Source organism: Nocardia sp. NPDC050435 (genome assembly GCF_040655395.1).
In the GTDB taxonomy this organism is placed as follows: Bacteria; Actinomycetota; Actinomycetes; order Mycobacteriales; family Mycobacteriaceae; genus Nocardia.
The window spans coordinates 398,298-479,856 of sequence record NZ_JBFAJW010000008.1 but is presented as its reverse complement, the minus strand read 5'-3'; the positions used below and the strand labels follow the sequence as shown (position 1 = coordinate 479,856).

Genomic DNA, 81,559 nt, shown 5'->3' with positions numbered 1-81,559 from the left:
CGGGCGGCGGGTTTATGGGTTTCCCTCGCTCCCCACCCCACCCCCACCCGCCGCCCGGGCCGCTGTATCCCCCCGGGGGTTTGTGGCGCCCCCCCCCCCCCCCCCCACAACCACCAGATCGAAACTGGAATCGGGCGCAGCGGATTTCGCCACCGCCTATCGGCACCACGAACCCTCTCCCCCTGCGAAAAACTATCGCTGGCCTGCGATCCGGCATAGGTCCAGGTTCCACGGAGCCCATCGAGTGGAGTTCGCGAATTCGCAACCCGGCTCTCATCTCCGCGTGCCACACATGTGTCATGAAATACGGTGTACCGGCCGGACCGGAAATCAAGGGCGGCACAGTACTGTTCACCGGCTTGCCGAGCGCGGGGAAATCCACTCTCGCGCTGGCCACCCGCGCCCTGCTGACCGAGAACCGCCACGCCGCGGAGGTGCTGGACGGTGATGACGTCCGCAGCCGCTTCTGGCCCGAACTGGGGCTCTCGCGCGCCGACCGGGCGCAGAACCTTGACCGCATCGGCGGGATCGCGACGCTGCTGGCCGGGCACGGGGTGATCGTCTTGGTCGCGGCGATCGCGCCGTTCGCCGACGATCGGGAACGCATGCGCGCACGGCACCTCGGGGTCGGCCTCGAGCTGCTGGAGGTGCATCTGGCGACTCCGCCGGACGTGTGCCGGTTCCGCGATGTCAAAGGGCTGTATGCCCGCCACGATCGCGGCGAATTGACCGGGCTCACCGGCGTCGACGCCGGGTACGAGACGCCGCGGCGGCCGCATCTGCGCCTGGACACCTCCGCGGAGACCGTGGCCGAATCCGCCCGCCGGGTTGTGGCGCTGCTCGCCGCGCACGAACTGGTGGCCGCCCAGCCCGTCCCGGAGCGCTGACCGTGCGCCGCCTGATTCCGGACCCCGTCTTCGTCCTGTCCCCGCCCCGCTCCGGGTCGACGCTGCTGCGCTCCGTCCTCGACAGCCACTCCCGGATACACGCGCCGCACGAGCTGCATCTGACGCTGCTCGCCGTCGAGAAAAGGAGCTGGGCGGCAGGCGAACACAGTGACCGTTACGCGAGCATCGCGCTCGGCGAAATCGGCCTGACCCTCGCCGAGGCCGAACATCTGCTGTGGGATCGCGTTCTGCACCACGAACTGACCCGCAGCGGGAAACAGCTCATCGTGAACAAGACCACCGACAACGTATTGAACTGGCGACGCATCGCGGAGTGCTGGCCGGGCGCCCGCTACCTGTTCCTGTTCCGGAATCCCGCGCACATCGCGGATTCGCTCGCCCGCGCGTGGGCGCACCGGCCCGATATCGATACCGTCGCGCGCACCAAGATGTTCGTCACCGCCATGGACGCGGCGCGCGCCGCCCTGCCCGGCCACGACATCCGATACGAGGACCTGACCGCGCGGCCCGAGACCACGGTGCGGGCGCTGTGCGAATTCCTCGGCGTGCCATGGGAACCGGACATGCTCGAGTACGGTCGCTTCGATCACGGAACCTATGTGCGTGGCATCGGGGACTGGAGTGACACCATTCGCTCGGGCGTGATCCAGCCACCGCGCCCGGCTCCCGTCGCGGTGTCCGAGGAACTGCGCTCCGCGTGCGCCGCATGGGGCTATCTCAAGCAAGCGACGCGGTAACCCGGCCGGAGCCTTTGGGCCGCAACAGAATTCACCGGGCAGGCGTCGGCAGCCGGTGCCCCCGATCGTCGAGCAGGTTCTCGGCCAGCTGCTGTTGGGTCGCCTGGTCGAGGCCGGCCCGGGTCGCCCACACGCCGGGGCCGCCGTACTCGGTGTCGAGGTGGGTCAGGAACTGGCGCATGGTGGTCGCGTCGGCGGCGAAGACCCAGTCGGGGAGCCGGTCGTCGGCGCCCGGTCGAGCGGCGCGGCCCCCACGAGCCCGCAGCGCGGCGATGTTCGGGGTGGTGGCCGCGTAGTCGGCGATGATGTCGTCCGCGCGCACCCCGGCGACCGCGAGCAGCAGGGCGATCACCACTCCGGTGCGGTCCTTGCCGGCCGCGCAGTGGATCAGCGCGGGCATCTGCCCGGGGGCGGCGAGCAGGTGCAGCACGGCCGCGATGTTCTCGCTGCTGTGCGCGAGATATTCGCAGTACCGGTCGAACATGTTCCCGTCGAGCGCGACCTCGGTGAGGTCGAGGCGGACCCGGTCGGCGCCGTAGACGTGCAGGTTGCGATAGTCGGCGACGGCGTCGACCACGGCCCCCGTACCGTCGGTGACGATCTCGCCCGGTGCGCGCAGGTCGACAATCGTGCGAAGTCCGCAGTCGGTCAGCAGGAACGCCACGTCCCCGGCGTCCAGCCCGGTCAGCAGGTCCGACCGCAGCACCCGCAGGCGGCGCACCCGCCGCCCGTCCAGGGTGCGCAACCCGCCCAGATCCCGCGCGTTCACCGCACCGCGCAACGGCAATTCCCGGCCCATCGAAGAACTCACACCGTCGGTCATCACAATCCCCGTTCTCATGTTTGCCACACCTACTCGCACGCTCGTCAACGGTATTCGCTACCGCGCGCTGACAATTCCGAAATCCGCTCTCTCCGAATGCGACTCAGACTGTTTCAGAAGATCAGGGCACTGACAACGCCGGTTCGATCGCGAAATTCGATGGACAGATCGAAAGTTTCGATGCGAGTCGGCGACCGCGGCTCCCCTCGATACCTTCGGCACGGAAACTTCCCGTGTCGAAAGGTATGTCGAATGCACCTCACCATCGTCGGAAATCGAGCCGGGATGCCCGCCGACGGCGCTGCCAGTTCGGGCTATCTGGTCGAAACCGGCCGGTCGAGAATTCTGCTCGACTGTGGTCCCGGAATCGCGGTGCTGCTCGGCAACTACCTGCACGCGAGCCTGCTCGACGCGGTGGTCATCAGCCACCTGCACCTGGATCACTGCTACGACGTCCTGCCCATCGGCAAGCAGGCGATGCGCAGAGCCCCCGACGCCCCGGACCGCCGGATCAAGCTGTTCGTGCCGAAAGGCGCTCGCGCGAAACTGGATCAACTCGCCGCGCTGTTCCCGGTGCGGACCATGCCCGACCTGAACCGGGCGTTCGACCTGGCCTACGAGGTCATCGAGTACGAGCGCGGCGCGACCCACACACTCGGCGACTCCAGCATCGAGCTGGTGCCCATGGTGCACACCGAACCCGCGTGCGGCGTCCGGATCGAAAGCCCCACCGGCAGTATCGCGTTCACCGGCGATACCGGCTGGAACGACAACCTCGTCACGCTCGCCGCCGACGTCGACCTCTTTCTCGCCGAAACCACCCTCGCCGAGCCGGACCAGACCGCGCACGGTCATCTGTGCGCCACCGAGGTCGGGCGGGCGGCGGCCGCCGCGCGGGCTCGCTCGGTGGTGCTGACCCATTTCGGCTCCGCGGAGCAGGAGTGGCAGCAGGCTCGGCGGGCCGAGGTGTCCGCGGAGTTCGGCGGGCCCGTGCACCTCAGCCGGCCCGGCATGCGGTTCTCGGTGCCCGCCGAACAGCCGCGCTGAGCCCTATACGGCGACCGTCAATGTCGCGAGGCCACGCAGGTTGATTCGGCCGTTCCAGGTCTGGTCGACCACCGTGGCCTCGGGAAAGCGGGTCACGAAGCGCGGGAACACGATCCGGGCCTCCATCCGGACCAGGGCGGCGCCGAGGCAGTGGTGGATGCCGGCGCCGAGCGACACGTTCTGGTTCGCGTTCGGCCGGTCCAGGCGCAGTTCGCCGGCGTCGGGGCCCCAGAATTCGGGGTCCCGGTTGGCGGCGGCCAAGGCGCCGATCACCCAGCTGCCCGCCGGGATCTCGTGTTCGCCGACACGCAACGGCGCGAGGGTGATCCGGCGCATCAGGTGCACCGGGGTGTCGAAGCGCATCAGTTCGTCGACGGCGCCCGCCGCCAGGCCGGGCTCGGTCCGCAGCCGCCGCGCCTGGTCCGGATGCCGCAGCAGCGAGCGGATGCCACTGCCGAGGTGGGTCACCGTCGTCTCGTGGCCCGCGATGTAGAGGAACATCACCTGCGAGATCATCTCGTCCTCGCTGAGCATGTCGCCGTTGTCCTCGGCGCTGATCAGCGCGGTGAGCAGATCGTCGCCGGGGTTGGCGCGTTTCCAGCGGACCAGTTCCCGGACCATGCCGAACAGTTCCTGGTTCGCCGCCCGGATCCGCTCCTGGGTCTGCGGGCTCGCGAACGGCTCGAACACCAGCACCACGATCTCGGTCAGCTCGCGCAGCCGGGTGTGCTCGCCCGCCGGGACGCCCAGCATTTCCGAGATGATGGTGAAGGGCAGCGGAAAGGCCAGTTCGGCGATGATATCCGCGGTGCCGGCGGCGGCGATGCGGACCAGCGCCTCCTCGACCAGTTCCTCGACGCGCGGTTGCAGCGCTTCGATGGAGCGGGGTGTGAAGGCCTTCGACACCAGGCGCCGGAGCCGGGTGTGGTCGGGCGGATCCTGGTCCAGCATCGACAGCCCGCCCATCACCCGGCTCTCCTTGCGGACCTCGGCGCTGCCGCTCTTCCACGCGGGCAGATGCCGCAGGTGCTGCTCGTCGACGGAGTGCGGCGAACGCTGCAGGGCGGCGACGTCCGCGTGCCGGGCGATGATCCAGAATCCGAGTGGGTGTTCCTGCGCCCGTCCCGCGGCGCGTAACTGTGCGTAGTGCGGGTAGGGGTCGTCGGCGAATCCCGGTGCGGTGGGATCGAAGACGAAGGTCTCGTTGCTCATTGCAGGTATCGCTTTCTTGCCGCTGCTCGCATGATCTTTCCGCTGCTCGTCTTCTGCACGGTGTCCGGCGCGGCGAGCACCACGTCCGCGACGGCGAGTTCGTGCTCCTGGAGCACCGCCGCCCGGATGGCGCCTTCGATGTCGCCGGTGCCGGCGTCGGCGTCGCGCTTGATCTCCTGGACGACGACCAGCTTGTCGCCGTCGCGCCCGGGCACCGCGAAGGCCGCGCCGCTGCCGGGTCGCAGCGCCGGGTGTGCGCCCGCCACCGTGTGCTCGATGTCGTGCGGGTAGTAGTTGCGACCGCGGATGATGATCATGTCCTTGAGCCGCCCCACCACGTACAGCTCACCGTCGACGACCAGGCCGAGGTCGCCCGTGCGCAGGTAGGTGCGCTCGGGATCGTCGGCGCAGCGGGCCTGGAAGGTCTCGGCGGTCGCCTCGGGCAGGCCCCGGTAGCCATGGGCCACATGGTCGCCCGCCACCCAGATCTCGCCGGCCCGATCCGGCGGGCAACGCTCGCCCGTCTCCGGGTCGACGATGAGCAGTGCCTCACCCGGCAGGACCGCGCCCGAGCCGACGAGCGTGCGGCCCCGATCCACCGGGGCCGCGACGTAGCGTCGATCGGCGAGCGCGTCGATATCGGCGTCCAGCAGGCGCGGACCCCGGCCCTTCCCGCTCGCCGAGACCAGCAGCGTGGCCTCCGCGAGCCCGTAGCACGGGAACACGGACTGGGCGCTGAAGCCTAGTGGGGCAAAGGTTTTGGTGAACCTCTCCAGGGTCTGCGCCCGGATCGGCTCGGCCCCGTTGAACGCGACCTGCCAAGAACTCAGGTCCAGATCGGGTAGTTCGCCCGCCGCCGCGCGTGCGACGCAGGCGTCGAAGGCGAAGTTCGGGCCGCCGCTGGTGTGCGCGCGATAGTTCGAGATGGCCTCGAGCCACCGCAGTGGCCGCCGGATGAAGGCGGCCGGTGACATCTGGATGCAGGTCGCACCGACGTATACCGGTTGCAGCACATTGCCGATCAGGCCCTGATCGTGGAAGAAGGGCGCCCAACCGACCACGGTCGAATGCCGATCGTGGCCGAAACTCCGCCGGATCATCTCCTCGTTGGCCACCAGGTTCCGATGCGTCACCATGACGCCCTTCGGCGTGGAGGTCGACCCGGAGGTGTATTGCAGGAACGCCACCGAGTCGGGATCGGCCGCCGCCGGTGTGAAAGCGGTATCCGCCGTGGACAACTCGTCGACGGCCAACCACTGCCGTGCGGTGCACAGCGGCTCGAGCACCGGTCGCAGCGTCTCCAGCAGCCCGCCCGTCGTCAGCACGGCCGTGGGCGCGCAGTCGGCGACGATGGCGCGGGTCGCGTCCTGGACCCTGCCGCGTCGCGGCGGATTCACCGGTACGGCAACGATATTCGCATAGAGGCAGCCGAAGTAGGCGGCGATGAACTCGACACACTGCGGGAACACCAGCAGGGCGCGGTCTTCCGGTGCGCAGCGCGAGCGCAGCAGCCGCGCCACCGCCATCGCCTGTTCGTGGAGTTCGCGATAGGTCGTGGTGGTGTGCTCGGCGCCGTTGTCGTCGAGGAAGATGTAGGCGATGCGGTCCGGCTCGTCGGCGGCGCGGCGCGCGAGAATATCGGGGAACAGCTGCACGTCGATCCTCAGGTCAGGGCGGCGGTCATGATCGCCGCGATTGCCGCGCGATGCCGATGGTGGAACAGGTGATCACCGGCGAACTCGTGGGTGGCGAACGGCCCGTCGGTCAACGACCCCCACGCCCACACCTCATCCGGATCGGCGATCGGGTCCTCGGTGCCGTAGAAGGTCGTGATCGGGCAGGTGAGCCGGGGCTGCGGCTGGTGGCTGTACTCCTCCGACAACTCCAGATCCGCCTTGGTCAGCGGCAGCGCGTAGCGCAGGAAACTCGCGCTGCGGCCCGCCGCGCCCCAGGCCCCCATCGTGGCCATCGCGGCGGCGAAGTCGTGGTCGGGCAGGCGATGCAGGACCGCGCGACTCGCCGCCAGATGCGGCGACCGGCGACCGGAGGCGAACAGGTGAACCGGTGGCCGGCCCGCGACGGTCAGCGCGCGAGCCAGTTCGTAGGCGATCAGCGCGCCCATGCTGTGGCCGTAGAGCGCGACCGGCTCGTCACCAGATTCCGTTATCTGGCCGGTCAATTCGCGGACTGCCGCACCGACGCGGTGTAGCGGCGGGTGCCGCACGACGTCCTCGCGGCCGGGAAGCTGGACCCGGACCACCCCAATCTCGGGGCCGAACAGCTCCGGCCAGCGGTTGAACGAGGACGCCCCGGCACCCGCGTGCGGGATACACACCAGCCGCACCGCCGCGGGTGCGGCGGCACTGCGCAACCATGATTTGACCAGCCCGGTACCGGTCATCGCGCCCGCCACACATCGACGGGCAGGCTTTTCGGCCCGCGCACGATGAAACTGTGGTCCTGCCACTCGACTTCCCGCGACCGCGCCCGCAGGTCGGCCGAGCGGACGAACAGGTACTCGAAGGCAACCTGTGCCTGGAGCTCGGCCAGCAGTCCGCCGAGGCACCCGTGCATGCCGTGGCCGAATCCGAGATGTCCGCCGGCGGTGCGGGTCAGGTCGAACTCGTCGGGCCCGGCGAAGACGGCGGGGTCGCGGTTGGCCGCGCCGAGACACACCAGAACCTGCTCGCCCGCCGAGATCCTGGCACCGGCGAGCTGGATATCGCGGGTTGCCAGGCGCTTGGTCAATTGCAGTGGCGGGTCGTAGCGCAGCGCCTCGGTGACCGCCGCCTGGACCGATTCCGGTCCCCGGCGCAGCAGCGCGGCCTGCTCCGGATGCCGCAGCAGGGCGAGCGTCCCGTTGCCGATCAACGATTTGGTGGTCTCGTTGCCCGCGACGAAGCACATGATGCAGACGAAGACCACTTCCTCGTCGGTCAGCGCGTCACCGCCCGCGGTCCGGGCGGCGAGCAGCTGGCTGATCAGATCGGGCCCGGGCCGGGCGCGCCGCTCGGGCAGCACGGCATCGATGGCAGCCGCGAATTCCTCGACCACCGCGCAGACCCGCTCGAAGTCCCCGGCCTGCATCATGCCGGGTTCGAGCAGGAAGCGGATGTCGTGGGTCCACGGCCCGACCTGCCCGCGCATATCCTCGGGCAGATTCAGCCATTCGCACAGCACGGCCACCGGCAGCGGCGCGGCCAGGTCGGCGATGACGTCCAGGCCGCCGGCCCGCCAGGCCCGCTCCATCAGGTCGCCGGCGATTCGGGTCACCAGCGGTCGCAGCGAGGCCACCGACCGGGCGGTGAACACCCGGTTCACCAGTCCGCGCAGCCGCGCGTGATCGGGATTGTCGGTGAACACCAACGACTTTCGCCCGAGGCGTTCGATCTGCGCGACGCTGCAGTGCCCGAGCCGCTCGGCCTGTCTGCTCACCAGACTGGGGATCAGACCGGCGCTGAAGGAGCGATCGTGCAGCACCGCACGCACCTCGGCGTGCCGGGTGAGCACCCACATACCGAGCGTCCGGTGCACCGGTTCGGTTGCGCGCAACTGCCGGTAGAGCGGATACGGGTCGTTCCGGAATTCGGCGCTGAACGGGTTGAACCGCACCCTGGTCCGGGGTGCGTCGAGATCGGGCGAGTGGGCGGTCATGTCGGCCGCACGCGATGGTCGGTGAAGAATCCGCTGCGGTAGGGCTGCAGGACGAGTCGCAGCAGGCCGATCTTGCCCATCCGGAATCCGAGCGCCGACAGTTTCAGGTAGCGCTCGTAGCGGGCCACCACCTCGCTGCCCACGAGCTCGGTGGCTTCGGCGCGGTTCGCCCGCAGCCGGCGCGCCCACTGTTCGCACGTCCAGGCGTAGTCGAGGCGCCCGTTGCTGATCGAGCGAACCTCGAACAGCCCCTCGGCCGCGGCGGTGATCTCGGCCAGCGTCGGCAGGTCGGCGTCGGGGAAGATCTCCTGCTGCATGAAGGCGCTGGCCTGCTCGCGGGACATGTTCGCGTAGGCGATGGTCTGTAGCGACAGGGTGCCGTCGGGCTGGAGCCAGTCCCGGCACCGCGTGAAGAAGTCCCGGTACACGCGGATCTTCTGCTCCGGTGCGTCGTCGGGCGTCGCGAAATGTTCGAAGGCGCCGATCGAGATGATGCCGTCGAATCGGATGCCGGGCTCGTAGTGCAGCCAGTTCTCGGTTCGCACCTCGACGCCGGGGTAGGCGCGCGAACGGACGAACTCGGCCTGCTCGGGACTGAGTGTCAGCCCGACGGACCTGGCCACCCCGGCCCGGCTCAGCCGCTCGAGGATCGCGCCCCACCCGCAACCGACGTCGAGGACCGCGGCCGCGCGCTCGGCGCCGATCGCGTCCAGATGGAATCGCAGTTTCCGGTCCTGAGCCGATTCCAGTGTGTCGCCGGGGTTTTCGCGCAGCGCGCAGGAGTAGGTCAGCGACTCGTCGAGCCAGAGCCGATAGAAGTCGTTACCCGCGTCGTAGTGGTGACGGATCGCTGCGGCGGCCGCGACGGACCGCTCGGTATGAACCGACATCGCTACCCCACACTCCGCCGGCTCTGCTCGTGCAGGTGGGCGGCGACGGCGTCGAGGTTCGGGTTGTCGAACAGGTCCTCGGGCGACAGATCGACGCCGTAGCGATCCTCGACCTCGATCAGCAGCGCCACGGCGAGCGCCGAGTCGATGCCGAGACGGTCGAAATCGGTGGCCGGGTCGATGGTGTCGGCCGGTACCTCGAGCAACCGCGCCAGGTATTCCTGGCACCAGGTGACAATGGCTTCTTTGCTGGTATCCACGGTGCTGATTCCTTAGATTCGCTTGGCTGCCATGCGTTCGGCGGACGGCATTTTCAGGTCCCAGGCGAGACCGCAGAATGCCAGTATTCGGATGAGCCAGAAGCCGGGATCGAGGCGATACCAGTCCAACCCGAAGGAGGGCGATTCGGGAAACGCGTGGTGATTGTTGTGCCACGACTCCCCCAGTGTCGCCAGCGCGAACACACCACCGTTGTGACTGTTCTCGCGGGATCGGTACCGGCGGGTGCCGAACATGTGCAGGAACGAATTGATCGCCCAGACGATGTGCTCGAGGACGAAGATGCGCACCAATCCGCCCCAGAGCAGGCCGGAGACCGCGCCGATCCAGCTCATCGAGACCAAGCCGCCGATCACGGTCGGGATCAGCAGCCCGAGCGCCACCCAGTAGTAGTACAGGCGGGCGATGCGGACCAGGCCCCGATCCTTGATCAGGTCGGGCGCGTAGTGCACCACGTTCGGGTATTCATGGCGGCGCATCCACAAGAAATGCGAGTGGGCCAGGCCGCGCAGCGCGCCGCGCAAGCCGTCACCGGCGAGGTTGGGCGAGTGCGGGTCGCCTTCGCGATCGCTGTACTCGTGGTGGCGCCGGTGCAGCGCGACCCAGGAGATGACCGGGCCCTGGCCCGCCATCGAACCGAGGATCGCGAGCACCCACGCCACCCAGGGCGTCGCTTTGAACGTGCGGTGGGTGAACAGCCGGTGATAGCCGACCGTCACGCCGAGCCCGGTGAGCAGCCACATGCTGAACAGCAGGGCGAATTCCAGCACACCGAAGGGGTGGATCAGCAGGAATGCGAACGCCACGACGGTTCCGATGATCGGAAGAATATCGAAAAGCAGAAAGTGCCGTCGTTGCAGTCGATGAATATAGGGACTACTGATCGTTTTCCGGCGCGGTTCGGGATTCATTGTTCAATTCACCTCAGCGATATAGAAACCGAGCGCAACATTATTACCGTAACCATGTGTTCAGCGATCGGCGACGGCGTTCGACAATTGGCGATCGACGGATCGGAATTTCTTATGACGGACCAGCGACAGCGCGACGCTGATCGCGCCGAAGCCGGTGGCGAACATCCAGAGGTGACCGGCGCCGAAGACCGCGATGACGGCGCCGCCGATCGCCGAGCCGAGCGCGGCTCCGAGATACATCGCCGACCCGTTGAGCGACAACAACATCGGCGCCTGCTCGGGGGTCGCGTCGGCGATCATGCTGTGCTGCTGCGCCGGCAGGAAGGCCCAGCCGACCACGCCCCACACCGTGACGAAGGCGACGGTGGTCGCCAAGGTGTGCGCGGCGACCGGCTGCCACGCCAGGTTCACGGTGAAGATCGTCAACGCGCCGAGCAGCACCGGCCGTGCGCCGAATCGGTCGATCAGCGCGCTGCCGCCCCACAGGCCGAGCATCGCCCCGACACCGTGCGCCATGATCAGCACGCCGACATAGGCGACGCCGACGGCCGGGACCTCGGCATAGATCGGGCCCACGTAGGTGAACATCATCAAACCCGCGGTCATGCCCGAGATCGTCACCGCGAGCCCGAGCCAGACCGGTGGATGCCGCAAGGGCGCGAGCCGCTGCCGCAGCGACACCGCGGGCGCGCCCTCCTCGGCCGGAACTGTCCACGCGACACCGACGGCCGTGACCGAGGCCACCACGGCGACCGCGACGAACGCCATCCGCCACGACGACAGCCCGGCCACCCAAATTCCCAGCGGTACACCCGCCACGGTGGCGATCGAGATGCCTCCCAGGATCACCGCCAGCGCCCGTCCTCGACGGTCCGCGGTGGCCATCCCGGCCGCCGCCGCCCCCGCCATCGGTACGTAGATCCCCGCGACGCACCCGGCCGCGATACGCGCCACGGCCATCACCCACGGTGACCAGGCCACCGCGGCAAGCAGATTGACCACGGCGAACATCGCGATCGCGGCGAGCAGCAGGTGCCGTGCCGAGCGCATCCGCAGCACGGTGACCGCTACGGGCGCGGCGAGGGCGTAGGACAGGGAGTAGCCGGTGACGAACAATCCGGCGCCGGCGACGGAGACCCGCAGGTCGGCGGCCATCGGTGCCAGTACTCCGGCGACGAGGTAGTTGTCGGTCCCGGCGCAGAAGGCGCCGAGCGCGAGCACCAGGACCGGCAACCAGCGCGTCGACGCACTCCCGTGCGCCTCACCAGGGTTGGGCGCCGGCATCGCGCAACTCCACGGCGACATCGGTGAGTTCGTAGATCCGCATGCCCGGTTTCCAGACGCTCGCGTCGGCGATCACCCGAATCCGGCCGGGCCGCCGTTCGACGCTCTTGATGTGCGCCTCCAGCGTCATCAGCTCGTCCTCGGCCAGGATCTGACCGCGATAGCGCCACGACAACGCCACCCCGACCGGGAGTACGAATTCCGGAGCGACCAGTTCGGCGGCGAGACCGGTCGCGACCGTCCACTCCTGCATCGCCTGAATCACCGCCTCGACACCGAGGGACCCGGGCATCACCGGATCGAGGTAGAAGTGGTAGCCGAAGAACCAGTCGTCGGCCCGGACCGCCCGGGTGGCGCGCAGGTAGCCCAGCCCGAAAGCTCCGGCACCGTCGACGGTTTCGATGCGATCGAGCATCGCCAGATGGCCGGCCGCGCAGGGCATGCCGGTGCCGGCGGCTCGCCGTGCCGCGACGTCGATGACGCGGACCGCCGGGCGCTGCTCCTGATCGTCGAGCCACGTCGGCACGAATTCGCCGTTGTCGAGCCCGTTCTGGTTCGCCAGCGCCGGGCCGTTGAAGAACCCGAACAGCGACTCTCCCGCGTAGAACGGTTCACCGTCCACCGCGAGTTCGTAGGAGAAGGTCTGGAGCACGGCCCCGGCCAGGACGGTGGTGTCGATCAGCCTGCTGGTCTGCTGAATCGTCTTGTCCCGCAGGTCCACCTCGCGCAGCACGGTCGCGGAGCCGTCGAGGTTGCGCAGGCTGAAATCCTCCCGGGGCGAAGTGAGGGTGGCGCCGAGGAAGTAGCCGAGCAGCAACGCCGACTGCAGGGAGGTCTCCATGTAAACGATGTTGGGCATGGAGGCGTTGGCCGACTCGACGTAGTACCAGGAGTCCGCGGGCGAATCGTATTCGGTGTGCGCGCTGCCCGCCCCGAGCTGCCCGCGGCGGCCGTCGACGGCCATCACCCGGTCGCAGAGTTGCAGGCCGTGGTTGGGCATGCGGGTGGCCCGGCGGCCGGCGTAGGCCGAGAACTCCGGGCCGAGCGCGATGCCGAGATCACCGCGGGCGCTGTGGGTCATGTGGAACTCACCGAGCAGGGCACGCTGTCCGAAGACGTTGCGGCGGCCCAGGAATCGGGGAATCTCGCCGCCGGCGTCGGGTCCGATCGGCAGACCCGGCGCCTCCGCCACCACCAGGGTGAGGCCGTGGACGCGCGCCACCACTTCTCCCGTGCACCGGATTTCGGCGTTGATCCGGAGCCAGGGCCGCGGCAACAGGTCGATCTGGACCACGTCGGCGATCAGTTCTGCGGGTCCGGTCAGCGGGGCGGAGACGATCACCTCGAAGGGCTCGCCCGCCTGGAATCGGGCGCCGGCCAGGCACAGCTGCAGACCCGCGCGCACCGCGAGGACCTGGGCGGCCTGCCAGGTGAGCTCCGTCGCGGCGGTGACCGGATCGGGGCCGTCGATCCGGCAGTTCGCCCGCAATCGCCCCCTGGCCCACGGGCCGCCTCGCCCGGCGATCTCGAGCACCTCGGTGAGGCGGGCGTGGGCGCCGTCGGTCAGCCGGATATCGGGATTGACGCCTTCCTGGTCGTAGGCCGGGCCGAACACGGCCGCCACCTCGCCGCGGCCGAGTGCGGCGAGGGCGGTGCCGTCCAAGGCGGATATCGGTGTGCGGGCGAGGAACTTGAAGGCGTTCATGGTGGTCGCCGGTGGTGGCAGCTCGTCGACCACGGGGTGTCCCGGCGCGGCGGAGACCGTGAGGCCGGCCTCCGTCGTGTAGTCCAGTACGACCTCGAACGACTGCTCCGGCCAGGCGTCCGGTGCGGGCACGGATGCCCGGACGCCCTGCTCGTGGTGACCGAGGGTCTCGAGCGCCCGCCGCTGCAACGCGGTCTGCACGTCCAGGGCCGACAGGTGCGCGGCGACGAGTTCGGACCGCACTTCCCGCAGCAGCGCGGCGACGGGGTCGACGGGCGAGCCGTCCACCGGCGCGGCGGCGGCCCGGCCCACGGGCACCGGCACGGTGGCCGGCCGCGTCGCCGGCACCGAACCGTTGCGTGGTGGGGCCGCCGGCGCGGTCGGCGGTTGCGGGGCGGGGCCGGCGGCCGGCTCCAAGGCCAGCGACCAGGCGAGGACGTCGAAGGGCTCACCGTCGAAGTCGAGGGTGTCCAGTGGTGCGATGGTCATCGAATCTCCGTTTCTGACATCGACGATGCTCACGCGCGCTGCTCACGTAAGCGCACTGCCTCGGCGAACTTCTCGGTCATCTCCGGTGTGGCGATGACCGCGAGATCGGAATAGCGCTGCAGGACGGTGCCGTTCGGATCGCACGCGGTCACCGTCACGGTGACCTCGGTGCGCCCGGTATTGGCGCGCAGGTCGTCGACCACCACCACGAACGGACTGTCGTCGGGCAGCGGGGCGAAGTACTCGATGCGCCCGATCGACAGCGGCAGGCAGGCCGAGTCCATGAACCACACGCCGAGCAGTGCCCCGGCTTGGATCACCACATCGGCCAGCACCGGACTGTGCAGTGCCCCTGCGTAATTGCCTGCGCCGATCCTGGTGTCGGGAAGCCGGCATTCGACGACGAGGCGGCGTTCCGCTCGCTCGAGAATGCGGCGGACACCCTGCAGCAGCGGCCCGTGGAACAGATCCGCGGCACGGTAGACGTCGAGCCCGTTCTCCGGTCCCGCGCCGACCGCGTAGCCCGGCCAGTCGGAAAGCACCGGGGCAGCACCGGTTTCGGCCGCGAGGAGGAACGTTCCGGTGAAATGCGACGGCGCCAGCGGCTTGCCGGGCTCGTCGCCGCGGATCCAGACCGTGACGCCGAGGCGGTTGTCGACGACCGTCCCCGCCTGCACCTCGAGCCGGTAGGCGGACTCGCCCTTGCCGTCGTACACGATTCCGCGCAGCACCTCGAAACCGGTGCATTCGACGACGCGCAGGCCCGGGTTGGCGCGTTCGAGGACGTTGATCGCCCAACCGACCCCGGCGGCGGCCGGGAACACCGGGAACTTGCCGACTCGGTGGTCTCCGATCACCGGGTCCGCGGCCAGTGGCGCGAGATCGCGAGTGGTAGCGAACGGACCCGCCGGGGCGAGGGTGGCGGCCGTGGCCAGCGGGGCGGCGGGCCCGACCAGCACCGAGAGGTCGTCGGCGCGATCGGGACCGAACTGTTCGGCGAACATCCGGGCGCCGGCATCCATCCCGAGCAGGGCGACACCGCGAGCGTGGAAGACTTCGCGCAGTTGCGGAGTCACCATGCCGCCGTCCCAGGCGCCCCAGTTCACGGTGGTGACGTGCCCGGCGAAACCCTGCCGTCGCCAGCTGATCGCCGCCCGGTTCAGGGCTTCGTTGGCGACCGCGTAGTCGGCCTGGCCCGGATTGCCGTAGACCCCGGCCACCGACCCGAACAGGATGAGGTGCCCGAGCGTGGCGTCGCGCAGGGCGGTGACGACGTTGTACAGCCCGTCCAGCTTGGTCGCGAGCACGAGTCGGATGTCGACGGCGGTCTTCGCGGGGAGCAGTGAATCGGCCAGTGCACCCGCACCGTGCACGATGCCGGTGACCCGGCCCGCGTCCTCGGCGAGGGCCCGCTCGGTGGCTTCGGCATCGGTGATGTCGACCGCGAGGTAGCGCACCCGCGCGCCGGTCCCGGACACCGCTTCGACGGTCGCGCGGATCTCACGCTGCGCCAGCAGGTTCCGGGTGATCCGGTCGATCTGCTTCGGTGTCGGCTGTGCGCCCTCGGCGCGCACGGCGGCGATGGCGGCGGCCTTGAGGGCGTCATCGGCGACGCCTTCCGCCCATCCCGGTTCGTCGTCGAGTTCGGTGCGTCCGAGCAGGATGAACTCGCAGGGCCGTCGAGCGGCCAGTTCACGAACACACCGCGCGGTCACTCCCCGCGCACCTCCGGTGACGACGAGGACATCGTCGACGGTGAGCGTGAGTTCGGCTGCGGGACCGGTGATTTCGACCGGTTGCGGGCGCAGCGTCCACCGGGTGCCGTCGGCGTCGACACCGACTTCGCGGGCGTCCAGGGCGGCGTCGTCGAGTTCGGCGAGGACGGATTCGACGAGCGCCGCACCGGTGACCTCCGGCGCGAAATCGAGTGCCCGGCAGAACAGTCCGGGCGCCTCCTGCGCGAGCGTCTTGATCAGACCACTGGCACCGCCGACGACCGCAGCCGCGGCAGCTCGATCACCTCGGTGGCCCAGCCTGCCGTCGATTCGGGTGAACGTGACGAAGGCGGCCCGCGTACCGGATTCGGCGGTCGCCACCAGGCGGTCGTGCACCAGCGTGGCGGAATGGATCGTATCGGCGAGCCGATGACCACCCACCAGCCACTGGCTGTCCGCCGGCAGGACCGTCAGGCACAGGTCCAGCCGCACAACATCTTTCAGTGCCGACTCGATCGCTGCTTGCACGTCGGCGGCGTCCCATGCCGCTACACCCGCGTCGGCGCGGGCCGCGACCGAGGCCGTGTGCACGGTCCAGCCCTGCTGCTCGAGGCCGCCGGCGAGCGTCGCCGCGGTGCTGTCACCGTGATCGATGATCAAGGCCGTGCGCTCCGCCGCATAGGGCTCGGCGAGGCGATCGATAGTGGGCAGTTCGACCGGCACGATTCGCGCCAGCACCGGGTCGTCCTCGAGGGCCGCGATGTCGGCTCCCGGCCGCGGTCCGCGATGGGTGCCCGACTCGACCCCTGAGCCACGACCCTCCGCGGGGGCAGCCGGTGCGTGCCCGGCAGGCGCGGACCCGGCTCCGGATGCCGCGGAGCCCGCGACGAAATCCACGATGTCGCTCAGCGTCCGCAACTCCGCGACCTGCTCCGGCCCCACCACAGGCACACCCTCGACGCGCTCTCCGACCGCGCCCATGATCTGCACACGCTTGATCGAATCCACACCCAGATCCGCCTCCAGATCCAGCGACAACGCCAACATCTCCGGCGGATAACCGGTCTTCTCCGAAACCACCTGCGACAGCACCGACCACACGGTGTCGGCGTCGACCACCGAACCGGAGACAGGCTCTCCGCCCGAGGCGGCAACAAAGTCCACGATGTCGCTCAAGGTCCGCAGTTCTGCGACCTGCTCCGGCCCGACCACAGGCACACCCTCGATACGCTCACCGACCGCCCCCATGATCTGCACACGCTTGATCGAATCCACCCCCAGATCCGCCTCCAGATCCAGCGACAACGCCAACATCTCCGGCGGATAACCCGTCTTCTCCGAAACCACCTGCGACAACACCGACCACACCGCGTCCGCATCGACCACCGAACCCGACGCGGGTTCCGCGCTCGCCACCGGAACCGCCGAGGCGGCAACGAAATCCACGATGTCGCTCAAAGTCCGCAACTCCGCGACCTGCTCCGGCCCTACCGTGGGCACACCCTCGACGCGCTCTCCGACCGCGCCCATGATCTGCACCCGCTTGATCGAATCCACCCCCAGATCCGCCTCCAGATCCAACGACAACGCCAACATCTCCGGCGGATAACCCGTCTTCTCCGAAACCACCTGCGACAGCACCGACCACACGGTGTCGGCGTCGAGCGCCGGTCCCGGCGCAGGCTCTCCGTTCGATACGGGAACGGCCAGGGCATCGGGCGTCCGGTGCGCTGAAACCGTGTCGGTGACCAGCTCAGGAGCTGCCGCCGGGGCCGGATTCGACAGCGAGGAAGCGGTTTGCGGATGGGCGGCCGGAGCTGTGGGGCTCTGCCGGTCGAGCAGCGCCGTCGCGTCGGCGTGGAAGCCGTTTCCGTTGCCGGTGGGGAGTTCGGCGTGGAAGCCGTTCGATCCGTTCGGGCTCGAGGCGTCGCGGGCCGGCGCCGGGGATCCGTATTCGAGGCCGGACAGCGAGGCGAGGATCTCGTTGACCCGGACGTGGGTGCGGCCGATCGCCAGGCTCTGCTCCTTGATCGCGTGCACCGTCGAGTGCAGGCGATCGTCGGCGCACCCGGTCCGCTGCGCGTCGCGCAGTACCGAGACCAGTCCTTCGGCGACCTCCAGTTGCCCCTGCGCGTACCGGCTGTGGATATCGAGGTGCTGCTGGGCGGCCGCGTCGAGCACCGGGGCGGACCGGCCCGCGACCGTCGACGCTGCCCGAACCTGGGCGGGCCGTGGGGCTTCGGCGGCCACCGGCGACCGGTCGGCGGCGTGCGCGATCGCCTGCTCCTGGGCGGCGGCGTAGGCCTCGGCGACCGCTCGCTCCTGCGCCGCGGCGTGCGCCTGCGCGGCCGACTGCGCCTGCGCCGCGGCCTCGGTTTCGGCGGCGACCCGCGCCCGCGTCACAGCTTCCAGCACGGTGTGCTCCTCGATTCCCTTGCGGTAGAGCTCTTTACGGGATTCCGGCACGTAGTCGCGGCCGGTGAGCCGGACCACCATGCCGGGCGCCTCCGGCACCGCGAACGGCGCGGCGTCGTGGCGGTGGATATCGACGATCGGCGCGCCGAGCACCGCCAGTTGCAGCGCGGCCTTCTTCAGCGCCACATCGCTGTCGCCGGTCGGCCCCTGGTCGGTCGACAGCGCGATCACCTCGGCGCCGAGCGTGCGGCGGACGAGCGAGGTGAGCGTGGCCTTCGGCCCGAATTCGACGAACACATTGCAGCCGTCGGCCTGCATCGCCCGCAGGCCGGCCACGAACTCGACGGTTTCGAGCAGCTGGTCGGTGAGGACGCGGCGGTTGGTCGCGACCCGGGAACCGTATTCGGCGTCACGGGAATTCGCGTAGATCTTGGCCTTGGGGGCACGGATCGCGACGCTCTTGACCGCGGCCTTGAACGGCTCGACGGCGTGGGCGACGTAGCGCGTGTGGAACGCTCCGGCCACCGGCAACTCACGCACGGTCAGTCCACGGGCCCGGCCCGCCGCGACGAACTCCGCGACGGCCGCGGTGCCGCCGCCGACCACCACCTGGTCGGGCGCGTTGTGGTTGCACACGCTCACATCGGGATGGTCGGCGAGGAGCGCGTTGACCTGTTCCCGGTCGGCCTGCACCGCCGCCATCGTGCCCGCGTCGGCGTCGGTGTCGATCGCCATCGCCGCACCGCGTGCCCGGGCGAGAGTGAAGTAGTCGGCGTCGTCCAGCGACCCCACAGCCCACAGCGCGGTCAGCTCACCGAAGCTGTGACCCATGAATCCCTGCGGGGTCAGACCGCGCTCGGACAGGAACCGGTACTGGCCCACCGACAGCGCCGCGATCGCGGGCTGCGCGAACTCGGTGCGCCGCAGCGTCGCCTCCTGGGCGTTGCGCGCCTCGGGGTCGAACACCGGCGGCGGGAACACCACCGCGGCCGGCGGCCGGGCCGCGTCGGCGAACACCGCGTTGGCCTCGTCGAAGGCGGTGGCGACGGTGGGGTTGTTCAGCACCGCGGCCAGACCCATCTCCACGTACTGGCTGCCCTGACCGGCGAACAGCGCGCCGATCTTCAGATCCGGCAGGGCCCGCCGGCGGAAGACGATGCCGCGCGGATGGTTCCACTCCTCGGCGGCGCCGGCCAGTTCGGTCACCGCCAGCGCGCGCAGCGCCGACGCTTCCTCGTCGTCGCGCGCCACGAACCCGACGCGGGCGTGCTCGGCCGGAATCCCGCCGTCGCCGTTCGGAGCGGCGCCCGAGCTCAGCAAGCTCGCCAGTTCGGTCGTCGACGGCGCGTGCCACAGCTGGACTCGCGCGGTGCGGTGCATCGTCAGCGCGGGTCCGCGCTCACCGCCCGCCTCCTCGAGGATCGTGTGGAAGTTGGTGCCGCCGAAGCCCATCGCCGACGCGGCGGCCCGGCGCCGCGGCCGGTGCGGATCGCGGATCCAGGGCCGGGTCCGGGTGTTGATGTAGAGCGGGGAGGAATCGTCGAGCGCCTTGTTCGGCGCGGTGACGTTGATCGTCGGCGGCAGCACCTTGTGGTGCAACGCCAGCGCCAGCTTGATCAGGCTGGCCGCGCCGGCGGCGCCCTTGGTGTGCCCGATCTGGGATTTGACGCTGCCGATCGCGGCGTACCCGGTGTCGTCGGTGGCCTCGCGCAGTACCGCGGTCAAGGCGGCGAGTTCGGTCTGATCGCCGACGCGGGTGCCGGTGGCGTGCGCCTCGAACAGTCCGATCGTGGCGGGCGAGCAGTCCGCGTCCGCGTAGGCGCGGCGCAGTGCGGCCTGCTGGCCCTCGGCGCGCGGGGCGTAGATGCTCTTGAAACGCCCGTCGCTCGAGGACCCGATGCCCTTGATCACCGCGTACACCCGGTCGCCGTCGCGCTCGGCGTCGGCGAGGCGCTTGAGCGCGATCATGCCGATGCCCTCGCCGACCAGGGTGCCGTCGGCACTGTCGTCCAGCGGCTTGATGACACCGGACCGCGACAACGCCCCGACCTTGCTGAAGCACAGGTAGCCGAAGATCGAGTTCTCGGTGTCGCAGCCACCGGTGATCATCATGTCGGCGCGCCCGGACACCAGTTCGCTGATCGCGACGTGCACCGCCGACAGCGAACTCGCGCACGCCGCGTCGACGGTGCAGTTCATGCCGCCCAGGTCGAGGCGGTTGGCGACGCGGCCCGCGATCACATTGCCCAGCAGGCCGGGGAACGAGTTCTCCTCCCACGACGGGAACGCGTCGGCGTACTTCTGCGCGATCTGCTCGGCGTCGGCCTGGGTCAGCCCGCAGCTGCGAATGACCTCCTTGAGCACCGGCGTCGACAGGCGGGCGGCCAGCGGATGCGACAACGTCGTCGGTCCGGCGACGCCGAGCACCACACCGGTGCGCTCGGGCCGGTACCAATCCGATCCGGGCGCGCCCGCGTCCGCGAGCACATCCCGGGCGACGAGCAGGCTCAGCAACTGCACGACCGTGGTGACCTCGAGCTGGTTGGGCGGCAGCCCGAACTCGGTGACGCTGAACGGCGACTCGGGCACGAAACCGCCACGGCGGCAGTAGGTCTTGTCCGGCGCCGACGGGTCGGCGTCGTAGTAGTCGTCGAGATTCCAGCGCGTGGCCGGAACGTCGGACATGCAGTCCGCGGCGTCGACGACGTTCTGCCAGAAGTCACGGAAGTTGGCGGCCATCGGGAACAGCCCGCTCAATCCGACGATCGCGATCGGGTTGTCGGCCAGTCGCCGTGTCAGGGCCGGTTCTTCGGGGTGCCGAAGGTGGTCGTTCATGGTTGCTATCCCTTGTCTTCTGCTCAGAGTCGCGTAACTCGCACAGTCCGGACCTCGTCGATGAGGTCGGCCATCGCCGTGCCGATGAGCTGATGGCCCGCCGGGCTCGGATGCATGCCGTCCGGGGACCACATGACCGGGTCCGCGGTGATGGGTGCGTTCACCAAATCGAGTCGCACGAGCTCGAACTCGTGGACGAGGTCGTCGAGATAGTCGTTGGCTTGCGCGAATCGCGTGCGCAGCACCGCGCGCGACGATTCGGGCAGGCCGGGCAGGCGGTCGGGAATGTTCGGCCAGTTCGTGGTGAACACCAGCCGATCCGAGCGCACCAGCCCGGCGTAGATGTGACGCAGGTTGCGGCGGAAGCGATCCGGGTCGTAGTCGGTGACCAGGTCGTTTCCGCCGACGATCACGCCGATCAGCGGAGCGTCGGCGGCGAGGGCGACCGGCAACTGCCGGTCGACGACATCCTGCGTGGTAGCTCCGTACGAACCGAGGTTCAATGTCGCGCCGGATATTCCGAGCAGGTGCTCGACGTGCGCGACAAATCCCGCGAAGGAGCCGTCGGCCTGGACCGAACCGCCGCGCCCCTCCGCGAAACTGTCGCCGAGCACCATCAGCTCATGCGTTGGCACCGAGTAATTTCGCGATGCGTTCCGGAGCGAAGAATTCCTCGCCGGTCATTCCGCCGCCGACCATCGCGTAGAAATCCTTGGCGTATTCTTCGTTGTGTTCCAGCGCACGGAAAATGGCCAGCAATTGCGGGGTCAGTTCGAGCGTGGAGATCGTGCAGGTGAATTCGAAACCCGACTGCGATTTCTCGTCACGCTCGCGCTGGTAGTCGGCGAGGGCCTCGGCCATCGGCCGCTGGCCGGTCAGACCCTCGTGTATACGCTCGGCGAGCAGCGCCGCGTAGTCGAACGCGTCCGAGATCCCGAGTCCGGTGAACGGGTCCTTGTGGTAGCCCGCGTCGCCGACCAGTGCCCAGCCCGCGCCGTGCGACTGGCGGCGGTAGTTGTCCGGATACCGCATCGGGTAGAAACGGTCCTCGCGCTTGCCCTTGGTGACGAGTTCCTCGGCGAACTCGGGCAGGATCTCGCGAGCGACCTGCACGAAGTTGGCCTCGACGTCGGTACGGAAATCGGCGTAGGCGTCGATCTTGCGCATGACCGCGACGAGCGTCTGGTCGTTGTGGGTCGGCCAGATACCGATCTGCTGCTTGTCGCCGATCCGGCTGTGGAACTCGGTCTGCGACAGGCCGCTGAAGTAGCTGTAGTAGATGAAGCACTCGGCCGGGACCTTCGTGTAGATCTCGGCGCCGACCGCATTGGCGACGAAGGAGTTGGTGCCGTCCGCGCCGATCACGATGCGGGCCCGCTCCTCGGTGACCTCGCCCCCGGCTACCGAACCGCGAATACCGACGACCACGCCGTCCTCGATGATCAGCTCGCTGACGGTGTAGCCGGTGCGGACTTCGGCGCCGGCCTCTTTCGCGCCCTCGACGAGGATCGCGTCGAGTTCGGTGCGCCGCGGCGCGTAGGTGGCATCGATGCCCTGGATCGGATCGGCGAATCCCGCGATGACGATGTCGAGGTAGGACACGGTCATCCGTTTGATCGCCGGCACACCGGTGGCGATCAGCTTGTCGAGCAGGCCCCACTGGGCCAGCCGGGCCAGCCCGCGCTGCTGGATGTAGTGCGTCGAGACGGTGTCGCTGGGGAAGGTGGCGCGGTCCACCACCAGGACTCGATGCCCCTGTCTCGCCAGCAACATGCCGACCGGTGAACCCGCGCATCGCGCGCCGACAACAATCGCGTCATACATCAGGGTGACTCCTCGGTAAATAAAACGCTTGTGGCCCCGGTTGCGATTTTACGGAGACGAACCGCATGATCCGGCGACCGATTTCCAATCGGATTACATGAATAGACGTTCCCGAACAATGGATCCGAGTATTGGCGTTCCAGCAGCTCGAATGATTGGTTGAATTCAACTTCCGTTCATCATGAAAAACGGTTCGATATGGGCTAATTGGGCATGCCTACTGGAAATGAACCGGCCCCCGGAATCGCCGCAGCGCAGGCTCGGCTGACGAATATCTCCGGCGCCGCGGCGCCGGACTACGAACAGATCCGCAAGACCGTCGACACACTCGTCCCGTTCGTGAATCTGGTGGGAGTGCGGATGACCGAACTGGGGCCCGGCTCGGCGGTGGCCGAGATCCCCGAGACGCCGGAGATGAGCAATCACCTGGGCACCGTGCACGCGGGCGCGCTGTTCCTGGCCGCCGAAGTCGCTTGCGCCGGTGCGTTTTCCGGCGTCATCGCGCCGCGCATCCTGCACGTGCGGACCTTCGTGCTGCGCAGCACCAAGGCCACCTTCTTCCGGCCGGCCCGCGGGCGGATTCGCGCCAGCGGCACGGTGAGCTCCCCGGTCCTGGCCGAGGTGGTCGGGCGCGGGACCGAGGAGCAGTTCGACCTCACCGGAAAGGCGCTGCTGCACGACGACGGCGGCGCGCTGCTGGCGAAGGTGGACCTCGAGTACTTCTGCTGGCTGGCCCCGGGTCAGCCCGGGTAGAGCTCGGCGATGACGGCGTCGAAGTCGGCTTCGATCGCTGCGCGACGCAGCCGCAACGACGCCGTCAGCTGACCCTTTTCCATCGAGAAGTCCTCCGCGAGAACGGCGAACCGGCGGATCGACTCCGCCTGGGAGACGAGCTGGTTCGCCGCCTCGACAGCGGCCGAGATCTCCGCGAGCAACCGGGCGTCACCGGTCGGGACACCGCCAGAGAGGTCCACGCCCCGCTCCGCCGCCCAGCGCGCCAGCACCACCGGATCGACGGTGATCAGGGCGGTCACATACGGCCGGCCCTCACCGACGAGCATGCAGTTACTGACCAAGGCGTGCAGGCGAACCCGGTCTTCCAGGGGCGCGGGCGCCACGTTCTTGCCGCCGCTGGTGACGATGATCTCCTTGCGCCGGCCGGTGATGAACAGGAATCCGTCCTCGTCGAGCCGGCCGAGATCACCGGTGGCCAGCCAGTCCTCGGCCGGACGACCGCCGTCGGGCCAGTATCCGGGGAAGACCTGCGGGCCACGGACCAGGATCTCGCCGTCGTCGGCGATCGCGACGGTCGTGCCCGGCACCGGCCGGCCCACCGCGTTCGCCCGATTGGCTTGCGGCGCACTCATACTCACCGTCGAAGCGGCCTCGGTGAGGCCGTACGCGCCGATGATCTGCACACCGATCCCGGTGAAGAAGTCCGCTGTCGACGGCTCCAGCGAAGCGCCGCCCGCGACCATGTGCTCGAGCCGGCCGCCGAGCATGCCGCGCCATTGCCCGCCGATCTCGGCGTCGATCACCGCACTCGCCGGGGGCTGCCGACCGTGCCGGCGGGCGTGCCCGATCGCGATCGCCGCCGCCTCCGCGGCGTCGTACCGATCGCCGCCGAGCGCCTGCCGTGCCGCCTTGCGGATCTTCTCCAGCACATAGGGGACGCCGATCAGGAATGTCGGTGCGAAGGCGGGCAGCTCGGCGGGCAGTTGCGCGGGCGTGGCGACCAGACCGGTCCGGACCCCGGCCAGGACGCAGCCGAACTGCACGACCCGCCCGTACACGTGCGCGAGCGGCAGGAACAGCAGGGTCGACGCGGGATCGGCAGGGGTGCGCCGGAATACCGTGTCGAGCAGTTCGACCACATTGGCCGCGGCGGCGAAGATGTTGCGGTGCGTCAGCATGCAGCCCTTGGGCACGCCGGTGGTGCCGCTGGTGTAGACGATCGTCGCGATGTCATCGGCGCGCACCCCCTGCCGACGCTCGGTGGCCGCGGCGTCGTCGACCGCCGCGCCCTGCTCGATCAGCGCGGGCAACGACGAGCCGAGCAGCCAGGCCCGCCCGTCCAGCCCGACCAGCTCGCGCTGTTCGACCGTCTCCACGAAACACGCGCGGGGACGGGCATCGGCCACGATGTGGCGGATCTGCTCCGCCGAGGACGTCGGATACACCGGCACGACCACCGCGCCCACGCTGAGCACCGCGAAGTCCACCGCCGACCATTCGAAACTGGTGCCACCGAGGATCAGCACCCGATCATCCGCGCCGATTCCGTTGGCCATCAAGCCTTTCGCCAGTCCGAGGACCAGTCGAGCGAACTCGCCGTAGCCGACGTCGAGCCAGCCCTCGGCCGTCTTGCGGCTGAACACGACGGCCGCCGGGTCCGCTTCGGCCTTGCCGAACACCATGTCGGCCAAGTTGTCGCCATCGGCCATCGTGACCAGCGGCGCGACACTATATTCCTGGACGACCCGGTGCTCCCGCACCGCGCTGCTCATCGCGACTCCATTCCGGTCAGCGGAGCCGGAACGTAGGTCGAGCAGCGACCCGGCAGCCGCACGCCCGCCGCACGCAGCTGACTCACGCGGGTGGCGAACGCCGCACCGCGCATGATCTGCAGCCCGACCTCGGCGACCCGGCGTTGCTCCGGCGCCGCCAGATGGGTTCCGGCGACCCAGTCGTTGAACGCGCCCATCGCGGGTCCGCACCAGATCTGATAGTCCGCGGTGCGCTCGGGCGTCGCGGCCGTGCTCCAGCCCGATGATCGGCCCAGATACCACCGGAAGATCAGTGCCATACGGCGTTTCGGGTTGTCCTCGGCCCGCGCGATCTGCTCGGGATCGCGCTCGCGGAAGTAGCCGAGGCAGTCGTCCCACACCTCGTCGAACGAGCGGGCCAGGATCCGCTGCTCGATTTCGGCGCGTTCGGCGGCGGGAATCGCCTCGATGCCGTCGTAGCGCCGATAGGTGTCGTACAGCCGCCGCGCCCGGCTCGCGAACATCGTGCCGCGCTGCAGCACCTGCACGTCGACGCCGAGTTCGAACATGTCCGACGAGGGCGCCATCGTGGTGTCGGCGACGCCCGCCGAAGCCAGCAGCCGCTTCGCCGTATCGGACTGCGCCGCTTCGACGGTGGCCTGATTGACCGACCCGGTGACCACGTAGGAGGCGCCCATCGCGAAGGCCGCCGCGGCGGCCGCCGGGGTGCCGATGCCACCGGCCGCGCCGACCCGCACGCGCTGGGCGTACCCGTATTCGTGCTGGATGCGCTCGCGCACCGCCAGCAGCGACGGCAGCAGCACCACCAGCGGACGGCCATCGGTGTGCCCACCGGAGTCCGCCTCGCCGGTGATGTCGTCGGCCATCGGGATCGATGCCGCCCACTCGGCCTGCTCGGCGGTGATCTCCCCCGCGTCGAGCAGGCCGCGCACCAGGTGCCGCGGCGCCGGACGCAGGAACAGTTCGGCGACCTCCGCGCGAGACACCTTGGCTATCACGCGGTTCCGGGCTGTCACCTGCCCGTTCGGGTCGCGGTGCAGGCCGGCCAGCCGGTAGCGCACCACCTGCGGGGTCAGGTCGAGAAACGCGGACGCCTCGACACAGCGCACCTCGTGGCGCAGGCACACGTCGACGATCGCGCGTTCCAGTGCGCTCTCGCTCGGGCTGTGGATCAGGTTGCAGGCGAACGGTTTTCCCGGCGCTTCGCGGCCGATGGTGGCCAGCGCCTCGTCGATCCGGGCGGGCAGCACACCGGCCGCCCCGAACGAGGCGAGCATGCCCGCGCGCGCCATCGCGACCACCATCGAGGCCGAGGCGATGCCGTTGGCCATCGCACCGGCGTGGTAGGCGTAGTTCACGCCATGGGTCTGCCGGAACTCGTTGTTGCCCAGCGTTTCCGGCCGCAGCGCGGGAGCCGCGGCCAGTACTTGCGCGTCACGGGCGGCGGCGGCGTCGATGGTCACCGCGATGCCGCGATCGTCACGGACCACGAAGACCGGCTTGTCCAATTCCGACAGCGCCTGGTAGATGGAGTTGTCGTCCCTGGCGAGTGCCGAGGGTGCAAGGGAAGTCGTCACTGTGCCAATCCTTCTGGGAGCCCGAGGGCAGGTGTCGCTGTCGAGAGATGCCGGGCTCGGCTAGCTGGGCGGCCGGCCTTCGGTGATCCAGGCGCCGACCACCGGCGCCACCAGCTCGCTGTCCTTCACCCACGACGCATGGCCGATGTGGGTCAGGCCGGAGGTCCGGTCGATGTGCCAGCGGTGCTGCTTCGCCGCGCGCAACCGATTGCTCAGGAAACGCACCGTGGACTCGGGGCCGAGCGGGTCGCCGTCGAGGGAGATGAGCAGCACCGGCAGCGCGCATTCGCGCAGCAGCCGGTCGTAGTCGCGGGTACTGCCGCCGGGGCGATAGCCCCCGGTCCGCAGGTGGCGGGCCCAGTCGAGCATGACGCCCCCGGTCATCGGACCGATGCCGCTGCCGCCGGTCCACCGGCCGCGCAGCCGGACGACCGCGCCGACCCACAGTCCCTGGGCCAGCACTTCCAGACGCCGGCGCGGTTCGAACGACCACCAGTACACCGAACCCGTGCCGATCGTGGTGATGCTCGCGACCCGGCCCGGTTCGGCCGCCGCGAACAGCAGCGCGAGCTGTCCGCCGAGGCTGTGCCCGAACAGGTGCAGCGGCGCCTGCGGGAACCGCTCGCGCAGCGCGTCGGCCACGGCGGGCAGGTCGACTTCGACCAGCTCGCGATAGCCGAACCCGGGGCCCTCGCCCAGGGCGGGCTTGCTCTCGCCCTGGGCGCGCAGATCGACGACCGCGGCCGTGAGGCCGGCCGCGTGCAAGGCCGTGACCAGCGGCAGGTAGTACTTGGCCTTGATCGCCATGGCGGGCAGGATCAGCACGACCGGCGCGCTCGGATCCGCCTGCGGCAGTAGGCGTACCGCGAGGGCCGCGCCGTCGGGGGTGGGTACGGTGGTCGATTCCAGCCCGATGATCTCGGTGCGTCGCTCGCTCATCACGCCTCCGCGGCCAGGGTGCAGACGTAGTCGAGCGCGACCTTGCCGACCAGCACGCCCGCCGCGTCGTACATCAGCGCCCGCGCGTCCACGTCCACCCGCTGGCCGGCCTTGGCCGCCAGCACCGTCGCGACGTCGCTCGGGTCGATGACCCCGATCGCCCGGATCCGGCCGAGGGCGGGCTTGCGGAACGACAGCCGCGCGTCGCGCAGCACCAGCGTCTCGATGGCGGACAACCGGGTCGCCAGCGCGCCCACGAACGCGCAGGCGCCGGCGATATCGGCGGCCAGGAATTGCGCACCGGCGTGCACGGTGCGCAGATGGTTGAGGATGTAGGGCTCGTCGGGAATCTCCACGGTCGCGCGCCGCGGACTTATTTCGGTGATCTCGATACCCGCGTGGGTACCGAAAGGAACCAACTTGCTCACAATTCGCTGTAAGTACAAGTAGTCGGGGTTATCCGGATCGATCGCCTCGAATACCGAACCGAGGGTGGCTGAGGTTTTCAGTTCAGGTGCCATGTATTAATTGCACCATCCGCACCCGCCGGGCCGGATTTCCATTACCGATCCGAATCGACCGAATGGCAATCAACTCGCCAATGGTTCTCCGTACACCTTGCCCCGTATGGTGGACTGCAGGAAGTTCTTCGTCGAATCCAGGCTGTCGAGAAATACCTGTACCGTTTCGTTGGGACTGTCGACGCGCCAGGCGGCCTGCAATTCCACCACAGGTTCCGGATCCACGAGGGGAACCACCTTCAATCCCATCGGCCGCGGCTCGTCCATGCTGATGAACGACGCGAATCCCACATATCGGCGGGCCGCCACGGTGATCGCGGTGGCCACCGAATCGTTCATGTACTCGGCGACTTTCGGGAACGCGCCCGCCCGCTCGCTCGAGGTCATGATGGCGTCGTACATCGCCGGGCTCACCTCGCGGTTGAACAGCACGCACGGCGCCTCGGCCAGTTCGCGGATCGAGATCGAGGATCGGTCGGCCCACCGGTGCCCCTGCCCGACCAGTGCGCCGATGCGCACCTGTAGCAGACACCGCGACAGCACCAGCCCGCCGTTGGACGCGCCGCCGTAGAGCAGACCGACATCGATCTCCCCGCGCGTGAGAGCCGTGAGCTGCGGACCGGACCGGCCGGAGCTGAGCTTGGTGGTGATATTGGGGTAGCGCTCGTGCAATTGGGCCAGTGACCTGGGCATGATGAGCTGCCCGGCGCGGCCGTTGAACCCGATGGTGATCTTGCCCATGCGGCCGGCCGCGATGTCGCGGGCGGTGCTCGTCGCCGAGCGCACCTCCCCGAGTATCCGGCGCGCGTCGGCGCGGAACGCCTCACCCGCGGGGGTCAGCTGCACCACCCGCGACGTCCGCGACACCAGTTCGACGCCGAGATGGCGTTCCAGGCGCTTGAGCTGCTGACTCAGTGACGGCTGCGTGAGGTGGAGCCTGGCGGCCGCCCGCCCGAAGTGCAGTTCGTCGGCGATGGCAAGAAATGCCTCGATATGTCGTGTCTCCATATTGCGCGCCTCGCGTGATCAGGTACGTGACTCGTCCGAGATATGCACCTTGTATAGCGGCACCGCACGTCATTGAGGAACGCGACCGTGAAGATCAGGTGAGCAGCGCTCGAATTCCTGCCGCCCTACGGCGTGTCCACCCTGCCTCGCAGCGCGCCGCACCGCGCCGCGAACAGTGCTGTGAACACGGTCGATTCGCCAATCGAATCGCTGACACGGCGAAACCCGTCGATCCCTCGCCGGACGGCTCGATCCATTTCGTACCGTAATGGATCAATAATGCCTTTCGTGTTGTCGCCCACGACATCTGGATGGAAAACTTTTCCGCGGTGTGCCGAATAATTTCGACGCCGATTTCGAAGGAGCCCAGAAAATGACGACCACAGGTGCCAGCCAGCACGACGCCGAGATGACACTGGCCGCACTGTTTGCTCCGGACACGCGACCCGATCCCTACCCGATCCACCGCGCCCTGCGCACGAAGTCGCCGTTGGTCGCCAAAGGCGGCGACCTCGTCGTCATCGCCAACTACGCCGATTGCCAGCAGGTGCTGCGCGACCCATCGGTCCGCAACGACCCCAAGCTGTCCCGGCTCGGCAAGGATCACCCGGAGCGCTCGGAATCCCTGCTGTTCCTCGATCCGCCCGCGCACACCCGCATTCGGCGACTCGTGTCGAAAGCCTTCACCCCCAGGGTTATCCGGGCCTCGCAGCCGCAAATCCATTCGATCGTGGACGAACTGGTCGAGCAGATCGCCGGCAAGAGCGAGTTCGACGTGGTCTCGGAATTCGCGCTGCCCCTTCCGGTGCGGATCATGTGCGCCCTACTCGGTATTCCCGTCGAGGAATTCAGCGACTTCGAGCCCGCCGCCCGCCGGCTCGGCCGCGTCCTGGACTTCAACCTCGTCGTCCACAACGACGACCTGGAGGACGCCGAGGGCGCGCGCAACGAGTTGATGAACTACCTGAAGAACCTGATCGTCCGCAGGCGCGGCAACCTCGGCGACGACCTGCTCTCGCGGCTCATCGAGGTCGAGGAGGAAGGCGAGGTGCTCACCGAGAGCGAACTGCTCGCCACCTGCGTGCTGCTGATGGTCGCGGGCCACGAGACCACCGCCAACCTCATCGCCAACGGCGTGCTCGCCCTGCTCCAGCACCCGGACCAGCGCCAGATCCTCGGCGCCGACCCGGCATTGGGGATCAGCGCGGCCGACGAGGTGCTGCGCTACGACGCGCCGATCCAGTTCGTGATGCGCATCGCCACCCGCGACATGGAGATCAGCGGCACCGCGATCAGCCCCGGCACCGCGATGCTGGTCCTGCTCGCCGCGGCCAACCGCGATCCCCAGCACTACCCCGACGCCGACCGTTTCGATGTGGCCCGCGGTGCGGCCGACCACCTCGCCTTCTCCGCCGGGGCGCATTTCTGCCTCGCCGCCGCGCTGGGCCGGGCCGAAGGCGCCGCGGCGCTGTCCGCCTTCGCCGCGCGCGTGATCGACCCGGTGCTGGTCCCCGGTTCGCTGCGGTATCGCCCCAACGTGAACCTGCGCGGCATCCAGGACATGACCGTCACCCACGGCGGAGTCCGGCTCCGTTGACCTCAGATTCGGCTATCCCCTTCACAGAAAGCCTGTTATGAACTCGCACCACCACGGCCGTAAGGCCGGATGGGGGATCGTGCTCGTCGCGGTCACCACGCTGCTCGCGGCTTGCGGCCAGAACACCTCCGGTCCGGCCGCGGCCGACGACCCGGTGACCATCACCTTCCTGTCCTACACCTACGGACAGGCCAACCCGCTGGGCAAGGGCCTGGAGAAGTTGATCAACGACTTCCAGACGGCCAACCCGAAGATCACGGTCAAACCGCAGTCGGTCCCGACCTCCGACGCGCTCACCAAACTCCAGAGCGAAATGGTCGCGGGCAACCCACCCGACGTCGCGCAGATCGGCTGGAGCAAGGTCGCCCAGGCCTCGCGGACCTTGCCGCTGCGGTCCCTCGAAGAGGTCGCCGGGGCCGCCGAATGGAACTCGCACATGGCCGGTTTCGTGCCGTCGGTGCTGAAGGCGACCCCGGTCGCCGGCGACAAGAAGCCGGTCGCGGTGCCGTTCATGATGGCCACCCCGGTGGTCTTCTACAACGCCGACCTGTTCACCGCCGCCGGGCTCGACCCGGCCCAGCCGCCCAAGACGATGGCCCAGCTCAAGCAGGCCGCGCAGGCGATCCAGGACAAGACCGAGGCGCAGGGCGTGTATGTCTCGGCGGTCGACCCCGGCAAGTCCGATTACCTGACCCAGTCCCTGGTCAACAGCGCGGGCGGCGCCCTGGTGTCGAGCAGCGGGGACATCACCGTCGACTCGGCCCCGGTGATCACGGCGCTCTCGACGATCCAGGATCTGACCAAGTCCGGTGTGCAGCCCGCCGTCGATTTCGCCTCCGCGCAAGGAGCTTTCAACTCGGGCAAGCTCGGCATGCTGATCACCACCGGCGGCGGTCTGCTGACCCTCGACCAGGCCGCCAAGGGCAAGTTCGCCCTGCAGGTGGCGCCGCTGCCCGCCTTCGACAACCTGCCCGCCCGCCCCACCTTCTCCGGCTCCGGCCTGACAATCGCGGCCAAGGACACGGCCAAGGCGCGGGCCGCGTGGAAGTTCGTGCAGTTCCTCACCAATGACGACAGCTTCAAGCTGATCGCCTCGCAGATGGGCTACCTGCCGCTGCGGACCGCGGCGGAGTCCTCGGCCGACCCGCGGCTCGGCTCGGCCGTCAAGCAGATGGCCGACCTGACGCCCTACACCGCGTTCCCCGGCAAGCAGTCCAACCAGGGCGTCGTCATCCTCCAGGACGAGGCGGTCGAGCCGATCGTCCTGCGCGGCGCCGACCCGGCGGCGACCCTGCGCGCCGCCGCCGCGAAAATCCGCGACCTGAACTGAGTTCGACCGCACCCCTCCGCCGCACCATCACCCGCCTCGAAGAGAGCCAACGTTGTCACACCAGGCATTCGCACACCTGCCACCGAACGGTTCACCGAACGGTGGCGCGGTCCCGAACAAGATCGGCCTGACGGTCAATCCATGGTCGGGAAAGCAGCTCCTGCGTTCCGATTTCGAGGAGATGCGCGAATTCCTCGACGAGGCCGCCGCCGCCGGATTCGGCTACGCCGAACTCGGTGGCGGCGGACTCGGGGTGGTGATCGGCGGGCGGGCGCACCGCTCCCGGCTGGCGGCGCTGCGCGACGCGCTGGCCGGGTGCCCGCTGCGACTCACCTTGCACAGCTCATGGCATTCGTCCGGCCGCACCGGCAACCTGCTCGACAGCGCGAGCGCGCCCGCCCAGCGCTCGGGCCTGCAGGCCGATCTCGACGTGGCCGCCGCGATCGGCGCCGAGGTGCTGGTCTACCACGCCGGGGTGCTGCCGAACCTGTACACCGACGGTGCGGCGCTGACCGCGGGCATGGCGACCGAGCGCGCGATGCTGCGCGACCTCGCCGACGAATCCGGCGCCCGCGGGGTCATGATCGCGGTCGAGAACCGGGCGCCCGGCCCCGCGGTCCTGGCCCGCCGGTCCTACGGCATGCGCCTGGATCTGGTCGCCGAGCAGGTGCAGCAGATCGATCACCCCGCGGTGTCGATGTGCCTCGATGTCGGCCACGCCTATTTGTCGGCCGGCTACCTCAATTACGACTTCCTGGAGGCGATTCGCGACGTCGCCCCGGTCGTCGGGCATGTGCACCTGCACGACAACTTCGGCCGGATGGCCAGCCAGCCCGACGCCAGCCCGTACGAACTCGAACTCCTCGGCGAGGGCGACCTGCACCTGCCGCCCGGTTGGGGCACGATCCCGTTGCCCGAGGTCTTGTCGACGGCCTTCCCCCGCGACCCGGCGATCATCATCGAAATGCGCCACGCCCGCCACTACGCCGAGGCCCTGGACACCACGCTGCGGATGCTCGAAGTGCGAGCCGGGGCATGACCCTCCTCGAGACTCGCGAGGTGCGGCGAAAGGTGCGCGCGGCCGAGCGACCCGCCGCGACCGGGGTGGCCTGGCTGTACTTCTCACCGGCCATGCTCTCGATCGTGGTGTGGGTCTACGGTCCCCTCGTGTTCACCGCGGTGCTCAGCTTCCTCGACTGGAACCTGATCTCCCCCGACATCGAGCCGGCCGGCCTGGACAACTACGAAACCCTCCTCACCGAGCCGGAATTCGGCAACGCGGCCTGGAACACGCTGAAGTACGCGGTGCTGGTGCTGCCGTTCGCGACGGTCATCCCGTGCGCGCTGGCGATCGCGCTGTGGAAGCGGCCGGGCCGGGCCAGCGAGTTCTACCGGATGCTGCTGTTCCTGCCGGTCGTCCTCGCACCGGTGGCCAATGCGCTGTCGTGGCAGTTCATCCTGGACCCGCTCTACGGAACCCTGAATCAGGTGCTCGGATTCGCCGGTGTGGCACCGATCAACTGGCTCGGCGACCCGGCCACCGCGCTGCCGACCGTCGTCGCGGTGACGGCGCCGAAAGTGGTGGCGCTCAACACCTTGCTGTTCGGCGCGGCGCTGGCGAACCTGGATCGCCGCACCATCGACGCCGCGCGCCTGGACGACGCCACCGAGGGTGAGATCACCCGGGCGATCATCCTGCCCCAGCTGCGCCGCCCGATCATTCTGCTCGGACTGCTGTCGATGGTGGTGGTGTGGCCGTGGCTGTTCACCAATATCGGTGTGCTCACCCGCGGCGGGCCGAGCAATGCCACCGACAACGTCTACTACCGGCTCTACACCTATGGCTTCACCTTCTTCGACGCGGGCACCGCGTCGGCGGCGGCCATTGTCATCGCCCTCGCCTTCGGGCTGCTCCTGACCTGCTACAACCTGCTCTCGAGGAGATTCCGTGCGACGCGGTGACGCGATCGGCAGGCACCTGCTACTGATCACAGCGATTGTGCTGATGCTGTTCCCGGTGGCGCTGGCCTTGGCCACCTCGTTCAAACCGGTGTCGACGATCTTCGATCTGAATCCGATTCCGTTTCCGGCGAGCCTGGAGAACTACGACCTGGCCATCGGCAGATTCCCGATCGGCACGCTGCTGTTCAACACCTTCGTGATGGCCGCGGGCGTCACCCTCGCGACGATGCTCGTCGCGGTGCCCGCCGCCTACGCGCTGGTCCGCTTCGAGAAGGCGCGCGGCCGCGGTTTCGTCCTCGCCGCCGTGGGTGTCTCGCTGCTGATCCCGCCGCAGGCACTGATCATTCCGCAGTTCCTGATGACCGCGAAGCTGGGTTGGCAGGGCCACACGATCGGGGTGATCATTCCGCAGCTGGGCGTCAGCGCTCTCGCGGTGCTGCTGCTGCGCGACCACATTCGTTCGGTGCCGCCCTCGCTGATCAGCGCGGCGGCGCTCGAAGGCGCCACGTCGTGGGAGATCCTGCGGCACGTGGTGCTCGGCGTGCTGCGCCCGGCGCTGGGCGCGGTGTCGATCCTGCTGTTCATCAGTACGTGGAACGAATTCTTGTGGCCGCTGCTGGTGATGCCCGATCCGCAGGACACCACCATCCAGCCGGGTCTGGCGCTGTTCCTCGGCCCGGAGAGCGCGCAGTTCGGGCCGATGCTCGCCGCGGCGATGCTGGCGTCGCTGCCGGTCGTCGTGATCTATGTCCTGGCGTCGCGACGGATCGCGGACGCCTTCCTTCATTCAGGGGTGCGGTAAATCGACATGACCAGTCTCAGTGTGAGCGAGCCCCCGGTGCTGACCGCCGCGGTCGACCTCTCGGCCGGCGTGGTGCTCGACGGCATCACCAAGCAGTACGGCGAGGACCGCCCGGCTCTCGACGTCGACCTCCTGCATGTGCCGGGCCGATCGCTGACCGTGCTCGTCGGTCCGTCCGGCTGCGGCAAATCGACCGCGCTCGGCGTGGTGTCCGGCCTGATCACCCCGACCACGGGACGGGTGCTGATCGACGGTGCCGACGTCACCGAGGTGGCGCCGGGACGACGCGGTGTCTCGATGGTGTTCCAGGACTTCGCGCTGTACCCGCACATGACCGTCGAGCGCAACATCTCCTTCGGCCTGCGGCTGGAAGGCAAACACAACCGCAAGTCCGGGCTCGACCGCGCCGAGATCGAGCGGCGCGTGGCCGGCGCCTGTGCCAGCCTCGGGCTGAGCGAGCTGCGCCACCGCAGGCCCGCGCAGTTGTCGGGTGGTCAGCGGCAACGGGTCGGGCTGGCCCGGGCGATCGTCCGGCAGCCGAAGGTGCTGCTGCTCGACGAGCCGCTGTCCGCGCTGGACGCGCAGTTGCGCCAGCAGGCGCGGGTCGAACTGGTGCGGCTGCATCGCGAGCTCGGCAATACCGTCGTGCTCGTCACCCATGACCAGCTCGAGGCGTTGTCGATGGCCACCCACCTGGTGGTGATGAACGATTCGCGGGTGTTGCAGGTCGGCAGTCCGGCGCAGGTGTATCGGCGGCCGGTCGATCTGTTCGTCGCGACTTTCCTCGGTAGTCCGCCGATGAACCTGGCGACGGTGGCCATGAACCAGGCCGGGGACGAGATGACCGGGTCCGGTCTGGAAGTACTTCTCCCGCAGGCGATCCCCGGATTGCCGGGGGAACTGAAACTGGGCTGGCGAGCCGGAGACGGCACGCTGCGGCAGCACGACGGCCCGGGTCTGCTCGTGCACGGCGTGGTGGAGCTGGTCGAGTTCACCGGCGACGCCAAGATCGCGCAATGCACCGGCGAATCGGGCCGGTGGGCCGTGACGCTGCCCGCGAACGATCCGGCTCCGGCCGTCGGCGCGCGGATCCAGGTCTACGTCCCGGCGGACCGGCTGCACCTGTTCGACCCGGAAACCGGCGCCCGAGTATCGGCTTTCGATGCACCTGCTGATCACCAACGATGACGGCTACCGCGCGCCGGGACTCCTGGCGCTGGCGGAAGCGGTGCGCGCGCTCGGCATCGACGCGACGGTGGTAGCACCGAGCGGGCCGATGTCGGGCGCGGGCCAGTCCCGGCGCAGCGGCGTCGCGGTGGACTGGGAATTCGCCGCCCCGACCGCCGAAATTCCCACCATCCACGTGGGATCGACGCCGGCGGCCTGCGTGGTCTTCGCGCTCACCTCCGGGGTCATCGCGCCGGTGGATCTGTGCCTGAGCGGGGTGAACGCCGGTGAGAACATCGGCGCCACCCTGAATGTCAGCGGCACCTACGGCGCTGTCCAGGAAGCAGGGGCGCGCGGTGTGCCCGGCATCGCGGTCTCGCGCGAGTTCGGCGGGCCGTGGGCCGAGCCGCACGACTGGGACTGGAAGTGGGTGCCCGAGGCGACCGCCCGGATACTCGGCACGCTGCTGGCGGCGCGGGCAGGCTGGTTCACCGCGAACGTCAACCTCTCCGGCGTCGACCAAGGCACGGATCCGGCCTACACCAGGGTCAGCCGCGCGCTGTACTACACCGATGTCTTCGACGTCGCCCGCGGGGCCATCCTCAGCACGATCGGCTACCGTGCCGAGGAGCTGGCACCCGACGACGACATCTACGCCTTCGCCGAGCAGCGGCGAACCAGCATCACCCTCGTGCGGCGGGCTTGAACGGTTCGGAGCGCAGCTCGGTCTTCACGATCTTCCCGCCGGCGTTGCGCGGCAACGGCGCCGTGCGCACCGAGAAATACTGGGGCACTTTGAAATCCGCCAGCCGCACCCGCAGATGGTCGAGCACGGCGACCTCGTCGAACTCGGTGCCCGCCACCGGCACCACCACCGCGCCGACCTTCTCCCCCATCATGTCGTCGGGCACCCCGACCACCGCGCATTCGCCGACGCCGGGGGCGCCGGCGAGAGCGTTCTCCACCTCGACGCAGTACACGTTCTCGCCGCCGCGGTTGATCATGTCCTTGGCCCGATCGGCGATCGACACCAGCCCGTGCTCGTCGACGCGGGCGAGATCACCGGTGCGCAGCCAGCCGTCAGCGAAGGTCGCGGCGGTGGCCGCGGGGTTGTTCCAGTACCCGGCGACGACGGTAGCGCCACGAATGAGCAATTCGCCGACGCCGCTGACGGGATCGGGCGCGTCGATGGCCAGGTCGACGATCGGTGCGGCGAATCCCACCGATTCCGCGTGCTCGGTGGCCCACTCGTGGGGCAGGTAGGTCGCGATGGACGAGGTCTCGGTGAGACCGAATCCGTTGGCCAGCCGTGCATTCGGGAAGTGCCGGGCGATCTCGGCGACCAGCGCCGGGGCGACCGGCGCGCCGCCGTAGGCGACCCGGTTCACCGCGCTCAGGTCGAAGTCGGCGAAGTTGGGCTGCCGGAACGCGAGATAGTAGATGGCGGGCGGGTTGGTGAGCGAGGTGACCCGCTCGTCGACGATCGCCCGCAGGAAATCCTGAATCTTGAACTGCGGCAGAATGATCGTGGCCCCGCCGATGGCGAGCTGTGGAATCAGCTGGCTGTTGCAGGCGGTGACGTGGAACAGCGGCACCGAAACCAGGTTGCGCAGCGCCGGGCCCTCGTCGGCGGCGATACCGGCGAGCCGGCGCACGTTCTCCACCGTGGACAGCAGGTTGCGGTGCGTGGTCATCGCGCCCTTGGGCCGTCCGGTGGTGCCACTGGTGTAGAAGATCGCGGCGAGATCGGTGGCGGCCGCGCCCTCGTAGACGTAGGGATCACCCTGCGGCAGCGGCTCATTCGGGCGCAAGGCGAACGCGGCGCCGGAGTCGGTGCGGACATGCTCGATCTCGGGAGCGGCGAAACGGGTGTTGACCGGCACCGCCACCGCGCCCGCGAGCACGATGCCGAGAAAGCCGACCACCCAATCGGTTCCGGCGTCGAGCAGGCTGGCGACCCGGTCACCGGGCGCAATGCCCTTGTCCCGCAGCCCACCCGCGACCCGCGACGCGTGCTCCCACAGTTGCCGGTACGAGAGTCGCTCGCCGCCGACCTCGACGACAGCTTCCTGATCGGGCCAGGTCTCCACCGTGCGGCGCAGCATGTCCACCAGCGAATCCGGCAGGCCGGAGTACTGCGCGATACCGTGCTCGTCGCGAAAGATTCCGGCGGTGTCGAACGGTTGCACGGTCATCACGCGACCTGCGGATCGAGCAGCGCGGCGAGGTTGTCCTCGGCGAAGAACTCCCGGGCACTGAGTCCGCCCGCCATCATCCGGAACCACTGCTGGGTGTGTTTCGGGCTGCTCGGCAGTGCCCGCATCACCTCGACATGCTTGTCCGGCAACACCAGTCGCGAGGACTCGCAGGTGAACCGGTACATCGCCTTGCTCGACCGATCTCGCTGCGCCTGATAGTCGGCGAGCGCTTCCTCGAGTGGCCGCGCCCCCGTCAGACCCTCGTGCACGCGCTCGGCGAGCAGGTCGGCGTAGGTGAACGCGTCGCTGATCCCGAGGCCGGTGAACGGGTCCTTGTGATAGCCGGCGTCGCCGACCAGGGCCCACCCCGGGCCGTGCGATTCGCGGTAGAAGTTGTCCGGGTAGCGGGCGATGTAGAACCGCTCGTCGCGCTCGCCGGTCTCGAGCAGGTCGGCGAGATCGGGCGCGGTTTCCTCGAACGCCAGCGAGAAGTTGCGCTCGACGTCGGTGCGGAAGGGCGCGAACCGGTCGACGTATTGCACACACCAGATCAGCGTCTTGCCGTCGTTGGTCGGCCAGCCGCCGACCGCCTGTTTGTCGCCGATCCGCAACTCGCTCTGCATCTTCAGACCGGACCAGTACGAGTAGGCGGTGAAGGTCTCCCCCGGGATCACGTCGTACTTCTGCGCGCCGGTGAGCTCGGCCACGGTCGAGGCGTAACCATCGGCGCCGATCACGAGGCGGGCGTGTTCGACGACCCGTTCGCCGTCGCGGTCGCGGCCGACGATGCCGGTGACGACGTCCCCGTCGCGTACCAGATCGAGGACGGTGACACCCTCGCGCACCTCGGCACCGGCCGACCGGGCGGCGTCCTGCAACAGCTTGTCGAGCACGATGCGCCGCGGCGCGTAGGTCTCGGCGATACCGTCGATCGGGTCGGAGAAGCCGGAGAACCGCGCGTCACCGTAGGACATCGTGATCGAGTGGATGGGCGTGCAGCCGGTGGCCTTCAACTGGTCCAGCAGACCCCAATCCCGCAGTCGCGCAAGGCCCTTCTGCCGCAGCATGTGGGTCGAGACGGCATCCTTGGGAAACAGCGCCTGGTCGACGCAGAGCACTCGGTAGCCGCGCCGCGCGAGCAGCATCGCGACCGTGGCGCCGGCGCAGCGCGCGCCGACAACAATGACATCGTGCACAGTCTTCGACCTTTCAGGCATCGAGCACGAGGCGTTCCGTGCGCGCTCGGGAGACGCAGATCATCATGGTTTTGCCCGACTCTTGCTCAGCGGGCGTGAGAACCGAGTCGCGGTGCTCGATTTCGCCTTCCAGGACCGTGGTTTCGCAGGTCGCGCACGTTCCTTCGCGACACGACCACAGCACGTCCGCACCGGCCCGTTCGAGCGCGTCCAGGATCGACGATCCGGCCGGGACGTCGACGGTCCGGCCGGATCGGTTGAGCACCACGGTCGTCGGCCGGTCGGGTCCGGTCGGCGCGAACTCTTTCGGATGAAAGCGCTCGATCCGCAACACCTCCGGCGCACAGTGCTGCTCGACCGCGGCCAGCAGCGGTTCCGGGCCACAGCAGTACACGAGTGTGCCCGAGGGCATCGGATCGAGGATCTCGGTCAGTGGCATCAACCCGACTTCGTCCTGCGGGTAGCGCCGAACCCGCGCGCCGTAGGCGGACAACTCGTCGGTGAAGGCCATCCGCGCTTCGGTGCGGCAGCCGTAGTGCAATTGCCAGTCGGCGCCGCGCTGTTCGAGTTCGCGGATCATCGGCAGCAGCGGGGTGATTCCGATGCCGCCGGCGATCAACAGGTAGCTCGCCGCCGGCGCGAGCGGGAAATTGTTGCGGGGCTCCCGGATCTCCAGCAGCGTGCCGGGCCGCACCCGCTCGTGCATCCACGCCGACCCGCCCCGCCCCTGTTCCTCGAGCAGCACCGCGATGCGGTAGCTGTCCCGATTCGCGGGATCGCCGCACAGCGAGTACTGGCGAACGACGCCGTCGGGCAGGACGACATCCACGTGCGCACCCGGCTCCCACGGCGGCAATGGCGCGCCGCCGGGGTCGGTGAGCACAAAGGACAGCACGCCCTCTGATTGGTAGGTAATGGACCGAATTCGCATAATCGCGCTGATCACACGATGAGTCTCGCAGGGCTGCGGTGGCCTGTGGCGATTGATACTTTCCACGAATTGCCGGATTGAAAAGGGCGAGACACTGCCCGATCAGGCAGCGTCGACCCGGGCCAGGAATTCCCACAGCAGTTCGGTGATCGCCGCCGGCTGCTCCAAACTGCTGGAATGGCCGCACTCGGCGATGATGTGCAACTCGGCGGCCGGGATCAACTCGGCGATGCGCTCGGATCGCGGCGGCGGCGTCGCCGTGTCGTCGGCGCCGACGATGACCAGCGTCGGCAGGGTGATGGCGGGGATCTCGTGGTCCACCGGTGCGCGGTCGGCGACGCCGAGAACCGCCCGGCGCAGGGCGGCACGGTCGCAACGCCGCAGGCGGGCGGCCCATTCTTCGACGACGGCGGAGTTCGCGGGATCCGCGAGAAAGGTCGACCCGAACAAGTGCGGTGTGACCTTGCCTCGGACCGGCGTCACACCGAACAACCGCATTACCGCGGCCAGCCGCTTGTACTCCCCGATCTTGCTCGCGTCCTCGGGCTCGGAGCTGGTGTCCAGCAACGTCAGCGAGCGCAGCAGCGCACCGTGCCGGGCCGCGACGCGCTGCCCGACGAAGCCGCCCATGGACAGCCCCACCCAGTGCGCCGGGGCGATTCCCAGGCCCCGAATCACCTGGACGGCGTCGCGCGTGAGGGTATCCATGTCGTAACCGCCTGCGACCGGCCCGGTTTCGCCCTGTCCGCGCCAGTCGATCGCGACGCACCGGTAGTGCTCGCGCAGGGCATCGATCTGCGGCCGGAACATCCAGCCGCCGAACAACAATCCGTGACCGAAAACGATGGTGGGCGCCTCCGGGCGATCCGGCGGGAGGCCGGTGTCGGTGTAGGCGATCGGCGTGCCGTCGGCGAGGATGGTGGGCATGGGTCCGATCCGTTCCTGAAAGTCGTTGTGCCACACCTTGATCAGCTGGTCGGACCAGGGCTCTGCCCAGACAGCGGCGGATGCCCGGAACCGCCGCGCAGGCGGGGGCAGAGCTCGAAGAGGGATGTCCGGCGCTGAACCTATTTGGCGAGCTTCACGTTGCGCATCGTCACCAGCGCAGTCCCGCACAGGGTTTCGTCGTCGCCGTCGACGGAGAAGATATCGGCGGCGGCGATCGTGATGAGCGCGCCCGGTTTGATCACCCGGCCCCGCGCCACGACCTGCGGGCCGCGCGCCGGGGCCAGAATCTTCACCGTGTAATCGATGGTCATATTCACCCATCCGGGCGCCAGCAGCGTGCCGGCCGCGGAGCCGGCGGCGAAGTCGGCCAGCGCGCCGAGCACCCCGCCCTGAAAGAATCCGTCGTGCTGGGTGAGTTCCGTGCGATAGGGCTGAATGACCTCGGCCGCGCCCGGTGTGATCCGGCCGAAATCGAAACCCAGGTGCTTGGCGGCGGGCATGCTGAGCACCACCGCCCGCACGGCCTGTTCGAAATCAGGATTCGTCGCTTGCCACGTCTGCATCTCAGCTCTTCCGTCGGGTCCTCATATTTTCGCCACATCAGAATCCATCGTCGACACCGAATGCGTTCAGCAATTGATCCATCACCGGAACGAATCGGACCGGTACCATCGTGCGGCAAGTCCGATCTAGTTCGCCGCCGGGGTAGTTGGGGGATCGCAGGGTGCAAGGCAATCACGGTGACGCGGGGAGCGGTCCGCGGTACGGCGGTCCGCCGCACAGTCCACACGCGTCCGGTGGTGTGCCGCCGTGGGTCGGGAATCCGGTTCCGCCCCAAGGTTTTCCGCAGCAGGGGCAGCAGTATTACGGTGGGCGATACCCGGGTGGGCGGCCGCCGCGTAACAACCTCCCGTGGATTCTGGGCGGAATCGGTGCTGTCGTCATGGTTTTGATCGTCGGCGCAGGGCTGTTCGCGCTGAGCGGGAGCAACGACGACAACGCTGCCGTGCCGACAACCGCACCGCTGTCGTCCACCACCGTTGCGCAATCCCTGACCGAGTCCGGCCTGCCTGCCCCGAAGCCGAAAGCGGCTCTGGTCAGCTGCACCTACGCCGCCGGCACCGGGCCGGCCGACAAGCCGGTCACCAAGCCCGAGCGGATCGAGGTGCCCACGACGGGAGCCGCCGCAGCGGTCAACATGAGTATGCGGACCAGCGCGGGCTCGATCGGTCTCGCCCTGAAACAGGCCGAATCACCGTGCACGGTCAACAGTTTCACCAGCCTGGTGCAGCAGAGGTACTTCGACGGCACCTCCTGCCATCGGATCACCACCGGCGCGGGACTGAAGGTGCTGCAGTGCGGCGACCCGACCGGCACCGGAATGGGCGGCCCCGGTTACCAGTTCGCCAACGAGTACCCGACCGATCACTTCCCGGTCGGTGATCCGAGCGCACAGCTGCCGGTCGACTACAAGCGCGGCGTGCTCGCCATGGCCAACGCGGGCCCGGACACGAACGGCAGCCAGTTCTTCCTCGTCTTCGGCGACTCCCAACTGCCACCGCAGTACACGATCTTCGGCACCGTCGACGCCGAGGGCTTGGCCACCTTGGACAAGATCGCCGCGAGCGGCAGCGACGAGACGAACGGCCCCGGCGACGGCAAGCCCAAGGTTCCGGTAGAGATCGAGTCGATTCAGCTGGGCAGCTGAAGCGCGCGGCTCAGTTCAGGCTGGGCACCACCCGGGTCGCCTCCGGCCCTCTGGGCGTCTCCGACACGGTGTAGGCGACGAGTTGGCCGGCGGCCAGGGCCTTGAGGCCCGGCACGTCGATCACCCGGTAATCGACGAATACCGCCGGGCCGGCCTCCGCCGCCAGGAAGCCGAAGCCCTTGGAGACGTCGAACCAGGACACGACACCGTGCTGCCAGTCCGGCGACTCGGGCTCCGTGCCGCTCGATCGGGTCACGGTGATGTCCACGGTGCGGGCCGGCGAGGAGAGCGTTGTCGTCATGTGGCGGGGAGTATCCATCCGCGCCTGTTCCAATCGCGATCGTGGCTAAGCCGATTCGTTGCGGTTCGCCCGCAGCTGCGCGCAGGCTTCGGCGAGGGTCGGGCGGACGATCAGCAGGTCGATCAGACCGGTCAGCTGCATCGGGCGCAGCGTCGCGGAGTTGTCGGCGACCACGGCGATCCGGCTCTCGCGGGGATCCTGTCGCACCTGGGCGGCCAGCACCGACAGCCCGGCCGAGGCCAGGAACGTCACCGCCTGCAAATCGACGGCGACACCGTGGTTCGCCGCGTCGGCCGCCAGGGCGGCATCGAGGGCGGCGCCGAGATGGGGGGCGGTGAGGACGTCGATTTCGCCGCCGATCCGCAGCACTGTCACGCCGTCGAGCACGGTTGATTCGAGGGAGAGCCGCGTACCGGCCGGACGAAGGTCTCGCTCAGTCTTCGGTCCAGCGTTGTTGTTGGTCACCGAGGAGAGTTTACATTGTATCCCTGATTGGCACGCGGTCTGCGGGTGCGCGCGGGTGCGCGATCACTCGGCCGGGAGCGTGCGTTCGAGTCGATCGAGCAGGGCTTCCAGCGACTCTTCGAACTCGAGCGCGCTGTGATCCTCGGCCAGTTTCGATTCCAGCCGGGACAGATGCGGGTATCCCGCGAGCTGCTCGGCATGCGAGCGATCCGGCTCCGCCGGGACGTTGGCGGGCCGACCGGCCACCTCCAGCAGCAACTGCCCGAGCAGGAACGTGGTGTAGGAGCGGTAGGCCGAGACCGCGGCGTCGTCGTCGAAACCGTAGTAGAGCAGCGTGTCCAGGAAGGTTTCCATCCAGCGCAGGCTGCGTAGCGGCGGGCGCACCCACGGCGCCTCCGGCGCACGGGTGGCCACCAGGGGAAACAGCTCGGGATGGTCCAGGGCGATCTGGCGAACGCCGTGCGCGAGCCGCACCAGGAAGTCCTGCCATCCGTCTTCCCGGCGGCGCGCCGCGAGCTGGTGCTCGTGCAGATCGTCGACCAGCAGCGCGACGATGCCGCTGAGCAGGTCCTCACGACTGTGCACGTAACGGTAGAGCGCCATCGCCTCGACGCCGCACACCGCTCCGAGCCGGCGCATGGTCAGCTTGCGCAGCCCTTCCTGATCGACGAGGTCGATCGCGGCCTCGAGGATCAGGCGGCGGCTCAACGGCGCGCGCGACTCGTCGCGGTCGCCCGGCTCGGAACCGCGAGAGTCCGGCGACTTCGCCAAATCCTCTACGCGATCGTCGTGATGTTCGTCCACCGAAACATCCCCTCACTACACGCGTCGAAGCAAGACCAACGGTCAGACTATTTCACCGCCCACCCAGTCCCTAAACACCCGACGGGCGCGCGTCGGCGATCGGGGCGTCACGCAACGCCCGGCATCACGTTGCCCGGTTCGGGAAACAGTGGCTGAGCTGTTGAGTTTACAAGGTAAACGCTTGCCGCTAGATTGTGTCGAATGTGCGGTCAGGGTTCCGTCGGCGAGCGTGACACCGAGGCCGGCGACACGATCGGCAACTGCTTGCGAGAAGCGTCGTCCTCGACCAGCTGGCAGGATTTCCTGGTGCGATCGGCGCACGGGGTCCGCCGCATCGTGCTGCGCGAGCCGGAGCTGTTCGCCCCGGCGGTCGCCCTCGCGCCGGAGGCGCCGTGGGCGCGGCCGCCGCTGGGCAACCTGCGGTGGATAGAGACGTTTCTCAACACGCTGCTGTGCTACGGCTTCGATGACGACGAGGCGGTCGCGGTGTATCGGTCGTTCACGACCTTTCTGCTCGGCCAGTTGTTGCTCGAGGTGGCCGGCCACGTCACGGTACCGGGGAGCGAGCGCACACCGGCCCCGTCCACCGGGGCGCTCGAGCAGTTCCCGAATCTGTATCGGCTGCAGCCGAAACTGTCGCGCGACCACGGCGCCGCCGAGTTCGAAGACGCCCTCGAGGCGCTGCTCGACCGCATCGAACGCCTGCGTTCCGCCTCCTGACACACCGGGCTTTCCCGGCAACGATAATGATGAACCCGGCGATCGGTTAACCGCAGGTCGACGCCCCGTGCACACTGGAACGGTGACCGATATGGATCAAGAGTCCCGCAGCGACGCCCCGCTCGGGCAGCTCGTCTCGCCCGGCGGCGTCGCCGAGGTGGAGGCGGTGATCGGCACCGGAACCCAGCAGCCCATCGGCAGCTTCCGGTTCTGGTTCGGCGAGCAACGCTGGGAGTGGTCCGACGAGGTCGCCGCCATGCACGGCTACTCCCCCGGTGAGGTCGAGCCGACCACCGAACTGCTGCTGGCCCACCAGCACCCCGAGGACCGCGACCGCGTCGCCGGGGCGATCACCACGATGATCGAGAACAGCGAACCGTTCTCCAGCCGGCACCGGATCATCGACACCGCCGGCTTCGAACACGAGGTCATCGCGGTCGCCGACCTGATTCTCGACGATCAGGAGTCGATCGTCGGCACGCTCGGCTACTACATCGAGATCACCGACATCGTCGAGGAGAACTCCGACGAGGAACTCACCGAATCCTACGAGGGCCGCCAGACGATCGAGCAGGCCAAAGGCGCGCTCATGCTGGTCTACGGGCTGACGCCGGACCAGGCCTTCCGGCTGCTGCGATGGCGGTCGCAGGAATCCAATGTGCGCCTGCGCGCGCTGGCCACCCAGCTGGTCGCGGAGCTGCGCCCGCTCAGCAAGGAGATCCCCCAGTTCCGGACTCGGTTCGATCACCGCCTGCTGACGCTGCACGAACGGGTCCCCGAGAGCTGAGCGGCCTCAGCGCGCGCGACTGACCGGCCAATCCGAGGGGAACGCCAGCAGGGCGCCGATCATCCGCAACGCGGTGAGCAGCGCCTGAATCGCATCGCATCCGGAGGCCACCGCCTGTGGCCGGCCTTCGATCCGGAACGCGCAGACGTAATAGCCCCGCCCCACCGCGCGCCTCGGACTGTCGATCTCGATCGCGCGCGGGCCCCGGTCGGTGACCTGGATCCGCAGGCCGACCACGCCCCCGGACGCCGCGGCCTCCGGGGCCCGATATCCGGGGCTGGGCGCGACCGGGAATCCCTGTGCCGTGGCATCGAGCACGGCGAAGCGGTGCCCGCATCGGTTGGCGCGGCTCAGCACCGCGCGCAGTGCCACCAGCGCGCGGTAGAGCGCCGCGATCCCGTCGACGTCGCGGACCTCGAACTCCCCCATGCCGTGCACCCGGAACCCGCATCGGCCGCTGCCGTCGGACGCCTCCACCGGCGTGCCCACTTCGATCAGCACCGGACGGCCGCCGTCGGTCACCATCCGGGTGGCCAGCACGCCTCCGGTCGCGCCGCTCACGGCGGAAACCTCGGATGCGCCGCGGCGAAACGGGCGCACCCCGCCGCACCGAGGCATCGCCGGAGCTCAGTGCCGTTGATGGCTCGCCTGCCGTGCTTCCTGCACGTCGGCTTCCACCCGGGCCTTTTCCGCCTCGGCCTCTTTCGCCGCCGCTTCGCGCTGCGAGGCGGCCTTGTCCTGTTGCGCCCGGCCCTCGCCCTTCAGGTCCTCGTCGCCGGTGACGACGCCGAGCGCCTCCTTGGCGCGACCCTTCACGTCCTCGACCACGCCCTCGACCGCCTCGCGGGGGCCGCTCCCGTGCTCTGGCATACCATCCTCCTGCTTACCGTGGGCCGACTTTCGGACAACAGCGCAATTACCCGTGGACAGAGATCGAAACCACCGGAAACGCGCGCGGACGCGCCGCACGCCGGTTAGGGCGCGGTAATCGGGGAAAGGCTGTCGCATGCCGCAGCCTCGTCGCCTTGTTCTCGTCGCCACTCTCGACTCCGGTGCCACCCAGCGCATCCCGCTAACCGTGCACCGCCGCGAGGCCGCGTTGCGCTTCGAGGTCGGCGCGATCGAGACGGCCGCTCTCGGCGGCACCGCCGCGACGCCGGAGGGCGGACATGGGTGAGCGAACCCGCTGGTGGCGGCGGATCGCGGTCGCGGCGAGCCTGGCCCTCGCCGTGCTCGTCCCGGCCGCACCGGGCGCCGTCGCCGAACCGGCCCAGCGCCCGGGCGGATTCGAGGAACTGCTGGTGCCCTCGCGCATGGGCCCGATCAAGGTCCAGGTGCGGTGGGCCGCCCATGGCGGTTCGAGTGCGCTGTACCTGCTCGACGGTCTGCGCGCGCTGCCCTCGGGCAACGGCTGGGTCATGCACACCGACGCGCTGGCGTTGTTCGGCGACGACGACCTCACCCTGGTCCTGCCGGTCGGCGGCGAATCCTCCTGGTACGCCGACTGGTCGGCGACCTCGGCGCTCAACGGCCAGGCGGTGCCGTACCGGTGGGAGACTTTCCTCACCGAGGAACTACCCGCCTACCTTGCCGACTACGGCGTCGACCGGACGCGGACCGCGGTCGCGGGCTTGTCGATGGGCGCCAGCGCCGCGCTGGCGCTGGCCGCCAATCACCGAGACCAATTCGTGCACGCCACCGCACTGAGCGGCCTGCTCGACTGGAGCCTGCCGGGCGTGCGCGACGCGATGCGCTTGGCCGCGCTGCAGGGCGGCGGTTACGACCTCACCGCGCTCGCCCCGCCGGGCTCGCCGCGCTGGCAGCGCCTGGATCCGGCCGCGCTCGCACCGGCATTGGCCGGACTCCCGATGTACATTTCGGCCGCCAGCGGTGTTCCCGGGCCGGCGGATCAGTGGGACAGTCCCGACACCGCGGCGGCCACGATCGCCGGAACCGGCCTGGAGGCAGGCGCTTTGGTGTCGACCCGCTCGTTCGAGGCACGGCTGCGCGCGCTCGGGATCGCCGCCGTCTTCGAATACCCGGCGACCGGGACCCATTCCTGGCCGTACTGGGGCAGTCAACTCGCGGTCGCGCGGCCGCACATCCTGCACGCGCTGGGTGTGGGCTGACGCACTTGTTTGATCGGTGTCGCTGCGGTTAACCGTCGCTCAACCACTATTGCCCAGATGTGAGGTGATCATCGATGACCATGTACGACCCGCACACCCCCGATGAGATCTCGGCGCTGGACTTCGATCTGGACACCACCTCCGACAGCGAGATCCGCAACGCGGTACGGAGTCTGCTCGTCGTCGAGACCGCCGCGCTGGTGAACGACGCGGTGCTGTGCACCGACGAGATGGTCACCAACGCGCGCCGCCACGGTAGCCCGCCCCGGCGATGCCGGATCCTGCGCCGGTTCAACCCGGAGCGGCTGCGCATCGAGGTCGACGACGCCGGCGCCGCCGCGCCCCGGCTGCGCACCCCGGACGACCGGGGCGGCCGCGGCATTCTGCTGCTGGATCGAATCGCGCTGGCCTGGGGTGTGATCACCGGCACGGGCTGCAAAACGGTGTGGGCCGAACTCGCCCTGGAACCGTCGATCCTGCCCGCGGGCGCCTGACATTCAACGAGTGCGCACCGGCGCCTGTTCGAGTTCTCGCAGGGCGGTGCGCAGCCCCTTCCGCTTACCGGTTTCCGGATCGAGGCCGAAGTGTTCGTCGAGGCCCGCGCGGATGGCGAAACGCAATTCCGAGGCGGTCTCGGGGGCGTCGTCGGCTGTCGCGGAGAGCAGGGCGTTGGGCAGGGCGAGTTTGGCGATCGTGCGGAAGGATTGCAGATACTGCCGGCCGAGCGAGCCCGTGGTGTACGGGAGATCGTATTTGTCGCAGAGTTCGCGAACCCGGACACCGATCTCCTCGTAGCGATTGCTGGGTAGATCGGGGAACAGGTGGTGCTCGATCTGGTGGCTGAGATTGCCGCTCAGGAAACGCGTCAGGAGTCCGGCGCGAAAGTTCGCCGAGCCCAGCATCTGCCGCAGATACCAGCGCGGCTGGTCCTCGGCGGCGAGTTCCTCGGTGGTGAATTTCTCGGCGCCGTCCGGGAAATGGCCGCAGAAGATGACCATGTAGGCCCAGTAGTTGCGGACGAGGTTCGCCGCGGCGTCGGCGGTGAGCGTCGTCTTCCAGTTCGGTCCGGCCAGCGCCGGGAAGATCAGGTAATCCTTGGCCGCCTGCTTGCCGACCTTGGTGCCGATGATGCGCAGATCCTTCAGCGCCTGCCGCCAGTTCTTGTCCTTGTTGCGCAGCTTCTCGACCTCGAGATGGTGCAGCGCGACGCCCCATTCGAAGAACGTGCCCAGCAGCAGGTTGTAGATCGGGTTGCCGACATTCCACCAGGCCCAGGGCTGGTCGCGGGTCACCCGCAGGATGCCGTAGCCGACATCGTCGTCCATGCCGACGATGTTCGTGTACTTGTGATGGACGAAATTGTGCGAGTGCTTCCACTGCACGCTGGGGCAGGTGGTGTCCCATTCCCAGGACGAGGAGTGGATCTCGGGGTCGTTCATCCAATCCCATTGCCCGTGCATCACATTGTGGCCGAGTTCCATGTTCTCGATGATCTTGGCCAGCGAGAGCATCGCGGTGCCCGCCAGCCAGGCGGGTTTGCGATTGCTGAACATCAGCGTGATCCGGCCGCCGACGGCCAGCGCCCGCTGCAGGGCGATGGTGCGCCGGATATACCGGGCGTCGCGTTCGCCCCGGGATTGTTCGATATCCCGGCGGATCGCGTCCAATTCGGCGCCGAGCGCGTCGATGTCCTCGGGGGTCAGGTGTGCGTAGACGTCGATATCGGTGATAGCCATGGTGCTCCTAGAGATCGAGAGTGCAGTCGCCCGAGGCGGTGCTGATGCAGGTCTGGATTCGTTCGCCCTCGCGCCGTTCCGCGCCGTCGCGCAGATCCCGGGCGTAGCCGCCGGCCAGGGGAACGACGCAGGTCTTGCAGATGCCCATGCGACAGCCGAACGGCATCGCGATGCCGAGTTTCTCGCCCGCTTCGAGCAGCGTTGTCGCGCCGTCGATCTCGGCTTTCTTGCCGGAGCGCGCGAAATCGACCGTCCCGCCCTCGCCGCCACGATCGGTGCGGGCGATGGCGAAGCGTTCGACGTGCAGGCGGCCGGAAAGACCGGCGGCGGCGTAGTGGGATTCCATCGACTCCAGCAGGCCCGGCGGCCCGCAGGCCCAGCATTCGCGGTCGCGCCAGTCCGGCACCCATTCGTCCAGGCGCGCGGTCTCGAATTTGCCCATGCGCCGGGTCAATTGCAGGCGCAGGTGATAATTGCGTGCCTCGTCCGAACGGGCTTCCAGTTCGTCGAGAAAGATGACGTCTTCGCGGGTGGGCGCGGAATGGATGTGCTGGATGTCCGGGGTCGCGCCGCGTGCGGCGAGTGCGCGCAGCATGGCCATCACCGGTGTGACGCCACTGCCCGCCGTCACGAACAGGATCGAGCCGGGGACGGGCTCGGGCAGGTGGAAATCGCCCTTGGGCGCGGCCAGGCGGATGATCGTGGCGGGCCGGACGCCGTCGACCAGGTGACTGGACAGGAAGCCGTCGGGATTGGCCTTGACGGTGATCGAGATGGTGCGGTCCGCGGTTTCACCGATGGAGGTCAGCGAGTAGGAACGCCAATGCCAGCGGCCGTCGATCCGCAGGCCGATGCCGATGTACTGCCCCGGCTTGTAGACGGCGGGAAAGCCCCAGCCCGGTTGGATCGTGACGGTCGCCGTGTCGTCGGTTTCCTTGACGACGTCGACGACCTTGCCGCGCAGTTCGCGGGCGGTCCACAGGGGATTGAGCAGACGCAGATAGTCGTCGGGCAGCAGCGGCGTGGTGGCCCGGGCGGCCAGGCCGCGCAGAATATTGACCTCCGGGCGTTTTGCCTCGACCTCGGTGGCGGGGCGTTTGCTCCACTTCAGCAGATCCACGGCGGTACAACCCCTTCTGTGTACATTCGTACACTCGGAAATCGCTACTCCACCGAGAGTATCCGCATTTGGCGGAACCAATCAGCCGATGCCGGGATCAGGACAGCGCACAGTTGTCCTCCGAATGGACTGTGACACAGCACAGTCGCCGGGAGTCAGCGCCTGTGCCCCTCGCAGAGATGGGATTTCGCCCGCTCGACCTGTTCGTCGGTGAGCGCGCCCACCGGCAGCGGGCGGCGCGGCGTGGTGTCGGCGCGCACACCGTTGAGGGCGATGGCCAGGTAGCGCCGCCACAGGTCCGGGTCGACCGGCTTGGCGAATTCGGCGAGCGCGTCGACCATGTGGATCAGCGCGAAGAAGTCCGGGGCCGCGATATCCGGGTGCAGCGCACCGGCCGCGCGCGCCCGGTCGACGACGGCGGCGACGGTCGGCTTGACCCGGTCGCGCAGGGAGGCGAAGCGCTGCGGGTCGTCTTCGAGTTCGAGGATCACCGCACTGAAGCCGCGGTTGGCCGCCACGTGCGTGCAGGCGTATTCGATGAACTGCACGAGGCCCGCCCAGGGATCGGGGTGGGCGGCGGCGGCCTCGGCGGCCGTGGCCATGTCACCGACGTGGGCCTCGAAGACCTCGGCGATCAGTTCCTTCTTGTTGGCGAAGCGGCGGTAGACGGTCCCCACGCCGACGCCGGCGCGCTCGGCGACGTCGTCGAGGGTGGTCTCGAGTCCGCGCTCGGCGAACAGTTGCCGGGCCGCCTCGAGGATCCGCTGCTGGTTGCGGGCCGCGTCGGCGCGTAACCGCCGGGGCGCGCCCGCCGTAGTGGCGTGATTCACAGGCTCATCCTTGCAGAAAGCGGGATTAAGCGGAGGCACTTCCTCCGTTATGGTGATAGCTTAGCGCGTAAGCGGAGGACGCGCCTCCGCATCAAGACTTGGGACAAAGGGGACACATGACTACCACGTTCGACCGTGGGGCACCTGCCCCCGAGAAGACGGACGAGGGCCGTCGCGGCGCACACGCGCTGCGCTGGTGGGTACTCGCCGTGCTGGGCGTCGCGCAGCTGATGGTCGTGCTCGACGCGACCGTCGTGAACATCGCGCTGCCCGCGGCGCAGGCCGACCTCGGATTCAGCGACGGCGACCGGCAGTGGGTCGTCACCGGTTACGCGCTCGCCTTCGGCAGCCTGCTGCTCCTGGGCGGGCGCCTCAGCGACCTGTTCGGCCGCCGCAACACCTTCATGCTCGGCCTGGTCGGCTTCGCCGTGGCCTCGGCCGTCGGCGGCGCGGCCACCAGCTTCGAGATGCTCGTCGCGGCCCGCGTCGGCCAGGGCGTGTTCGGCGCGCTGCTCGCGCCCGCCGCGCTGTCGCTGCTCACGGTCACCTTCACCGAACCGTCGGAGCGGGCCAAGGCCTTCGGCATCTTCGGCGCCGTCGCCGGCACCGGCGGCGCGCTCGGCCTGCTGCTCGGCGGCATGCTCACCGAATGGGCGTCGTGGCGCTGGGTGATGTTCGTCAACCTCGCCTTCGCGGCGGTCGCCCTGGTCGGCGCGATCATGCTGCTGGCCAAGCACGTGGTCACCGAGCGGCCCAAACTCGATATCCCGGGCACCGTGGTGGTCACCGCCGCCCTGTTCGGCATCGTCTACGGCTTCTCGCATGCCGAATCGACCAGCTGGACCAACCCGGTCACGCTCGGCTTCCTGATCGGCGGCGCGATCCTGCTCGCGGTGTTCGTGCGGCTGGAGACCCGGGTCGCGAATCCGCTGCTGCCGCTGCGCATCGTGCTGGACCGGACCCGCGGCGGGTCGTATCTGACCGTGTTCGTCATGGGCATCGGTATGTTCGCGATCTTCCTGTTCCTCACCTACTACATGCAGCTGAGCATGGGCTACTCGCCGATAAAGACCGGCCTGGCGTTCCTGCCGATGGTCGCGGGCATGGTCGTCTCCTCGACCACGGTGCCCTCGCTGGTGCTGCCCCGGATCGGCCCGAAGATCGTGATGAGCGGCGGCTTCCTGATCGCCGCGGCGGGCATGGCCTGGCTGACCCAGATCAGCCTGGACAGCGCCTATGTCACCCACATCCTGCCCGCGCTGGTCCTGATGGGCCTGGGTCTCGGTGGCGCGATGTCGACCGCGTTCCAGGGCGCGACCGCGGGTGTGCGGCACGAGGACGCGGGTGTCGCGTCGGCGATGATCAACACCAGCCAGCAGGTCGGCGGGTCGATCGGCACGGCGCTGCTGAGCACCATCGCCGCCTCGGCCGCGACCGACTACCTGGGCACGCATCAGCCGGGTCCGCTCGCCGTGGCGCAGGCGCAGATCGAGAGCTACACCACCAGCTTCTCCTGGGCCGCCGCGATCTTCGTGGCGGGCGCCGTGATCACCGCGTTCCTGATGCCGAACACGGTGCCCGTGCCCGCGGAAGGGGAACCCGTTATCGTGCACTGATTTTCGGTGCGCACGGCACAGCGCCCGCGTCAACGGTGACGCGGGCGCTGTGTTCTGTCCGGCGGGATGTCCGAGACACCACGCCACCGGCGGGTGCCGCGCCGCTAGAGCCCGCGCGGCTACGGTGAAACGCGATGGACACCGCAGAGGTCGCCCTACCCCGGCCCGTTCGCCGCGCGCGAGCGGAGCCGCCCGCTCCCCCGGCCGGTCGGTGGATCGTCGTCGTGGCCGTTGGCCTGATCCTCGGACAGCTGGCCCTGCGCGGCTGGGTCGCCGGCAGCGGCTACTACTACTGGGACGATCTGATTCTCACCGGCCGGGCCGCGAGCTACCCGCTGTGGTCGGCCGAACTGCTGCGCTACGACCACGACGGCCACTTCATGCCGCTGGCCTTCGCCGCCGCGTGGCTGCTGACGGCCGTCGCGCCGATGCAGTGGAGCGCGGCGGTCGCCTCGATGCTCGTCCTGCAACTCGTGGCCTCGGCGGCGGTGCTGCGCGTGCTGATCGTGCTGGTCGGCGTCCGACGGATCATCCTGGCCCCGTTGGTCTTCTATCTGTTCTGCCCGCTGACCCTGCCCGCGTTCGCGTGGTGGTCGGCCGCGCTGAACGCCCTGCCGCTGCAGTGCGCGCTCGCGTGGGTGATCGCCGAGGTGGTGCTGGTGCTGCGCGGCGGCCCGCGCCGCCACGTCGTATCCGCGCTGCTGGTGTTCGCCGTGGCGCTGCTGTTCTTCGAGAAGGCGGTGATCATTCCGCCCGTCGCGCTCGCCGTGGCCGCGCTCGCCCGCTACGTGAGCGACGGCCGGGTCGGCCGGCGCGAGATCCTGCGGCGCGGTGCGGGATTGTGGGCCGGGTTCGCGCTCGTGACGGCGGTATGGGCGATCGTTTTCCTGACCGTCGTCGACGTCTCGGCCGAGCAGCACAGTGTGGGTGAACTGCGCAACCTGCTGGTGCGCGCGACCTCGTTCGGCTTCGTGCCGAGCCTGTTCGGCGGGCCGTGGCTGTGGGAGCGCTGGGTGCCGTCGACGCCGTGGGCGGATCCGCCGGGCTGGGCGGTGGCCGCGGCCTGGCTCGCGCTGGGCGTCGTCGCGGCACTGTCGATCCGGGGCCGGTGCCGGGTGTGGGCGGTGTGGCTCACCGCGGCGGTCTGTGTGCTGATCGCCCAGTTGCCGGTCGCGCTGGCCCGCAGCGGACCCAATACGGCGGGCGAGATCATGCTGTCGCTGCGCTACTTCGCCGATGTCACCGTGATTCTCGCGGCGGCGGGCGTCCTCGTGCTCAGCGCCCGGCCGCGCCGCCGGCTGCGCGCCGGCGCGGGCACGGCGACCGCGGTGCTGTCGCTGTTCCTGGTGAGCAGTCTGTGCACCACCTACACCTTCGTCCGCTCCTGGCGCGCCGACCCGACCCGCGACTACCTCACCACCGTCGCGGCGGAACTGGCCGAGCACGACGACGTGCCGCTGCTGGAGCAGGAACTCCCGTGGGCGGTCCTCAATCCGCTGGTGTATCCGGAGAACCTGGCCAGCCGGGCGCTGGCCGCCCTCGCGCCGCCGGGCGCCTTCGCGCAGTCGACGCCGCGCCTGCGGATGATCACCGATTCCGGCGCGATCGTCGACGCGGAGGTCTGGTGGAACCGGAGCATCCGGCCCGGACCGGAGCCGGACTGCGGCTATCGGGTGCGCGGCGGGCCCGTCTCGCTCCCGCTCGACGGCCCCATGCTCGAGCACGAATGGACCGCGCAGCTCAACTATCTCGCGAACCGCGACGGCTGGATCACCCTCGGCTTCGAACACGGCGAACCGGTGTCGGCGCCGGTCCGCCAGGGCCTGAACACCAGCTTCGTGCGCGTGATCGGCAGTGGCCGGGAGCTCCGGATCTCCACCCGCACAGCGGATCTCGCGCTCTGCGTGGGGGTCGGCCCGGTCGGCGTCGCCTCCTACGACAACTGAGCGGCGCGCAGCGGCTAGAGTCGGACGCGCTGTGTCCCGACCACTTCTCCGACGGATTCCGGTGATGATCGAGCTCGTTCTTGCGGTAGTAGCGGTGCTGGAAGCCGCCGGGTTGGCCGTGCTGGTCGTGCTGCTGCGGCGCAGCCGCCAGGAGCTCGCGGAGCTCCAGCGGCGCGTCGACACCCGGGAGCTGTGGAAGATCACCGGCCGGGAAGCGGTCAAGACCGTGTGGGATACCGCGAATGTGTTGCGCAAGAAGGGCTTCCGCGGCGCCGTCCGGTCCTCGATCGAGGAGCTGGCCGGGTGGGCCCAGGTGGAGCGACCGGATCTGGCCCGGCTCACACCCGACGGGCACGTGGTGCTCGCGTTCTCCGACATCGAAGGATCCACCGCGCTCAACGAACAACTCGGCGACCGGGCCTGGGTCAAACTGCTCGACCGCCACGACCGGCTGATCCGCAAGTGCGTCGCCGAGCACGACGGGCACATCGTGAAGAGTCAGGGCGACGGCTTCATGATCGCGTTCGCCGAGCCCGAACAGGCGGTGCGGTGCAGCCTGGACATCCAGCACGCGCTGAGCAACGGCGGGGCCCCGGCCGGGCGCGAACGCATCCGGGTGCGCATCGGCATCCACATGGGCCGGTCCGTGCGGCGCGGCGACGACCTGTTCGGCCGCAACGTGGCGATGGCGGCGCGTGTCGCCGGACAAGCCGACGGCGGCGAAGTGCTAGTCAGCGACACCGTGCGCGAGGCGCTGAGCACGCACCGCGACATCGCCGTGGCCGGCGCACGCGAAGTCGAACTCAAGGGCCTGCGCGGCACGCATCGGCTGTCCGTGGTGGAACGGGTGCGGGTTGAGACGCCGCGCAACGGCGGCTCCGGCCGAGGAGCTCACTCTCGAGAGTGACTCCCGAAGTTCGCTCCGAGGAGGGATGTGGGCCGCTGCCTGCGTCCATAGGCTCGAAGCATGATCGAAGCACGTAGCTTGACCAAGCTCTACGGCAAGACTCGCGCCATCCACGACCTCACTTTCACCGTCGAACCCGGCCGCGTCACCGGGTTTCTCGGACCGAACGGCTCCGGCAAGTCGACCACCATGCGGTTGATCCTGGGCCTGGACGCCCCGACCTCCGGCACCGTGTCGGTGATCGGCCGCAAATACAGCGACCTCGTCCATCCGCTGCACACGGTCGGCGCGCTGCTCGACGCCGGCGACGTACTCCCCTCCCGGTCGGCCGCTCAGCACCTGGCCTTTTTGGCCGCCAGCAACGGCATTCCGCGCCGGCGCGTCGAGGAGGTGCTCGATCGAGTCGGCTTGGCCGATGTCGCGGGCAAGCGCGTCAAGGGCTTCTCCCTCGGCATGCGCCAGCGACTCGGCATCGCCGCGGCCCTGCTCGGCGACCCCTCGGTGCTGATTCTCGACGAGCCGGTCAACGGCCTGGACACCGAGGGCATCCGCTGGATCCGACAGACGCTACGGGCGATGGCCGACGAGGGCCGTACGGTGTTGCTCTCGAGCCACATGATGAGCGAGACCGAGCTCGTCGCCGATCATCTCCTGGTGATGAGCAAGGGCGAGCTCATCGCGGACGAGCCCACCGCCTCCTTCGTCGAGCGCGTCGCCGAACCGTCGGTGCGGGTCCGCAGCGAGAGTCTGGCCGAGTTGGCGGAGGTGCTGGGCGACCGGATCTCGATCCGCGGCGATGTCGGCACCGTGCGCGCCACCCGGTCGCGCGAGATCGGCCGGATCGCGGCCCTACGCGGCATCGTGCTCGACGAGCTCACGCCGCTGCAGGCCTCGGTCGAGGACGTTTACACCCAATTGGTCACCGGCCAGCACACCTTCGAACCGCACGACGTAATGCAGGAGTCCGCATGACCGCCACCGCTGTTCCCCTGATCTCCCCCGTCGGCCGCTGGTCACCGCTGCGTTTCCAGGTACGGTCCGAGCTGGTGAAGGCCCGCTCGGCCCGGTCGCTGTGGTTCCTGCCGCTGCTGGCCGTGATCATCGGTCCGGCCAGCGCCTTGCTGGTCGGCCTCTCCGACAGCCTCGAAGCCCATGACACGGTGCTCGGCGGCGCGCTGACCGCACTCACCTTGCCCGTGGCGGTGATCGGCGCGTGGGGTGCGCTCATGATGACCACCGAGTACTCCTCCGGCACCATCCGGCCGGTGCTCGCGGCGACACCGCAGCGCGACACGGTGTTCGCCGCCAAGGTGATCACCACCGCGACGATCTCCAGCGTCGTCGGGGTGCTGTCGACGACGCTGGCCTACCTGGTCGGCATCGCCACCATCGATTCCGCGAAATACGCTGCGGGCCAGCCTTTTCCCGGACTGCTCGGAATCTACCTGGTATTTCCGGCGGTGGCGCTGTTCGGCTTGGCCATCGGGCTCATGCTGCGCAGTTCGGCCGGCGCCGTAGCGGCCGTCAGCGCCCACGTCGTGCTCCCCGAAGCGGCCTCCGCCACGGCTTTCGGCGAATTGCACAAATTGATGACGCTGGTTGCGCCGACCGCCGTCGTCGGGAAGCTCTCCCAGAGCGCCGATGCCGCGGACGCGCTCATCGGGTCGCTGGGCGGCTGGCCGCGACTGGGCCTCGTCGTCCTGGTGACGCTCGGCGTCCTGTTCGGCGGACGCCGCGCCCTGATCCGCAAAGACGTGTGACACCACCCGCCCTTCACTCTCGGAGCAAGCAGATGACGAAACCAGCTGGGCGTGCGATCGTTCGCCTCGGATATCAGATGCCCGATTTCAATTTCGGAGCAACGGTCGACAAACTCTTTCCGACGGTCATCGCGCAGGCGCAGGAGGCCGAGCGCGCGGGATTCGACACCGTGTTCCTGACCGACCACTTCTACCAGCGTTTCGGCCCGCCGCACGGGCCGACGCTCGAGGCGTACACCGCGCTGGCCGCCCTCGCCGCCACGACCGACCGAATTCAGCTGTCCACCTTGGTGACCGGGAACACCTATCGCAATCCGGCACTACTGGCCAAGACCGTGACCACACTGGATGTGGTCAGTCAGGGCCGGGCCATGCTCGGCATCGGCGCCGGCTGGTTCGAGCTCGAGCACCGGTCCTACGGCTACGAGTTCGGTTCGTTCACCGAACGTTTCGAGAAACTCGACGAGGCGCTGCACATCATCGAGGCGATGCTGCGCGGAGCTCGTCCCAGCTTCGAAGGCAAATGGTACCGCGTCGAAAACGCCATCAACGAGCCCCGGATGCGCGACGATCTGCCGATCATGCTGGGCGGAGCTGGCGAGAAGAAGACCTTCGCCCTGGCCGCGCGCTACGCCGATCACCTCAGCATCGGCTGCGACGCCGTCGAACTGCCGGGCAAGCTCGAGGCCCTGCAACGCCGCTGCGACGAAGCCGGGCGCGATCGCGCGACGCTCGATGTCAGTTATCTCGCCTTCGTCGCCATGGACGAATCCTCCGCGCACGCGCACCGGGCGGTCGACGAGATGTTCGCCCGGCGCGTGGGTGACCCGGACAAGGTCGGGCGAGTGCGCGCCGGCATGGACGGCCGGTTGTTCATCGGCAGCCCCGACGAAGTCGCCGACCGGCTCCAGGAGCAGGTTCTCGCGCTCGGCGTGAACGGTCTGGTCATCAACATGGTCGCTAACGGCCATCAGCCGGGCGTGCTCGAACTCGCCGGGAAAACGTTGGCCCCCTTGGTCACAACCGCCTGACGCCACGAATGCCTCGGCGCCGCTGCGGTGCCGAGGCATTCGATCCGAAAAGCATTGCGGTGCAAGGGGCGCGCGATCCCCACACCGGTTGACTCGCCAACAGTCCGAAATGTATAGTCCGGCCCACAGGTTGAGTCCCGGAAGTGGACACGTGAATGACGAAACGCGCGAATCCACAAACAACCGAGACAGGGTCCGTCGCTGCATTTGCGGCCAACCCTCGACACGAGAGGAGTGAGCCGCTTGTCCGAATTCAAACTCAGCCCGACGTCATATCTGGTATTGAGCCTGGTGGCACGCACCGGCCCTTGTACACCATTCGATATCAAGAAGCATGTAGACAGATCGATCGGTTTCTTCTGGTCCTTCCCGCATTCTCAGATATATGCCGAGCCCGAACGCCTGGCCGAAAAGAACCTACTTTCCGGATACCAGGAAGCCACGGGCCGTCGCCGGCGAATTTATAGTATCACCGATCAAGGCCGGGCACGACTCGAAGAATGGCTTTCACACAGTGCCGACGCTCCCACCCACGAACTGCGGGACAGTGGTCTTCTGAAACTTTATTTCGGCAGCCTGGCAGCCCCGACCGACGTGGCGAAAGTCGCCGAGGCGGAGAAGTCCGCGCATCAGCAACGTCTCGACCGCTATCGCACCGCACACCACTCGCTGTCCGGAACCCCGGAAAGCGACGCCAACGAATTGCTGGTCCTGGAATTCGGAATCCGCTACGAGTCACTCGCCGTGGAATTCTGGGACACGGTCGCGGATCGCCCGACCTAGCCCGCGGCAACCCGGCGCCGAGTCGCCGCGGATCGCCCACCTCGAACGGGATGGATATCCCGAAATGAAAGGCTCAGGACGCACTCCGCAAACCGGCTTCGGCACCGAATCCGACCGCGCCGGCCAGAGCCTCGATACGCCGAGCCTCGCCCGCGGAGTGACAGACGACCTCGGGATAGGTTCGTTTACACAATCCGGTCAGGACTCGGCCGGGGCCGACTTCGACAAAAGCGTCGACGCCCCGAGCACGCACGGCCGCCAGCGTTTCGCTCCACCGCACGGATCCGGCGAGCTGCTTGCGCAGCGCGGCCCGGGCCTCCTCGCCTGTTCGCACCGGCCGGGCGGTGACATTGGCGAGGATCGGAAGCACCGGCTCCGCGAAGCGCACACTCGCCAGATCCGCCGCGAACTCGGCCTCCACGGCCGACATCATCGAACTGTGGAACGGCGCGCCGACCTTGATCCGCTTCACCTTCACCTCGGGGCGGCCGAGCGCGAGCACTCGTGCGGTGAACCCGGCGACTCCCTCGACACTGCCGGACACCACCGTTTGATCGGCACTGTTGTAGTTCGCGACTTCGATCACCGCACGGGTCTCCAGCCGGACGGCGGCGCAGATCCGCTCGACTTCGGCGGCGGGCAGACCGAGCGCGGCGGCCATGGCGCCGGGCGTCGACTCGTTCACTCCGGCCATCAGCATCCCGCGCCGGCGCACCAGCCTGAGCGCGTCGGTCCACTCCAGCACTCCGGCGGCAACCAGCGCCGTGTACTCACCGAGGCTGTGGCCGGCGACGACCACCGGCGGCGGCAGCAACTCGGCCAGGACGCGGTAGGCAGCGAAACTGGCGACGAAAATCGCCGGTTGCGTGATATCGGTACGTTCGAGCCGATCCTCCGGCCCCTCCCAGCACAGGCGGGAGAGCTCGAATCCGAGAATCTCATCGGCGGTGGCGAATATCGGGGCCACCAGATCCGGGTACGCGTCGCGAAGATCGCGGCCCATCCCGATTCGTTGCGAACCTTGGCCGGGAAACAAGTACGAGGCTGCGTGCATTCCAAAACTCCATCGCGAAATACGGGTATCTCAGGAACCCGGAAGAACAGGCCGCGACGGACCCCATCGTTTGTCGCAGCATCAAGGTGACCCCCACCCACTGTGATTATGCGCCCGAATCGGACATTTCCGGCCGAGAGTGTCCTGAATCACTGTCATACCTTGATAGTCGCCTGCCCAGTTTGATTTCCGGCAGCGCGGTCCGCGCGCCGTGCGATACCGATCCGTAAACATTGGATGTCGCATTACCGCCGACGCCGGTCCAATTTCGAACCCGGCAAACTCCGCAACTCGCCGCACCGATTGCCACAGAAATGCCGACACCCTGCGAATAGCGCCGGATAAATCGCACACGAGCGATTCCGAATGGCGTCTCCGGCGACTTTCCGAGCATCCAAACAGGTGTGACTAGCGTCACGGTTTGGTCAGTTGCACAGGGTTGTTGCGAGCTGGATCATCGGTTTCGGAAAGTGTGGATCCGATCGTTCGATCCGAATGGTGCCGCACTTCCGAGACAGTGCTCAGGGGAGGGCTGTATGGGTTCAATTCACACCGGCCGCGCCGCCTTGGTAACCGGCGGATCGGGCGGTATCGGACAAGCGATCTGCCGAAAGCTGGCCGCGGAGGGCGCATTCGTCGCGGTCAACTACTTTCGCGGCGAACAGTCCGCCAAAGAGCTGGTCGCGGATATCGAACACCGTGGCGGCCGCGCCGTCGCGATCCAGGGTGACGTTTCGCTTCCCTCCGGCGCCGAGGCCGTGGTGCGGGAGACTCTCGTCCACGCCGGGCGACTCGACATCTTGATCAACAACACCGGCATCACCCGGAATCGACTGATCATGCAGATGGACGAGGCCGACTGGCTCGACGTCATGCGGGTCAACTTCGGCGGCGTGTTCAACTGCACCCGGGCCGCTTCGGCCGCCCTCACTCAGCAGGACGGGGCGGCCATCGTGAACATCTCGTCCGTGATGGGCCAGCGGGCCTGGCTCGGCGCCTCGGCCTACGCGGCCTCCAAGGCCGCGATCAACTCCTTCACTCGGGCATCGGCGCTCGAGTTCGCCCGCTTCGGTATCCGTGTCAACGCGGTGCTGCCCGGCTTCGTGGAAACCGAGATGATCGCCGACGTCCTCAGCGCCGGCACCGGCGACGGCATCATCGGACAGGTGCCCGTGCCGGGCGCCACCGCGGTCGAGGAGGTCGCCGAACTGGTGTCCTTCCTCGCCGCGACGCACACCGCTCACCTCAGCGGCGCGCTGATCCCGATCGACGGGATGGGCGGCGGCACTTTGCTGCTGGGCAAACCACTGAAGAAGACCGCCCGCCGCTAGCGGGTTTCCACACCTCGAGCGCACACAGCGTCGTGTTCGTGCCGACGTCCTTTCTCGCACATCGATCGTGCGATTTTCCGAACACCACAGCCAGAGGGGTACAACCATGTCCGAAACCAGTGTCATCGACGCCGTCCGCGAGATCGTGGCCGAGGCGGTCGCGCTCGATATCGACGAAGTCGACGCCGACGCAACGCTTTTCGGTGAGGTCGGCGCCGAATCGATCGATCTGCTCGACATCCTCTTCCGGATCGAGCGCCGGCTCGGCGTCAAGATCACGACCAGCGAGCTGAGCGAGCGGATCCAGGGCGGCATTCCCGACGAGCAGTTCGGCACCGAGGACGGCGTCGTCTCCGATGTCGGCCTGGCGCAGCTGGAAAAGGTGATGCCGCAGATCGACCCGGCCGAGCTCAGCGGCAAGCTGCCCGCCGAGGACGTGATGAACCTGTTCACGGTACGCAACCTGGCCGATCTGGTCTCCCCGCACGTGGCCGTGGCGAGCTGACCGGTGCGACGATGAGATTCCACCTGGTCGATCGCATCGAGACCGTCGAGCCGTGGACCCGCATCGAGGCGGTCAAGCTCACCAGTTCCAGCGAAACCTATTGGGCCACCGATGATCACGGCCGATACATGCCGGTGCCGATCCAACTCGAGGTGCTCGCGCAGAGCGCGGCCTGGCTGGTCTACCTGAGTACCGAACGCCGGCACCGCGCGGTGCTGCTGTCGGTGGGCGCGGTACGCGCGCGGTCGCGGGTGGGCCCCGGTGACGATCTGCTCGCCACCGCCGAGATCGGGTCGGCCGGTGACACCATCGTGGTCTCGGGCCGGCTCTCGGTCGGCGGGCGGACCGCGCTCGAGGTCGAGGACCTGATGTGCGCCCTGATCGACGCCGACCTGCTCGAGGACGCCGAATCGGTGGGCGGTCGCGAAGAAATACTGCGAAGTGGAGTGCACTCATGAGCAACACCGTCGTCATCACCGGCATCGGTGCGGTCACCCCGGTGGGCAACACCGCGGCCGACACCTGGTCCGCATTGGCCGCGGGCCGCAGCGGGGTCGGGCGGATCGCCACCTTCGATCCCGGCTCTTTCTCGGTGCAGATCGCCGGCATGGTCCGTGACTTCGCCCCCGCACCCGAATTGCTGAGCACCGGGCGCTGGGATCTGCTCACTCGGGCAGGCGGGTTCGGCGTCGTCGCGGCGGCCGAGGCGATCGCCGACGCGGGTGAGCTGGACGGGCATCACGCCCCCGAGCAGCGCGGCGTCTTCGTGGGCGGCCACGTCGGCCGGCCCGAGCCCGCCGAGCTGGCCGAGATCGGGCGCACCCGGCAGCTCAGCGGCGGAACCGAGATCTACCGCCGCGCCCCGGAGAGCACCCTGCGCTGTGATCAGGGCATCGATCTCGCCGCCATCGCGGAGGTGGGCGGCTGCCGCGGGCCGATCAGCGGGATCAGCACCGCGTGCGCGTCGGCCACACACGCGATCGGTGAGGCGTTCCGGCGCATCCAGGCCGGGGAGATCACCATGGCCGTCGCGGGCGGTCAGGACGCATTGACCACCTGGCTCGACGTCTCGGGCTTTTCGCTGCTGGGCGCGCTGACCACCCGGTACAACGATGACCCGACCCGCGCCTCCAAGCCGTTCGACGCCGACCGGGACGGGTTCGTGCTGGGTGAGGGCTCGGTGCTCATGGTGCTCGAGGACGAGCGCGTAGCCCGGGCGCGCGGCGCTCGGATCCTCGGGCGGATCGGCGGCTACGCGGCGACGATGAACGCCTACCGGATCACCGATTCGCCGCCGGACGGCGGCGGTTCGATCACCGCGATGGCCAACGCGATCGCCGACGCCGGCCTCGACCCGGCGGCCGTCGACTGCGTCTATGCCCACGGCACGAGTACGCCGGGCAACGACACCTCCGAGACCGCGGCGATCAAGCAGGTCTTCGGCGCGCACGCGCACGAGCTGCTGGTCACCTCGCCCAAGTCCATGACCGGGCATCTGACCGCCGGGGCGGGTGCGCTCAATGTGCTCGCCGCGCTGCGTGGTTTCGCCGAGGGGGTGGTGAGCCCGACGATCAACCACACCGAACCGGATCCGAAGCTCGATCTGGACTACGTCCCGAATCAGGCACGCGCGGCACGGATTTCGGTGGCTGTGGTCAATTCGTTCGCCTTCGGCGGCACCAATGCCTCGCTGCTCCTGGAGGCGGCGTGAGCATCGACAGCATCCTCTCCGCCCCGCGCTGGGACGGCGAACTGCGAGTGCCGCCGGACGAACTCGCACTGGCGGGCGGACTGTGCCTGGACCGGATCCTCGAGCTACGTCCCGGCGCCGGCGCGGTCGCGCTCGCGAACGTGCCGTCCACGCTGACCGTATTCGACACCCACTTCCAGCGTTTCCCGGTGCTGCCGGGAGTGCTTCTGCTGCACGGGATCTCGAACCTCTCCGACTCCCTGCTGGCGGCGACCACCGGCGGGCGGTGGCAGCTGGGCTCCGCGCGCCGGGTGCAGTTCCGCCACTATGTGCGCCCCGGCGATCAGCTCCGCCTCGCGGTGGACCTGCGCACGCACGACCGGTCACACGCGGTGCTCTCCGGGCGGATCACCGTCGGCGACACCGTCGTCGTGCTCGCGCGCGAACTGGCCATGGTTACCGACTCGCAACCGCCACATGACCCGTCCCCACAGCCAGCTAAGGAACTCCCATGAATCGCGTTGTGATCAGTGGCATCGGCGTGGTGTCGCCGCTGGGCCTCGGTTTCCCCCAGACCTGGAAGGCGCTGCTCGCCGGGCACAGCGCGGTGCGACCGATCCAGCGGTACGACCCGTCCTCGCTGCGCGCCCGGCTCGGCGCGGAGATCACCGGCTTCGACGCCAAACCCTATGTGCGCAATCGGAAGTCGCTGCGGCTGATGACCCGGGCGAATCAGCTGGCGCACACCGCGGTCCGGCTCGCCGCCGACGAGGCGGGGATCGGCCCGCAGACCCCGGGCAACGACACCGTCGGGGTCTTCCTGGCCAGCGAGAACCAGATCGCCGATCCACGCCACGTGCTGGACGCGACGGTCGAAGCGCGCGAGGACGACGGCTCGATCGATATGGAACGGCTCGGCAAAGCCGCGGCGAACATGTACCCGCTGTTCTTCGTCGAAGGTCTGCCCTCGGCCGAAATGTTCTTCCTGTCCGACGAATTCGGATTCGCCGGCCCCAGCGCCTTCCAATCCGGGGCGGGCGACGCGGGAATCAGCGCGATCGGCAACGCCTATCGGGCCATCGCGCGCGGCGACACCGACGTCGCGGTCGCCGGCGGCTTCGACGATGCCGTGTCCTGGTGGTGCGCTTCGAAACTGGATCGGCTCGAGATACTGACCGCCGCGGTCGATCCCGACGCTGTCCGGCCCTACGACCGCGCGGCCTCGGGCTCGGTCCTGGGCGAGGGCGCCTGTGCTCTCGTGCTCGAGAGCTACGAGGCCGCGCGCCGGCGCGGGGTGCGGCCGTACGCGGAGATCGTGGGCTTCGGCGGTGGCTGGGAGCCGACGGAACCGGGCCGGATCTGGGGTGACGGGTCCGGCCTGGCCACCTCGGTCCGATCCGCGCTGCGCGAGGCCGCGATCGACGGCAGCGCCGTCGGTTACGTCGCCGCGGACGGCGCCGCCGTCCCGCGCGCGGACGCGGCCGAAGCCCGGGGCCTGCGCGCCGGGCTCGGGGCCGGCGCGGACACCGTCTTGGCCGGCAGCGTACAACCCGCGGTCGGCCAACTGCTCTCCGCGGCAGGCACTTTGAATGTCGCACTGGCCGCGGCGGCGCTGCGGGAGGGCGCGGTTGCCCCGACCCTCAACCTCGAAGACACCGCCCCCGAGTGCGACCTGGACTGGGTGCCGGGCACCGCGCGCGACCTCACCTCCGACTACAGCCTCGCGGTCGGCCGGGGCCTGTCCGGCCAATCCGCGGCGCTGGCTCTCAAGCGCATCTGAAACCCTGAACAGGAGTCCGTCGTGAAGGAACGAGAAGAATTCGGCGCCGCGCCGATGCAGACCGTGGTCGTGGTCGCGGTCGGGGCCGTCACCTCCCAGGGTGAGACCGCCAAGGCGCTGTGGGACGGCGTCAGCACCGGCCATGTCGCGATCCGCCCGGTCGAGCATCTGCCGATGGCCGAGTACCGCACCCGGATCGGCGGCGAGGTCCGCGCGCCCGTTCCGCCGTCGCCGATCGCGGCCGCGGTCGGCGGATTCCGGGATCGCGCTTTCGATTTCGCGTTCGCCGCCGCCCAGGAGGCGATGGACGCCGCGCACACCCTGGTCTCCGGGGTGGAGCCGCGGCGCCGGGCGATCGTGCTCGGCACCTGCAACGCCGGACTGCTCAGCACCATGGAGTGGCTCGGCGACGGTACCGGCAACGGCGCCGCCGAGCTCGCGATGTACGGCCCGCCGCAGGCCATCGCCGAGTCGCTGGCGGCCGAATTCCAGTGTCAGGGACCGACGTTGACGGTCAACACGGCGTGCGCGGCCGGCGCGAACGCGATCGGATACGCGGCCGATCTGATCGCGTTCGGCCGCGCCGACATCGTGCTGGCGGGCGGCACGGACGCGCTCTCCGACGTCGCCTATGCGGGGTTCAACTCGCTGGGTTCGCTCTCCCCCACACCGGCCGCGCCCTACCAGGACAAGCGCACCGGGCTCTCGCTCGGCGAGGGCAGCGGCATGCTGGTACTGGCCCGCGCCGACCTGGTGGCGGCGGCCGACATCGAACCGCTCTGCGAGGTGCGGGGTTACGGCCTCTCGGCCGACGGCTATCATCCGACCGCGCCGCGGCCCGACGGCACCGGCGCGGCCCGGGCGATGCGGGCCGCGATGGAGTGGTCGGGTCTGGGCGACGACGAGATCGGCTACATCAACAGCCACGGCACCGGCACACCGCGCAACGACAGCGCCGAAGCCAAAGCCACCCGGCTCGCCCTGCGCGCGGCCGCGGATTCGGTGCCGGTGAGCAGCTCCAAGTCGATGATCGGGCATCTGCTCGGCGCGGCCGGGGCGGTAGAGGCGATCATCACCGTCGGCGCGCTGCGCAACGGCGTGCTGCCGCCGACGGCGAATCTCGTCGTCCCCGATCCGGAATGCCGCCTCGATCACATCGCCCGTGAGCCGCGGGTGCGGCGGCCGCGCAACGCCATCTCGAACAACTTCGCGTTCGCCGGCGCGAACGCCAGCGTCGTCTTCGCCGAGCGCCCGGCCGGGCCCGTTCGGCCGGCGACGCGGACGAGCCGGGTCGTGCTGACCGGAGCCGGGGCCGTCGGGGCGGCCGGCGTCGGCCTGGAGGCCGCCCTGCGAGCCTTGTCCGAGGAGCGCGATTGCGCCCGCCTCGAGGACGGAATGCGCCTGGGCCGCATCCAGACCGACCCGGCCGAGCATCTGACCCGGCGCGAAGCGCGGCGCATGGACCGGCTCGGACTGCTCTCGACCTTCGCCGCGACCCAGGCCGTGCAGGCCGCCGGAGCCGATCTCCTCACCGCGGATCCGACCCGGGTCGGCGTGGTGTTCGGCACGGGTCTGGGGCCCATGCAGGCGATGGAACAGTTCGTCGCGCCGCTGCGCGCGGAGGGCGCGGCCGCGGCCAACCCCGCGGTCTTCCCCAACACTGTCTACAACGCGGCGGCGGGCAGCGTCGCCACCCTGCTCGGCGCGCTCGGGCCGACCTCCACCGTCACCGCCGGCCACGCCGCGGGCGCCAACGCGCTCTGCTACGGCTACGACCTGGTCTCGGCCGGTCGTGCCACCGCGATCCTGGCCACCGCGGCGGACACGCTCACCGCGCTGGTCGCGCTCGCCTACCGCCGCCTGGGGGTTCCGATGGGACCGCGCGACGCCTTCACCCTCGCCGAGGGCGCCGCCACCGTCGTCCTGGAAGACCTCGGCAACGCGACCCGGCGCGGCGCCACCGTCTACGCCGAGGTGCTCGGGCACGCCTGCGCCTCCGACGCGCTGGGGGCCGGACGGACCGATCGCCAGGGCTCGGGCACCGAGCGTGCGATGCGGGCGGCGCTCGAGAGCGCCGGACTCGGGATCGCCGAGATCGCCCAGGTGTGGACCAACGAGACCGGCTGGCCGGCGATCGACGCACCGGAACAGCTGGCGCTGGACCGCGTTTTCGGCACCGCGGGTCCGCGGCTGATCGCAGCCAAGCGAACGCTCGGCGAGCAGATCGGCGTCGGGGGCCTGCTGGCGACCGCGCTGGCGGCGTTCCATCCCGACCGGCCCCGCGACGGCGCGGTGCTGGTGAACAGCTCTTCGCTCGGCGGCACGCATTTCAGCATCGTGCTGGCGCCGAACTGATCGACGGACACGAGAGACCGAGGACACCCGCATGGCTACCAACGGATTATCGGTACACCTGGTCGGCACCGGCAGCTACCTGCACGGCGACCCCATCGAGAACAAGCAGATCGAAGCCCTGGTCGGCCCGGTGCCCGACGACATCCTCGAGGGCATCCAGGTCCAGCAGCGGCACTGGATGATCGACCCGGTCACCGGCGAACATCTGATCACCAACTCCGAGATGGCCGCCCGCGCGGCCGCCCAGGCCATCGACCGGGCCGGGCTGCGCCCCGGCGACATCGACCTGATCGTCATGTCGACGGCCAGCCCCGAATACCAGCTGCCGCCCGCGGTCACCTTCGTGCAGCAGCATCTCGGCATCGCCGAGTGCGCCACCCTGGAAATCCGTTCCGGCTGCGCGGGTTTCGTGGAAGCCGCCGATATCGCCTACGGCTACCTGGTGCGCGGCACCTTCCGCAACGCGCTCGTGGTCGGCGCCGAGGCGATCTCGCCGCTGCTGGTGCCGCTGTATCGCGGACTCGACCCGGATCGGGTGCGGATGCGAGATCGCCTGGTGGCCTACACCTTCGGTGACGGCGCGGGTGCGCTGGTGCTGCGCGCCGAGGAGGCCGGGCCCGGCGTCCGCTCCGGGGTGCTCGGCTCGGTGCTGGAAACCATGGGCGGCCTGAAGAAGCCGGGCATGCAGGTGATCGGCGGCGCCACCCATGCCCCGCTGCATCAGCAGGCGCAGGCCAAGCGGCTGGTGGACCTGAAGGTCGACGTCGTCGAATCCGGAAAGTTCATCCCGCACATGATCACCCGGTCGCTACGGACGCTGCTGCGGGCCAGCGACCTGGCCGCCGAGGACATCGCGCTGTGGGTGGTGCCCGAGGGCAACGCGGGCTACATGACCAGCGAGCTCGAGGCCGCCGGGCTGCTCACCGACGAGTGGCTCGCATTGCGGGACAAGGTCTACGAGAACATCGCGCGCGTCGGCGCTACCGGATCCGCCGCGGTGCCGCTGGCGCTGGACGAGGCCGCGACCACCGGCCGGGTGCGCTCCGGCGACATCGTGATGCTGCTCGCCATCGAGACCAGCAAGTGGAAGTACGCGGGCATGACCCTGGTCTGGGGCGGCGACCGGTGACCCTGCTCGAATCGCGGCGCTTCCGAGCCGCCGGCGCCGGGCTGAACTACGCCCACCGCGCCGGCGACGGCCCGGCGCTGTGCCTGCTGCACGGGCTCGGCGCGCGCTGGCAGACCTTCCGGCCGTTGGTGCGCAGCCTGGGCCCGAACTGGAACGTCTACGCGCCCGACCTGCGCGGGCACGGCCACTCCGACTGGGTCGGCGGGCGGTACGGGCTCACCGATTTCACCGCCGACATCGCGGAGTTCCTCACCGAGGTGGTCGCGGAACCGGTGGTGCTGGTCGGGCATTCGCTGGGTGGGTGGGTAGCGGCCATGGTGACCGCGACCATGCCGGATTCGGTGCGCGCGGTGGTCATCGTGGACTCCGCGCTGTATCCGCTGCGCCGAGAGCAGCGTGACGCGATGACCTTCTACGCGAACCCGAGCCTTGCCATGCGCTCGATCGCGGTCTCGCTGCGGCTGGCGGACCCGGAATTGAAACAGCGCTGGGTCGAAGGACGCAACCAGCGCGAACAGGATCCCGACGAGATGCTGGCGCGCCTGCGCTGCCCGGTGCTGCTGGTGCAGGGCGACGCGGCCGCGGGCGGTTTGATGGCGCCCGACCATGTCGAGCGCGCGATGTCGTTGCTCGGCAATGGAACTCACGTTTTCGTACCCGGTGCGGGGCACGCCGTGCACGCAGACGCCCCGGCCGCGGTCGCCGCCGCGCTGCGGCGATTTCTGGCCGCTGAGGTCGACCGGACAACGGTGAAGGGAGAAATCGGATGACTCGAGTGCTCGCCCAGGACATCACCTGGGTGAAATGCCCGTCCTGCTCGGAATACCAGTACCGCCGGCGCCTGGAGCGCAACCTCCGGGTGTGCGCCGCGTGCGGCCACCATCTGCGGCTCGGCGCCGCCGATCGCCTGGCCCTGCTGATCGACGAGGGTTCCTGGACACCAGGCGAATACGACGACATCGAAACCCACGACGTGCTCGCCTTCCGGGACCGCAAGAGCTACCCCAAGCGGCTCGACGAGGCGCGCGAACGCACCGGGCGCTCCGACGCCGCGCTCTACGGCGTCGCGACGCTCGGCAGGCACCGGCTCGTGGTGGCGGCCATGGAGTTCGGCTTCATGGGCGGTTCGATGGGCAGCGCGGTCGGCGAGGTGATCACCCGGGCAGCCGAACACGCACGGGCCGAACGACTTCCGCTGCTGCTGGTGTGCGCCTCCGGCGGCGCCCGGATGCAGGAGGGCAGCCTGTCGCTGATGCAGATGGCCAAGACCAGCCAGGCCATCGCACGCCTGCACGAGGACGGCCTGCTGGTGCTGTGCCTGCTGACCGATCCGACCTTCGGCGGCGTCACCGCCTCCTACGCCATGCTCGGCGACGTGCTGGTGGCCGAGCCGGGCGCGCTGATCGGTTTCGCCGGGCCCAACGTGATCCGCGAGACCATCAACGAGGATCTGCCGCCGCGCTTCCAGACCGCGGAATTCCTGCTGGAGTGCGGCATGCTCGACGCGGTCGTGCCGCGCTCGCAGTTGCGGGTGTTCTTCACGAAAGTGCTTGCCGCGCATACGTCAGAGATCGCCGTCCAGCCCACGGCCGAGCCCATCACGGTCACCGATCCCGAGGCGATCGTCGCCCGGCCCGCGGAGGCGATCGTCAAACTCGCCCGCGCCCGGGAACGGCCGACGACCCTGAGCTTCGCGGCGGTCGCCTTCGACTCCTTCCTGGAAATGCGCGGAGATCGGCTCTTCGGCGACAGCGCCGCGCTGGTCGGCGGGCCGGCCGTGCTCGCCGGACGTCCGGTCATGCTGATCGGGCACGAGAAGGGCAGCGACACCAAGGAATCCATCGCCCGCAACTTCGGGATGCCGGAACCGGAGGGCTACCGCAAGGCGCTGCGCCTGATGCACCACGCCGCCAAGTTCGGCATGCCGATCGTGACGCTCATCGACACGCCCGGCGCCTACCCCGGCGTCGGCGCGGAGCAGCGCGGGCAGGCCGGCGCCATCGCCCGGGCGATCATGGAATCGAGCCGGCTGCCGGTGCCGATCGTCGCCGTGGTCACCGGTGAGGGCGGCAGCGGCGGCGCGCTGGCACTGGGTGTGGCCGACCGCGTGCTGATGTTCGAGCACGCCTACTACTCGGTGATCAGCCCGGAGGGTTGCGCGGCGATCCTGTGGGGCGATCGCGGCGCCGCGGCGGCGGCCGCCCAGGCGCTGAAACTGACCGCGCCGGAACTCCTGCGACTCGGCGTGGTGGACGGCGTCATCCCGGAATCCGTCCCCGCCGACATCATTTCCGCCGCCGCCGGCCTGCGCGGCGCGGTGGCACACGCGCTCACCGAACTGTCCGCGCTGCCCGGCCCAGACCTCGTCGAGGCGCGGTATCGCAAATTCCGCCGGTTCGGATCCCACACATCGATGATCGGAGACCAGTCATGACCGCCTTCCGCCAGCCCGACCACAACGGCTACCTCGACACCTCGCTGACCCACATGCTGCAGGAGGTGCGGTCCATCGTCGCCGACCTCGACCGGCAGCCGCGCCGCCTGCGGGTGCGCGCGGGCGAGTTCAACGTCGACATCGAATGGGCCGACACCGTCGAGTCCGGCACCGTCCGGCACGAACAGCTCACCCTGGCGGTCCCGTCGGCCGAACCGGCCGCCGAACCGGACTTCGCGATCGAATCGCCGCTCGTCGGGCACTTCTACCGCGCGATCGAGCCCGGCGCGGACCCGTTCGTCTCCCCCGGCGACTACGTCGAGGAAGGTCAGGTGGTCGCGATCGTGGAGGCGATGAAGCTGATGAACCAGATCACCGCGCCCTGCGCCGGACGGATCGTGGACGTGCTGCCCGCCGATGGCTCGGTCGTCGAATTCGGCCAGCGCCTGATCGTCTTCGAGCCGGCCGAAAGCGCGATGGGGATGGCGTCGTGACCGAGATCAAAACGGTCCTGGTGGCCAATCGCGGCGAGATCGCGCTCCGGGTCGTGCGCGCCTGCCGCGAACTCGGCCTGCGCAGCGTCGTGGTGTATTCGACCGCCGACGCCGACTCGCTCCCGGTGCGCATGGCCGACGACGCCGTGTGCGTGGGGCCGCCCGAACCCGGGCGCAGCTACCTCAATATCCCGAACATCATCGGCGCGGCGCGGCGCACCGGCGCCGACGCGATCCATCCGGGCTACGGCTTCCTCTCGGAGAACCCGGATTTCGCCGCGGTCTGCGCCGAGGAGGGCCTGATCTTCGTCGGGCCCGGCGCGGAGGTGATGGCGAGCCTGGCCGACAAGGCCGTGACCCGCGCGCTGATGAGCGCGGCGGGACTGCCGCTGCTGCCGGGCACCCAGGCGGCGCTGCGCAACGCCGAGGAGGCCGAGCGGATCGCAGGCGAGGTCGGGTATCCGGTGATCCTCAAGGCGGTCGCGGGCGGCGGCGGGCGCGGTATGCGGGTGGTGCGCGATGCCGCCGATCTGGCCGACGCCTACACCCGCACACAGGCCGAGGCGAGCCTGGCCTTCGGTGACGGCGGACTGTACCTGGAGCGCTATCTCGAGGGCGCGCGCCACATCGAGGTGCAGATCCTGGCCGACCGCTTCGGCAATGTCGTGCACCTCGGGGAGCGGGACTGCTCGGTGCAGCGCCGCCACCAGAAGCTGCTCGAGGAATCACCGTCTCCGGCGCTGAACGACGAGCAGCGGGCCGCGATCGGCGCGGCCGCGGTGGCCGGTGCCCGCTCGGTCGGCTACGAGGGGGCCGGAACGATGGAGTTCCTGCTCGACCGCGACGGCGGGTTCTGGTTCATGGAGATGAACGCGCGCCTGCAGGTCGAGCATCCGGTGACCGAACTGGTCTCGGGGGTGGATCTGGTCGCCGAGCAACTGCGGATCGCCCAGGGCGAGCCGCTGCGGATCGCGCAGTCCGACATCGTCTTTCGCGGTCACGCGATCGAATGCCGGATCAACGCCGAGGATCCCGCGCGGGATTTCGCGCCGTCCACCGGCCGGATCGAGAGTTACCGCCCGCCCGCCGGGCCGTGGGTCCGCGTGGACAGCCACCTGGAACCGGGCATGTCGGTCTCGCCGTACTACGACGCGCTGCTGGCCAAGGTGATCGTCTGGGCCGAGGACCGGATCGGCGCGATCGAGCGCATGCGCCGGGCCCTGGACGAACTCGTGCTGGCGGGCCCCGGCCTGACCACGTGCGCGGCCTACCACCGCGACGCCATCCTGGCCAACCCCGAATTCCGTTCGGGCACTTTCGACCTCGATCTCGTCAACACCATCCACTGAGCACATCCAGGAACGGGAACTCCCATGCGGACATCCAACGGACGAGTCATCATCCTCGGCGGCGGGATCGGCGGGCTGTGTGCCAGCATCGCCTTCCGGAAAGTCGGGATCGAGGCCACCGTCTACGAGCAAGCACCCGCCTTCGGCACCGTCGGCGCCTCGCTACAGGTGTGGGTCAAGGGCATGAAGGCTTTCGCCGAACTGGGCCTCGGCGACGAGATCCGCCGTCGCGGCGCGGAGGTGCACCGTCAGCAGTTCTTCAACCAGAACGGAACGCCGCTGTATCACGCTGAGCTTGCCGAGTTCGCCCGCAAGCACAACGCGCCGATGCCGGTGATGATCCGGCGGTCGGAGGTGATCGAGACGCTGGCCGCCTCCCCCGACCTCGGTCCGGTCGAATTCGATCACCGGGCCGTCCGGATCGAGCAGGACACGGCCGGCGCGACGGTGACCTTCGCGAACGGGCGTGAGGAGCGCGCCGACCTGGTCGTCGCCGCCGACGGCATCAATTCCCGTACCCGGCAGGCGATCTTCCCCGAGGTCGAGATCCTCACCGCGAACTACCGGATCGTGCACGCGGTGGCCGAGCACGAGCCGCCGTGCGGGGCGAACAATTTCACGCTGTTCTTCGGCCGGGGTACGCGCGTCGCCGTCAAGGACTGCGGCAGCAACCACATCTTCTGGGCCGCGGCGCTGCGGAATCCGAAGGTCGGAATCGACGAACCGAACGAACTGGTCAAGCATGATCTGCGCGACCGTTTCCGGGTCTTCCCGGGGCCGGTGCAAGACCTGATCGCCGCGACGCCGCCCGCCGCGATGCTGCACCACGACGTGCGCGCCCTCGGACCAATGCCTGCTTGGAGTCAGGGGCGGGTCGTGTTCCTCGGCGACGCCGCCCACGCGGTGACGCCCAACCTGGGCCGGGGCGCGAGCGAGGCGATCGTCGACGCGATCGTGCTCGCGCGCCGGATCGTAGCGATCGACCTGGGCGACCGGGCCGCGCTCGCCGCCGTACTCGCCGACTACGAAGCCGTGCGCAGGCCGGAAAGCACTGCCCTGCAGCAGGAATCGTGGCGCATCGGCACGGTCTCCTCGTGGCGCGGCTTCGCGGCGACCAAGGCCCGGGACCTGATGATGAAGACCATCATCGGCCAGAAACAGGTCGCGAAGATCGAGAGCGAATTCCAGGTCGAGGTGCCCGTATTGCTGCCGGCCGCCGTCTGATCCGCGGTACCTCCCGAGAGGTACCGCGAAGATCGCCCTCGAGCGGGATGTGCCGCTCGAACTGGCAATTTACGCTCACTCACGGGAGCGAAGCAACGAAATGGGAGCGCCGATGACCACCCCGAACATTTCCCCCTCCGATCCGGTGCAGGCTACCGAAATCGTGCGCACCGAGGCGCTCGGGAAGAGCTACGGCGATCACGTGGCTGTCCACGACGTCGCCCTCAGCGTGCGGGCCGGGGAGATCTATGGCTTCCTCGGCCCGAACGGCGCCGGGAAAACGACGACCCTGCGCATGCTCGCCGGATTGATCCGGCCGAGCAGCGGGACCGCCCGGGTGTTCGGGCGTACGCCGGGCGACCCGGAGATGCTGGCGCGGGTCGGGGTCCTCATCGAGAGCCCCGGCTTCTATCCCTATCTCTCCGGGCGCGACAACCTGCGGGTCATGGCCCGCTATCGCCACCTGCCCGATTCGGCCGTGGACCAGGCACTCGCCCGGGTCGGGCTGTCCGCGCGCGCCGGCCACAAGTTCCGCACCTACTCCCAGGGCATGAAGCAGCGTCTCGGTGTCGGATGCGCACTGCTCGGCAGCCCGGAGTTGCTGATCCTGGACGAGCCCACGAACGGGTTCGACCCGGCCGGGATGGCCGAAATGCGGGAACTGATCACCGATCTCGCCGGCCAGGGACTCACCGTCCTGCTGTCCAGCCATCTCCTGAGCGAGGTGCAAGAGATCTGCGACCGGGTCGGGGTGATCAGCGGGGGGAGGCTGCTCACCGAGACCACCGTTGCCGCGATGCGTGGCAGCGCCGGTCTTTTCGTCCGCGCCGAGCCCGCGGCGGTCGCGTTCACCGCGTTGCGCACGGCACTCGGCACGGCGGCCCTGTCTCCGGGCGGAATCCGCGTCGAGGCCGGGGCCGATTCGGCGCCGCTGGTCGCCCGGCTGATCGTGGAGGCCGGCGCCGCGCTCTACGAATTACGCACCGAGGAAAAATCTTTGGAAGAGGTATTCTTCGAACTGACCGCCGGGACGGGGGTGGCGTGATGATTCCGGCGAGTATCCGAGCCGAAGTACTGCGCCTGCGACGGTGGCCCGCACTCTGGGTGCTGCTCGGAGTCTGGTTCACACTGAACCTGACCTTCATGTACCTGCTCAACTACATCGGCTACGCCTCCGGGGATTCCAGCGACGCGACCGAGGGCCAATCCCGGGAGCAACTGCTCGCGCAGATGATGCCGGCGGCGGTGCCGGAAGAGTTCACCGGCGGGACCGTGGTGTTCGGCGGTGCGCTGATGCTGATTCTGGGGGCGATGACCACCGGCAGCGGGTACTCCTGGGACACCTGGAAAACCGTTCTCACTCAGCGCGCTTCGCGCGGTGCGGCGCTGGCGGGGGCCATGCTCGGCGTGCTCGCCGTCGTCGTCGGGGTGGTGCTGGGGGCGTTCGCGCTCGATCTGGGAGTCGCCACCGTCATCGCCTGGGCCGAATCCCAGCCGATCGTCCTGCCGCCGATCGGCCGGGCGCTGGCCGGGATCGGCAGCGGTATCGTGATTCTCGCGATGTGGGCGATGCTCGGCATCCTCCTCGGGATCGTCGTTCGGGGCCCCGCGCCGGCAGTCGGACTGGGGCTGGTGTGGATTCTGGTACTCGAGAACGTGCTCCGTTTCTTCGGGGAGCTGCTCGGCGGCGCGGGCGTGATGACGAACTACCTGCCCGGAACGGCGGCCGGATCGCTGGCCGGGGCGCTGCGTACGCTGCCGGGTGAGGCCACCCCCGGTGTCCTCACCACCATTTCGGGGGCGCAATCGCTGCTCACTCTGAGTGCTTACCTGATCATCTGCGTCGCGGCCGCCATCTGGTTGCTGCGTCGCCGGGACCTGGTCTGACCGATGCGCGACCTCGCGGCACACCTGCTGGACACCTGGCCCGACCGGTTCGGGCGCTGGCCGATGCGGAGCGTCACGATCCTGGCCGCAGTGGCTGCCGCGACGGTCGTGCTGATCACGTTGCTCGCGGCGTCCGCGCTGTCGGACACGCAGGCGATTGGACTCGCGCTCGTGTCGGGCTCCGCCGTTCTGCTGTTGCGGCCGGCGCCGCGGGTGGCGTGGGTCGTCTCGCTCGGCGGGGTGGCGCTCGCCTCGCTGTGGGCCGATACCGAGTTGTGGGTGGACCCCATGCTCAACAGTCATTTCGTGGTACTCGGCGTCGCCGCGTTCCGCGCCGGGGCACGGGCGGCGGCGCTGTCGTGGGGCGCGACGATCGCCGTCGGCCTCGCCCTGGCGCTGTCTCAGCGACCGGGCGACTGGCCGATCAGCCTGCTCGCGGCGGGCGTGGTGTCCGGGCTGGCGCTCACCACGGTGGTGGCGCTGCGCGCCTTGCTCGCGACGAGCCGTAGCCTGAGCCGCCAGCGCGCGGCCGCCGAACAGCAGCAGCAGCGCACGGTGCTGCTCGAGGAGCGCACGCGCATCGCCCGGGAACTGCACGATGTCGTCGCACACCACATGTCGGTCATCGCGATTCAGGCCGAGGCGGCGCAGTACCGCGATCCGGATATCGCGCCGCAGACCGTCACCGGCCTCGACACGATCCGCTCCAGCGCCCTGGCAGCGCTGGGCGAGATGCGGCACATCCTCGAGGTGCTGCGCTCCGGCGACACCGGGGTGCTGCCGCAACCGACACTCGCCGACATCACCGGCCTGGTGACCTCTATCGCCGCCACCGGTGCCGAGATCGAGCTGAATCTTCTCGGCGATACCTCGAATGTGCCTGCCAGCGTGGAACTCTCGGCTTTTCGGATCGTGCAGGAGGCGCTCAGCAACGCCATCCGGCACGCGCCCGGCTCGCCGGTGCGGGTCGAGATCGCCGGCACCGCCGCGGAAGTCCGGATCCGCGTGGCGAACACCCATCGGGTTGCGGGCGCGGCAGGCTCGGGCCATGGCATCCTCGGAATGCGGGAGCGGGTCGCGATGCTCGGCGGCACTCTCGAGGTCGGGCCCACCGGACACGGGGAATTCCGCGTCGCCGCGACGCTTCCGACCCAGAACGGAGACCTATGAGCATCCGCGTTCTGATTGCCGACGATCAGGAACTGATCCGGGAGGGCCTGGCCGTCCTGCTCGGGGCCCAGCCCGATCTCGAGGTGGTCGGGCAGGTCGCCGACGGGCGGCAGGCCATCCGCGCCGCCGAACAGCTGCTGCCCGACGTCATCCTGATGGACGTGCGGATGCCCGTCTGCGACGGCATCGAGGCGACCAGGGAGATCACCGCGACCGGTCCCGCCAGGGTGATCGTGCTGACCACCTTCGACCTCGACGAATACGTCTACGCCGCGCTGCGGGCCGGGGCCGCGGGATTCCTGTTGAAGGGGTCCTCCGCCCAGTCGCTCGGCGAAGCGGTCCGCATCGTCGCGGCGGGCGACGCGTTGCTGGCGCCCTCGGTGACCAAGCGCCTGCTCTCCGAGTTCGCGCGTCGCAGCCAACCGCGCGTCACGGCGAAACCGGCCGACCTCACCGCCCGGGAGACCGAAGTCCTCGTGCATATCGCGCGCGGCCTGTCCAATGCCGAAATCGCCGGAGAATTGGTGATTTCCGAGCAGACGGTCAAAACGCACGTGCGCCGCGTGCTGGAGAAGTTGCGGTTGCGCGACCGCACCCAGGCCGCGATCTACGCCTACGAGACGTCGCTCATCACGCCCAGCTGATCGGCGGGCCGCCGTCAGAAAAGCGCACGACCTCGGTGCCGCTGGGAAGCGAGGCCCGTCGACGAGCCGGGTGCTGGCTCGTCAGGCTTCGGGCTGGGGCAGCAGGAGCTGGACGATGGATTGGACGAACGCTTCGATCCGGGCGCGGGGATATTCGCCGGGGTCGCTGACGGCGAGGCGGGCGAGCATTTCGGCGATGGTGAGCAGGGAGTTGGTCAGTAGGGCCGAATCCATGGCGGCCCAGCGGGGGTCGACGGCCAGGCCCATGCGGACCAGGGCTTCGGCCTGATCGAAGACGCCGGCGCGGGAACTGCGGATGGCGGCGCGGTATTCGTCGGGGGCGCTGCCGGGACCGGCCAGGACCAGGCGCCAGCGGGTGGGATTTTCCAGGGCCACGGCGACGAAGGCTTCGACGGTGGCCGAGGCGGCGACGACGGGATCGGCGCCGAGCAGGTCGGCCGGCAGGGTGTCGGTGACCTGGTCCAGGGCGCGTTCGCGTTCGCGGTCCAGCAGCGCCTCGACGAGTTCGGCGCGGGTTTTGAACACGGTATAGAGGACCGGTTTGCCGACGCCGGCCTCCTGCGCGACGGCTTCCATGCTGAGTTCGTGCAGTTCGGCGCGGCCGAGCACGGCGAAGGCCGCGTCCAGCAACTGGGCGCGGCGTTGCTCGGCGGGCATGCGCGCGGCATAGCGCCGGCGCGGTCGTTGCGTGGATGTGCTCACTGCCGTTTCGCCTCCATCGGGCCCATCCTGCCAGGTCGAGGCGCGGATCTGTAGCGCGCCCCAACAAAAGCTACGGCCCCGTTGTATTCGCTGCGGGCAATTGCTACGGTTGCGTTGTATTCATCGGGGACCCGCAGAGGAGCCATCATGACCTTCGATCCGACCACTCTCCGCCGGGAGGATTACGGCTTCTTCGGCCCCGATTCGCCGACCTGGAAGATCTGGACCGCCCCGACCGCGGTGATCGGATTCCAGCGCGCGGTGGCCCTCGAGTTCTTCGACCCGTTCCTGACGGCCTCGGTGTCGGACACCGCGAAGATCTACTCCGACCCCCGCCACCGCCTCGACATGACCTTCGCCTACTTCCTGATCGTGGCGATCGGCGACACGCCGACCGCAATCAGGGCCTCCGAGCACCTGATGGAACTGCACGCGCGCTCGACCGGCATCGAACCGGTCACCGGCCGCCGCTACAGCCCCAACAACCCCGACACCCAGCTCTGGATCCACCTCACCGGCTGGCACTCGGTGCTCAAGGCCTACGAGATGTTCGGGCCGGGGCAGCTCAGCACCGAGGAGGAGAACCGGTACTGGGCCGAATGCGCGGTCGCCGCCGAATTGCAAACCTGCGACCCCGACGACGTTCCGCGCACGCGCGAGGGCGTTCAGGCGTACTTCGATCAGGTCCGGCCGCGGCTGTGCGCGACCGAGCGCGCGCTCGACGGCATGCATCAGATGCTGTTCACCTCGCCCAAACACGGTGCGGGCCTGACCTATGCGCTCGGCTCGCGCTTGCTGGCGACGGCGTCCATCGCGACGCTGCCGCAGTGGATGCGCCGGCTCGGCCAGTTCGACCAGTGGCGGCTGATCGATCTGCTGGTCCGCCCGGCCGGTCGCGTGCTGGTGTGGCTGTTCACCCTGTTCGACAAGCGCGGTTTGATCCTGGCCGCGCCGATCATCGCGCCGATGGCGGGCAAGATCCTGGAGCAGCATGTGAAGAAGGAGCTGCCCGCGCTGCTCGAAACCCGTTCTCCCGCGGCGGCGCGCGAATTGTATGGCACCCGGAACCGCCGGGCGATGCCCGCCGCGGGCTGAGCACCAGTTCAGCCGGTCAGCATCCGGGCGAGCTGGTACCCGGCGACGGCGGCCAGCGCGCCCACGGCGACGCTGCCCGTCGCGTACAGGACCGCCGAGCGGTAGGCGCGGCGCTCGGCGAGACGGACGGTCTCGTAGCTGAACGTGCTGTAGGTGGTGAACGCGCCGCAGAACCCGGTGCCCGCCAGCAGCATCCATGCCTGGGCGACGTCGGCGCCGGTGAGGGCGCCCAGCAGCAGGCACCCCGACACGTTGACCACACCGGTGCCCCAGGGAAATTCACCGGGGTGCCGGGCCTGCACCGCGCGGTCCAGCAGGTACCGGGCCGGGGCTCCGAGCGCGGCGCCGGCGATCACCAGCAGGAGATTCATCGCGCCGCTCCCCACCGCGCCGCGCTCCGGGTGAGCACGACGGCGCAGCCGGTGGCGAGCAGGGCGGCGATCAGCGTCCCGGCCAGGTAGAGGGCGGCGGTGCCCGCGGTGGCGGGTTGCAGCAGGGCGCGAAAGTCGTTGGCGTAGGTGGAGAACGTCGTGAATCCGCCGAGGACGCCGACGCCGAGGAACGGCCGGGTCAGCGGGTGTGCCGGCCGGACCTCGGTGAGCACGACCATCAGCGCCCCGAGCAGGAAGCTCCCGGCG

77 protein-coding genes (1 of these 77 running past the window's edge) are annotated in these 81,559 nt (G+C 69.1%); 42 read left to right on the top strand and 35 right to left on the bottom strand.

Annotation, left to right across the window (positions count from 1 at the left end; all coding sequences use genetic code 11):
* The first annotated feature begins 299 nt into the window (after positions 1-299).
* Complete coding sequence (gene cysC / locus AB0I43_RS25995) at positions 300-887, top strand: adenylyl-sulfate kinase (protein WP_357432733.1); 588 nt, start codon at positions 300-302, stop codon at positions 885-887.
* A 2-nt stretch (positions 888-889) separates the two neighbouring features.
* On the top strand, positions 890-1,645 hold the full coding sequence (locus AB0I43_RS25990; RefSeq protein ID WP_357432732.1) for a sulfotransferase: 756 nt from the start codon (positions 890-892) through the stop codon (positions 1,643-1,645).
* 31 nt (positions 1,646-1,676) lie between these two features.
* Here AB0I43_RS25990 and AB0I43_RS25985 read toward each other — a convergent pair whose 3' ends face one another.
* On the bottom strand, positions 1,677-2,486 hold the full coding sequence (locus AB0I43_RS25985) for a tyrosine-protein phosphatase (protein ID WP_357432731.1): 810 nt from the start codon (positions 2,484-2,486) through the stop codon (positions 1,677-1,679).
* Positions 2,487-2,720: 234 nt separating this feature from the next.
* Between AB0I43_RS25985 and AB0I43_RS25980 the strand changes: the two genes are divergently transcribed.
* Positions 2,721-3,515 carry an MBL fold metallo-hydrolase gene (locus AB0I43_RS25980; RefSeq protein ID WP_357432730.1) on the top strand — a complete coding sequence of 265 codons (795 nt, stop codon included), beginning with the start codon at positions 2,721-2,723 and terminating at the stop codon, positions 3,513-3,515.
* A 3-nt stretch (positions 3,516-3,518) separates the two neighbouring features.
* On the opposite strand, the gene AB0I43_RS25975 is transcribed toward AB0I43_RS25980, so the two are convergent.
* The 12 genes from AB0I43_RS25975 to AB0I43_RS25920 form a co-directional block, all read right to left on the bottom strand.
* Positions 3,519-4,727, bottom strand: a complete 1,209-nt coding sequence (locus tag AB0I43_RS25975) for a cytochrome P450 (RefSeq protein WP_357432729.1) — start codon at positions 4,725-4,727, stop codon at positions 3,519-3,521.
* Positions 4,724-6,382 carry a fatty acyl-AMP ligase gene (locus AB0I43_RS25970; RefSeq protein WP_357432728.1) on the bottom strand — a complete coding sequence of 553 codons (1,659 nt, stop codon included), beginning with the start codon at positions 6,380-6,382 and terminating at the stop codon, positions 4,724-4,726. The genes AB0I43_RS25975 and AB0I43_RS25970 overlap by 4 nt, the downstream gene beginning before the upstream one ends.
* Positions 6,383-6,390: 8 nt before the next feature.
* Positions 6,391-7,128 (bottom strand): alpha/beta fold hydrolase, encoded by a 738-nt coding sequence (locus AB0I43_RS25965; RefSeq protein ID WP_357432727.1) that lies wholly within the window; start codon positions 7,126-7,128, stop codon positions 6,391-6,393.
* Entirely contained in the window at positions 7,125-8,381 is a 1,257-nt protein-coding gene (locus AB0I43_RS25960) for a cytochrome P450 (protein ID WP_357432726.1), read from the bottom strand. The genes AB0I43_RS25965 and AB0I43_RS25960 overlap by 4 nt, the downstream gene beginning before the upstream one ends.
* Entirely contained in the window at positions 8,378-9,271 is an 894-nt protein-coding gene (locus AB0I43_RS25955; protein WP_357432725.1) for a cyclopropane-fatty-acyl-phospholipid synthase family protein, read from the bottom strand. The genes AB0I43_RS25960 and AB0I43_RS25955 overlap by 4 nt, the downstream gene beginning before the upstream one ends.
* A 2-nt stretch (positions 9,272-9,273) precedes the next feature.
* Complete coding sequence (locus AB0I43_RS25950; RefSeq protein WP_356974144.1) at positions 9,274-9,531, bottom strand: acyl carrier protein; 258 nt, start codon at positions 9,529-9,531, stop codon at positions 9,274-9,276.
* A gap of 12 nt (positions 9,532-9,543) precedes the next feature.
* On the bottom strand, positions 9,544-10,356 hold the full coding sequence (locus AB0I43_RS25945; protein WP_357432724.1) for an acyl-CoA desaturase: 813 nt from the start codon (positions 10,354-10,356) through the stop codon (positions 9,544-9,546).
* A gap of 165 nt (positions 10,357-10,521) precedes the next feature.
* On the bottom strand, positions 10,522-11,748 hold the full coding sequence (locus tag AB0I43_RS25940) for an MFS transporter (protein ID WP_357432723.1): 1,227 nt from the start codon (positions 11,746-11,748) through the stop codon (positions 10,522-10,524).
* Positions 11,726-13,942: a beta-ketoacyl synthase gene (locus AB0I43_RS25935; protein WP_357432722.1), complete on the bottom strand. Its 2,217-nt coding sequence runs from the start codon at positions 13,940-13,942 to the stop codon at positions 11,726-11,728. Before AB0I43_RS25935 ends, AB0I43_RS25940 begins: the two co-directional genes overlap by 23 nt.
* 29 nt (positions 13,943-13,971) lie before the next feature.
* Entirely contained in the window at positions 13,972-20,907 is a 6,936-nt protein-coding gene (locus tag AB0I43_RS25930) for an SDR family NAD(P)-dependent oxidoreductase (protein WP_357432721.1), read from the bottom strand.
* Between the two features lie 23 nt (positions 20,908-20,930).
* Entirely contained in the window at positions 20,931-21,542 is a 612-nt protein-coding gene (locus AB0I43_RS25925; RefSeq protein ID WP_357432720.1) for a GDSL-type esterase/lipase family protein, read from the bottom strand.
* The gene (locus AB0I43_RS25920) at positions 21,529-22,731 is read right to left on the bottom strand and encodes an NAD(P)/FAD-dependent oxidoreductase (RefSeq protein WP_357432719.1); all 1,203 of its coding nucleotides are present in this window, start codon (positions 22,729-22,731) and stop codon (positions 21,529-21,531) included. The genes AB0I43_RS25925 and AB0I43_RS25920 overlap by 14 nt, the downstream gene beginning before the upstream one ends.
* A 213-nt stretch (positions 22,732-22,944) precedes the next feature.
* On the opposite strand from AB0I43_RS25920, the gene AB0I43_RS25915 reads away from it, so the two are divergent.
* Positions 22,945-23,484, top strand: coding sequence for a PaaI family thioesterase (locus AB0I43_RS25915; RefSeq protein WP_356974151.1), 540 nt, complete (start codon positions 22,945-22,947; stop codon positions 23,482-23,484).
* Here AB0I43_RS25915 and AB0I43_RS25910 read toward each other — a convergent pair.
* From AB0I43_RS25910 to AB0I43_RS25890, 5 genes are all read right to left on the bottom strand, one after another.
* The gene (locus AB0I43_RS25910; protein WP_357432718.1) at positions 23,472-25,238 is read right to left on the bottom strand and encodes an AMP-dependent synthetase/ligase; all 1,767 of its coding nucleotides are present in this window, start codon (positions 25,236-25,238) and stop codon (positions 23,472-23,474) included. The genes AB0I43_RS25915 and AB0I43_RS25910 overlap by 13 nt on opposite strands.
* Entirely contained in the window at positions 25,235-26,815 is a 1,581-nt protein-coding gene (locus AB0I43_RS25905; RefSeq protein WP_357432717.1) for a PfaD family polyunsaturated fatty acid/polyketide biosynthesis protein, read from the bottom strand. The genes AB0I43_RS25910 and AB0I43_RS25905 overlap by 4 nt, the downstream gene beginning before the upstream one ends.
* Positions 26,816-26,875: 60 nt before the next feature.
* Positions 26,876-27,754, bottom strand: a complete 879-nt coding sequence (locus tag AB0I43_RS25900) for an alpha/beta fold hydrolase (RefSeq protein WP_357432716.1) — start codon at positions 27,752-27,754, stop codon at positions 26,876-26,878.
* Positions 27,754-28,200 carry a YiiD C-terminal domain-containing protein gene (locus tag AB0I43_RS25895; protein WP_357432736.1) on the bottom strand — a complete coding sequence of 149 codons (447 nt, stop codon included), beginning with the start codon at positions 28,198-28,200 and terminating at the stop codon, positions 27,754-27,756. Before AB0I43_RS25895 ends, AB0I43_RS25900 begins: the two co-directional genes overlap by 1 nt.
* Positions 28,201-28,344: 144 nt before the next feature.
* Positions 28,345-29,283, bottom strand: coding sequence for a LysR family transcriptional regulator (locus AB0I43_RS25890; RefSeq protein WP_356974156.1), 939 nt, complete (start codon positions 29,281-29,283; stop codon positions 28,345-28,347).
* 373 nt (positions 29,284-29,656) lie between these two features.
* Here AB0I43_RS25890 and AB0I43_RS25885 point away from each other — a divergent pair, with 373 nt between their 5' ends.
* The 7 genes from AB0I43_RS25885 to AB0I43_RS25855 are packed head-to-tail and all read left to right on the top strand — an operon-like array spanning position 29,657 to position 36,847.
* Positions 29,657-30,880 (top strand): cytochrome P450, encoded by a 1,224-nt coding sequence (locus AB0I43_RS25885; protein ID WP_357432715.1) that lies wholly within the window; start codon positions 29,657-29,659, stop codon positions 30,878-30,880.
* Between the two features lie 37 nt (positions 30,881-30,917).
* Positions 30,918-32,210, top strand: coding sequence for an ABC transporter substrate-binding protein (locus tag AB0I43_RS25880; RefSeq protein WP_357432714.1), 1,293 nt, complete (start codon positions 30,918-30,920; stop codon positions 32,208-32,210).
* A 52-nt stretch (positions 32,211-32,262) separates the two neighbouring features.
* Positions 32,263-33,249: a sugar phosphate isomerase/epimerase gene (locus AB0I43_RS25875; protein ID WP_357432713.1), complete on the top strand. Its 987-nt coding sequence runs from the start codon at positions 32,263-32,265 to the stop codon at positions 33,247-33,249.
* Positions 33,246-34,172, top strand: coding sequence for a sugar ABC transporter permease (locus AB0I43_RS25870; protein WP_356974160.1), 927 nt, complete (start codon positions 33,246-33,248; stop codon positions 34,170-34,172). Before AB0I43_RS25875 ends, AB0I43_RS25870 begins: the two co-directional genes overlap by 4 nt.
* The gene (locus AB0I43_RS25865; protein WP_357432712.1) at positions 34,159-34,974 is read left to right on the top strand and encodes a carbohydrate ABC transporter permease; all 816 of its coding nucleotides are present in this window, start codon (positions 34,159-34,161) and stop codon (positions 34,972-34,974) included. The genes AB0I43_RS25870 and AB0I43_RS25865 overlap by 14 nt, the downstream gene beginning before the upstream one ends.
* A 6-nt stretch (positions 34,975-34,980) precedes the next feature.
* The gene (locus AB0I43_RS25860) at positions 34,981-36,162 is read left to right on the top strand and encodes an ABC transporter ATP-binding protein (protein WP_357432711.1); all 1,182 of its coding nucleotides are present in this window, start codon (positions 34,981-34,983) and stop codon (positions 36,160-36,162) included.
* Positions 36,137-36,847, top strand: a complete 711-nt coding sequence (locus AB0I43_RS25855; protein ID WP_357432710.1) for a 5'/3'-nucleotidase SurE — start codon at positions 36,137-36,139, stop codon at positions 36,845-36,847. The genes AB0I43_RS25860 and AB0I43_RS25855 overlap by 26 nt, the downstream gene beginning before the upstream one ends.
* On the opposite strand, the gene AB0I43_RS25850 is transcribed toward AB0I43_RS25855, so the two are convergent.
* The 5 genes from AB0I43_RS25850 to AB0I43_RS25830 form a co-directional block, all read right to left on the bottom strand.
* On the bottom strand, positions 36,825-38,336 hold the full coding sequence (locus tag AB0I43_RS25850; protein WP_357432709.1) for an AMP-binding protein: 1,512 nt from the start codon (positions 38,334-38,336) through the stop codon (positions 36,825-36,827). The genes AB0I43_RS25855 and AB0I43_RS25850 overlap by 23 nt on opposite strands.
* A complete protein-coding gene (locus AB0I43_RS25845; RefSeq protein ID WP_357432708.1) occupies positions 38,336-39,535 on the bottom strand; it encodes an NAD(P)/FAD-dependent oxidoreductase in 1,200 nt (399 codons plus the stop codon). Before AB0I43_RS25845 ends, AB0I43_RS25850 begins: the two co-directional genes overlap by 1 nt.
* A 13-nt stretch (positions 39,536-39,548) precedes the next feature.
* Complete coding sequence (locus AB0I43_RS25840) at positions 39,549-40,430, bottom strand: PDR/VanB family oxidoreductase (protein ID WP_357432707.1); 882 nt, start codon at positions 40,428-40,430, stop codon at positions 39,549-39,551.
* A 138-nt stretch (positions 40,431-40,568) separates the two neighbouring features.
* A complete protein-coding gene (locus tag AB0I43_RS25835; protein ID WP_357432706.1) occupies positions 40,569-41,393 on the bottom strand; it encodes an alpha/beta fold hydrolase in 825 nt (274 codons plus the stop codon).
* A gap of 140 nt (positions 41,394-41,533) precedes the next feature.
* Positions 41,534-41,977 (bottom strand): PaaI family thioesterase, encoded by a 444-nt coding sequence (locus AB0I43_RS25830; RefSeq protein WP_356974168.1) that lies wholly within the window; start codon positions 41,975-41,977, stop codon positions 41,534-41,536.
* Positions 41,978-42,357: 380 nt separating this feature from the next.
* Here AB0I43_RS25830 and AB0I43_RS25825 point away from each other — a divergent pair, with 380 nt between their 5' ends.
* Complete coding sequence (locus AB0I43_RS25825) at positions 42,358-43,122, top strand: peptidylprolyl isomerase (protein WP_357432705.1); 765 nt, start codon at positions 42,358-42,360, stop codon at positions 43,120-43,122.
* A 10-nt stretch (positions 43,123-43,132) separates the two neighbouring features.
* Here the strand turns inward: AB0I43_RS25825 and AB0I43_RS25820 are convergent, their stop codons facing one another.
* The 3 genes from AB0I43_RS25820 to AB0I43_RS25810 all read right to left on the bottom strand — a co-directional run bounded on the left by AB0I43_RS25820 (position 43,133) and on the right by AB0I43_RS25810 (position 44,596).
* Positions 43,133-43,423, bottom strand: a complete 291-nt coding sequence (locus AB0I43_RS25820; RefSeq protein ID WP_356974170.1) for a cold shock domain-containing protein — start codon at positions 43,421-43,423, stop codon at positions 43,133-43,135.
* A gap of 45 nt (positions 43,424-43,468) precedes the next feature.
* A complete protein-coding gene (locus AB0I43_RS25815; RefSeq protein ID WP_357432704.1) occupies positions 43,469-43,888 on the bottom strand; it encodes an anti-sigma factor antagonist in 420 nt (139 codons plus the stop codon).
* Positions 43,889-43,951: 63 nt separating this feature from the next.
* Complete coding sequence (locus tag AB0I43_RS25810) at positions 43,952-44,596, bottom strand: TetR/AcrR family transcriptional regulator (protein WP_356974566.1); 645 nt, start codon at positions 44,594-44,596, stop codon at positions 43,952-43,954.
* A 297-nt stretch (positions 44,597-44,893) separates the two neighbouring features.
* Here AB0I43_RS25810 and AB0I43_RS25805 point away from each other — a divergent pair, with 297 nt between their 5' ends.
* The gene (locus tag AB0I43_RS25805) at positions 44,894-45,412 is read left to right on the top strand and encodes a TetR/AcrR family transcriptional regulator C-terminal domain-containing protein (protein WP_356974172.1); all 519 of its coding nucleotides are present in this window, start codon (positions 44,894-44,896) and stop codon (positions 45,410-45,412) included.
* 91 nt (positions 45,413-45,503) lie between these two features.
* Positions 45,504-46,199: a PAS and ANTAR domain-containing protein gene (locus AB0I43_RS25800; RefSeq protein WP_356974173.1), complete on the top strand. Its 696-nt coding sequence runs from the start codon at positions 45,504-45,506 to the stop codon at positions 46,197-46,199.
* A 6-nt stretch (positions 46,200-46,205) separates the two neighbouring features.
* Here AB0I43_RS25800 and AB0I43_RS25795 read toward each other — a convergent pair whose 3' ends face one another.
* Positions 46,206-46,760: a hypothetical protein gene (locus AB0I43_RS25795; protein ID WP_356974174.1), complete on the bottom strand. Its 555-nt coding sequence runs from the start codon at positions 46,758-46,760 to the stop codon at positions 46,206-46,208.
* Between the two features lie 66 nt (positions 46,761-46,826).
* Entirely contained in the window at positions 46,827-47,069 is a 243-nt protein-coding gene (locus tag AB0I43_RS25790) for a CsbD family protein (protein WP_356974175.1), read from the bottom strand.
* 136 nt (positions 47,070-47,205) lie between these two features.
* On the opposite strand from AB0I43_RS25790, the gene AB0I43_RS25785 reads away from it, so the two are divergent.
* The 3 genes from AB0I43_RS25785 (at position 47,206) to AB0I43_RS25775 (ending at position 48,822) form a co-directional block, all read left to right on the top strand.
* Positions 47,206-47,376 (top strand): hypothetical protein, encoded by a 171-nt coding sequence (locus tag AB0I43_RS25785; protein WP_356974176.1) that lies wholly within the window; start codon positions 47,206-47,208, stop codon positions 47,374-47,376.
* On the top strand, positions 47,369-48,328 hold the full coding sequence (locus tag AB0I43_RS25780; RefSeq protein ID WP_356974177.1) for an alpha/beta hydrolase family protein: 960 nt from the start codon (positions 47,369-47,371) through the stop codon (positions 48,326-48,328). Before AB0I43_RS25785 ends, AB0I43_RS25780 begins: the two co-directional genes overlap by 8 nt.
* Before the next feature lie 74 nt (positions 48,329-48,402).
* Positions 48,403-48,822 (top strand): ATP-binding protein, encoded by a 420-nt coding sequence (locus tag AB0I43_RS25775; RefSeq protein WP_356974178.1) that lies wholly within the window; start codon positions 48,403-48,405, stop codon positions 48,820-48,822.
* A gap of 3 nt (positions 48,823-48,825) precedes the next feature.
* On the opposite strand, the gene AB0I43_RS25770 is transcribed toward AB0I43_RS25775, so the two are convergent.
* The 3 genes from AB0I43_RS25770 to AB0I43_RS25760 all read right to left on the bottom strand — a co-directional run bounded on the left by AB0I43_RS25770 (position 48,826) and on the right by AB0I43_RS25760 (position 52,014).
* Positions 48,826-50,064, bottom strand: coding sequence for a fatty acid desaturase (locus tag AB0I43_RS25770; protein ID WP_356974179.1), 1,239 nt, complete (start codon positions 50,062-50,064; stop codon positions 48,826-48,828).
* Between the two features lie 7 nt (positions 50,065-50,071).
* On the bottom strand, positions 50,072-51,184 hold the full coding sequence (locus AB0I43_RS25765; protein WP_356974180.1) for a ferredoxin reductase: 1,113 nt from the start codon (positions 51,182-51,184) through the stop codon (positions 50,072-50,074).
* A gap of 155 nt (positions 51,185-51,339) precedes the next feature.
* On the bottom strand, positions 51,340-52,014 hold the full coding sequence (locus AB0I43_RS25760) for a helix-turn-helix domain-containing protein (protein ID WP_357432703.1): 675 nt from the start codon (positions 52,012-52,014) through the stop codon (positions 51,340-51,342).
* A gap of 116 nt (positions 52,015-52,130) precedes the next feature.
* On the opposite strand from AB0I43_RS25760, the gene AB0I43_RS25755 reads away from it, so the two are divergent.
* The 7 genes from AB0I43_RS25755 (at position 52,131) to AB0I43_RS25725 (ending at position 60,057) form a co-directional block, all read left to right on the top strand.
* Positions 52,131-53,630: an MFS transporter gene (locus AB0I43_RS25755; protein WP_356974183.1), complete on the top strand. Its 1,500-nt coding sequence runs from the start codon at positions 52,131-52,133 to the stop codon at positions 53,628-53,630.
* Positions 53,631-53,764: 134 nt separating this feature from the next.
* Positions 53,765-55,576: a hypothetical protein gene (locus AB0I43_RS25750; RefSeq protein WP_356974184.1), complete on the top strand. Its 1,812-nt coding sequence runs from the start codon at positions 53,765-53,767 to the stop codon at positions 55,574-55,576.
* 64 nt (positions 55,577-55,640) lie between these two features.
* Positions 55,641-56,483, top strand: coding sequence for an adenylate/guanylate cyclase domain-containing protein (locus AB0I43_RS25745; RefSeq protein WP_356974185.1), 843 nt, complete (start codon positions 55,641-55,643; stop codon positions 56,481-56,483).
* A 60-nt stretch (positions 56,484-56,543) separates the two neighbouring features.
* Positions 56,544-57,455, top strand: coding sequence for an ATP-binding cassette domain-containing protein (locus AB0I43_RS25740; protein ID WP_356974186.1), 912 nt, complete (start codon positions 56,544-56,546; stop codon positions 57,453-57,455).
* Positions 57,452-58,243 carry an ABC transporter permease gene (locus tag AB0I43_RS25735; RefSeq protein ID WP_356974187.1) on the top strand — a complete coding sequence of 264 codons (792 nt, stop codon included), beginning with the start codon at positions 57,452-57,454 and terminating at the stop codon, positions 58,241-58,243. Before AB0I43_RS25740 ends, AB0I43_RS25735 begins: the two co-directional genes overlap by 4 nt.
* 77 nt (positions 58,244-58,320) lie before the next feature.
* Entirely contained in the window at positions 58,321-59,274 is a 954-nt protein-coding gene (locus AB0I43_RS25730) for a TIGR03560 family F420-dependent LLM class oxidoreductase (protein WP_356974188.1), read from the top strand.
* A gap of 243 nt (positions 59,275-59,517) precedes the next feature.
* Positions 59,518-60,057: a PadR family transcriptional regulator gene (locus tag AB0I43_RS25725; protein WP_356974189.1), complete on the top strand. Its 540-nt coding sequence runs from the start codon at positions 59,518-59,520 to the stop codon at positions 60,055-60,057.
* Positions 60,058-60,130: 73 nt separating this feature from the next.
* Here the strand turns inward: AB0I43_RS25725 and fabD are convergent, their stop codons facing one another.
* Positions 60,131-61,111 (bottom strand): ACP S-malonyltransferase, encoded by a 981-nt coding sequence (gene fabD / locus AB0I43_RS25720; protein ID WP_356974190.1) that lies wholly within the window; start codon positions 61,109-61,111, stop codon positions 60,131-60,133.
* A gap of 536 nt (positions 61,112-61,647) precedes the next feature.
* Between fabD and AB0I43_RS25715 the strand changes: the two genes are divergently transcribed.
* The 17 genes from AB0I43_RS25715 (at position 61,648) to AB0I43_RS25635 (ending at position 79,103) form a co-directional block, all read left to right on the top strand.
* Positions 61,648-62,442, top strand: coding sequence for an SDR family NAD(P)-dependent oxidoreductase (locus tag AB0I43_RS25715; RefSeq protein ID WP_356974191.1), 795 nt, complete (start codon positions 61,648-61,650; stop codon positions 62,440-62,442).
* Positions 62,443-62,548: 106 nt separating this feature from the next.
* Positions 62,549-62,947 (top strand): acyl carrier protein, encoded by a 399-nt coding sequence (locus AB0I43_RS25710; protein ID WP_356974193.1) that lies wholly within the window; start codon positions 62,549-62,551, stop codon positions 62,945-62,947.
* Between the two features lie 11 nt (positions 62,948-62,958).
* A complete protein-coding gene (locus tag AB0I43_RS25705; protein ID WP_356974195.1) occupies positions 62,959-63,405 on the top strand; it encodes a hypothetical protein in 447 nt (148 codons plus the stop codon).
* On the top strand, positions 63,402-64,658 hold the full coding sequence (locus AB0I43_RS25700) for a beta-ketoacyl-[acyl-carrier-protein] synthase family protein (protein ID WP_356974197.1): 1,257 nt from the start codon (positions 63,402-63,404) through the stop codon (positions 64,656-64,658). Before AB0I43_RS25705 ends, AB0I43_RS25700 begins: the two co-directional genes overlap by 4 nt.
* On the top strand, positions 64,655-65,152 hold the full coding sequence (locus tag AB0I43_RS25695) for a hypothetical protein (RefSeq protein WP_356974199.1): 498 nt from the start codon (positions 64,655-64,657) through the stop codon (positions 65,150-65,152). The genes AB0I43_RS25700 and AB0I43_RS25695 overlap by 4 nt, the downstream gene beginning before the upstream one ends.
* Positions 65,149-66,417, top strand: a complete 1,269-nt coding sequence (locus tag AB0I43_RS25690; protein WP_356974201.1) for a beta-ketoacyl synthase N-terminal-like domain-containing protein — start codon at positions 65,149-65,151, stop codon at positions 66,415-66,417. The genes AB0I43_RS25695 and AB0I43_RS25690 overlap by 4 nt, the downstream gene beginning before the upstream one ends.
* A 21-nt stretch (positions 66,418-66,438) precedes the next feature.
* Positions 66,439-68,772 carry a beta-ketoacyl-[acyl-carrier-protein] synthase family protein gene (locus tag AB0I43_RS25685; RefSeq protein ID WP_356974203.1) on the top strand — a complete coding sequence of 778 codons (2,334 nt, stop codon included), beginning with the start codon at positions 66,439-66,441 and terminating at the stop codon, positions 68,770-68,772.
* Between the two features lie 31 nt (positions 68,773-68,803).
* Positions 68,804-69,901: a 3-oxoacyl-[acyl-carrier-protein] synthase III C-terminal domain-containing protein gene (locus AB0I43_RS25680; RefSeq protein ID WP_356974204.1), complete on the top strand. Its 1,098-nt coding sequence runs from the start codon at positions 68,804-68,806 to the stop codon at positions 69,899-69,901.
* Positions 69,898-70,671: an alpha/beta hydrolase gene (locus AB0I43_RS25675; RefSeq protein WP_357432702.1), complete on the top strand. Its 774-nt coding sequence runs from the start codon at positions 69,898-69,900 to the stop codon at positions 70,669-70,671. The genes AB0I43_RS25680 and AB0I43_RS25675 overlap by 4 nt, the downstream gene beginning before the upstream one ends.
* A complete protein-coding gene (gene accD / locus AB0I43_RS25670; protein WP_356974206.1) occupies positions 70,668-72,335 on the top strand; it encodes an acetyl-CoA carboxylase, carboxyltransferase subunit beta in 1,668 nt (555 codons plus the stop codon). The genes AB0I43_RS25675 and accD overlap by 4 nt, the downstream gene beginning before the upstream one ends.
* Positions 72,332-72,829: a biotin/lipoyl-containing protein gene (locus AB0I43_RS25665; protein WP_356974207.1), complete on the top strand. Its 498-nt coding sequence runs from the start codon at positions 72,332-72,334 to the stop codon at positions 72,827-72,829. Before accD ends, AB0I43_RS25665 begins: the two co-directional genes overlap by 4 nt.
* Positions 72,826-74,178: an acetyl-CoA carboxylase biotin carboxylase subunit gene (gene accC / locus AB0I43_RS25660; RefSeq protein ID WP_356974208.1), complete on the top strand. Its 1,353-nt coding sequence runs from the start codon at positions 72,826-72,828 to the stop codon at positions 74,176-74,178. The genes AB0I43_RS25665 and accC overlap by 4 nt, the downstream gene beginning before the upstream one ends.
* 24 nt (positions 74,179-74,202) lie before the next feature.
* Positions 74,203-75,402 (top strand): FAD-dependent monooxygenase, encoded by a 1,200-nt coding sequence (locus AB0I43_RS25655; RefSeq protein ID WP_356974209.1) that lies wholly within the window; start codon positions 74,203-74,205, stop codon positions 75,400-75,402.
* 112 nt (positions 75,403-75,514) lie between these two features.
* Positions 75,515-76,447, top strand: a complete 933-nt coding sequence (locus AB0I43_RS25650) for an ABC transporter ATP-binding protein (protein ID WP_356974210.1) — start codon at positions 75,515-75,517, stop codon at positions 76,445-76,447.
* Positions 76,447-77,289, top strand: coding sequence for an ABC transporter permease subunit (locus tag AB0I43_RS25645; RefSeq protein WP_356974211.1), 843 nt, complete (start codon positions 76,447-76,449; stop codon positions 77,287-77,289). Before AB0I43_RS25650 ends, AB0I43_RS25645 begins: the two co-directional genes overlap by 1 nt.
* Positions 77,290-77,292: 3 nt before the next feature.
* Positions 77,293-78,459 (top strand): histidine kinase, encoded by a 1,167-nt coding sequence (locus AB0I43_RS25640; protein WP_356974212.1) that lies wholly within the window; start codon positions 77,293-77,295, stop codon positions 78,457-78,459.
* The gene (locus tag AB0I43_RS25635; protein WP_356974213.1) at positions 78,456-79,103 is read left to right on the top strand and encodes a response regulator transcription factor; all 648 of its coding nucleotides are present in this window, start codon (positions 78,456-78,458) and stop codon (positions 79,101-79,103) included. The genes AB0I43_RS25640 and AB0I43_RS25635 overlap by 4 nt, the downstream gene beginning before the upstream one ends.
* A gap of 81 nt (positions 79,104-79,184) precedes the next feature.
* Here the strand turns inward: AB0I43_RS25635 and AB0I43_RS25630 are convergent, their stop codons facing one another.
* Positions 79,185-79,781, bottom strand: coding sequence for a helix-turn-helix domain-containing protein (locus AB0I43_RS25630; RefSeq protein WP_356974567.1), 597 nt, complete (start codon positions 79,779-79,781; stop codon positions 79,185-79,187).
* 192 nt (positions 79,782-79,973) lie between these two features.
* Between AB0I43_RS25630 and AB0I43_RS25625 the strand changes: the two genes are divergently transcribed.
* Positions 79,974-80,921 (top strand): oxygenase MpaB family protein, encoded by a 948-nt coding sequence (locus tag AB0I43_RS25625; RefSeq protein ID WP_356974214.1) that lies wholly within the window; start codon positions 79,974-79,976, stop codon positions 80,919-80,921.
* 8 nt (positions 80,922-80,929) lie between these two features.
* Here AB0I43_RS25625 and crcB read toward each other — a convergent pair whose 3' ends face one another.
* A complete protein-coding gene (crcB, locus tag AB0I43_RS25620; RefSeq protein ID WP_356974215.1) occupies positions 80,930-81,292 on the bottom strand; it encodes a fluoride efflux transporter CrcB in 363 nt (120 codons plus the stop codon).
* Positions 81,289-81,559, bottom strand: partial view of a CrcB family protein gene (locus tag AB0I43_RS25615; RefSeq protein ID WP_356974216.1) — the 3' portion only. It continues 179 nt past the right edge of the window; the window shows 271 of its 450 coding nt (coding positions 180-450); its start codon lies off the right edge, out of view; it ends in the stop codon at positions 81,289-81,291. The genes crcB and AB0I43_RS25615 overlap by 4 nt, the downstream gene beginning before the upstream one ends.

What these genes read in the sequence shown, in the direction of transcription:
- cysC (WP_357432733.1), top strand. Translation starts at nt 300, where the DNA reads ATGAAATACGGTGTACCGGCCGGACCGGAAATCAAGGGCGGCACAGTA.
- AB0I43_RS25985 (WP_357432731.1), bottom strand. Translation starts at nt 2,486, where the DNA reads ATGAGAACGGGGATTGTGATGACCGACGGTGTGAGTTCTTCGATGGGC.
- AB0I43_RS25980 (WP_357432730.1), top strand. Translation starts at nt 2,721, where the DNA reads ATGCACCTCACCATCGTCGGAAATCGAGCCGGGATGCCCGCCGACGGC.
- AB0I43_RS25975 (WP_357432729.1), bottom strand. Translation starts at nt 4,727, where the DNA reads ATGAGCAACGAGACCTTCGTCTTCGATCCCACCGCACCGGGATTCGCC.
- AB0I43_RS25965 (WP_357432727.1), bottom strand. Translation starts at nt 7,128, where the DNA reads ATGACCGGTACCGGGCTGGTCAAATCATGGTTGCGCAGTGCCGCCGCA.
- AB0I43_RS25960 (WP_357432726.1), bottom strand. Translation starts at nt 8,381, where the DNA reads ATGACCGCCCACTCGCCCGATCTCGACGCACCCCGGACCAGGGTGCGG.
- AB0I43_RS25955 (WP_357432725.1), bottom strand. Translation starts at nt 9,271, where the DNA reads ATGTCGGTTCATACCGAGCGGTCCGTCGCGGCCGCCGCAGCGATCCGT.
- AB0I43_RS25940 (WP_357432723.1), bottom strand. Translation starts at nt 11,748, where the DNA reads ATGCCGGCGCCCAACCCTGGTGAGGCGCACGGGAGTGCGTCGACGCGC.
- AB0I43_RS25935 (WP_357432722.1), bottom strand. Translation starts at nt 13,942, where the DNA reads ATGACCATCGCACCACTGGACACCCTCGACTTCGACGGTGAGCCCTTC.
- AB0I43_RS25930 (WP_357432721.1), bottom strand. Translation starts at nt 20,907, where the DNA reads ATGAACGACCACCTTCGGCACCCCGAAGAACCGGCCCTGACACGGCGA.
- AB0I43_RS25920 (WP_357432719.1), bottom strand. Translation starts at nt 22,731, where the DNA reads ATGTATGACGCGATTGTTGTCGGCGCGCGATGCGCGGGTTCACCGGTC.
- AB0I43_RS25915 (WP_356974151.1), top strand. Translation starts at nt 22,945, where the DNA reads ATGCCTACTGGAAATGAACCGGCCCCCGGAATCGCCGCAGCGCAGGCT.
- AB0I43_RS25910 (WP_357432718.1), bottom strand. Translation starts at nt 25,238, where the DNA reads ATGAGCAGCGCGGTGCGGGAGCACCGGGTCGTCCAGGAATATAGTGTC.
- AB0I43_RS25900 (WP_357432716.1), bottom strand. Translation starts at nt 27,754, where the DNA reads ATGAGCGAGCGACGCACCGAGATCATCGGGCTGGAATCGACCACCGTA.
- AB0I43_RS25890 (WP_356974156.1), bottom strand. Translation starts at nt 29,283, where the DNA reads ATGGAGACACGACATATCGAGGCATTTCTTGCCATCGCCGACGAACTG.
- AB0I43_RS25885 (WP_357432715.1), top strand. Translation starts at nt 29,657, where the DNA reads ATGACGACCACAGGTGCCAGCCAGCACGACGCCGAGATGACACTGGCC.
- AB0I43_RS25880 (WP_357432714.1), top strand. Translation starts at nt 30,918, where the DNA reads ATGAACTCGCACCACCACGGCCGTAAGGCCGGATGGGGGATCGTGCTC.
- AB0I43_RS25870 (WP_356974160.1), top strand. Translation starts at nt 33,246, where the DNA reads ATGACCCTCCTCGAGACTCGCGAGGTGCGGCGAAAGGTGCGCGCGGCC.
- AB0I43_RS25860 (WP_357432711.1), top strand. Translation starts at nt 34,981, where the DNA reads ATGACCAGTCTCAGTGTGAGCGAGCCCCCGGTGCTGACCGCCGCGGTC.
- AB0I43_RS25855 (WP_357432710.1), top strand. Translation starts at nt 36,137, where the DNA reads ATGCACCTGCTGATCACCAACGATGACGGCTACCGCGCGCCGGGACTC.
- AB0I43_RS25850 (WP_357432709.1), bottom strand. Translation starts at nt 38,336, where the DNA reads ATGACCGTGCAACCGTTCGACACCGCCGGAATCTTTCGCGACGAGCAC.
- AB0I43_RS25835 (WP_357432706.1), bottom strand. Translation starts at nt 41,393, where the DNA reads ATGCCCACCATCCTCGCCGACGGCACGCCGATCGCCTACACCGACACC.
- AB0I43_RS25830 (WP_356974168.1), bottom strand. Translation starts at nt 41,977, where the DNA reads ATGCAGACGTGGCAAGCGACGAATCCTGATTTCGAACAGGCCGTGCGG.
- AB0I43_RS25825 (WP_357432705.1), top strand. Translation starts at nt 42,358, where the DNA reads ATGGTTTTGATCGTCGGCGCAGGGCTGTTCGCGCTGAGCGGGAGCAAC.
- AB0I43_RS25820 (WP_356974170.1), bottom strand. Translation starts at nt 43,423, where the DNA reads ATGACGACAACGCTCTCCTCGCCGGCCCGCACCGTGGACATCACCGTG.
- AB0I43_RS25805 (WP_356974172.1), top strand. Translation starts at nt 44,894, where the DNA reads ATGTGCGGTCAGGGTTCCGTCGGCGAGCGTGACACCGAGGCCGGCGAC.
- AB0I43_RS25800 (WP_356974173.1), top strand. Translation starts at nt 45,504, where the DNA reads ATGGATCAAGAGTCCCGCAGCGACGCCCCGCTCGGGCAGCTCGTCTCG.
- AB0I43_RS25790 (WP_356974175.1), bottom strand. Translation starts at nt 47,069, where the DNA reads ATGCCAGAGCACGGGAGCGGCCCCCGCGAGGCGGTCGAGGGCGTGGTC.
- AB0I43_RS25785 (WP_356974176.1), top strand. Translation starts at nt 47,206, where the DNA reads ATGCCGCAGCCTCGTCGCCTTGTTCTCGTCGCCACTCTCGACTCCGGT.
- AB0I43_RS25780 (WP_356974177.1), top strand. Translation starts at nt 47,369, where the DNA reads ATGGGTGAGCGAACCCGCTGGTGGCGGCGGATCGCGGTCGCGGCGAGC.
- AB0I43_RS25775 (WP_356974178.1), top strand. Translation starts at nt 48,403, where the DNA reads ATGACCATGTACGACCCGCACACCCCCGATGAGATCTCGGCGCTGGAC.
- AB0I43_RS25770 (WP_356974179.1), bottom strand. Translation starts at nt 50,064, where the DNA reads ATGGCTATCACCGATATCGACGTCTACGCACACCTGACCCCCGAGGAC.
- AB0I43_RS25755 (WP_356974183.1), top strand. Translation starts at nt 52,131, where the DNA reads ATGACTACCACGTTCGACCGTGGGGCACCTGCCCCCGAGAAGACGGAC.
- AB0I43_RS25750 (WP_356974184.1), top strand. Translation starts at nt 53,765, where the DNA reads ATGGACACCGCAGAGGTCGCCCTACCCCGGCCCGTTCGCCGCGCGCGA.
- AB0I43_RS25745 (WP_356974185.1), top strand. Translation starts at nt 55,641, where the DNA reads ATGATCGAGCTCGTTCTTGCGGTAGTAGCGGTGCTGGAAGCCGCCGGG.
- AB0I43_RS25740 (WP_356974186.1), top strand. Translation starts at nt 56,544, where the DNA reads ATGATCGAAGCACGTAGCTTGACCAAGCTCTACGGCAAGACTCGCGCC.
- AB0I43_RS25735 (WP_356974187.1), top strand. Translation starts at nt 57,452, where the DNA reads ATGACCGCCACCGCTGTTCCCCTGATCTCCCCCGTCGGCCGCTGGTCA.
- AB0I43_RS25730 (WP_356974188.1), top strand. Translation starts at nt 58,321, where the DNA reads ATGCCCGATTTCAATTTCGGAGCAACGGTCGACAAACTCTTTCCGACG.
- fabD (WP_356974190.1), bottom strand. Translation starts at nt 61,111, where the DNA reads ATGCACGCAGCCTCGTACTTGTTTCCCGGCCAAGGTTCGCAACGAATC.
- AB0I43_RS25715 (WP_356974191.1), top strand. Translation starts at nt 61,648, where the DNA reads ATGGGTTCAATTCACACCGGCCGCGCCGCCTTGGTAACCGGCGGATCG.
- AB0I43_RS25710 (WP_356974193.1), top strand. Translation starts at nt 62,549, where the DNA reads ATGTCCGAAACCAGTGTCATCGACGCCGTCCGCGAGATCGTGGCCGAG.
- AB0I43_RS25705 (WP_356974195.1), top strand. Translation starts at nt 62,959, where the DNA reads ATGAGATTCCACCTGGTCGATCGCATCGAGACCGTCGAGCCGTGGACC.
- AB0I43_RS25700 (WP_356974197.1), top strand. Translation starts at nt 63,402, where the DNA reads ATGAGCAACACCGTCGTCATCACCGGCATCGGTGCGGTCACCCCGGTG.
- AB0I43_RS25690 (WP_356974201.1), top strand. Translation starts at nt 65,149, where the DNA reads ATGAATCGCGTTGTGATCAGTGGCATCGGCGTGGTGTCGCCGCTGGGC.
- AB0I43_RS25680 (WP_356974204.1), top strand. Translation starts at nt 68,804, where the DNA reads ATGGCTACCAACGGATTATCGGTACACCTGGTCGGCACCGGCAGCTAC.
- accD (WP_356974206.1), top strand. Translation starts at nt 70,668, where the DNA reads ATGACTCGAGTGCTCGCCCAGGACATCACCTGGGTGAAATGCCCGTCC.
- AB0I43_RS25665 (WP_356974207.1), top strand. Translation starts at nt 72,332, where the DNA reads ATGACCGCCTTCCGCCAGCCCGACCACAACGGCTACCTCGACACCTCG.
- AB0I43_RS25655 (WP_356974209.1), top strand. Translation starts at nt 74,203, where the DNA reads ATGCGGACATCCAACGGACGAGTCATCATCCTCGGCGGCGGGATCGGC.
- AB0I43_RS25650 (WP_356974210.1), top strand. Translation starts at nt 75,515, where the DNA reads ATGACCACCCCGAACATTTCCCCCTCCGATCCGGTGCAGGCTACCGAA.
- AB0I43_RS25645 (WP_356974211.1), top strand. Translation starts at nt 76,447, where the DNA reads ATGATTCCGGCGAGTATCCGAGCCGAAGTACTGCGCCTGCGACGGTGG.
- AB0I43_RS25640 (WP_356974212.1), top strand. Translation starts at nt 77,293, where the DNA reads ATGCGCGACCTCGCGGCACACCTGCTGGACACCTGGCCCGACCGGTTC.
- AB0I43_RS25635 (WP_356974213.1), top strand. Translation starts at nt 78,456, where the DNA reads ATGAGCATCCGCGTTCTGATTGCCGACGATCAGGAACTGATCCGGGAG.
- AB0I43_RS25630 (WP_356974567.1), bottom strand. Translation starts at nt 79,781, where the DNA reads ATGCCCGCCGAGCAACGCCGCGCCCAGTTGCTGGACGCGGCCTTCGCC.
- AB0I43_RS25625 (WP_356974214.1), top strand. Translation starts at nt 79,974, where the DNA reads ATGACCTTCGATCCGACCACTCTCCGCCGGGAGGATTACGGCTTCTTC.
- crcB (WP_356974215.1), bottom strand. Translation starts at nt 81,292, where the DNA reads ATGAATCTCCTGCTGGTGATCGCCGGCGCCGCGCTCGGAGCCCCGGCC.